The 115,343-nt window shown below is 52.5% G+C and carries 96 protein-coding genes, 1 tRNA gene, 2 pseudogenes and 1 riboswitch (1 of these 100 running past the window's edge); of the genes and pseudogenes, 32 read left to right on the top strand and 67 right to left on the bottom strand.

All coding sequences use genetic code 11. From position 1 onward, the window contains the following. The 4 genes in view from ABD035_RS08675 to narI are tightly spaced (each overlapping or abutting the next) and all read left to right on the top strand, a layout consistent with a single transcriptional unit that may run on beyond the window. Positions 1-116, top strand: the final stretch of a protein-coding gene (locus ABD035_RS08675; protein WP_343869398.1) for a nitrate reductase subunit alpha. Its footprint begins 3,625 nt before the window's first position; the window shows 116 of its 3,741 coding nt (coding positions 3,626-3,741); its start codon lies off the left edge, out of view; its stop codon occupies positions 114-116. After that, a complete protein-coding gene (gene narH, locus ABD035_RS08670; RefSeq protein ID WP_343869396.1) occupies positions 113-1,645 on the top strand; it encodes a nitrate reductase subunit beta in 1,533 nt (510 codons plus the stop codon). The genes ABD035_RS08675 and narH overlap by 4 nt, the downstream gene beginning before the upstream one ends. Beyond that, complete coding sequence (gene narJ, locus ABD035_RS08665; protein WP_343869394.1) at positions 1,645-2,334, top strand: nitrate reductase molybdenum cofactor assembly chaperone; 690 nt, start codon at positions 1,645-1,647, stop codon at positions 2,332-2,334. Before narH ends, narJ begins: the two co-directional genes overlap by 1 nt. After that, positions 2,334-3,011, top strand: coding sequence for a respiratory nitrate reductase subunit gamma (narI, locus tag ABD035_RS08660; protein ID WP_212714502.1), 678 nt, complete (start codon positions 2,334-2,336; stop codon positions 3,009-3,011). Before narJ ends, narI begins: the two co-directional genes overlap by 1 nt. A gap of 50 nt (positions 3,012-3,061) precedes the next feature. On the opposite strand, the gene ABD035_RS08655 is transcribed toward narI, so the two are convergent. Next, positions 3,062-4,060, bottom strand: coding sequence for a LacI family DNA-binding transcriptional regulator (locus tag ABD035_RS08655; protein WP_343869392.1), 999 nt, complete (start codon positions 4,058-4,060; stop codon positions 3,062-3,064). A 199-nt stretch (positions 4,061-4,259) separates the two neighbouring features. After that, on the bottom strand, positions 4,260-5,024 hold the full coding sequence (idnO, locus tag ABD035_RS08650; protein WP_343869390.1) for a gluconate 5-dehydrogenase: 765 nt from the start codon (positions 5,022-5,024) through the stop codon (positions 4,260-4,262). A gap of 589 nt (positions 5,025-5,613) precedes the next feature. Here idnO and ABD035_RS08645 point away from each other — a divergent pair. Next, complete coding sequence (locus tag ABD035_RS08645; protein ID WP_212714489.1) at positions 5,614-6,222, top strand: hypothetical protein; 609 nt, start codon at positions 5,614-5,616, stop codon at positions 6,220-6,222. A 1,363-nt stretch (positions 6,223-7,585) separates the two neighbouring features. Further along, a complete protein-coding gene (locus ABD035_RS08640) occupies positions 7,586-7,732 on the top strand; it encodes a hypothetical protein (protein ID WP_343869387.1) in 147 nt (48 codons plus the stop codon). A 369-nt stretch (positions 7,733-8,101) separates the two neighbouring features. On the opposite strand, the gene ABD035_RS08635 is transcribed toward ABD035_RS08640, so the two are convergent. From ABD035_RS08635 to prfC, 27 genes and pseudogenes are all read right to left on the bottom strand, one after another. Further along, positions 8,102-8,374 carry a hypothetical protein gene (locus ABD035_RS08635; RefSeq protein WP_343869385.1) on the bottom strand — a complete coding sequence of 91 codons (273 nt, stop codon included), beginning with the start codon at positions 8,372-8,374 and terminating at the stop codon, positions 8,102-8,104. 36 nt (positions 8,375-8,410) lie between these two features. After that, positions 8,411-9,477: pseudogene (locus ABD035_RS08630) on the bottom strand (acyltransferase family protein). Positions 9,478-9,613: 136 nt separating this feature from the next. Further along, a complete protein-coding gene (locus tag ABD035_RS08625) occupies positions 9,614-11,632 on the bottom strand; it encodes an autotransporter domain-containing protein (RefSeq protein WP_343869383.1) in 2,019 nt (672 codons plus the stop codon). A gap of 58 nt (positions 11,633-11,690) precedes the next feature. Beyond that, positions 11,691-12,755 carry a sugar phosphate nucleotidyltransferase gene (locus ABD035_RS08620; RefSeq protein WP_343869381.1) on the bottom strand — a complete coding sequence of 355 codons (1,065 nt, stop codon included), beginning with the start codon at positions 12,753-12,755 and terminating at the stop codon, positions 11,691-11,693. Continuing rightward, a complete protein-coding gene (locus ABD035_RS08615) occupies positions 12,752-13,390 on the bottom strand; it encodes an HAD family hydrolase (RefSeq protein WP_343869379.1) in 639 nt (212 codons plus the stop codon). Before ABD035_RS08615 ends, ABD035_RS08620 begins: the two co-directional genes overlap by 4 nt. Continuing rightward, a complete protein-coding gene (locus tag ABD035_RS08610; protein WP_343869377.1) occupies positions 13,380-14,018 on the bottom strand; it encodes a PI-PLC domain-containing protein in 639 nt (212 codons plus the stop codon). The genes ABD035_RS08615 and ABD035_RS08610 overlap by 11 nt, the downstream gene beginning before the upstream one ends. A 37-nt stretch (positions 14,019-14,055) precedes the next feature. Next, positions 14,056-15,072 carry a WavE lipopolysaccharide synthesis family protein gene (locus ABD035_RS08605; protein WP_343869375.1) on the bottom strand — a complete coding sequence of 339 codons (1,017 nt, stop codon included), beginning with the start codon at positions 15,070-15,072 and terminating at the stop codon, positions 14,056-14,058. Continuing rightward, the gene (locus ABD035_RS08600; protein ID WP_343869372.1) at positions 15,072-15,572 is read right to left on the bottom strand and encodes a hypothetical protein; all 501 of its coding nucleotides are present in this window, start codon (positions 15,570-15,572) and stop codon (positions 15,072-15,074) included. Before ABD035_RS08600 ends, ABD035_RS08605 begins: the two co-directional genes overlap by 1 nt. Beyond that, positions 15,544-17,322 carry a hypothetical protein gene (locus tag ABD035_RS08595; protein WP_212714479.1) on the bottom strand — a complete coding sequence of 593 codons (1,779 nt, stop codon included), beginning with the start codon at positions 17,320-17,322 and terminating at the stop codon, positions 15,544-15,546. The genes ABD035_RS08600 and ABD035_RS08595 overlap by 29 nt, the downstream gene beginning before the upstream one ends. A gap of 27 nt (positions 17,323-17,349) precedes the next feature. Further along, positions 17,350-18,108, bottom strand: coding sequence for a glycosyltransferase family 2 protein (locus ABD035_RS08590; protein WP_343869369.1), 759 nt, complete (start codon positions 18,106-18,108; stop codon positions 17,350-17,352). Continuing rightward, on the bottom strand, positions 18,105-18,437 hold the full coding sequence (locus ABD035_RS08585) for a cupin domain-containing protein (RefSeq protein WP_343869367.1): 333 nt from the start codon (positions 18,435-18,437) through the stop codon (positions 18,105-18,107). Before ABD035_RS08585 ends, ABD035_RS08590 begins: the two co-directional genes overlap by 4 nt. Positions 18,438-19,161: 724 nt before the next feature. Next, the gene (locus tag ABD035_RS08580; protein ID WP_343869364.1) at positions 19,162-21,147 is read right to left on the bottom strand and encodes a ligand-gated channel protein; all 1,986 of its coding nucleotides are present in this window, start codon (positions 21,145-21,147) and stop codon (positions 19,162-19,164) included. Between the two features lie 382 nt (positions 21,148-21,529). Next, positions 21,530-22,792 (bottom strand): translesion error-prone DNA polymerase V subunit UmuC, encoded by a 1,263-nt coding sequence (gene umuC, locus ABD035_RS08575; protein WP_343869362.1) that lies wholly within the window; start codon positions 22,790-22,792, stop codon positions 21,530-21,532. Then, on the bottom strand, positions 22,792-23,214 hold the full coding sequence (gene umuD, locus ABD035_RS08570; RefSeq protein ID WP_343869360.1) for a translesion error-prone DNA polymerase V autoproteolytic subunit: 423 nt from the start codon (positions 23,212-23,214) through the stop codon (positions 22,792-22,794). The genes umuC and umuD overlap by 1 nt, the downstream gene beginning before the upstream one ends. Before the next feature lie 942 nt (positions 23,215-24,156). Next, on the bottom strand, positions 24,157-24,822 hold the full coding sequence (locus tag ABD035_RS08565; protein ID WP_343869358.1) for a GntR family transcriptional regulator: 666 nt from the start codon (positions 24,820-24,822) through the stop codon (positions 24,157-24,159). A gap of 296 nt (positions 24,823-25,118) precedes the next feature. Beyond that, the gene (locus ABD035_RS08560) at positions 25,119-26,456 is read right to left on the bottom strand and encodes an aspartate aminotransferase family protein (protein WP_343869356.1); all 1,338 of its coding nucleotides are present in this window, start codon (positions 26,454-26,456) and stop codon (positions 25,119-25,121) included. Positions 26,457-26,471: 15 nt separating this feature from the next. Then, positions 26,472-27,563, bottom strand: a complete 1,092-nt coding sequence (locus ABD035_RS08555; protein ID WP_343869354.1) for a phosphotransferase — start codon at positions 27,561-27,563, stop codon at positions 26,472-26,474. Between the two features lie 1,286 nt (positions 27,564-28,849). Further along, a tRNA-Phe gene (locus ABD035_RS08550) sits at positions 28,850-28,925 on the bottom strand. 154 nt (positions 28,926-29,079) lie between these two features. After that, complete coding sequence (gene mrdA / locus ABD035_RS08545) at positions 29,080-31,023, bottom strand: penicillin-binding protein 2 (protein WP_343869352.1); 1,944 nt, start codon at positions 31,021-31,023, stop codon at positions 29,080-29,082. Positions 31,024-31,208: 185 nt separating this feature from the next. Continuing rightward, positions 31,209-31,928, bottom strand: coding sequence for a purine-nucleoside phosphorylase (gene deoD / locus ABD035_RS08540; protein ID WP_212714460.1), 720 nt, complete (start codon positions 31,926-31,928; stop codon positions 31,209-31,211). Between the two features lie 68 nt (positions 31,929-31,996). Further along, the gene (gene deoB, locus ABD035_RS08535; RefSeq protein WP_212714459.1) at positions 31,997-33,220 is read right to left on the bottom strand and encodes a phosphopentomutase; all 1,224 of its coding nucleotides are present in this window, start codon (positions 33,218-33,220) and stop codon (positions 31,997-31,999) included. 61 nt (positions 33,221-33,281) lie between these two features. Next, positions 33,282-34,601, bottom strand: coding sequence for a thymidine phosphorylase (gene deoA, locus ABD035_RS08530; protein ID WP_343869349.1), 1,320 nt, complete (start codon positions 34,599-34,601; stop codon positions 33,282-33,284). A gap of 106 nt (positions 34,602-34,707) precedes the next feature. Then, positions 34,708-35,487 (bottom strand): deoxyribose-phosphate aldolase, encoded by a 780-nt coding sequence (gene deoC / locus ABD035_RS08525; RefSeq protein WP_343869347.1) that lies wholly within the window; start codon positions 35,485-35,487, stop codon positions 34,708-34,710. 231 nt (positions 35,488-35,718) lie between these two features. Continuing rightward, positions 35,719-36,522: a TatD family hydrolase gene (locus ABD035_RS08520; RefSeq protein ID WP_343869344.1), complete on the bottom strand. Its 804-nt coding sequence runs from the start codon at positions 36,520-36,522 to the stop codon at positions 35,719-35,721. Between the two features lie 148 nt (positions 36,523-36,670). Then, on the bottom strand, positions 36,671-36,832 hold the full coding sequence (locus ABD035_RS08515) for a DUF1328 domain-containing protein (protein WP_071846595.1): 162 nt from the start codon (positions 36,830-36,832) through the stop codon (positions 36,671-36,673). Between the two features lie 110 nt (positions 36,833-36,942). Beyond that, complete coding sequence (gene osmY, locus ABD035_RS08510; RefSeq protein WP_343869341.1) at positions 36,943-37,527, bottom strand: molecular chaperone OsmY; 585 nt, start codon at positions 37,525-37,527, stop codon at positions 36,943-36,945. Between the two features lie 311 nt (positions 37,528-37,838). After that, on the bottom strand, positions 37,839-39,428 hold the full coding sequence (prfC, locus tag ABD035_RS08505; RefSeq protein WP_212714454.1) for a peptide chain release factor 3: 1,590 nt from the start codon (positions 39,426-39,428) through the stop codon (positions 37,839-37,841). A 488-nt stretch (positions 39,429-39,916) separates the two neighbouring features. Between prfC and ftnA the strand changes: the two genes are divergently transcribed. Next, on the top strand, positions 39,917-40,429 hold the full coding sequence (gene ftnA, locus ABD035_RS08500; protein ID WP_212714453.1) for a non-heme ferritin: 513 nt from the start codon (positions 39,917-39,919) through the stop codon (positions 40,427-40,429). Positions 40,430-40,523: 94 nt separating this feature from the next. On the opposite strand, the gene ABD035_RS08495 is transcribed toward ftnA, so the two are convergent. Continuing rightward, the gene (locus ABD035_RS08495; protein ID WP_343869339.1) at positions 40,524-41,816 is read right to left on the bottom strand and encodes an NAD(P)/FAD-dependent oxidoreductase; all 1,293 of its coding nucleotides are present in this window, start codon (positions 41,814-41,816) and stop codon (positions 40,524-40,526) included. Positions 41,817-42,228: 412 nt separating this feature from the next. Here ABD035_RS08495 and ABD035_RS08490 point away from each other — a divergent pair, with 412 nt between their 5' ends. After that, a complete protein-coding gene (locus ABD035_RS08490; RefSeq protein WP_212714451.1) occupies positions 42,229-42,696 on the top strand; it encodes a RidA family protein in 468 nt (155 codons plus the stop codon). A 426-nt stretch (positions 42,697-43,122) separates the two neighbouring features. Here ABD035_RS08490 and ABD035_RS08485 read toward each other — a convergent pair whose 3' ends face one another. From ABD035_RS08485 to exbB, 4 genes are all read right to left on the bottom strand, one after another. Then, a complete protein-coding gene (locus tag ABD035_RS08485) occupies positions 43,123-45,237 on the bottom strand; it encodes a putative bifunctional diguanylate cyclase/phosphodiesterase (RefSeq protein WP_212714450.1) in 2,115 nt (704 codons plus the stop codon). A gap of 461 nt (positions 45,238-45,698) precedes the next feature. Beyond that, entirely contained in the window at positions 45,699-47,021 is a 1,323-nt protein-coding gene (tcuC, locus tag ABD035_RS08480; RefSeq protein WP_343869335.1) for an MFS transporter, read from the bottom strand. Positions 47,022-47,235: 214 nt separating this feature from the next. Then, entirely contained in the window at positions 47,236-47,658 is a 423-nt protein-coding gene (gene exbD, locus ABD035_RS08475; protein ID WP_212714448.1) for a TonB system transport protein ExbD, read from the bottom strand. A 5-nt stretch (positions 47,659-47,663) separates the two neighbouring features. Then, positions 47,664-48,389 carry a tol-pal system-associated acyl-CoA thioesterase gene (exbB, locus tag ABD035_RS08470; protein ID WP_343869887.1) on the bottom strand — a complete coding sequence of 242 codons (726 nt, stop codon included), beginning with the start codon at positions 48,387-48,389 and terminating at the stop codon, positions 47,664-47,666. Positions 48,390-48,674: 285 nt separating this feature from the next. Here exbB and metC point away from each other — a divergent pair, with 285 nt between their 5' ends. The 3 genes from metC to dkgA all read left to right on the top strand — a co-directional run bounded on the left by metC (position 48,675) and on the right by dkgA (position 51,654). Then, positions 48,675-49,886 (top strand): cystathionine beta-lyase, encoded by a 1,212-nt coding sequence (metC, locus tag ABD035_RS08465; RefSeq protein WP_343869333.1) that lies wholly within the window; start codon positions 48,675-48,677, stop codon positions 49,884-49,886. Positions 49,887-49,978: 92 nt separating this feature from the next. Beyond that, positions 49,979-50,641: a DedA family protein gene (locus ABD035_RS08460; protein WP_343869330.1), complete on the top strand. Its 663-nt coding sequence runs from the start codon at positions 49,979-49,981 to the stop codon at positions 50,639-50,641. Positions 50,642-50,823: 182 nt separating this feature from the next. Then, positions 50,824-51,654 (top strand): 2,5-didehydrogluconate reductase DkgA, encoded by an 831-nt coding sequence (gene dkgA / locus ABD035_RS08455; RefSeq protein ID WP_212714445.1) that lies wholly within the window; start codon positions 50,824-50,826, stop codon positions 51,652-51,654. Between the two features lie 48 nt (positions 51,655-51,702). Here the strand turns inward: dkgA and ftsP are convergent, their stop codons facing one another. The 3 genes from ftsP to parC all read right to left on the bottom strand — a co-directional run bounded on the left by ftsP (position 51,703) and on the right by parC (position 56,408). Then, entirely contained in the window at positions 51,703-53,124 is a 1,422-nt protein-coding gene (gene ftsP / locus ABD035_RS08450) for a cell division protein FtsP (protein ID WP_343869328.1), read from the bottom strand. Positions 53,125-53,214: 90 nt separating this feature from the next. Further along, positions 53,215-53,952, bottom strand: a complete 738-nt coding sequence (locus tag ABD035_RS08445) for a 1-acylglycerol-3-phosphate O-acyltransferase (RefSeq protein WP_212714443.1) — start codon at positions 53,950-53,952, stop codon at positions 53,215-53,217. 167 nt (positions 53,953-54,119) lie between these two features. Continuing rightward, complete coding sequence (gene parC / locus ABD035_RS08440) at positions 54,120-56,408, bottom strand: DNA topoisomerase IV subunit A (RefSeq protein ID WP_343869326.1); 2,289 nt, start codon at positions 56,406-56,408, stop codon at positions 54,120-54,122. A 625-nt stretch (positions 56,409-57,033) separates the two neighbouring features. On the opposite strand from parC, the gene ABD035_RS08435 reads away from it, so the two are divergent. Then, a complete protein-coding gene (locus ABD035_RS08435) occupies positions 57,034-57,615 on the top strand; it encodes an NAD(P)H-dependent oxidoreductase (protein WP_212714441.1) in 582 nt (193 codons plus the stop codon). On the opposite strand, the gene ABD035_RS08430 is transcribed toward ABD035_RS08435, so the two are convergent. Continuing rightward, complete coding sequence (locus ABD035_RS08430; protein ID WP_343869323.1) at positions 57,608-58,531, bottom strand: LysR substrate-binding domain-containing protein; 924 nt, start codon at positions 58,529-58,531, stop codon at positions 57,608-57,610. The genes ABD035_RS08435 and ABD035_RS08430 overlap by 8 nt on opposite strands. A gap of 419 nt (positions 58,532-58,950) precedes the next feature. On the opposite strand from ABD035_RS08430, the gene ABD035_RS08425 reads away from it, so the two are divergent. Continuing rightward, entirely contained in the window at positions 58,951-59,868 is a 918-nt protein-coding gene (locus ABD035_RS08425) for a DMT family transporter (RefSeq protein WP_343869321.1), read from the top strand. An 813-nt stretch (positions 59,869-60,681) separates the two neighbouring features. Here ABD035_RS08425 and parE read toward each other — a convergent pair. From parE to nudF, 5 genes are read right to left on the bottom strand one after another with little or no spacing between them, the layout of a single operon-like run. Beyond that, positions 60,682-62,577 carry a DNA topoisomerase IV subunit B gene (gene parE / locus ABD035_RS08420; RefSeq protein WP_212714438.1) on the bottom strand — a complete coding sequence of 632 codons (1,896 nt, stop codon included), beginning with the start codon at positions 62,575-62,577 and terminating at the stop codon, positions 60,682-60,684. Positions 62,578-62,624: 47 nt separating this feature from the next. Further along, positions 62,625-63,206 carry an esterase YqiA gene (gene yqiA / locus ABD035_RS08415; RefSeq protein WP_212714437.1) on the bottom strand — a complete coding sequence of 194 codons (582 nt, stop codon included), beginning with the start codon at positions 63,204-63,206 and terminating at the stop codon, positions 62,625-62,627. A gap of 3 nt (positions 63,207-63,209) precedes the next feature. Beyond that, the gene (gene cpdA, locus ABD035_RS08410; RefSeq protein ID WP_343869319.1) at positions 63,210-64,037 is read right to left on the bottom strand and encodes a 3',5'-cyclic-AMP phosphodiesterase; all 828 of its coding nucleotides are present in this window, start codon (positions 64,035-64,037) and stop codon (positions 63,210-63,212) included. A gap of 45 nt (positions 64,038-64,082) precedes the next feature. Next, positions 64,083-64,508, bottom strand: coding sequence for a DUF1249 family protein (locus ABD035_RS08405; RefSeq protein ID WP_212714435.1), 426 nt, complete (start codon positions 64,506-64,508; stop codon positions 64,083-64,085). Continuing rightward, on the bottom strand, positions 64,505-65,140 hold the full coding sequence (gene nudF / locus ABD035_RS08400; protein WP_343869317.1) for an ADP-ribose diphosphatase: 636 nt from the start codon (positions 65,138-65,140) through the stop codon (positions 64,505-64,507). The genes ABD035_RS08405 and nudF overlap by 4 nt, the downstream gene beginning before the upstream one ends. 224 nt (positions 65,141-65,364) lie before the next feature. On the opposite strand from nudF, the gene tolC reads away from it, so the two are divergent. The 3 genes from tolC to ABD035_RS08385 all read left to right on the top strand — a co-directional run bounded on the left by tolC (position 65,365) and on the right by ABD035_RS08385 (position 68,808). Next, positions 65,365-66,846 carry an outer membrane channel protein TolC gene (tolC, locus tag ABD035_RS08395; RefSeq protein WP_343869315.1) on the top strand — a complete coding sequence of 494 codons (1,482 nt, stop codon included), beginning with the start codon at positions 65,365-65,367 and terminating at the stop codon, positions 66,844-66,846. Between the two features lie 142 nt (positions 66,847-66,988). Further along, entirely contained in the window at positions 66,989-67,639 is a 651-nt protein-coding gene (locus ABD035_RS08390; protein ID WP_212714432.1) for a DUF1190 family protein, read from the top strand. A gap of 8 nt (positions 67,640-67,647) precedes the next feature. After that, complete coding sequence (locus tag ABD035_RS08385) at positions 67,648-68,808, top strand: glutathionylspermidine synthase family protein (RefSeq protein WP_343869312.1); 1,161 nt, start codon at positions 67,648-67,650, stop codon at positions 68,806-68,808. A 55-nt stretch (positions 68,809-68,863) separates the two neighbouring features. Here the strand turns inward: ABD035_RS08385 and ygiD are convergent, their stop codons facing one another. Beyond that, positions 68,864-69,649: a 4,5-DOPA-extradiol-dioxygenase gene (gene ygiD, locus ABD035_RS08380; protein WP_343869310.1), complete on the bottom strand. Its 786-nt coding sequence runs from the start codon at positions 69,647-69,649 to the stop codon at positions 68,864-68,866. 182 nt (positions 69,650-69,831) lie between these two features. After that, entirely contained in the window at positions 69,832-70,488 is a 657-nt protein-coding gene (ribB, locus tag ABD035_RS08375) for a 3,4-dihydroxy-2-butanone-4-phosphate synthase (RefSeq protein ID WP_212714429.1), read from the bottom strand. Positions 70,489-70,597: 109 nt separating this feature from the next. After that, positions 70,598-70,746: riboswitch (FMN riboswitch) on the bottom strand. A gap of 170 nt (positions 70,747-70,916) precedes the next feature. Here ribB and ubiK point away from each other — a divergent pair. Then, a complete protein-coding gene (gene ubiK, locus ABD035_RS08370; RefSeq protein WP_212714428.1) occupies positions 70,917-71,225 on the top strand; it encodes a ubiquinone biosynthesis accessory factor UbiK in 309 nt (102 codons plus the stop codon). A 54-nt stretch (positions 71,226-71,279) separates the two neighbouring features. Here ubiK and hldE read toward each other — a convergent pair whose 3' ends face one another. The 3 genes from hldE to ABD035_RS08355 form a co-directional block, all read right to left on the bottom strand. Then, a complete protein-coding gene (gene hldE / locus ABD035_RS08365) occupies positions 71,280-72,710 on the bottom strand; it encodes a bifunctional D-glycero-beta-D-manno-heptose-7-phosphate kinase/D-glycero-beta-D-manno-heptose 1-phosphate adenylyltransferase HldE (protein ID WP_343869306.1) in 1,431 nt (476 codons plus the stop codon). A gap of 181 nt (positions 72,711-72,891) precedes the next feature. Continuing rightward, positions 72,892-75,726: a bifunctional [glutamate--ammonia ligase]-adenylyl-L-tyrosine phosphorylase/[glutamate--ammonia-ligase] adenylyltransferase gene (glnE, locus tag ABD035_RS08360; protein WP_343869303.1), complete on the bottom strand. Its 2,835-nt coding sequence runs from the start codon at positions 75,724-75,726 to the stop codon at positions 72,892-72,894. Between the two features lie 49 nt (positions 75,727-75,775). After that, positions 75,776-77,095, bottom strand: a complete 1,320-nt coding sequence (locus ABD035_RS08355; RefSeq protein ID WP_343869300.1) for a CYTH domain-containing protein — start codon at positions 77,093-77,095, stop codon at positions 75,776-75,778. A gap of 201 nt (positions 77,096-77,296) precedes the next feature. Between ABD035_RS08355 and ABD035_RS08350 the strand changes: the two genes are divergently transcribed. Together ABD035_RS08350 and ABD035_RS08345 are read left to right on the top strand one after the other, a co-directional pair. Then, positions 77,297-77,920: a TIGR04211 family SH3 domain-containing protein gene (locus tag ABD035_RS08350; RefSeq protein ID WP_212715023.1), complete on the top strand. Its 624-nt coding sequence runs from the start codon at positions 77,297-77,299 to the stop codon at positions 77,918-77,920. 123 nt (positions 77,921-78,043) lie between these two features. Then, positions 78,044-79,270 (top strand): multifunctional CCA addition/repair protein, encoded by a 1,227-nt coding sequence (locus ABD035_RS08345; RefSeq protein ID WP_343869297.1) that lies wholly within the window; start codon positions 78,044-78,046, stop codon positions 79,268-79,270. Between the two features lie 57 nt (positions 79,271-79,327). On the opposite strand, the gene bacA is transcribed toward ABD035_RS08345, so the two are convergent. Both bacA and folB read right to left on the bottom strand, forming a co-directional pair. Further along, positions 79,328-80,146: an undecaprenyl-diphosphate phosphatase gene (bacA, locus tag ABD035_RS08340; RefSeq protein ID WP_212715021.1), complete on the bottom strand. Its 819-nt coding sequence runs from the start codon at positions 80,144-80,146 to the stop codon at positions 79,328-79,330. Positions 80,147-80,349: 203 nt separating this feature from the next. After that, on the bottom strand, positions 80,350-80,709 hold the full coding sequence (gene folB, locus ABD035_RS08335; RefSeq protein ID WP_212715020.1) for a bifunctional dihydroneopterin aldolase/7,8-dihydroneopterin epimerase: 360 nt from the start codon (positions 80,707-80,709) through the stop codon (positions 80,350-80,352). A gap of 107 nt (positions 80,710-80,816) precedes the next feature. Between folB and plsY the strand changes: the two genes are divergently transcribed. Further along, complete coding sequence (plsY, locus tag ABD035_RS08330; protein WP_343869294.1) at positions 80,817-81,428, top strand: glycerol-3-phosphate 1-O-acyltransferase PlsY; 612 nt, start codon at positions 80,817-80,819, stop codon at positions 81,426-81,428. 51 nt (positions 81,429-81,479) lie between these two features. Here plsY and tsaD read toward each other — a convergent pair whose 3' ends face one another. Further along, entirely contained in the window at positions 81,480-82,499 is a 1,020-nt protein-coding gene (tsaD, locus tag ABD035_RS08325; RefSeq protein WP_212715018.1) for a tRNA (adenosine(37)-N6)-threonylcarbamoyltransferase complex transferase subunit TsaD, read from the bottom strand. A gap of 278 nt (positions 82,500-82,777) precedes the next feature. Between tsaD and rpsU the strand changes: the two genes are divergently transcribed. The 3 genes from rpsU to rpoD all read left to right on the top strand — a co-directional run bounded on the left by rpsU (position 82,778) and on the right by rpoD (position 86,959). After that, a complete protein-coding gene (gene rpsU, locus ABD035_RS08320) occupies positions 82,778-82,993 on the top strand; it encodes a 30S ribosomal protein S21 (RefSeq protein WP_001144069.1) in 216 nt (71 codons plus the stop codon). Positions 82,994-83,109: 116 nt separating this feature from the next. After that, entirely contained in the window at positions 83,110-84,855 is a 1,746-nt protein-coding gene (gene dnaG / locus ABD035_RS08315; protein WP_212715017.1) for a DNA primase, read from the top strand. A gap of 265 nt (positions 84,856-85,120) precedes the next feature. Further along, the gene (rpoD, locus tag ABD035_RS08310; protein WP_212715016.1) at positions 85,121-86,959 is read left to right on the top strand and encodes an RNA polymerase sigma factor RpoD; all 1,839 of its coding nucleotides are present in this window, start codon (positions 85,121-85,123) and stop codon (positions 86,957-86,959) included. Between the two features lie 125 nt (positions 86,960-87,084). Here the strand turns inward: rpoD and ABD035_RS08305 are convergent, their stop codons facing one another. The 5 genes from ABD035_RS08305 to dapA are packed head-to-tail and all read right to left on the bottom strand — an operon-like array spanning position 87,085 to position 91,740. Next, on the bottom strand, positions 87,085-87,765 hold the full coding sequence (locus ABD035_RS08305; protein ID WP_343869273.1) for a GntR family transcriptional regulator: 681 nt from the start codon (positions 87,763-87,765) through the stop codon (positions 87,085-87,087). 46 nt (positions 87,766-87,811) lie between these two features. Further along, positions 87,812-89,230, bottom strand: a complete 1,419-nt coding sequence (gene hydA / locus ABD035_RS08300) for a dihydropyrimidinase (protein WP_343869271.1) — start codon at positions 89,228-89,230, stop codon at positions 87,812-87,814. Next, positions 89,227-89,976 carry an amino acid ABC transporter permease gene (locus tag ABD035_RS08295; protein WP_343869268.1) on the bottom strand — a complete coding sequence of 250 codons (750 nt, stop codon included), beginning with the start codon at positions 89,974-89,976 and terminating at the stop codon, positions 89,227-89,229. Before ABD035_RS08295 ends, hydA begins: the two co-directional genes overlap by 4 nt. A gap of 18 nt (positions 89,977-89,994) precedes the next feature. Continuing rightward, positions 89,995-90,828 carry an ABC transporter substrate-binding protein gene (locus ABD035_RS08290; RefSeq protein ID WP_343869265.1) on the bottom strand — a complete coding sequence of 278 codons (834 nt, stop codon included), beginning with the start codon at positions 90,826-90,828 and terminating at the stop codon, positions 89,995-89,997. 15 nt (positions 90,829-90,843) lie between these two features. After that, positions 90,844-91,740: a 4-hydroxy-tetrahydrodipicolinate synthase gene (dapA, locus tag ABD035_RS08285; protein WP_343869263.1), complete on the bottom strand. Its 897-nt coding sequence runs from the start codon at positions 91,738-91,740 to the stop codon at positions 90,844-90,846. A gap of 91 nt (positions 91,741-91,831) precedes the next feature. Here dapA and ABD035_RS08280 point away from each other — a divergent pair, with 91 nt between their 5' ends. Genes ABD035_RS08280 through ABD035_RS08270 form a run of 3 tightly spaced genes read left to right on the top strand, consistent with a single transcriptional unit; the run spans position 91,832 to position 96,743 of the window. After that, on the top strand, positions 91,832-94,783 hold the full coding sequence (locus tag ABD035_RS08280; RefSeq protein WP_343869261.1) for an FAD-dependent oxidoreductase: 2,952 nt from the start codon (positions 91,832-91,834) through the stop codon (positions 94,781-94,783). Then, positions 94,783-96,018, top strand: a complete 1,236-nt coding sequence (locus ABD035_RS08275) for an ArgE/DapE family deacylase (RefSeq protein WP_343869259.1) — start codon at positions 94,783-94,785, stop codon at positions 96,016-96,018. The genes ABD035_RS08280 and ABD035_RS08275 overlap by 1 nt, the downstream gene beginning before the upstream one ends. After that, the gene (locus tag ABD035_RS08270; RefSeq protein ID WP_343869257.1) at positions 96,015-96,743 is read left to right on the top strand and encodes an amino acid ABC transporter ATP-binding protein; all 729 of its coding nucleotides are present in this window, start codon (positions 96,015-96,017) and stop codon (positions 96,741-96,743) included. Before ABD035_RS08275 ends, ABD035_RS08270 begins: the two co-directional genes overlap by 4 nt. 206 nt (positions 96,744-96,949) lie before the next feature. Here ABD035_RS08270 and ABD035_RS08265 read toward each other — a convergent pair whose 3' ends face one another. The 6 genes from ABD035_RS08265 to ulaA are packed head-to-tail and all read right to left on the bottom strand — an operon-like array spanning position 96,950 to position 101,375. Then, entirely contained in the window at positions 96,950-97,633 is a 684-nt protein-coding gene (locus ABD035_RS08265; RefSeq protein ID WP_343869885.1) for an L-ribulose-5-phosphate 4-epimerase, read from the bottom strand. A 7-nt stretch (positions 97,634-97,640) separates the two neighbouring features. Further along, complete coding sequence (locus tag ABD035_RS08260) at positions 97,641-98,498, bottom strand: L-ribulose-5-phosphate 3-epimerase (protein ID WP_212715010.1); 858 nt, start codon at positions 98,496-98,498, stop codon at positions 97,641-97,643. Between the two features lie 9 nt (positions 98,499-98,507). Continuing rightward, complete coding sequence (locus ABD035_RS08255; RefSeq protein ID WP_343869883.1) at positions 98,508-99,164, bottom strand: 3-keto-L-gulonate-6-phosphate decarboxylase UlaD; 657 nt, start codon at positions 99,162-99,164, stop codon at positions 98,508-98,510. A gap of 12 nt (positions 99,165-99,176) precedes the next feature. Next, positions 99,177-99,647, bottom strand: a complete 471-nt coding sequence (gene ulaC, locus ABD035_RS08250) for a PTS ascorbate transporter subunit IIA (protein ID WP_212715011.1) — start codon at positions 99,645-99,647, stop codon at positions 99,177-99,179. Continuing rightward, positions 99,634-99,963 (bottom strand): PTS ascorbate transporter subunit IIB, encoded by a 330-nt coding sequence (gene ulaB / locus ABD035_RS08245; protein ID WP_212715012.1) that lies wholly within the window; start codon positions 99,961-99,963, stop codon positions 99,634-99,636. Before ulaB ends, ulaC begins: the two co-directional genes overlap by 14 nt. Before the next feature lie 29 nt (positions 99,964-99,992). Beyond that, a complete protein-coding gene (gene ulaA, locus ABD035_RS08240; RefSeq protein WP_343869253.1) occupies positions 99,993-101,375 on the bottom strand; it encodes a PTS ascorbate transporter subunit IIC in 1,383 nt (460 codons plus the stop codon). 395 nt (positions 101,376-101,770) lie between these two features. Here ulaA and ulaG point away from each other — a divergent pair, with 395 nt between their 5' ends. From ulaG to ABD035_RS08225, 3 genes are all read left to right on the top strand, one after another. After that, on the top strand, positions 101,771-102,835 hold the full coding sequence (ulaG, locus tag ABD035_RS08235; RefSeq protein ID WP_343869250.1) for an L-ascorbate 6-phosphate lactonase: 1,065 nt from the start codon (positions 101,771-101,773) through the stop codon (positions 102,833-102,835). Positions 102,836-102,940: 105 nt separating this feature from the next. After that, entirely contained in the window at positions 102,941-103,696 is a 756-nt protein-coding gene (gene ulaR / locus ABD035_RS08230; protein ID WP_212715015.1) for an HTH-type transcriptional regulator UlaR, read from the top strand. Positions 103,697-103,762: 66 nt separating this feature from the next. Then, positions 103,763-104,533: a hypothetical protein gene (locus ABD035_RS08225; RefSeq protein WP_343869247.1), complete on the top strand. Its 771-nt coding sequence runs from the start codon at positions 103,763-103,765 to the stop codon at positions 104,531-104,533. A gap of 56 nt (positions 104,534-104,589) precedes the next feature. Here the strand turns inward: ABD035_RS08225 and ABD035_RS08220 are convergent, their stop codons facing one another. The 4 genes from ABD035_RS08220 to ABD035_RS08205 all read right to left on the bottom strand — a co-directional run bounded on the left by ABD035_RS08220 (position 104,590) and on the right by ABD035_RS08205 (position 109,702). Continuing rightward, complete coding sequence (locus ABD035_RS08220) at positions 104,590-105,855, bottom strand: flavin-containing monooxygenase (RefSeq protein ID WP_343869245.1); 1,266 nt, start codon at positions 105,853-105,855, stop codon at positions 104,590-104,592. A gap of 846 nt (positions 105,856-106,701) precedes the next feature. Then, complete coding sequence (locus ABD035_RS08215) at positions 106,702-107,943, bottom strand: LVIVD repeat-containing protein (RefSeq protein ID WP_343869243.1); 1,242 nt, start codon at positions 107,941-107,943, stop codon at positions 106,702-106,704. 7 nt (positions 107,944-107,950) lie between these two features. Continuing rightward, positions 107,951-109,015, bottom strand: coding sequence for a sugar ABC transporter substrate-binding protein (locus ABD035_RS08210; protein WP_212715006.1), 1,065 nt, complete (start codon positions 109,013-109,015; stop codon positions 107,951-107,953). 246 nt (positions 109,016-109,261) lie between these two features. Continuing rightward, a complete protein-coding gene (locus tag ABD035_RS08205) occupies positions 109,262-109,702 on the bottom strand; it encodes a hypothetical protein (RefSeq protein ID WP_343869241.1) in 441 nt (146 codons plus the stop codon). A 240-nt stretch (positions 109,703-109,942) separates the two neighbouring features. Here ABD035_RS08205 and ABD035_RS08200 point away from each other — a divergent pair, with 240 nt between their 5' ends. Continuing rightward, the gene (locus ABD035_RS08200; RefSeq protein ID WP_343869880.1) at positions 109,943-111,712 is read left to right on the top strand and encodes a tannase/feruloyl esterase family alpha/beta hydrolase; all 1,770 of its coding nucleotides are present in this window, start codon (positions 109,943-109,945) and stop codon (positions 111,710-111,712) included. A gap of 47 nt (positions 111,713-111,759) precedes the next feature. On the opposite strand, the gene ABD035_RS08195 is transcribed toward ABD035_RS08200, so the two are convergent. Next, a complete protein-coding gene (locus tag ABD035_RS08195) occupies positions 111,760-112,425 on the bottom strand; it encodes a YecA/YgfB family protein (RefSeq protein ID WP_343869239.1) in 666 nt (221 codons plus the stop codon). Between the two features lie 972 nt (positions 112,426-113,397). On the opposite strand from ABD035_RS08195, the pseudogene ABD035_RS17650 reads away from it, so the two are divergent. Together ABD035_RS17650 and ABD035_RS08190 are read left to right on the top strand one after the other, a co-directional pair. After that, positions 113,398-113,712 (top strand): annotated as a pseudogene (locus tag ABD035_RS17650) (BapA/Bap/LapF family prefix-like domain-containing protein); the annotation flags it as partial. An 81-nt stretch (positions 113,713-113,793) separates the two neighbouring features. Beyond that, positions 113,794-115,343, top strand: a 1,550-nt coding sequence (locus ABD035_RS08190) for an Ig-like domain-containing protein (protein WP_343869237.1), incomplete at its 3' end; no start/stop codon positions are given.

Genomic DNA, 115,343 nt, shown 5'->3' with positions numbered 1-115,343 from the left:
ACTATTACGGCACCGTGGGATCCAACCGCGATGAATTTATTATTGTCCGCAAAATGAAAAATATTCTCTGGCTGGACGATGAAGGACGTGATCAGGTTCAGGAGGCTAAGCAATGAAAATACGTTCCCAGGTAGGCATGGTCCTGAACCTTGATAAATGTATCGGCTGTCATACCTGTTCCGTGACCTGTAAAAATGTCTGGACCAGTCGTGAAGGTATGGAATACGCCTGGTTCAATAACGTGGAGAGCAAACCCGGCACCGGTTATCCGACCGCATGGGAGGATCAGGAAAAATGGCGCGGCGGCTGGATCCGTAAAATCAACGGCAGGCTGGAGCCCCGCCTGGGTAGCAAAGTCGGGGTATTAAGTAAAATTTTCGCCAATCCGCTGGTGCCGGGGATCGATGACTATTACGAACCTTTTACCTTCGATTACCAGCATCTGCACAATGCGCCACAAGGTAAACATCAGCCGACGGCTCGTCCGCGCTCACTGATCACCGGTCAGCGGATGGATAAGATCACCTCAGGCCCGAACTGGGAAGAGATTCTCGGCGGAGAATTTGCAACGCGCTCTGCCGACCAGAACTTTGCGCACATAGAAAAGCAGATCTATGGCGAGTTTGAGCATACGTTCATGATGTACATGCCGCGCTTATGTGAGCACTGTCTGAACCCATCCTGTGTCTCGACCTGCCCGAGTGGCGCGATTTATAAGCGTGAAGAAGACGGTATCGTCCTGATTGACCAGGATCGCTGCCGCGGCTGGCGCTTATGTATCAGTGGCTGCCCTTATAAAAAGATCTACTTCAACTGGAAAAGCGGGAAGTCTGAAAAATGTATTTTCTGCTATCCGCGTATCGAAGCCGGTATGCCTACCGTCTGTTCAGAAACCTGTGTCGGCAGGATCCGTTATCTGGGCGTGCTGCTCTATGACGCCGATAAGATCTCTGAAGCCGCTGCCACGGAAAATGAACAGGATCTTTATCAGCGCCAGTCCGGTATTTTCCTCGATCCGCATGATCCGCAGGTGATCCGTGAAGCACAGAAACAGGGGATCCCGCAGAATGTGCTGGAAGCCGCAAAAAATTCGCCGGTATGGAAACTGGCAATGGACTGGAAACTGGCTCTGCCGTTGCATCCCGAATACCGTACCCTGCCGATGGTCTGGTATGTCCCCCCGCTCTCCCCTGTTCAGTCGGTCGCTGAATCCGGAGCTTTAGCCAGCGATGGCGTATTACCGGCGGTAGAAGAACTACGGATCCCGGTGCAGTACCTGGCCAATATGCTGACCGCCGGGGATACCGCCCCGGTGCTTTCAGCATTAAAGCGCATGATGGCGATGCGCCATTATAAACGCGCTCAGACGGTGGAAGGCAAAACCGATACCCGCGCACTGGAGCAGACGGGGCTGACGGTGGCTCAGGCTGAAGAGATGTACCGCTATCTGGCCATTGCCAACTATGAAGACCGTTTTGTCGTGCCTTCCGGTCACCGTGAAATGGCAGGACACGCATTCCCGGAAAAAAGCGGCTGCGGATTTACCTTTGGTGATGGCTGCCACGGGAGTGATAGCCGTTTTAATTTGTTTAACAGCCGCCGGATCGATGCCATCAACGTGTCGGAAAAAACAGGAGATCAGTGATGCTGCCATTAAAACTGATTGCTGTCATGCTGGAATACCCTTCTCAGGAACTGTGGGAGGCTTCGGAGGAAATATTAGCCGTTATCGCCAGTGAATCGCCGGAGTTACTCGAATTTTCGCAATGTTATCTGCAGGCCCCGTTACTGGATCGCCAGCAGGAATGGTGTGAAACCTTTGACCGGGGACGCGCCACCTCACTGCTGCTGTTTGAACATGTCCATGCTGAATCGCGTGATCGCGGACAGGCGATGGTTGATTTAATGGCGCAGTACCAGGCAGCCGGATTACAGCCGGATTGCCGTGAGCTCCCCGATTATCTGCCGGTATATCTGGAATATCTGTCGCTCTGCCCGGAAGAGGATGGCCGTCAGGGATTACGGGATATCGCTGAAATACTGGCTCTGCTCGGCGGACGTCTGACACAACGTGATAGTGGTTATCATGTGCTGTTTGACCAGCTGTTACACCTGGCTGACAGCCCGCTACGTAGCCACACGGTGCTTGAGAAAATTGCCGGAGAATCCCGCGATGATACTCCGCAGGCAATGGATGCTCTCTGGGAGGAAGAACAGGTGAAATTTATCGACGATACGGCATGTAATAATGCGGCTAACCAGCAGTATCGCCAGCGCTTTCGTGAGCAGGTCACCCCACAATATCTGGACTTATCGGCCGGAGGTGTCAAATGATGAGCTGGCTGAATACCTTTCTGTTCGATCTTTACCCCTACCTGTGTGGAACGGTGTTTCTGGCAGGCAGCTGGCTGCGTTACGATTATGGCCAGTATAGCTGGCGGGCAGCTTCCAGCCAGATGCTGGATAAAAAAGGCATGACTCTGGCCTCCAACCTGTTTCATATCGGTATTCTCGGGATTTTCTTCGGGCATCTGTTTGGGTTACTGACCCCGCACTGGGTCTATGAGCCCTTCCTGTCGATTGCCGCGAAACAAAAGATAGCCATGGCGGCCGGGGGAATTTGCGGCATGATGACGGTGATCGGCGGGGCACTGCTGCTGAAACGCCGGCTGTATAATCCCAGAATCCGGGCAACCTCCACCCACGCCGATATTCTGATCCTCAGTTTACTGGTGATCCAGGCGTGCCTCGGATTAACCACTATTCTGTTTTCCAGCCGCCATATGGACGGTGAGGAGATGATGAAGCTGGTTGGCTGGGCGCAATCTATCGTCTTTTTCCGGGGTAATGCAGCCTCTTTTCTGGACGGGGTGGACATGATCTATCGGGTACACCTGGTGCTGGGAATGACGCTGTTTTTATTATTTCCTTTTACCCGGCTGGTGCATATCTGGAGCGCGCCGGTGGAATATCTGACCCGCCGCTACCAGCTGGTTCGTTCGCGGCACTAGTCAGAAGCATGACACTCAGCAGCGGCAGGCGTTCGCGCCTGTCGCTGTTTTCACAGAGTATCCCCGGTGAACAGGCGGTATCCGAGATCCACGGTTTCAGTACCGGCTTTGCGGCGCTCTTCCAGTTGCGCAATCAGCAGTCCGGTGGCGACCTGGCCCATTTCCAGCCTTGGCGTGATCACACTGGCCAGTTTCTGCTGATTGGCTGAACCGATATCCAGTCCGTGGAAACCGGCAATCGCGATATCTTCCGGGACCCGGATCTGACGGGCCTGACACTCCAGTAACACGCCCATCGCCAGATCATCATTGGTACAAAATATGGCATCGGTTTGCGGATGCTGTGTAATGATTTGCTGAAATAACCGGCGACCTAAGGCCATGGAAGAGATAGCTCCGGGGAGATAATGCTGTCCTGATAATCCGGATCGCTGTAATGCCTGTGTCATCCCCTGATAGCGACTGGCATCCCGCGGGTCGTCCATCGCACCGATGAAGACCATCTGTTGTTTACCCCGCCGGATAAATTCCGTCGTCATATCAAACGCCGCCTGCCGGTTATCAAATCCGACCTGGATATCCAGCGGTTCGGCGGTTATTTCCATCAACTCTGCCACAGGAATGCCGGAGGTTTTCAGGTAATCTCTGGCCATCTGAGTATGCTGTGTCCCGGTCAGCAGCAGACCATCAATATGATAGGAGAGAAGAGTGATTATTTTTTCCTGTCCGACCTGCGGATCATAGTTATCACTGGCGATAATGGTCTGATAACCATGCTTTTCTGCAACCTGCTGAATACCTTCCAGCACATCTGAGAATATCTGATTCCGGAAAGACGGAATGATGACTCCCAGCGTCCGGCTCCCCGCCCCCGACAGTATTTCCGGCAACCGGTTGGGGATGTAGTTATGCTGGCGCATGACTTCATCAATCGCACCTCTGCTACGCTCAGAAACCTTAGACGGATCTCGCATATAGCGACTTACCGTCATTTTTGTCAGGCCTGCCAGGGTCGCGATATCCTGCAGGGACATACGGTTTCGTTTCATCACATTTCCTGTAAGTATTTTTTCGCGGATAGTCTGCCTGTGAAATGCAGAGACTGCCAGGATAACCCTGCCGGATATGACGCTGACCACCGATCAGCATCAGGCGGAGACGCTGCGCGTAGCAACGTCCCCGGTAAGTGATAAAGGCAGATACGGGATACCGGTGACGGGCGGTGATATCATTCCCCGCCCGTGCGGATTAAACTGACGCTAACATGCCGCCATCAACAAACAGAATATGGCCATTCACAAAATCAGATGCCGGCGCTGACAGGAATACAGCAGCCCCTTTCAGTTCTTCAGGTTTACCCCAGCGGGCGGCGGGTGTCCGGTGACACAGCCAGTCGGTAAATTGTTTGTCATTGACCAGAGCCGATGTCATTTCTGAATCAAAATAACCCGGTGCAATACCGTTAACCTGAATATTATACCGCGCAAGTTCCACACACATGCCTTTGGTCAGCATTTTTACGGCCCCTTTGGATGCAGCATAAGGGGTAATATTGTCGCGACCTAATTCGCTTTGCATAGAACAGATATTAATGATTTTTCCGCGCTTACGCTCAATCATCTTCCTGGCAACCTGCTGAGACACCAGAAACACCGATTTCTGGTTAACATTCATAATGTTATCCCATTGCTCCACCGGGAAATCGGTGAAAGGTTTACGGAACTGAATACCGGCATTGTTAATCAGAATATCCAGCGAACCGATATCCGTTTCGATCTGTTCAATCGCTTGCGTAACGGCTTGCGGATCGGTGACATCAAACGCGCAGGCATATGCCGTTATTCCTGCCTGCTGTAATTGCACCACAGCTTGTTCGCAACGCTCCCGGCTGCGCCCGTTGATAATGACTTCGGCACCATGCTCACCCAGTCCGTAAGCCATCAGTAATCCCAGCCCCTGGGTAGATCCGGTGATTAAGGCTCGCTTGCCGCTCAGATTAAATAAGTTACTCATTTTCCGACCCCGTATGACCAACTGTTACGCGTAACTGTACGCGCAACAGTCCGGGGAATAAACGTCTTTCTGACTGTTCCCCCTAAGCTTTGGGAATATATGTGATCCTTGTCAGAGATTTTATCTCAAATGTTCTTAGATACCGATCTCTGTTACGTGCTGAGATGCAGAGTAAAATATCGCGGTAAAGAAAAAGACAGACCTCTGACTTATACTATGGCTGGCAATTATGTTGCCAGAAACGCCCTGTTATAAAGGCCATGACCGGATGCGGGTACCCCAAATAATTTATTCTTCGCCTTTTATCGGCAAACTGACACTATTAAATATCGCTCCCCGCCGAATAGGACTAACTGAAATATTCTTATTTTTAAATAATTTGGGCTAACTCTATAGAACAGAGGACAAATAGCTGACATAATCCGGCGATATTTTAATCATATCAGTGTTTAAAATCTTCAGGCGACGGATGAAAATCAGCCAACACATAATACTCCGGCACGCTTATTACGCTTTGCACTGACTTCGGAAAATCAGGCAGAAGAAAATCACCTTGTAAATCAACCTAATAATATAAATGTGGTGTTATATGAATAACAAGGAAGTCATTCGTTCCATTGCCATTATCGATACCTGTAACTATACCTGCATGGCAATATCTTCTATATGCAGGCACATCTCTGACAATATTATTGTCTACACTTTTTCTTCGGTAGAAGAACTACTAAATCATCGTTCAGTACGTGAATTTGATTTCATTTTTTATGATATCCTGACTACCTGTCCGATAGTGATCGATCCCGAAAATGATATTTTAAAGATAAAGTCGACAAACCCGCATTGTAAGGTTTGTCTGCTCTCGGTGTTACACCAGTTTATGTATATTAAAAATGCCGACTTTGAACTGGACAAACGGCTTCCCCTGGACGACTTCAGCTTTTTCATTCGTATTCTTTGCCGGGACACACAGGGAAAATGCAAAAGAAATTATAGTGTTATATTCCATAGCCGCCTGGACCTGACAAAAGAACAGGTATCGCTGTTACGCGGTTATCTTTATAACCTGAATACTAAAGAAATCGCCGAACTCCTGCAGTGTAATCTGCGGAAAGTGTATTTTTATCGGGAAGGGGCAATAAAAAAAGGGCACAGTAAGAAAAGTTTTTTCCGCGCTATCGGTCGCCTGGTCAATCCCTGATGGCTCACAGCAGAGTGACAGGAAACTCCTCCGTCTCAGGCCTTATTCCCGGAAAGACGTCTGAGGTCAGCAGACGCAGATCGGGCATAAACCGGAAATCATGGTCGACAGATAGTTACTAAGAACCAGACGGGGTCGGTTATCAGTAAAACCCGGCCCTGCTGGCAGGAAAAATAATTAGTGTTGCGGCTGCAGGTGGTACAGATCCCGCGGAAACGATGAGCCACACGCTCAGAGAGCATACGGTTCTGTATTAATGCCCTGCCTTACCGCTTTTCTTACCACCCTGTATGCCCTGATCCCGCTATACCGCTATACCGCTTATCGCGGATTATCTGAGGAAGACGAACTGACGTAGTCAGGACAGGGCAGAGAATGCCAAAGAGGTTAGCGAAAGCTGTCATTCAGAACCGGTAGTGTTGTCTTTGCCGCAGTCAGCCGCGAGAGTGATCGGACGGCCTCAACGCGGTATTCGGCTTTCTGCCCAGCACTACCCACCGCTGGCTTCACTGACTATGATGATGATCTCTCGTCGTCTTCAAACCCGCCAGCGTAAAACGTCTGAAGGGTTCATCCAGTGCTGCTGACTGCATTGCGGTAACCTCCGGCCCGGGAATTGAATTCTGTTGCCAGCGCATCTCAGCATCATGCAAGGTACTTCGACGCTGAGCATACTGGGGCAGCAACGAGGGATCATTTTACGGAATACCGGCAGCGTCGCTGACGATCCGTTTTATTGTCTGAATGTTACCTATCCCTTTATGAGTCACAAAATCTGTAAGATGAACCGACAAAGTCAGTAATTTACTGGCCAGTACCCGCCCCTGCCGGCCATGACCTTCATTCAGTGTTGAGATAGAACTTTGCTGAAAAATACTCAGTTCTTCTTCCGCCGGTCGATCGCTGAAGGCAGGTAGATTGCGTTTTTCACCCTAAGAGGAGTGCCGGTGTGCCAGTGAAAGCAAATCAAGCGGGGATAGTATCGTTACCTGTCTCAATGCTTCGGTTTATATGGAGGTTTAAGTATGCAGGAGACCCCGGATTTACAGACTGACCTGCACGGCGCCGCTACGGCAACGTCGTGGTGAGCCTCTGCCACAATGACCGGCCTTAACGGCCTTACCCGCGTCACCGGCCGGATCAGGGGTAAATGATCCTGAGGGCTACAGCAAAAACTGGTAAGCTCGGCATACTGGAGCAGGCGCCGGCATTATTGCTGTCAGGGGAGACAAGTATCGGAGGCGAGCCTCTATCACGTCGGGATCCTGGCAAATAACAGCATTACAGATTCACGAGGTAAAATGAGTGTAGTCATCGGCACTGCGAGCAAAGAAGAAGGCCGCTTCCCCGGGGGGTCACCGAAATGATTGCCAGTAAGCTGAATTTCAAAGGAGACGACCTGCATTTCGGGCAGATAATCACCGCCTGTTATGTCATTTTTATCGTCTTTATCCCGTTATTCCTCCCGGACGTTTTATTCCTGGCCATTGCCCCGATGCGGTTGGGCTGACCGGAAATCATCGCCCATCTGCAGGCTCTCCGGATGATCAACCAGGTATTAGTCCTCCGGCCTGGTGACGGCGGCTTGTGTCCTGATGCCTGTGTCCCTCACTACGCTGCCCCCCTTGTAACCCACAGAGATCCGGCTTTCACCGACGGGTTACTGTCTTTTCCCGGTGTGGCCGCTGGTCTGCTGATAGCCCGGCGGATGGTTATTTCTGCCAGCGGCATGTCGTGCCGTGAATTCTTAATGAACGTCAAACGCCGTCTGTTGACCAGGGGATAACCGTCTTGCTTACTGAGCCGTGCCGCGATGTGTCGGCAGTCCCGCTTCTGCAGGACTGCTGCTTTCAGCGTAATTAACGGATACCGTTCAGCGTCACCGCTTACGGATATACCAGCGCAGAGAGTTAAAATAGAGCTCTGGTGATTTCAGCACCTTACCCTCTTCCACCAGCTGTAACAGGATGGCGCGCGTCACATAAATACTGGTGTCACAGCGGTCTGAAATTTGCCGTGTTTTAGGCCAGCGCTGAAGCTCCGGCAACGCACCGCTGCCACCGGCAGGCGAGCCGTTTTCCAGGCATAATGCTTCCAGTGCCTTGAGGATTTCGGTCTTTTTATTGCTGCGTGATTTCCTTTCACTATTCATAAAAACTCCGTGGGGATAATAAGTTAGCTTTACATGTTATAACTTCAGAAAATGGAAGATTTTGATTTTCAGCCAGCGGGAAAGCCTGACTTCAATCAGTGCGTAGTACACAGCCGATAACAAAAATGTGATCCCGATGCTTATCAATACCAAATTAAACCGATGGGGAAATGAATCAAAAAAATCATCGCCGTATAACAATTTCAATAATTCAATCATCGAAAAAATAACGACCATATGCAGAAGATAGAGAGAGTAAGATATTTTTCCTGTAAAAAGTAACCAGCCGGGATAACTTATTTTCTTCACCTTACTCAGTTTAAGTCCGGCTAAAAAAACCAGCAGGCAAGGTAACAGCATTATACTGGTATGATTATTCCCGAGTTCTCCGAACGGTTTATATAACCAGCCGACGGCACCCAAAAAATAAATCACAGACGCCAGCATCATTAACCACTGCGGAATACCTGCCCGTGCAGACATTTTCTGATAGAGCATCGCGGCCAGGATCCCTGCAAGAAAGTCTATATTGATCGTATCACTGATCATGCAGAGATACTGCCAGTAAAAGCGGGGATCGTTGTTCTGCTGTGACAGTATGACTTCCCGAGGCAGCAGCGTCATACAAGCGATTAAAATCATCATCAGGGTGCAATACCGGTAGCGGGATAAAAACAGCGTCAGCGCTACCAGAAGATAAAAAAAAACTCGTAATTCAGCGTCCAGCCATTATCAAGTAACGGAAGGCCATAAGACGGTGAACCCCCGCCATTTAACGGAATAAACAGCAATGACTTCAGCGCATGTAATCCCAGCCCCGGCCGCGGGGAATAATAATAAAAAAAGACGACATAGCCTAAGGTAATAAGCGCATAGGCAGGAATAATCCTGAAGCCTCGCCGCAGCAGATATGTCGCACTGCTGCGCCATCCGGAGGGTAAATAGCGTGTCGTTGTCCACGCCAGAAATCCGCTGACCATAAAGAAGATATCCACCCCCAGATACCCTCTGCGTAAAAATGTCTGTCCCAGCGGGAAAGCAAACCAGCTGTAGTGATAAATAATCACTGCCAGCGCGGCTATCGCACGGTATATCTGGATCATTTCTATCTGTGTTTTGTTACTTTCGCAGGACATGACTGACCTCTGTCTGTGATCAGACCCGGGGTGCTGATAATTTCAAACGAGTAACCGGGGCGGACTGTCGTGGTGTTGCCGCTCCGCCTGCCCCGGTAAGGACTCAGAATGAATAATTCAGACCCGTGGCATAGTTGATACTGGTGTTTCCGCCGTTTCCGCTACTGAGGTTGACGACCGCCTGTACCCCAAGATTTTTAGTCAGGGCGGAATTCATCCCAAGCCGGGTCTCCAGCCATTTGGTCGTCGTTTTTCCGGCATCTGCACGGTAAAACGATGTCCCGGTACTCTTCAGAGCAGCAGTGATGCCGGGGGTTGCCGAAATATTTTCATGCCGATAGGCCAGTTCAAGGTAAGGGTTAACCCGCAGTCCCTTCGCCTCGATACGCCATCCGGCAGTATACTGACGACGATTAACATGCTGCCCGCCAAACCGCATTGAAGTACTGCTGTCCGCTTGTTCATGGTAGCCATCGATGCGTGCACGATCATAGCTATACCCCAGTACCGGCCCCGTCGTCAGATAACGGGTAAGCCGGAAATCATAGCCGGTATTCACAGCAACACCGCTGAACCGTCCGCGGCTATTGCCTTTTTCATTTCTCAGCGCACTGCCCAGCCGGATCTGCCGCGTAATGTTGTGGAAATTGACGCTGCCGCTACTCAGGTCCACGTTCCCCCAGAGTCCGTTAGCCAGTTTCAGCTGGCTGAAGGCCCCCATAATGGTGCTGCCATAGTTATATTTGAACAGGGATGCTGACTGATAACGGTTATAGCCGGTGCTGTAGGTTCCCCCCACCAGCAAACCTTTTACCGGCTGTATGGCGAACCCCAGCAATGCATTACTGGCAAGCCCATGGCCGTTAAACGAGGAGATATTGTCGCGAACTTTCGCGTATTTGCCGCTGTATCCACCGAATACCGTGGCTTTCTCTCCGGTTTCCGATGCCCGGAGTGTCTGCAACTGCCCATCCATATACAGGCGCCTGTCTGACTGAACATTCAGTATTCCCTGTTGCAGGCTGCTGACCAGCAGAGGTGCATCAACAATTGACATCATGTACTGAGCCAGAACTTCATGGGCCACCGGACTTGGGTGAAACCAGTCAGAAAAAAGGTACACCTGGTCGTTATGAAAATTAACCGTATCCTCATTACATCTCGGTGCCCCGATACCGATAGGACAGATCGGCACCAGGATATTATCGAAGCCATAGGTTTTCGGAGACTCGATAATCTCATTAAATAAACGATTGATATCCGCGTAAACAATATTACCGTTTAGCTGCGATAGCCCCTGCTCCACATCATAATTAAACTGTTCGGTAAGCATATTTTCTGTATTGAGAAACCAGCGAAAAACACTGGCCGTAATTTCACGGGGCACAGTGATCCCTTTGCTGGCCAGCACATCCGCCAGCGAATCGATAACCGCGGACTGACGCGCCTCTTCCCCCTGAATCGATCCCAGAGAGCGCAGATAAGTATCCTGGATGGCATACAGTTCGAACAAATCAAACAGGTTACCGCCCAGAAACGCCTGAGCAAACCCGAACAGAGCCGTCCCGGTCCAGGGACTCATCCCTGCATTCGGAAGATTAGGAACCACCAGCATCCCGGCCCCGGCATCAAGCAACGTTTTTGCCTGGCTTACGACATTTGCCGGCGCATCGGATAATAAATAATGCTTCCCCTGGTCAAGCAGTGCACCAAAATTAAACTTCAGTAGCGTACTCTCCACATTGAACGAAATATCATTTCCGCCAATCCATAAAAAATATAATCCGTTCTTATCTGCCTGCTGTTGGTGGCTTGCGAGATAATCTTCAATTTGCCAGGCGGTTTTATACAGCGGTAACAGGGTAAACCCGGCCGTGGAACCCGCCTGCGCGTAGTTTGTACCTCCCTGAGTATAAGGAAGCAGTTCCAGCCCGGTATAAGCCCCGGAAATAATCTCTGAATAGAGTTTACTGGTGTAGCCGGAGATAAAACGGGTATCGTTGCCGGCGAATCCGCCGTCGCTGATACTGTCACCAAAGGTATAAATTTTGTCAAAAGCCTCTGCGGGCAGTGCGCCGGATAAACAGACAGAGACAATGACTGCATGGAGTACACGTTTCATTAAACATCCTTATTTAAATAAAAATCATCCTGAATTAACAGCAATATTTAACCCGTAATTAATTAAGTAATGAGTGCTGAACAGACTGTATTTTACCGTAATGAGAAAGCGCAATAACATCCAGGAATTGCGAACAAACATCACCATGATATAAAGAATAAAGCATAATCACTTTATTCCCTTCACTCACGGGGGACTGTAATTCGATTGATATTTTTTCCGCACTTCCTATTAAATGGATAAGATAGTCAGAGACAGCCATACTCCCGGAGTAACTGCGTCCATTATCCTGTAACGTCACTCCGGCATCAAAAACCGCCTCCGGATGACGGATAGTTTTCATCCCGAATATATCCGAATAGCAGAATCCCGCGGGTAACAGAGGCTTATTCTCCCGGAATGATGAAGCAAAGGCTTTGATAGCATGGTTATCATAAAAATTATGATAACTTCCTTCCTCCAGAGGCCAGCCAATAATTTTTTTATTCTCTAAAATCATCTCATTCAGACAACCGGATAAATAATATTGTCCGTTGACCGTCGCCCCTTTCAGAATGCAGCGTTGAGCCGCCTGCATAAAAAAATGCCCTTTCCTGAAGTAATAAAATCCGGCGATGGCCTCACGGCTGATGGTTCTCTTTTCTGCCACTTCCGTGATCCGCCCATCCGCCTGCTTTCTGATAAATGCCCATTTCGGGTGTAACGAGGTAAATGTCAGTACACCGGCATCCGCCGACTGCGATCTGAAGTGATCGATAATTTCCGTCAGATCGGCGCGGATATATTGATCGGCAGAGATAACGATCACTTCATCTTCCGGGTCGATCTTATCGATGGCCAGTAAGCAACTGCAGACTGCACCTCCGGTATCCCCCTGTATATGCAGTATTTCCCCCCTTCCGTGACTGGCAACCGAGATCATGGGTGAGAGCTGATACTCGTCATCTTTTTCTTTTGGCAGCAGAAAAATGCGTCTGACATCGGCAGGCAGGTGGCTGATGATTTCCTGAGAGTATTCAAATAAGGTTTTATTATTTATCTCATTCAGGATCTTCGGATAAGAAAACTCAGAACTCATCTCATACAGTGATTGTCCTCCCAGGGAGGTAATGACGGTGATCATTCTTTTTGCCCCTCAACCCTATCGATAAACTGCCTGATATTGGTGTAATTCACGTCATTCACGCTCTCCACCTTCATGACCCAGGCACCACTCTCTCTGGCTGCCCGCAAACCGTTTTCATTGTCTTCTATTACCAGACACTGCGCGGGGGTTAATTCAAGCCTGGCGATAGCTTTCTGGTAGATTTCCGGAGACGGCTTTCCATGAAGGACATCCTGGTTAGAAAGAAAAAACTCCAGTTTATCCAGCAGGTTGGCCCTGCTCAGCATAATTTCGATACTGTCCCGGATAGAATTGGATGCCACCGCCAGGCGATAGCCCTCATTACGCAAACGGGATAACGCGAATTCATGCTGGAATACGGGCCGGCAGTGGCGGAAAACGATATCCAGGGTATATTTCTGTTTTAGCTGATTAATAAAACCGTGTAATGCTGTCGGGAATCCATTTTCAGCACTCAGGATAGCCAGTTTGTCGCGTGTCGGAAGACCGTCAAATTTTGACAAGTGATCATGCCGGGCGATCGCCATCCCGAACAGGGCCAGCGCCTGATTCAACGCCTCGTAATGCCAGTCTCTGGCATCAATCAGCACACCATCCATGTCAAAAATGACGGCGTTGATTTTACTGTGCATAGAGAACCTCCCGTGCCTGATCCGGCACATCGGTACATAACATCAGAGCGTCGGTGACCAGCCCCCCTCCCTTGACCCTGCGGAGTTGCTGCCAGTAACCTTCAGGATTCTGCTGATGCAGCTCCGGTGATACGCAACAGACCGCTAGTCCTGTGGCGATCAGCCGCTGTACTCTTTCTCCGTCACACTGGCCATCAGAAAAATTATCCAGCCAAATCCCCTGTACCTGACTCAGTAAGGGATTTTCACACTCAAATTCACTGATCCTTGCAAACACATTGACCCCGGCGGCGATATAATTCAGCATGTCCGGGACCGACATATCAAAACAGAAATAGTTACTAATCCTGTATTCCAGCAATAGCGTCTTTAATGTCCCGGCAAGGCCATCACTTTTTATATTTAAGGCCAGGGGGAGTAACGGATCGTAACTGACAAATAACTCAAAAAAATCTCTCAGTAAAAGACATCCCTGGTGTGGAATATCATGAGAAATTACCAGCTCTCCGCAATAATCCCGGATATCCGTTTCGGTGCCGTATCCTGCGGCGAATGATCGGCGAAATGCCTGCAGGCTGTTTCTCTCTGCTGCGGTACGCCACCATCCCCGGTGTGATAAAATATGCATCTTCCTCCCTCATCCCTTCCCTTTGATGAGCAGGCATTCAGGTCCGCCGGCTGAACATCTTTATGGCCAGCCGGCGGATAAATGAAATATGCAGCGGGGAGAACTTAACCCATAAAATAGTACGCAGGATAAATATCCACGCTGAGCCTGCCTTTTGACTCAACCTTAAACCAGCACTCACTGCCATCGACTGTTGATGATGTAACATCACCCAGTCAGATGTTGTATAAATACTCGATAACCCTTTGTTTTTATAAACCTCACTGTATTTATTCCATAAAAAACCCAGAACCTCGCTGGAGTAAGGGACGAAATTATTGATATAAAACTTCTCCGAAGTCACTTTCAGTTTTTCTGAAGAAAACCGGTTCCCCGGAAACTCGCTCACCCCGGTCATCTTCTCTATATACTTCACCCAGAGATATTGTTCAGGCACATAACGCATCAGACTAAAAACAGAAAAACAGAAACACACTTCAAAGATTGATTCATCTGCCAGAGGGATATCAAACAGAGCGAATAAATCCTGTTTATTTCCCGCCAGCAGGATATCGCCCGGATGGAAGAGATAAGGCATATATCCCCTCGCATTTCGAGCAAAAAGATTGCCATTAATGACTCGCTGACGAAAAAGACTGTAAGCCTGATCCCGCGGGTATAACTGTTCTTCCTCATTCCGGTGTCGTAAAAAATACGTAATATTACGATTATAAAGCCTTGAGTCTGTACGTAACTTAATCACCTCGGTATGGGTAGCCCGCCCGATTCCCTCGCGGGAAGAAATAATCATCCGGTTAATGTTGGTTACCCAGTGCGCTTCCCCTTCCCGGTACACCAGCGGACCCGGATCTTCATTTTCAATAATGACTATCTGCAGTGGTTTCAATGACTCCTGCAATCGCTGGCGTAACGGTACAGACATCTTCCAGGTCGACAGGATAATTTCATCTTCCGGAAAGTGATGGCGTGTAATTGCTATGTTTTCGATAACATCACAACAGAGTCTGTTTTTATGAATGACTGCGCCCTGAAAAATAATACTTAACGGTCTCATTAATTGTTCCTGAGCGTTTTTACCTTTCTGGTTAACCATTTCCCCGACTTAATAAAAAACTCTGTCACACTCACACCCAAAAATGCCATAGAAAAATTAGTTAACAGTACTTGTCTTTCGCCAAAGTGATTAATACGTAAATAACTGGTACTCGTCGTAAAAAATGAGCAAAGCTCATTTTTATAATCTTCATAGCGGGCCGAGACGATAAAGACGGTGACACACTGACACTGTGCAGAGGTATCCATAATCAGTATTTTCACCAGCGTAATCAGATGTTCCCGGTAAATATCATATTCTTTGTCATTACTGACTTTAACAAAAAGGGTATATCTGAGCTTACCGGGACTGATAGCGAAATTTTTTACCCGTTCCAGATCGAACCCCATCTGAATCACCTGGCATTCGCTTTCATCCATGACCGGTATAACAGATTGCGGAAAGCCGTTGAGCCACAGGCCATATTCCTCTTCAGTGATCCCTTCGACATTCAGTTCCATTACTTCCCCGTTCACTCTGGTACGGCGTGCTGTCGTTCAGTAACCTGGCCACTTCCCGCAGCGACATCGGGAAATAGGCTCCGCGATAAAAATATTTCAGGTAACATGCTGATATAAAATTATTTATGCTAATTATCCGACGCTTTCTGATAAACCAGTCATCATTCTTTTTGTAAAATGGCGAAAAAAACCAGGAATGGGATAACTGGTTATTCAGAATAAAACACCCCACCAGCATACTCTTTTTCGTCGCCGGGCTGGCTGAGGAGTTCATGACCCGGGTAACCCTCACCAGTTCATTCGGGGCCATATCCTCACATAATATCCAGCGACTGAAATCACGCAGAAACTCACTGGTTTCGTCAAGCCTGACTTTAATCTCTTTAATCACTCTTTTTATCAGTAAAAAACGACCCAGCCCGCTCATCGCGGAGGAAGAGATACAAAGTAATGTTTCCTTTGAAGCACCGTATTTATTCGCAAAATGATAAATAAAGTTTCTCGCCTGTTCGTCCGACAGCCGGAACAACGGTTTTTTCGGAATAAAAGGCAACATTTCCAGGCAGCAACGACTCATTTTTTTGCTCCCCCGATAATCTTTTACGGCAACATACCCGTAATAGTGGATCACGGAGCGGGCATTCATACTCTGCGTGATCGACCAGGGATTAATAATGGTCGGGATACCTTCGTAACTGCAGCGTATGCCCTGTTCAATATCCTCATAATCGTTCCAGTAAAGCTGCTCATTCTGCGGTGCATGCTGCCAGACGGATTTTTTGCAGAGATACAAACTGCCGGTCAGATAATCGTGACCGAACTGGCTTCTGGCCGGATGCTGATAACAATAAAACAGCTTACTGATGAGAGACGTGTCTTTCTGTGTCACCCCTGTGATTGACAGCTCTTTCGTCAAATCCTGCTCTATTGTATTGAAATCAGAGTATTTTCTTGGGATCAAATTATACTGATCAGTAAAATAAAATGACTGAAACCCGGTCATCGGGTAGTCATCTCCGAAGCGCTGAACCGCCTGATAAAAATTTCGTGCCAGTAAAACACGATCATGCAGGATACAGAGATTCGGATACCTGGCTGCCTGCACCAGTACATTCTTTTTACGGGTGATATGTACCGGCGGAGCAGGTATATCCTGCCCTACGATCCTTACCTGCTTAAAAAAACGGAAGTCCGGATGCGGTGTACCACACAGAATGATCTCTTTTTCTGCAATATCCAGCTGCAGGATACGTTCGACACAGGCATTAATAAATGTCGGTTCTTCCGGACCCACCGGAATACAAAAGCTCCATTGGGTCAGCCCTTTATCCCGCGAGGCCGCCAGAGGTCTCCGTTTCAGATATACCCGAACGTCCGCCCCGGCCCCGGTAATTTCTTCAAAGGCATCACGGTAGTAACTCCGTTCCAGCAGTGTTTCGCACGCGATAGTCTCCCGGATATACAGCTTGCCGCCTGCCGGCATCTGATGGGTGATATCCCACAGCATATGCGCATAAAAGGCCGAATCATTCTGTACGTTCACCAGGGCAACATCCTGAAGATCCGCGATAAAAAACCGTGAACAGCCATTAACGATATGCGTTTCATCTGCCGGCCGGTCATGACAGTCTGAAAAGCTAATGACCGTCAGCTGGTCTGTATCATCAATTTCCAGTGAGGCCCGGGTATAGGGCCGATTCAGCGGGCGCGCCCTGAGTTTACGCTCATGTAAATAATGAATAATTTTCACGGGAATAGTCACCCTGTGGCATTCATGTCAGAAGGTAATCGCCTGTCTGGCTATCGGTAACCGGGAAAAATTTTGCAGGTCTTGCGGAGTACCCAGCCCATACATGCCATGCAGCTCCGTACCAATATTCATGATACCGATACGGCAACCGCTATTATTTTGCAGCAGATAGTTGTAGACAGGCGCGACATAAAACTCTCCGTGGCTAAGATCATTATTACGCACCATCTGCCGGGCGAAATGACAGAAATCGCGGCCACGACGATAGTTATAAATTCCGACAGTCGCTTCGTCAGAAACCACCTGTTTTTCGACAACCCGTTGTACCCATCCCTGCTCATCACACTGCACATAAGACCATTTGTTATCACTGGCCGTCATTGTCATGATCAGACCATCCAGCGACTGTTCATCCATTTTTTTCAGATAGTCATCAATGCAGGTATCGACCCATTGGTCTGAGTTAGCAATCATTAGTGGCTGGTCGTTATCAATATAGGCACTTGCGGCTAATACGGTACACGCGGCCCCTCCGGTAATTCCCTGTATCGGGACGACCACTGAACCCGGCGCGATATTTTCCAGTAACGGAACCAGACCATACCCGGCGATATGTTCTTCCTGACAAACAAAAATAAAACGATGCGGTCTGCAGGGACGAAGATTATTAACGACGACTTCAATCATTCTCTTGTCACCGATACGGATCAATGGCTTAGGATCGTTATACCCGGCCACCGAAAAGCGGCTGCCCCGACCTGCCATCGGGATAATAATATTGATCATATTATTTCCTCTGCAATGTATTTATCATTGTTCGCTCCGGGAATTTTCACCACCGTGATCACGCTATCCTCAACAGCATAAAAATCTGTTATCTGCCCGGGTTCGATAGTAATAATATCGCCACGATAATAATACTGGTCTGACATTCTGACAGCACCGGATACAATCACGGTGATTTCTGTCGCAACCTTATGATAATGCGCGGCTTCATGATCACCGGCCCGATAATATTTCACGGCAACTTCCATATTACTGGTACGGAATACTGACGGTTCAAAAGGACCGACAAACCAGCCCCGGGTCATATTCCCAATATTATTTTTTTCCATAGCTCAGTTACGCAGTTTGATAGTGATTATTACTTATGTAAAAAGAGTAAAAATCACTTATGGAAATAGTTTATTAGTCCTAGATAAATTAACTAAAAATCATACTTACGCTTTGTTATATTACCGACAGGGAAATATTTCCGGGCCGATCATTCCTGCCGGGAGATAGCTCAATGACTCTGCCAGGTATTCCGCCACAGGTGTGTAAGATGAAATAATCCCCCATACCTGTTCTGTCTTCTGGTGGTTACTGTCGCCAGTTCTGAAAATATACATTTTAATCTTTATCTGCTGTCTGCGGAGATGGTACTTGTTTTTTAATGCCATGTAAAACATGAAAAATAGCTTTAACAACCACACAAAATCACCATGTCGCTATAAAATATCAGAATACTATAAAAATGCGAACATTAATCCTATTTATTTTTTTAATTTAAAATAAAAAGATCGTTTATCAATTCCTTCAAAGTGTTTATTTCCACTTTCAACACCGCTTTTAATCTTTAAAATAATTAATCATCAGGACCAATATCAACAGAGTGAAACTTTCAGCTACTGTTAATAATTCACACAAAAGTTACTATTTATGGAATCATTCTTAATAAAAATCATTTATTAAAATTTCATAATTCACAGGAGGGGGTAATTTTCGGGTAACTGCGGGCGGGGAAAGTGAAGAGAGGGAAGCGGTTAACACCGGCCACACATTGTGTGGCCGGTACGTTCAGAAATTATAATTCGCCCCCAGGTAATAACGACGTCCGTCTAATGTCGATGAATAATCGTCATAGCTGACCGTTTTATCCAGCAGGTTATAGATACCGGCAAGCAGAGATAACGATTTAGTGACCGGGTAGTTTACCCCGGCATCAACGAAGCTGTAGGACGGGGTACCCTGCGCCATACTGGTGCGGCTCAGATACTCTGACGTTCTGCTCCGGAAGTTGATCCGGCCCCATACCGACAGATCCCGGGTCGTTTGCCAGTTCAGTGTCAGATTGATCATATGTTTTGGCATCTTATTCAGTGGCTTACCGGAAAACTGTCCGCTCTTCTGCTCGGAATCGGTATAGGTATAGTTACCGGTCAGTTTCCAGTCATCTGCCGGTTTCCATCCCAGCGTCGCCTCTGCACCACGCAGGTTTGCTTTATCAACATTGACCCGGTCACTGACAAAATCGTAATGCGTATTACCGATAGTACAGGCGGGGTCGGCACTGCTATTACACCGGCGAACTTCGGTGATCTTATGTTTAAAGTCGGTGTTAAACAGGGTTAAGCCGGCATTCAGTTGCTTACCGTTATCCCATAGCAACGCGATTTCTTCGCTCAGGCTCTTCTCGGGTTTCAGATCAGGATTCCCGACAATAATTCCGTTTGAGCGGCCTCCCCCGGTCATCTGCCCCCAGCTGGCGGAGGACTGGCGCAGATCCGGCGAGCGATAGCCCGCAGAAACACCACCTTTGACTGTCCATTGATCACTCAGGTGCCAGACACCATATCCCCGCGGGGTCCAGTGTGTTCCATAATTCTGGTCTTTATCCATCCGTATTCCGCCGGTCAGCGAGAAACTTTGGGTCATTGCCCACTCATCTTCTGCAAAAACGGCCCAGCTCCAGCGTGTCAGTTTATTCAGGCCCGCAGCAGCTTCTAACTGGTTTCCGTCATCGTGCAGCGTTTCATAACCATACTGTCCACCCAGCGTTATTGAGTGTTCATCCAGCAGCCATTGGCCTTGTGTATTCAGCGTCGTGTTGTAGGATTTCATCGCGCGGCCGGGGTTATTCGTTTCCTCCCGTTGCAGATAGCTGCTGGTATTCACTGCGTCATAATATCCACGATGTGTCAGCGCATAAGTGGTGTGCTCATAGCGGTTTTCACTACGGCTGTTCGGCGTACAGACGGTTCCCCGGCAGCTCTCTGCCGCCTGAGATTTTCCGGGCGTACTGTTTCTGTCCTGCAATTCTCTGGCTATATCCACATCGATACTGTTTCTGTCATCGGGTGTCAGGGTGAACGTGGCGGCACCGTTACGCATCCGTTGCTCGTTATAGCCATTGACTCTTCTGTCTTCCTGGCGACGGGAGAGTAACCCGCTGAGTTTCATGCCCAGCAGCCCGTCAATCAGCGGGCCGGAAACATAAGTATCGGTCTGATAAAGATCTCCGGAGCGGCGATGCTGCTGAAAAGTTGCTTCCGTATGCAGTGACCCCAGCCATTTCCCACGGTTATACGTTTTTTTGGTGATCACATTAATGACCCCTCCCATCGCATCCGAACCGTACAGCGAAGACATAGGGCCGCGGATCACCTCTATCCGTTCTATCGATTCCAGCGGAGGTAACCAGCCTTGTTCAATACCGGCATTATCACTGTTAGGCCGGGTTGCCCGTGTACTCACCCGCCTCCCGTCGACCAGAAACAGGGTGTACTGTGAGGACATTCCGCGGATACTGATATCGCTGCTGCTGCCCCCGCCGGTAACGACCACGCCGGGCACATCTTTTAATGCATCGGTAATATCTCGGTAGGCTTTGTCTTCGATTTGCTCTCTGCTGATCACAGAGATGGAGGCCGGGGCATTCTGAATTTTCTGTTCAAAACCCGTCGCAGTGACTACCAGTGTTTCTTTATCGGTAGCCTCTGCCATCCCGGGGAAAAATGCCGTTGTCAGTATCACTGCGAACGGTTTTACGCGAAGTTTTGTCATTATCATCGATTCCATTTGTTGATCAAAATGCTTCACCCTCGCCGATGACTGCAAACAGAATGCTCCATGTAACATTTTATTACACCGGCAGATATTGCCTATTGTACGAACAAATTAAGAAATGTAAATAATAATGAGAATTAGTATCATTACCATAAAGGGCAACAGCTTCCCCTTACTCTCCTCCGGTAAGCTCCCCATCAGAAGGCCCTCGTTCCGGATATCGCCGGAGAGCAGGCACACTGAATGCCCCGCCGGAGGCACATTACCGGCGAGGTTAATTAAAGATATCCTGGTAAACAATGTATAAACTTTTGCAGGGCTTATAGGCAGGGACAGAGGTGCGGTCCCCGTGATAACAGGGTGAGAGGAGGTAACCGCCTTACCGGACCACAGGCAGATCGCTGTAGCGGGTGGTATAGCAGGGTGACAACATATCGCGTTTCATTGCCCAGCGCTTTTCTACGCCCTGGCCGGCAAACCATAGCTGTCCTTTTCCGCTTTGATTAACGCCATCAATCACCCGCATCAGTGATTCACTGTCCGCCCGCGGCTTATAGTCATCAAACAGATTGAGCTGCGAAATGCCCTGACTGAAAAAATCCCCCAGCATGACTCCGGCCTTCATATACCGTGGCCCGTCCTGCCAGATGCTATCCAGTGCGGTCATAGCGGCGCGAATAATATCCCGGCTATCATGAGAAGGTGTCAGCAGTTTCACCGAGGCCTGGTTACCGTAGAATACCTCGTCCTGTGCATGCGGGCTGGTACGCAGAAATACCCCCACCTGACGACAATATTGCCGCTCGCCACGCAGCTTTTCTCCAGCCCGCACCGCATAATTACATATAGCCTCACGCATCGACGTATATTCAGTGATCCGTCCGGAGAATGAACGGGAGCAGACGATCTGTTGTTTCACCGGGGCAAATTCTTCCAGTTCAAGACAGGGTTCGCCCCGCAGTTCCCTCACCGTTCGTTCCAGCACCACATTGAAGTGTTTTCTGATAACCCAGGTACTCTGCTCCGATAAATCTCTGGCCGTAAGAATCCCCATCATATTCAGTTTCTTACTGATACGCCGCCCCACTCCCCAGACTTCGGCCACCGGTGTCAGGGCCATCAGTTTACGCTGACGTTCGGCATTCGACAGATCAACCACCCCGCCGGTTTTTCGCCAGGTTTTCGCCGCATGATTGGCGAGTTTGGCCAGAGTCTTTGTCGGGGCTATTCCGACCCCGACCGTCAGATGCGTATCACGCAGCACACGCTCACGGACTTCGCGACCAAAGGCTTCCAGGTTCCGGCAATGACGGACGCCGGTGAGGTCCATAAATGCTTCATCGATGGAATAAATTTCTACTGCCGGTGCCAGTGCTTCCAGCGTGCTCATCACACGCTGACTCATATCTGCGTATAAAGCATAGTTTGAACTGAACACACTGACCCGATGCTCGCGCAGAAGGTTTTTTAGCCGGAAATAAGGTTCCCCCATACTGATGTCCAGTTGCTTCGCTTCGGCTGAACGCGCAATAACACAGCCATCGTTATTACTCAGGACGACCACCGGTTTCCCTTTTAAATCCGGGCGGAACACGGTTTCACACGACGCATAAAATGAATTCACATCCACCAGCGCAAACATTACTGACCCAACGTTTTGACTACGTGTTTTACCACCCCGAAGATCTCAAACTGATCAGCATCAGCAATTGTTATCACGGAATGGGCGATATTCATCGGTCGCAGATGCAGAGAAGGTCTCAGCATCAGCTGCTTAACGGTAAACTCCCCCGCCACCGCGGCCACCACAATATCGCCATGCCCTGCCTTCAGTGAACTGTCGACAATCAGCATATCGCCGTCATCGATCCCGCCTTCAGTCATAGAATCGCCACTGACCCGCACAAAATAGGTGGCACCGGGATGCCGAATCAGTAACTGATTAAGATCGATACGCTGTTCAACATAGTCCTGTGCCGGCGACGGAAAACCGCAAGGGACACGACTGATAAAAAAGGGCAGATCCTGCATGGTATGCAGCTCTGCAGGCAGATAGAACGTCATGATCGGTCTCTCAGATTTTTACTGTATAAATATACAGTAATGCTAATGGAGTGTTCCGATCAAGATGGCTGGTCATTATTTTTTGTAAAGCCATTGTCCGGGAAGGAAATTTATAGTTTTCGGCATACTGCGCAGGTCAGTGGCTGCGAACATCTTACCGAAAATTCCAACTTTAACGCCTGCCGATCACAATCTTCTTAACAGACATTTGAGAAAAGACGATGAAAAATAATATTATTACTGCCACTCTTTCGGCCCCGGACTCCGGGTAATGTTTAGCGTAAGCCGGACTTTGACACGCCATCGGCTAAAAGCCATAAGCAGGAAGTACGTTCCGGTTCATGAACGATCTCGGTATCAGAAATACGTTGCAGATAGCGCAGGCTTCTTCTGCCGCTGAAAAGTCAGTAATACTGCTGCGACACATGAATCTGGCAGTTATCATCGTGTATTTTGCTGTTCCCGCTTTTAAAATAAAGGAGGCGCAGTCATTCTTATCGGTAGGGATATTATATACGCTCAGCGTTTTTTATTGTGGTCTGTTCTCAGATATTTATTTATGCATTCAACCAGACGGATATTTTTATTCAGAGCGTATTCCGGGGGGTTGGTACAAACGACAGTGGCTCGTCCCTGATTGTACTCATCATTATACATCCCCGCACCTGATAGCTCATTTCTCTGCCCCATATTTCTTTTTATTCACATATCGCCGGAGAAGGTTCAGCGAGATAAAAAATGAACAGCCACTCTGTTTTATCCCTTTATAAGGTAATCAGAAGATCGTCACATTCATTTTGAAATTCTGCGAGGGTATCTCAGTAATTTCAGGATTGCATTCTGCACGTTTAACGGAGTTTTCACGGTAATAAGAATGTGTAGGGGCTAATTCCGGCTCACTGTTTCGCGGAAATTTGATAAATCCCATAAGTTTAAGAAGTTTCACGTCGGTAATAATAATTTTTTGCTCAAATCCTCCCAGTGCTCAACAAATGCATCACGGGCAATATCGTACACACGCGTTTCAAGACAACGGATAAGATGCTCATGTTCAGCCACTAATTCTTTTGAATTCTCGTAGAAGGCATTACGCTGAACCATAAGTAACTCAATCTCACCTTCCAAAACGCTATAACTTTTTTGTAACCTGGGACTCAGACTGGCATCTATAATAGCACGATGAAAAGCTCTGTCGGCTGCACTCAGATAAGCAGAAGATGCACCCGCAGGAGCCGCACGCATCACTTCAATGGCATCGAGGGCACCTTTAGGGATCAATCCACTGTAGGTAATCATGCGTACCGCTTCGCCTTCTAACACGCCCCGAAGTCGCGTCACATCAACAATATCGTTAGGGCCGAATTTTGGTACACAGAACCCCCGGTTCACAATTTGTACTAACAGCCCCTGGCTGACCAAAATCTGAGCCGCACTTCTGAATGTCGTTCGGGATACCCCATGCTCTTCTGCCATACGGATGTCACGCAAAAATGAACCAGGTTCGAATTCACCATTCAGGATCCGCTGTCGTATCGTTAAGACAAGTGATTCTAATGTGGTGGATTTTATTTCTTCAGAAGACAAAGATGATGGCAGATGATTTTCCATGATATAGCTACATGTTAATGTTGGTGATTGCTCAAAAAGAAAACACAACGTGCATTCTGTAGTAAGGAAATAGCAAAATATTGCAGTAAAAGTTAACCGCTCGTTTACTACTCCCTTTCCGGTAACTGTCTGATGATTCCTTTTCAGGCAGCCACGATCTACAGCCAGACTCACAGCACATTACCATACATTTCGCTGATTGCAGAATTATCAGGGGGCCGGGCATAGTAATGACCGGTCCCCTGATAAGGCTCTCGCGTATTCAGAGCAGCTTTTTTGCAATATCAGAGAAGGTTTCAAGAAAATGTGTGACATCCGATGAATTGAAGACTAATGGAGGACGAATTTTCAGGACATTTCCCTCCCCCCCCCCCGCAGCTTCGTATAAGGATCCTTCTTTCGCGTAATTCATCAATAAATTGCTCAGTACGTCGTTTGTCCGGTGCTCCGGAATCCCGATCAGCAACGATCTCAACACCGGTATATAATCCGACCCCTCTGATATCAGACACATAAGGAGAATTCTTAACAATCTCATGCAGACCCTTACGCAACGCCTCCCCCTGAACAATGGCATTTTCCAATAAATTCTCGCTGCTGATCACGTCGAGAACGGCCGCACCCGCCGCGATGGGGAGCTGGCTGGCAGCAAAGGTATTGAAATACCTGAAATTCTGACCAAACTCGTACGCAACCTCAGGGCGGAAAACGGTACCCGATAGCGGTAATCCATTACCCATCGGTTTACCCAGTGTGACGATATCCGGAATAATACCATGACGCTGAAACCCCAACATGGTATCCCCGCAACGGCCGAATCCTGACTGCACTTCATCGGCAATATAAAGCCCCCCGGCGGCATGAACCTCTTCAATCATGGGTTTCAGATAGCTCGCCGGGTCAGCAAAAATTCCGTCACTGGTGAACAGGGAGTCTGCCACAAATGCTGCCAGCCCAAAGCCATGCCGGGCAAGTTCAGAGACCCCTCGCTTAATCTCCTTTCTCATATACTCATCAATGGAAAGCCCTTCGGCAGCCGCGACACGAGGGTCGGGGGCTTCAATAAGCACAACATTGGGTCCGATAGGCGATGTCGGCCCCAGACCGGGAGAAAAGGAAGCGACTTCACTGGTAATGCCATCATAGGCATTACGGGTGACAATAATCCCCTGATTACGGGTGTAGAATTTCGCTACGCGAATGGCCAGGTCGTTAGCTTCCGAGCCTGAACAGCCGAACGTTACCCGGGAGAGTTCCTCCGGGAAGGTAGCGACCAGACGTTCTGCATAATCAACCAGACTTTCCTGTACATATCGGTTATTGGTGTTGAGTTTCTTAATCTGTGAAGTGATGGCTTCGACAACCTGCGGATGTGAATGACCCACGCATGCCACATTGTTATACGCATCGAGAAAGTCATTTCCTTCGCGATCAAACAGATGAGCTCCCCGCCCTTCCACAAATTCAACCGGATTACGATAGATGAGGGAATATCCCGGCCCCAGAATACTCATTCGACGTTCCACGATAGAACGTATACGTGGATCAAGATTATCCATCCGGGAGGGATCAAATCGATTGGGATAAACTTCAAGTGCCCGGTTTACTTTTGTGTCGTACTCTGGAGTTGTCATTGGTCATTGCTCCGGTCAGAAAGATGACGTTGCAGATAGGTGATGGATGCGCACCTGCACATCTGAAACGGGCGTCGCCAGCGCCATCGCGAGGTTGTCCCAGTCATGTTTTGCATGAGATTCAATATATTCCCGGCGGTCAGGGAGACGTTGTGCCCTCCATTGAGAAACCACCGCACGTAATGCCAGACGGGCAGTGGCCGCATCAGCGATAAGCACCGCATGTGCTGGCGACATTTTATAGCTCGACAGATATCCCCGCAGATAAGCCAGAGAAGCTCCCCAGGGATCATCAGCCCATTGCCCCAGGAGATTACAGAGACTTACCGCGGGTTCGAATATCACACACGTCCGGACGGCATCACCAAAATCAATTATCCCGCTGACAAAATCTGCTGATTCTGCAGAGACTAAAATATTGTAGGGGCTGAAATCTCCATGTATTACCTGGGTTTCAAGTTCTCCCATCAGGGGGAGTACATTACGTGTAAATCGCTCAAAAGCTTCGGCGGCTAAAGCCCGATGAGTTTCATCGGTTAATTCTTCCTGCAGAATTGCCAGTGTGGGGATGTTTGCAAGATCCCAGACCAAAGGACGTAAATCATGTTGATGAGCAAATCCGCGTAATGCGAGATCAATCTCACCGGCAGCGCGTCCTGTTAAGGTGAGCTTAGCTTCGTCAACCGGAACCGTTGCCAGAATGTCACCTGAGAGATAGGTCAATACACGCATATAGCGAAGAGATGTTGTATGAACCGGAACAAGGCTCTCACCATCCAGAGTCGAAATAACGTTCTGAACTTCCCACGCCACAGTATGGTGATTAAGCCACTTCATAATGGCCGACTGCATTTCCACGACGCCGCGAGATTCGGCAGGTGATGATATTTTTACGAGGTAATGAAGCCCATCACAAATCAGAATAAAACTGTCATCCTTTTCGGTAGATAACCGTCTCAATTCACCTTCAAGTCCGTATCTGATATTTAAGATATTTTCGACCAGAGCGGACGGTACTTCATCAGTTCCATGCACCAGACCACTTTCATCAAGCAGGCAGAATGCAGCTGAGAGCCTGGATTTATTAACTGAATCATTGGTTATCATAGTTTCTCTGCATTTGATGTCTGAGGATGTAAAGATGAAACCTCTGTCTTGCTCACCGGCGACAGCACTCAACATTCTGACTGACACGATCAAAAATTAGCCCCCCTGCCAGGATCCCCGTATAAATTGTCCACCAGTTTTCAGAAGAAAAACCAACATAGCACCTGCTAATGATCGAAAACAAGCGATCGTACCCATTATTTGTTGGACAATTTACAGCAGTAACACAGAGGCAAAAAGATCACTTTTATGGTGAATAACATAGTGCTAATGGGGGAATTAAGATAACTCAGTGCATCTTTGCCACATACTGGTGCAGTGCCTGAGCAGAGGGGTAATAATTATTTTTGTCGGACAATCCTGAGGGTATACCTGACAGACCTTATTGATGAGATGAACACTACTTTTAAACGTCTTTAATGCAGTTTGTTGTCCTGCGGCAATCAACGGTGCACAGCGTTGCCGATAACGACGGGGATCCGGAGAAATCCATTCTCTTTGCCTGTTCAGAGGGGCATGGTCTTTGGCAGATAAAAACGGACAGAGGTCACGACGTGGATACCTCGGTGAATAACCAGACCCGCGTAAGGGGAAAGATTCAGTTTTGGATCAGGAATATTTTAATGTGAGGATGGGGATTATTTTCCAACGGACAGGCAGCAGCCTGTCAGGCTCAATGCTGGCAGAAATTAACGCATGGACGTCTGTGATGATGAATTCGTAAGATAATTTATGCCCGGCTTATTCGTTCAGGGTTGAACGGTATGCCTTTGGCGACCCTATGCCGGAAGTATTACGCAAATATCCTGAATCCTGTCCTCCCTGACCCGGTCTTATGCAGGGATTCATAACAGGGATTCATTGCCTGTGGGCCCTCACCTGTATGTTAACGTTCGTAGCTGTATACCGGCCCTGGCAGAGGCAGAGGCAGAGGCAGAGGCAGAGGCAGAGGCAGAATAAACTTTGCCGGTATCCTGAACAATATTGAATACTCCGTGGAGACACCAGGCAAAGCCCGGAGGAGAACCGGCAAAAGAGAAAGATAAAGCAGGAACAGCGGGATAGCGGGATAGCGGGATAGCGGGATACAACCGTAACAGACCAGAGGTCACACAGAGAAAGAGTCAGAGCTGTCAGCTCAACATCAGGAATCAATAAGATAGCCACCGGACAGCCATATCTGCAGAGAGCATCCGGGTAACAGAGGGTCCCCCGGGCGAGGGCCATAAATGGTCCCCGGAGCAGAAACGAAAAAGCCCCGCTTTTCAGCGGGGCCTTAGAAAGAGTGGTGCCCGAACTCGGAATCGAACCAAGGACACGGGGATTTTCAATCCCCTGCTCTACCGACTGAGCTATTCGGGCAACGGGGCGCATTAAACCGTAATCGCCCTTTTCCGTCAATCACTTTTCTTCTTAAGTGCGCTGACCGCTGACTTTTACAGCAATGCGCTGAAATTTTCCGCAACTCCCGTAAAAACAGACAGAGGCCGCGCCTTATCCTCTGTCTGTCCGGACCTTACTGGTCGGTGGTCACCGAACCCGGCGCGGCATCTCCCATTCCGGGGATATCCGCAGGAACGGCGCCTTTATCTTTATCAGTGACCGGTACATTCGCCTGGTCTGCAGGCAGCATGATATGGTCCAGAATCTTACGCATTAACGGTGCTGCCGTTACCCCATCGACACCGCCGTTCTCAAGGATCAATGCGACAGCAACCTTCGGGTCCTTGAACGGTGCAAATGCCGTATAGAAGATATGGTCACGTAACCGTATCGGGATCATCTTCGCGTTATAAATCTGGTTTTGTTTCAGACTAAATACCTGCGATGTCCCGCTTTTTGCCGCAATACCATAAGGTGCGGTGTGGAAATAGCGATACCCGGTACCGTTAGGTGCATTCGCCATACCAAACATGGCACGACGCACCAGCGCCCAGTAAGGTGAATTCGGGTCACCTATCTGCGGCTCGGCTTCCGCAGGATGATACATCAGGACATCGTTCCCCTGCTGCTCTTTGTATAGCAGATGCGGAGTGATCACCCGTCCGTTGTTCAGTAAGGCCACCAGTGCTTTCACCATCTGAATAGGCGTTGCTATCCAGTATCCCTGCCCGATACCGACAGAGATGGTATCCCCCTGGTACCAGCCTTTCTTATGGACTTTCTCTTTCCACTCACGGCTCGGTAACAGACCTTTATATTCTTCATGCAAGTCGATACCGGTCAGCTTCCCGTAACCAAACTGGCTGAGCATATGATGAATACGATCAATCCCCATCATATAAGCGACCTGATAGAAGAAGGTATCCGCCGACTCTTCGATAGCTTTAGTCACATTCAGCATGCCGTGACCCGTTTTTTTCCAGTCACGATATCGTCTGTCAGTGCCCGGTAAAGTCCAGGTCGGAGCACCGAAGAACGTCGTTTGCGGCGTGATAACCCCGTTCAGCAAGGCAGACATTGCCATATAAGGTTTTACCGTGGAGGCCGGCGGGTATAACCCCTGGGTCACACGGTTAATCAACGGCAGGTCTTTATTCTCCAGTAGCTTCTTATAAGCCTGATAGCTTATCCCTTTCACAAACGGGTTAGGATCGTAGCTGGGGGCCGAGACCATCGCCAGTACAGAACCATCGTGCGGGTCTTCCACCAGCACCGCCGCTCGCTGTCCCGTCAACAGACTTTCGATATATTGCTGCAACGGTAGATCCAGCGTCAGCCAGACATTTTTCCCGGCGACCGGCGGCTGTTCACTCAGCACACGCACGATACGCCCATGGTTATCCACTTCCACTTCCTGATAACCGGTCTGACCGTGAAGCACGGATTCGTAATAGCCTTCAATCCCCTGCTTACCGATATTGTGATCCGCCGCGTAGTTCTCAGCAATCCCTGCGGCATTCAGACGTTTGAAGTCATTGTCGTTAATCTTAGAAACATAACCGACGACATGCGCTAAATCCGCGCCATACGGGTACTGACGATCCTGATAAGAATCGATGCTGACCCCGGGGAAGCGATATTCATCCACCGCAAACCGCGCTATCTGTTCTTCACTTAGCTCATCTTTAATGATGATCGGTTTGTATCGGCTGGTCTGTTTAAGACGATGCCAGAAATCGTTCACGTCATCCGGCGTCAGGCCGATGATGGGCGTTAGCGCCTGGATAGTCGCTTTAAGATCGGTTTCTTTGTACGGGATCACCGTCAGGTCATACTGAGTGATATTCCGTACCAGCGGCGTGCCATTACGATCGTAGATCATCCCGCGCGTAGGCGCGATCGGGATCATCTTGATGTCATTATCGTTTGATCGGGTCTGGTAATAACTATGCTCACAAATCTGCAGCCGATAGAGGTTATATACCAGGATGCCAAAGCATACTGCTACCAGAACAAACGCCGTGATGGCACGACGAATAAATAGTTTTTCTTCAATTTCGAAATTACGCAGATTCATTACATAACATAGTTTGCAGGGAGAGCTATCACCAGCAGCCTATCATAGAGAGATAGTCAGCCAGTGCCAGTGACAAGTTGATCCGGGAAAGATTAAAGTGTGTCATTTGTTGAAGAATGTAACAAGAAATGAACAACGCGAAAAGCAATAACTCTTCGCGTTGCCGGGGCTAAATAAGAGATATCTTAAGCCTGATCAGCGGCCAGCACAGATTCCAGCGCGATGTTGATCATATCATTGAAGGTCAGCTGACGTTCTTCGGCCGTCGTCTGCTCGCCGGTACGGATATGATCTGAAACGGTACAGATAGCCAGGGCCTTAGCACCGAACTCCGCCGCAACACCGTAGATACCGGCCGCTTCCATTTCCACACCCAGGATGCCGTATTTTTCCATGACGTCGAACATTTGCGGGTCCGGGGTATAGAACAGATCGGCAGAGAACAGGTTACCGACGCGGGCATGAACACCCAGCGCTTTCGCGGCATCCACCGCATGACGAACCAGATCGAAATCGGCAATCGCAGCAAAGTCATGATCTTTGAAGCGCATACGGTTCACTTTAGAATCCGTACAGGCACCCATACCGATTACCACATCACGCAGGTTAACGTCAGAACGGACCGCTCCGCAGGAACCCACACGGATAATGGTTTTAACGCCGAATTCGGTGATCAGCTCTTTCGCGTAGATAGAGCAGGAAGGGATCCCCATACCGTGACCCATCACAGAAATCCGACGACCTTTGTAAGTCCCGGTGTAACCCAGCATACCGCGAACATTGTTCACTTCACGGGCATCCTGCAGGAAGGTTTCAGCAATATATTTCGCACGCAGAGGATCGCCCGGCATCAGCACAACGTCTGCAAAATCACCAGCTTCAGCATTAATATGAGGTGTTGCCATGTTATTTTTCCTTTTAATCGTGTCATTTGCCGGCATGACAGCCAGCAAATGAGAAACAAGAGGCTTTTTTACAGCATGTTACGCCCGTAATCCATAGCTGAAAGACCAAAATAGGTCGCAATTGTCTGCCCGATATCGGCAAACGTCTCGCGCTGTCCCAACGGGCCGGGCTTCACCTGCGGTCCGTAGATCAATACAGGGATATGCTCGCGGGTATGATCTGTGCCGGACCAGGTCGGGTCACAGCCATGGTCTGCTGTCAGGATCAAAATATCCCCTTCCCCCACCAGCGCCATTAACTCCGGCAGACGGCGGTCAAAGAGTTCCAGCCCCCCGGCATACCCGGCGACATCACGGCGGTGTCCCCAGCTGGAATCAAAGTCAACAAAATTGGTGAAGACAATCGAATTATCCGGGGCCTGTTTCATCTCTGCCAGGGTAGCATCGAAAAGTGCATCCAGTCCGGTGGCTTTAACCTTACGGGTAATTCCCTGCTGGGCATAAATATCGGCAATCTTACCCACCGAAATCACCTCTCCGCCCTTCTCTTCCACCAGCTTTTGTAACATGGTGGCAGAAGGCGGTTCGACGGCGAGGTCATGACGGTTACCGGTACGGACAAATTCACCGGCTTTGGCACCGATAAACGGGCGGGCAATCACACGACCGATGTTGTAGCCCCCCTCCGTCAGGATCTTACGGGCGATCTCGCAGAGCTCATACAGCCGATCCACACCGAATGTCTCTTCGTGACAGGCAATCTGGAACACCGAATCCGCCGAGGTATAAAAGATAGGCTTACCGGTACGCATATGCTCCTCACCCAGCTTGTCGAGGATCACGGTCCCTGAAGAATGGCAGTTCCCCAGATACCCCGGCAACCCGGCCTGTTCGACCAGTGTGTCCAGTAACTCCTGCGGAAAACTGTTTTCTGTTTCACTGAAGTATCCCCAGTCAAACAGTACCGGTACCCCGGCGATCTCCCAATGCCCGGACGGCGTGTCTTTCCCGGAAGAGAGTTCCGCCGCACTGGCATAAGCGCCGAGAATAGTGGCATCAGCATCCATCCCTGCGGGGATTTTACCTGTTGATATCTCTGCGGCCTTCGCCAGACCCAGCGCCGTCAGATTCGGTAAGTGCAGCGGGCCTTGTCTGCCCTGATCTGCCTTACCGTCGTAGCAGGCCTGTGCAATATGGCCCAGCGTATCTGAACCGGCGTCACCGAATTTCTCTGCATCTTTGCTGGCTCCGATCCCGAAGGAATCCAGCACCATAATAAATGCACGTTTCATGCTCGCCTCCTGTGCGTTCATGTCATGAGAAAAAAAACTGATCAGAACAGTATGCAACCATTCAGCAAATTCTGCGATAGATTAAAGGGATTTCTTTTGGCCGTTGATGCGTCACCGAAATGGCGGCTTGCAGGCTCTCTGCCGCCTGTTGCCAGCTCTGCTCATCCGCCGCATGCACCATTGCCAAAGGGTGGTACGCATCGACCGGCTGGCCCAGGGCAACAATCTCACTGATGCCGACCCGGTAATCGATATTCTCACCGGCACGCTGACGACCGCCGCCCATCCGGACGATAGTCATCCCGGCCTCCCGGGTATCCATCGCACTGACAAACCCCGGCTCCCTGGCAAATACCGGTCTGATTACCGGAGCTGCCGTTAAATAATGCGCATAGCGTTCGACAAAGTCAGCCGGTCCGCCCTGAGCCGCCACCATCTTAGCAAAAACCTCAGCGGCCCGGCCGTTGTCCAGCACCTGTCGCAACCTGGCCCGCGCCTGCTGATCGTTAGCGGCTAATCCGCCACTGACCAGCATTTCACTGCTCAGGGCCATTGTCACTTCAAGTAACCGGGGATTACGGTGTTCGCCGGTCAGGAAGCGAACCGCTTCACGCACTTCAAGCGCATTACCCGCCGAAGATGCCAGCACCTGGCTCATATCCGTCAGTAACGCAGTCGTCCGGCAGCCGGCACCGTTGGCCACATCGACAATTGACCGGGCCAGTTGCTCTGATTGTGCAAGATCCGGCATAAATGCCCCGCTGCCGGCTTTAACATCCATCACCAGCGCGTCCAGCCCTTCGGCCAGTTTTTTCGCCAGAATAGAGGCCGTGATCAGCGGTACAGAATCCACCGTTGCTGTCACATCCCGGGTGGCGTAAAAGCGCTGGTCTGCGGGTGCCAGCGTCCGGGTCTGACCGATGATCGCGACACCATTTTCGCGAATAATTTGCCGGAAGCGATCATTGTCGGGGAAGATATTCAGCCCGGGGATCGCTTCCAGTTTATCCAGCGTCCCGCCGGTATGCCCCAGACCACGCCCGGATATCATCGGAACATACCCCCCGCAGGCCGCCACCATCGGGCCCAGCATCAGAGAGGTGACATCCCCGACCCCTCCGGTCGAATGTTTATCCAGCACAGGGCCGTTAAGATGCAGGTCCTGCCAGTTCAGTACGGTGCCGGAATCCCGCATTGCCAGAGTCAGAGCCACGCGCTCCGGCAGTGTCATATCCCGAAACCAGATAGCCATCGCCAGCGCAGCAATCTGCTCTCCGCCAATGCTACCGTCCGTGATCCCCTGAATAAAGGCCCCGATTTCCTGCGCTGTCAGAGGTTGACCGTTACGTTTCTTACGGATAATTTCCTGTGGCAAAAACATGGTGCTTCCCCGCTGTGCTGAAGAGTCCGAACTCCCTGATACCGTCCCCGCCGGGGGGACGGATAACCTGCCCGCGGCAGTCATACCGCTTTTATGAATCGCCGCGTCAGTAACCGGCGGCCGGCGTGTCTGTGTCCACACCACAGCTTTTCAGTAAGCTGCTCAGTAATCCGGAAGCGCCGAAACGGAAATGACGGGCATCCGCCCAGTCGTCGCCGAGGATCTCTGCAGCCATTGCCAGATAATCGGCAGCATCCCCCGTAGTACGCACGCCGCCGGCAGGTTTAAAACCGACGCTCGCTGATACACCTTTATCCCGGATCACTTCCAGCATAATTCGGGCAGCTTCGGGAGTGGCATTGACGGCCACTTTTCCGGTAGAGGTTTTAATAAAATCAGCACCGGCCTCGATGGCAATTTCAGAGGCCTGACGGATCAGCGCAGGATCCTGTAATTCCCCGGATTCAATAATGACCTTCAGCAGCACATTTGCTTCGCTACAGTACTTTTTACAGGCACTGACCAGGCTGGCCCCCAGACGGTGATCTCCGCGTTTTAATGCTCTCCAGGGAAAGACCACATCGACTTCATCAGCCCCATAGGCAATCGCTGCCCGGGTTTCTGCTACCGCGATATCGATATCATCGTTTCCGTGCGGAAAGTTGGTCACGGTAGCGATACGGATACCGGGTGTTCCCTGCTCACGCAGGACTTTGCGGGCCAGCGGAACAAAACGCGGGTAGATACAAATGGCCGCCGTTTGTCCGGCGGCAGAATTTGCCTGCCGGCACAGGGCCACGATTTTTTCATCGGTATCGTCATCGTTCAGTGTGGTGAGGTCCATCAATCCGAGGGCCCGGCGGGCGATCGTTGTCATATCCGTCATTCATTATTCCTCTGCAGAGTAGCCGGTCTGCGGTGCGGAAAAAGCTGCACCGTCATTTGTCATAATTCTAACAATTAATCTCCGCCAGGACTGCGTGACGGATCAAATAATCCATCCTTGCGGGAGAAAGCAGATAAAAACCGCAAAAAAGGGCATTAAAGGGGTAAAGAAACCGTCAGAGGGTCGGGTCGCTTGCGGAACGAGAAATGTTATAAAAGTAACAAACTGACCTTAATCCGCGTCAGATTCGGGCGGATGTAGCCGGGGGAAAAGACGCAGGGCATTCTGCCATAGCACTTCAGCCAACTGCTCCGGTGGCTCCGGACGGAGTTCCGCGAGCGACTGCAGAATAGTGACCACATGCTCAGGCCGGTTGGGTTGCCCCTGGGATCCGTGAACCGGCATATCCGGAGCATCGGTTTCCAGCACCAGGGCACTGAGGGGCAGAGAAGCTATCGTTTCACGGGTCTTTCGGGCACGCGGATAGGTGATCGTGCCGCCCACCCCGATAGCGAACCCCAGCCGGACAAATGCATTGGCCTGTTGCAGGCTCCCCGAAAAACCGTGGATCACCCCGCCGGCAGGAAGATCAGCCTTCCGCAGTAAAGCAGCCAACGGGTCATGGGAACGTCGGGAATGAAGGATCACCGGGAGGTCATAGCGCCGTGCCAGCGTTAGTTGACTCTGTAGCAGGGAGCGTTGTTTATCCGCCTGTGCCACCTGTTCCGCCGTATAAAAATCCAGTCCGGCCTCGCCTACCGCAACCAGTTTATCCCCGCCCTGTTGCAGACATTGTTGCAGACGATCGATATCCTCAGCGGTATGTTCTGCAATCCATAACGGGTGAAGTCCGGGTGCGTACCAGAGGGAAGGAAAACGTTCACAGAGAGAGATAATCTGGCTAAACCGGGAAGCCGTCACCGCAGGAATGACTATCCCCTGTACCCCGGCATCACGGGCACGGATCAGCTCTTCAGCCTCATGCTCAGCAAATGGCGGGAAATCAAAGTGACAGTGGGTATCAATAAAACGCACAACATTCTCCCGGGCAGCATAATAGAGTGCCGGCGGCAGAAAGCGCTGTAAAAGACAGGATTGCCGTCAGACGGTGCGGAGAAGTGTATCAGGCGGGAGCGCTGCCGGCATCCTTTCCGGCAGTAAACTGAGTGGCCTCAGGACAACGTTATAACCGTTTACGGCCGGTAAACAGGCTGATAAGGAACAGAATAATACCGACAATAAATACAATTTTAGCTGCCCAGGCAGCTGTACCTGCCAGTCCGCCAAAGCCCAGTGCCGCCGCGATTAATGCAATCACCAGAAAGATAATTCCCCAACGAAACATAGTAATCTCCTTACCTTCATTAACAGAACTCATCTTATAATTTGTTCTGACATAGACTCAGAACACGTATTTATCTTCAATTTTCCCGCAGCCTCCGCAGAGAACCCGGGTCAGTTGCTGATAGATAACTCGTTTTTGACCGCCCTGACCCCGGAAACCTTACGGGCTATCTCAGCGGCCTTATTTTTTTGCTGACGGTTACTGACATCCCCGGTCAGCAGAACCGTACCCCGTGTCGTAGTGACTGAGATATGCCTCGATGAGACCTGCTTATTTGCCAGTAAACGGGCCACAATCTCACTGGTTGTCGCGGTATCACTGGCATAACTCTTCAGATTCGTTTGCTGCGCTGGCTTTAAGTGCAGATGATTAATCACTTGCTTCACCCCGGTGATGCTTCTGACCAGGTGATCTACTCGCTCCATCTGCCGGCGTGATGTCACAAAACCCTCAACGGTAACGACTCCCCGTTGGGTGGACAGCGAGAGATCGGTACTGTTGATCTCTTTGTCATCAATCAGCGCAGTTTTTACCTTCGCGGTAATGGCACTGTCGTCCATAAAGTTGTCGACACTCCGCATCACCGATTTCCCCTCAGCGGGGGGTGTTTGCGCCGGCTGACCGGCGGCATACACATTCAGGCTGCAAAGTGCGGAAATCAGTAACAGCTTTTTCATAATGCTGATTTTTTTCATTAATAATATCCTGCATGATAATGACGTCTGCGCTTCGTTGACTGTCATGTCCGGAACCGGTCGTCCCCGGCCTTGCGCATCGGTCACATCACTTTAATAATAGTTGAGTTTTACTGTTGTGCAGATTTTTAGGAATCTGCTGAGTCCCGGAACAAGCGTCTGCAAAGCAACGGCGGGAAGCCATCGCTGCCAAAAGGAAGTGATGATAAGCAATTTACGCAGGTTGGCAGAAGCAGGAAAATCCTGAACCGGGACGCGGGAATATCTTAAAAAAACCGGCCAGAGGCCGGTTTTATTGAAACAACAGTCGGTTAGTGTTCGCGTGTTTTCCGGAAAACAACATCCGGATAACGCTCCTGAGTAATGTTCAGGTTAACCATTGTCGGCGCGATATAGGTCAGGTTATCCCCGCCATCCAGTGCCAGGTTGACTTCGTTCTTGCGCTGGAATTCATCAAACTTCTTCACATCGTTGCATTCCACCCAGCGCGCCGTCGAGACATTGACCGATTCATAAATCGCTTCTACGTTATATTCGCTCTTCAGTCGGGCAACCACCACATCGAACTGCAGTACACCCACTGCACCAACGATCAGATCATTGTTAGAGACCGGACGGAACACCTGCACGGCCCCTTCTTCGGAAAGCTGAACCAGCCCCTTCAGTAGCTGCTTCTGTTTCAGAGGGTCACGCAGCCGGATACGGCGGAACAGTTCCGGGGCGAAGTTAGGAATACCGGTAAACTTCATTTTTTCGCCCTGGGTAAACGAATCACCAATCTGAATGGTGCCGTGGTTATGCAGACCGATGATATCCCCGGGATAAGCTTCCTCGACGTGCGCACGGTCGCCGGCCATAAAGGTCAGCGCATCAGAGATAACGACATCTTTGCCGGTACGCACCTGATACATTTTCATGCCTTTTTCATATTTACCGGATACCACACGCATAAAGGCCACGCGGTCGCGGTGTTTCGGGTCCATATTGGCCTGAATTTTGAAGACAAACCCGGTGAATTTCTCTTCGCCGGAGACGACCTCACGACTGTCAGTCTGACGCGGCATCGGTGCCGGCGCCCAGCTGACCAGGCCATCCAGCATATGGTCCACACCGAAGTTACCCAGTGCCGTACCGAAAAAGACCGGTGTCAGTTGTCCCTGCAGGAAAGCGTCCTGATCAAATTCATGGGAGGCTCCCTGGACCAGCTCCAGTTCATCACGCAACTGGGATGCCAGCTCTTCACCGATCTCCTGGTCAAGTTGCGGGTTATCCAGCCCCTTAATGATACGGACTTCCTGAATGGTATGGCCCTGTCCGGTCTGATAAAGATAAGTTTCATCTTTATACAGGTGGTAGACCCCTTTGAATAACTTACCGCAGCCAATCGGCCAGGTGATCGGCGCGCAGGCGATTTTCAGTTCGCTTTCGACTTCGTCCATGACTTCCATCGGATCACGGATATCACGGTCGAGTTTATTCATAAACGTCAGGATAGGTGTATCACGTAAGCGTGTGACTTCCATCAGTTTACGGGTACGATCCTCGACACCTTTTGCAGCATCGATCACCATCAGACAGCAATCCACCGCGGTCAGCGTACGATAAGTATCTTCCGAGAAGTCTTCGTGCCCCGGTGTATCCAGCAGGTTCACCAGCTTATCGCGGTAGGGGAACTGCATTACCGAGGTGGTAATCGAGATCCCGCGTTGCTTTTCCATATCCATCCAGTCTGATTTTGCGTGCTGACTGGATCCGCGGCCTTTAACCGAACCCGCGGTCTGGATAGCCTGTCCGAATAATAGGACTTTTTCGGTGATGGTGGTTTTACCGGCATCCGGATGCGAAATAATCGCAAAGGTACGGCGACGAGCCACTTCGTCTAAAAAAAGTGCTGTAGACATCAACAGGTTCTTCATTGGTTGGCGGAAAAACAATACAGGGGTGTATTTCCGTAAAAATCATCGTACCGGGAGAGTGTTTCTCCGCCGGCTCCAACGGATGTCACTGCCCGGCCTGAACCCCACCTGTATCAGTCAACATCACGTAATTATCTGCGGAGTGCACATGACGGCCATTCTCCGGACGCACATTCTACCTTATTTCAGGGCATTTCGGTATTCGGCCTGCAGCTTTCTTAAGCCGCACCCCGCGGTCATCGTATTACTGCGCTGTCTGCCCGCCGGAATCCGCATTTTTGTAACAAACCGGCCGCCGGACAGAGATAAAAATGAGAAAGACTTGCATTACATTAACTGAATAATTCACATTACTAAGATCATGATAAATAAAGATAAAAATACAAACGCTCACTTCACAAGCAACACATATTGATGCATAATCGCTCACCATAAATACACAACTTGTTACCTCTGTTTAAAAGGTTATCCTCATGTTAACTACCGATATGATCTCCCGTCTGAATGATCAGCTGAACCTTGAATTTTATTCAGCAAACCTGTACCTCCAGATGAGCGCCTGGTGCGCAGATAAAGGATTTGAAGGTGCAGCCTCGTTCCTGAAAAAGCATTCCCGTGAAGAAATGGAACACATGCAGCGTCTGTTCGACTACCTGAGCGATACCGGTGCGTTACCGGTGCTCGGCAGCATCGACGCGCCACCGGTCACCTTTAAATCACTGTCAGACGTTTTTGCACAGACTTACGAGCATGAGCAATTAATTACCGGAAAAATTAATGAGCTGGCACACGCCGCGATGACAACTCACGACTACTCCACCTTCAACTTCCTGCAGTGGTATGTCGCAGAGCAGCACGAAGAAGAGAAAATCTTCAAAACCGTACTGGATAAGCTGGGTATGCTGGAAAACAGCTCCAACGGTGCGTTCCTGCTGGATAAAGACCTGGCAAGAATGGACAGTGAAGTGCACAACAAAGGTGCCTGACTGACTCACGGCGGGCATTGCCCGCCGTGTTAGCCTCGCCCTTTCCCGCACGCCCCTGTTCAGCCGGCTATCAGCGTATCGCAGATACCTCTGGCTATTTCCACCTTTCCGGACGGAATGGCTGCATTTCGATAGCTGTTTTCTGACCGGTCATCATCTGTGCCAGCAGCATCCCGGTGGCTGGACCCAGAGTGAATCCCTGATGCCCGTGACCGAAAGCGCACCACATCTGACTGACCCCAGGCACTTCACCAATCACCGGTTTCATATCCGGAAAGCAGGGCCGGCTACCGGACCAGGTTTCATCATCCACCCGCTCCCCCACCGGGAAATCCTGCCGGGCAACAGGTTCCAGCCGGTCAAGCTGACGGGGGGTTTGCGGATCATCAAGCCTTGCAAGCTCAGCACCGGTCGTCAGCCGGATCCCCCGGTTCATGGGTGCCAGCAGAAACCCTTTTTCCGCATCCAGCACCCAGTTGTTCAGCTGCTTACCGGGTTGTGCCTGGTAATGCCGATGATAGCCACGTTTGGGAAACAGCGGAGGCTGATAGCCAAATTTACGGGTCAGTAATGTGCTCCATGGCCCCAGAGCCACCACCACCTGCCGGGCCCGGCAGACATCCCCCTGGTCATTTCTGATTTCCCACATGCCCTCGCGGGTCCGGCTCAGGGTCCGGGCATCTGCGGAAATAAAGCTCCCGCCATCACGCAGGAAAAGATCCACATACGACTGCACTAAGGCAGACGGATCGCGGATAGTCCTGGGAGAAGTCCACATCACAGCCCCGGGAAAGTGCGGACTGATATCCGGTTCTCTGCGCTTCAGGTCCTCTGCCGAGAGTTTTATGTGGCTGACCCCCTGCTCTGTCAGCAGATCGGCGGATTGGTAACTTTCTTCCAGATGCTGATCGCTACGTGACAAGGCCAGCCACTGGTGAGTTCCCGTCAGTGCCTCTGCTCCTGCTTTATGAATCAGCTCATTATGCGTTTCGAGCGAAAGAGAGATCAGCGAGGCGTACTCGCGGGCGATACCGGCATACCGTGCCCGCGCCGAATAATGGTAATACTGGCTGAGCGGCCGGATAAGCGAAGGAATAGCTGGCAGCTGGTAACGTATATCCGTTCTCCGGTTAGCCGCTGCGCTCAGGATCACCGATAACTGGCGGGGAAATGCATAGGGCTGAATGGCCTCCCGCTGAATAATCCCTGCGTTACCATGAGAGGTCTGCATCCCGGGCGCACCTTTATCGACCAGAGCGACGGTTTTCCCGCTTTCCTGTAAATAGTGCGCGCAACCGGTCCCCACCATCCCTGCACCTAAAACAAATACGTCATACGTCATAAAATTTACCTGTAAAAGCAGTACCGGCCCGGTACTGAGTGTCATTCCGTCTCCGGTATCCGGAGTTCACGGCGCGCTGCCAGCCCTCTGCCCGGGCCGCTCCTGCGTCCGTATCACGGCGCTTATAAAGTAAAGCAATTCGTATGCCACAACCCTCTCTTCGCAGTGAACGACAGAACAGGGTCCGGGTCTTTGGCCGCGGTTATACCCGTCGGGGTCACGCTGCCCCCCGGTCCGGTTTTTATCATTCCACCAGTCACGGCAGGTTCGGGTTAACCAGGCCACGTTCACAGCCACAGCCACAGCCACAGCCACAGCCACAGCCACAGCCACATTATGCCCTGTTAATCAGCGGGATATCAGTTTTCAGTATGAGAATAAAACCGGAAAAGATTTTATGATGAAACGCTCGGCGGTACCCCCGGTATCCCTTACCCTCCGCGTTCAGGAAAACGACATGCTAACTCCGGATCAGAAAATCGACGAAATGGGCATTACACTTCCCGCCGTGACCTCCCCGCCGGCGAACTTTGTCCCGGTAGTGATCAGCGGTTCACTCGCATTTGTCTCCGGCCAGGGGCCGCTATCAGACGGTGCAGTTGTCTGGAAAGGGTCGGTAGGCCACGACATAACCCCTGAAGAGGGGTATCAGGCGGCGCGGCTGGCGGCGATTAATGCGCTCAGCGTGCTGAAAAACGAACTGGGTTCTTTGAACAGAATTAAAAGATTCGTCAAACTGCTGGCATGGGTCCGCAGTGCGCCGGGGTTTGATCAGCAGCATCTGGTCATCAATGGCGCGTCAGATTTTATCGTCGAGGTGTTTGGTGACAAAGGCAAACATGCCAGGAGTGCGGTCTCGGCCACAGAGTTACCGCTGGGCATGGCGGTGGAAATCGAAATGATTGCCGAAATAGTCGCGGAATAACGGTCAGCGTCACGTGGGTACCCGGCATTCTGAAAGATGACACATTCCGGGCTAAGCCGGGGCTGTTTTACGGGCAGGTCAATATCAGCGTCCCGCGTCATTACGCCGGTCATTCGCTTGCAACCCTGCCGGGACTGTTGCCGGCGCAGAGGCGGCGAATAGCATTCTTACGATGACGAGGGCATCCCATAAACGCCTGAGGCTCATTCCCCCGCCGCCGGGTTTGGTTATTACGGACTGCATTCACGGGTAACCGCTGCGGAAGGATTGTCTGGCGGGGCCGGCAATCAGTGATCAGGGTAATAAAAAACCCTCCCTGTAAAACAGGGAGGGTTGTTGTAACGAAAATCACAGTAACCGCTAAGACAGAGGACATTCCCTCACGGCTGACAGGTACCCTCTCAATCCCCGCCCCTTATTCAGGCATCAGGCGCTGATCTTCCGGGAACCGGTATCCGGTACCAGATCCAGTTTTACCTGTGCAGGGGGTTTTACCATGATTTCCGGCAATACCAGCTGTTCCGGTGGCACAGGACGGCTGAAATAGAAGCCCTGCAGGATATTACAACCCAGCTCAGTCAGCTGACGCTGCTGTTCTTCGGTCTCAACCCCTTCGGCCACGATATTCAGATTCATGTTCTTCGCCAGTTCAATGATCATGGCTAACAAACGGGTATCCGTATGGTTATTGTTAATTTCACGCACAAATGCACGATCAATCTTCAGTTCACTGGCCGGCATACTCTGCAGATACAACAGGCTGGAATACCCGGTACCGAAATCATCGATGGACACCTGAATACCGTGTTCTTTCAGAATGGTCAGTATCCGGATAGTTTCTTTCGGTGAACGCATCGCCGTGGTTTCGGTGATCTCCAGAATCATTTTTTCCGGCGGCACATTGTTCGTGGTTAAGGCATTCAGTACCACCTGGGCCAGCATTTCCTGTTCAAACTGCAGTGCAGACAGGTTCACGGAGACGGAGAGTTCTGTATTGCCCTGGGCGTGCCAGATAGCCAGCTGACGACAGGCTTCGTTCAGAACCCATTCACCGACCTGAATGATCATACCGCTTTTTTCGGCCACCGGCAGGAATTTATCCGGAGATAATAAACCACGCACAGGGTGCTGCCAGCGAACCAGTGCCTCATAACCGATGATCTGCCCACTCCCGGCATCGTTCTTCGGCTGATAGAACAGACGTAATTCATTGTGGTACAACGCCCGCCACAATTCATTTTTCAGCTGGACCTGACTTTTCCCCATCGGGTTCATGTCCGGACGATAAACGCTGAAGCCGTTACGGCCATTATTCTTGGTGTGATACATGGCGACATCGGCATTGAACATCATATCGCGACCTTCTGATCCGTGTGGCGGATACAGCGCAATCCCGATACTGATGGAAACCATCAGCTCATATTCAGAAATATGAAACGGTTTTTCGATCGCTTTCACCATTCGGGAGGCGATACGTTCCGCCGCATCTGCCGAGGTCGATGGCGTCAGCAACACAAATTCATCACCGCCGACACGCGCCAGCACATGGTCAGAATCAAGAATGTTTTTTAACCGTTCGGTGACCGTAATAAGCAACCGATCACCAATATGATGCCCGTAAGCATCATTGATCATCTTAAAGCCATCCAGGTCGAGGAACATCAGCGCAAATGCCGAGCCTGAGGAGGCCTCCTCAATATAATGATCCAGTTGCTCTTCCAGATAAGCGCGGTTAGGCAATAACGTCAATGGATCATGCATCGCCAGCTTATGTAATTCACGGTTAGCCTGGTGTAATTTCTTCGCCAGCCGTGTGGTTTTGATTTGCGAATCAATCATCGACACCAGCAGACTGCAGCCAAGAATGCTGAGGGTAAATAAAAATACCCAGATAGCCAGCGCCGGTGAGTTAATACCGTGTCCGTAAATATGGGACCCGGCTTTAAAATCAGCAGCATCCATACCGATATAGTGCATACCGGCAATGGCGACTCCCATCACCAGAGAGGCCTGCAGACGACGCATGACAATGCCGCTTTCACCTTTACGCAGCTCGAACGCCAGCCACAGGGCAACCCCGGAAGCGACATAGGCAACGATAATCGATAAAATCACCAGCCCGCTATTCCAGATGATCCCCGGGTCGACCAGCAGGGCATACATTCCAAGATAGTGCATCCCGACCACACCACTGCCCAGCAGAAAAGCGCCACGGATCAGACGGCCCCAGCCAAGATGCTGATGGCTGACCACCTGCTGAAGCGCGGCTATCGATGCCACAATGACAAGCAGCAGCGAGATACCGGTGTAACCGATACTGTAGTGCATTGGCATCGGGAATTTCATGGCCAGCATGCCGATAAAGTGCATAGACCAGACACCAATGCCCATCGCGGTGCCGCCCCCCGCCAGCCAGAATCTGGCTTTCCATCCCCGGGAACTGGCAACCCGCCCTGCCGTATCCAATGCAGTGAAAGAGGCGATAAAGGCGATGAGCAGTGATATAAACACCAGCCATTTATCCCAGGATACATCGAGCATAGTGACTCCTTTTGTCACAGGTTCATAAACGAAAGTATTAACTAAAAATAGCAGTGGAAAAACAGAACAGCTATCTCCGGTACACAGGAAATACTCCCTGAGGCAGATAACGTTAGGGTTTTTTTAGTTATTGAGTGGATCCGGCGCTGCTCCAAAGCAGAAAAGTACGGCAACGAACGTTGCACGCTGACGCCCTGTCAAAACGTCTGCTAATTAAACATAGTACGTCATACGATCTGACATTAACAAACCTTAATTGGCTTCAGGCGACAAAAATATCTGACGTTCCCCGCCGGGAGAATAAAAACCGGCCGCCCAGGCCTGATAAAAACGCCGCTGCGTTATCTGCGGCGGCGTTCTCATAAGCTTCATTGACCAGCCTGAGGTACCAGACCCGGTTTGATCGTCGCTCCTGCCGGCCGAACCGCCGGGTCTCAGGCGCAGGAGTGAGTTACTGCCCTTCACACGCCCTGTAATGTCACCGCTGTCTGTTTCTGCTGGTAACGTCTGGCCAGGTAACCAATACACAGTGTGCCGATCAGCCCGCAGCAGGCGGCAAAGGTCAGCCAGGCCCCGGGCATCGCTTTATCCCCGAAGGCGTGGATAAGGTAACTGGAAATCGCCGGTGTGAAACCGCCGAACAACGCCGTTGCCAGACTGTAGGCCAGGGAGAATCCGGTCGCCCTGACTTCAGGGGGCATAATTTCTGCCAGATACACCACCATTGCGCCGTTATAACTGGCATACAGGAAAGAGAGCCATAACTCGGCCTCCAGTAAATGACTGAAGGTCGGCTCCGCCACCAGCCATTTCAACACCGGCCACGCGGTACACATTGTCAGCAACGTAAAAACGATCAGTAACGGACGACGGCCCAGCCGGTCCGAAAGAGCCCCCATCACCGGCAGCCAGATCAGGTTAGATAACCCGATAAACAGCGTCACCATAAAACTCTGACGATCGCTCATCATCAGTACCGTTTTACCGAAGGTCGGAGTAAACGCCGTTATCATATAAAACATCACCGTCGTGGTCACCACCATCAGCATCCCGGCCAGGATCAGCGCCCGGTTACTGGCGACCGAACGCAGAATATCCCTGACTTCCGGGTGATGTTTACGCCGGACAAAGCTTTCGGTTTCTTCCAGCATCCGACGGATATAGAACAGAAAAGGCACGATCAGGCAGCCGACGACAAAGGGGATACGCCAGCCCCAGTCGGTGACCTGCCCTTTATCCAGCCACTGGTTCAGTAACAGTCCCAGTACGGCAGCAAAAATAACGGCTATCTGCTGACTCCCTGACTGCCAGCTGACATAAAATCCTTTGCGGCCTTTAGGGGCAATTTCAGACAAATAGACCGATACACCGCCCAGTTCCACCCCGGCAGAAAACCCCTGCAACAAACGACCGGCCAGAATAATTACCGGGGCAAGGCTGCCGAGGGTGTGATAGCCCGGGGTCAGTGCAATCGTCAGCGTCCCGATAGCCATCAGTCCCAGGGTCAGTAACAACCCTTTACGCCGGCCGTGGCGATCGATGTAAGCCCCGAGCACCATAGCCCCCAGTGGCCGCATCAGAAAACCGGCACCAAACGTCATCAGCGTCAGCATCAGTGAAGACCAGGGGTCTCCGCCAGGAAAGAATGTGCCTGCAATGGCGGTCGCATAGTAGCCAAACACCATAAAGTCATACATTTCCAGGAAATTACCGCTGGTCACCCTGAAAATCGCTTTAGCACCGCGCGTATGACTGGCGGCAGAAGATAAGTCCGAAGCGCTCATAGCCCAATCCTTCCTGTGATTATTTTAATCGTGGCTCATGTTTACCCCGGCTATTGACGAAAATATGTGATGCCCGTTGGTTTTATGCGTGACAACAACCAACAAATAAGTAACAAAATATCAACAAATAAACTTCAATAAAAACTGCCCGCATAAAAAAAGGGCCTCTCTTTTCAGAGAAGCCCTCTTCATCATGGCATCGTCCACCCGGCGATCAGTGACCGGCAGACTCCAGCCCCATCAGCCCGACTTTCAGATAGCCCCCCGCACGTAATTGATCCATAACGCTCATCAGGGTCGCATAATCCACCTCTTTATCCGCCTGGAAAAAGATGGTGGTCTCTTTGTTACCGTTGGTGAGCGCATCAATCGACGCCATCAGCTGTCCGGCAGAGACCGCTTCATTGCCGACATACAAGGATTTATCTGCTTTGATACTCAGATAAACCGGCTTTTCCGGGCGTGGTGCAGGCTTACTTGTGGAAGCCGGCAGATTAACCTTAACATCCACCGTCGATAGCGGAGCCGCCACCATAAAAATAATCAGTAATACCAGCATGACGTCGATAAAGGGCGTCACGTTGATCTCACTCATTTCGCCATCGTTTTCCACATCTTCATTCAGACGCATTGCCATAACGATTAACTCACCCGCAGTTGTTGGGCAGAGGTACGCGCCGGAGTGCTGTTTACCGCGCCCTGATTCAGATCGAGATCACGGCTCTGCAGCAACAATACCTGCGCTGCGGTATCGCTCAGAGAGGCTTTATAACCGGCAATCATCCTGGCAAAAAAGTTGTAGATCACCACCGCCGGGATCGCAGCCACCAGCCCGATCGCGGTAGCCAGGAGAGCTTCGGCAATCCCCGGAGCGACGACCGCCAGGTTCGTGGTCTGGGTTTTGGCAATCCCGATAAAGCTGTTCATAATGCCCCAGACCGTACCGAACAGCCCGATAAAGGGAGCAACAGAACCGATAGTCGCCAGAAAACCGTTACCGCGTGCGGCAAAACGACCGACAGAGGCGACCTTACGTTCCAGCCGGAAACCGGTTCGCTCTTTGATCCCTTCCGGCTCATGGCTGCCGGCAGAAAGATCGCGTTCATCCAGCGCTTCAGCAATCAGCGCACGGCTATGGCTGCTGGCCGGAAATGTCGTGGCGATATCCACTGCCTGTTGCAGCGTCCGCACCGCTTTCAGCGCTTTTTGCTCGGTTTTCAGCCGGCGTCTGGCGGCACTCAGCTCAGTGAACTTACCGAAAAATATCGCCCAGGTCACCACCGATGCGAGTAACAGACCAATCATGACAATTTTTACAACAATATCAGCATGCTGATACATGCCCCAGACGGAAAGATCCGTCTGCATAAGATCATTGGCTACCACGTGTGCGACTCCATATAACCGTTTAACAACCTGCAATATACCCGATCATACCAAATCACAGCTTAATTGATAGTAGTTATCATTAGTATTTACACCGTGTATTCCCTGCCCCTTCCGGGAGGCGGCTTCCGCGTTCATACAGCTGTCATCCGCAGCCCTTATTCTCAGGCAGGAGATGATCAGGGTGAATTTTTCTCGTGATCACTGGCCGGGACACCTTTTCATGTTAACGTGTCACTCAGGGTTAGACTGGCAGAGCAGAGAGAAATGACAAACAACAGATCAGATAAAAAACTGGAAACGACATTGATCAGCGCCGGCAGAGGCAAACGCTATACCGCAGGCGCGGTAAACAGCGTCATTCAGCGGGCATCATCGCTGGTTTTTGAGACTGTTGCCGAAAAGAAACGGGCGGCGGCAGGTCGTACACAGGGAGAGCTCTTTTACGGGCGCCGCGGTACTCTGACGCATTTTGCCCTTCAGGAAGCGATGTGCGAACTGGAAAATGGCGCAGGGTGTGCGCTTTACCCTTGCGGTGCCGCTGCCGTGACCAATGCGATTCTGGCATTCGCCGAAAGCGGTGACCACGTGCTGATGTGCGGTTCGGTGTATGAACCTACCCGTGACTTCTGTAATACCATCCTGCGTAAACTGAATGTCTCCACCACCTACTTCCCTCACACCTGCGGTAGCGAGATAGAGCAGTGGATCCAGCCGAATACCCGTATCGTTTTCCTGGAATCCCCGGCCTCTGTCACCATGGAAGTTCAGGATATTCCGGCCATCGTCGCGGCAGTCCGCAGAAAAGCGCCGGACGCCATTATTATGATGGATAACACCTGGGCGGCCGGCGTGCTGTTTAATGCGCTGGATTTCGGGATTGATATCTCCATCCAGGCCGGAACCAAGTATCTGATCGGTCACTCAGACGGGATGATCGGCACGGCCGTGGCAAATGAACGCTGTTATCCGACCCTGCGTGAAAATTCTTATCTGATGGGCCAGATGGTGGATGCAGATACGGCCTATATGACCTCACGGGGTCTGCGTACCCTGTCCGTCCGCCTGCGCCAGCATGAAGAAAGCAGCCTGAAAGTCGCCGAATGGCTGGCAGGCCGTGAAGAGGTCTGGCGTGTCAATCACCCGGCCTTAGCGCAATCCCCCGGACACCGCTTCTGGAAACGCGATTTCACCGGCAGCAGCGGGCTGTTCTCTTTTGTCTTACGGGAACAGCTCTCTCACGCGGCCCTGGCCGACTTCCTGGATAACTTCCGCCATTTCAGCATGGCCTATTCATGGGGAGGCTTCGAGTCGCTGATCCTGGCGAATCAGCCGAAAGAGATTGCGGCCATCCGTCCGCAGGGCGAGGCAGCGCTGCCAGGCACGCTGGTACGCCTGCATATCGGACTGGAAAACGTCGATGACCTGATTGCCGACCTGGCGGCAGGCTTTGAGCGTCTGGCCCGTCATCCGGGGTAACCCCTTAAACATACGCGGGTGAACCGGCGTCGACTGCCCTGCGGGGCAGTTATAGCGTCCCCCGCAGCCATGATTTTATAACGAGATAACAGATGAGTGCTTTAAATGAGGTCGTCCGGGCTCTCTGGCATCAGGATTTTGCCGTTCTGGCAAATCCTCAGATGGCCGGGATTGTCTATGCGGTCATGTTTACCCTGCTGTTTCTGGAAAACGGCTTATTGCCTGCAGCTTTTCTGCCGGGCGACAGCTTACTGCTGCTGGCTGGCGCACTGATTGCCAGGGGCGTGATGCACTTTATTCCTGCACTGGTGATCCTCACCACTGCGGCCAGCCTGGGGTGCTGGATCGGGTATCTGCAGGGTCGATGGCTTGGGAATTACCCGCTGGTACAGGGCTGGCTGAAGCATCTGCCGGCCCGTTATCATCAGCGGTCAGAGCAGATGTTTATCCGGCATGGGCTGGCTGCACTGCTGATTGGCCGCTTTCTGGCCTTTGTCCGGACACTGTTACCTGCCATGGCAGGCATTTCCGGGCTGAGTAACACCCGCTTTCAGCTCTTCAACTGGCTGAGTGGCCTGCTGTGGGTCGCGATCCTGGTCACTCTCGGTTACGGGATCAGTCATGTCCCCTTTATCCGGCGACATGAAGACCAGGTGATGACAGCACTGATGTTAATCCCGTTACTGCTGCTGGTCAGCGGCTTTATCGGAACGCTGATGCTGGTGTGGAAAAAACGTCGCCACAACGCCGGATAACCCCGCAAACCGGCCTTTTTCGCCCGGGCCGGTGCACTCCTCCCTCCCGTCCGGTCAGCCCGGAATATTCGGTTTTTCCGCTGTTCTGCCGGTGTCCCCCGGTAAAAACGAATATTCCGGGCTACACTCAACTCCGTGCCACCGTACTCATGAACCCGCAAAATACCACGGAGGAGAACCCAATGTCCGGACAACCCATTGTCAGACTGAATGATGATCGTCTTATGCCTCAACTGGGGTTAGGCGTCTGGCAGGCCAGCATTGAACAGACACGCGATGCCGTTATCCATGCCCTGAACACCGGATACCGTTCTGTCGATACCGCGGCGATCTATCAGAATGAAGAAGGTGTCGGTCAGGCTCTGCAGGAGAGTGACCTGCCGCGGGAAGATCTGTTTATTACCACCAAACTGTGGAATTCCGATCAATTACAGGCCCGCGAGGCACTGGAAACCAGCCTGCAGAAGCTGCAGCTGTCCTATGTGGACCTCTATCTTATCCACTGGCCCTGCCCGCAGAATGGCAATTTTGTCGATGCCTGGAGACAACTGATTGAGTTACAGAAACAAGGGCTGACCCGCAGTATCGGTGTTTGTAATTTTCAGCAGCCTCACCTGGAACAGCTGATCCGTGAAACCGGGGTTACTCCGGCGATTAACCAGATTGAGCTTCACCCTCTGTTCCAGCAGCGTCCGCTGCATGCCTGGAATGATTTGCATCATATCCGTACAGAATCCTGGAGCCCGCTGGCTCAGGGCGGTAAAGGGGTCTTTGACCAGCCTCTGATCCTGCGCCTGGCTCAGAAGTACGGAAAAAGTCCGGCACAGATTGTGATCCGCTGGCATATCGATAGCGGGCTGGTCGTGATCCCTAAATCGGTGACGCCGAAACGGATCGATGAGAACTTTGACGTCTTTGATTTCAGTCTGGATAAGAGCGAGCTGAGCGAGCTGGCGGCGCTGGATGAAGGGAAACGTCTGGGGCCGGAACCGGAAAGTTTTAATAAAGCCTGACCGGCTGACCGGCGGTGAGTCCGCCGGTCCTGCCCGGGCGCGTCAGGATCAGTTAATCGCCTGCTGAACCAGCAGCTGCCCCGCCACACCGCGGTCTGCCAGTTCAAGATTCTGACTGTAATAGACAAACGGAAAATGCTCCGAGGCGCTGTGCGGGAAAGTCACCAATAACTCCACCGTACCGTCCACCCAGACCGTATCTTTCCAGCCCCTGTCTTCTGCCATCGGCGGTGCACCGTTTACACTGCTAATCAAAAACACCGCGCCCTGAATATGAAAAGGCTGCGGGTGCTCCGCCTGCACTGTCCAGCGCTCGGTAGTCCCCTGACTGACGACGGTATCAATACGCATCATATCCCAGGCGCTACCGTTGATACCGGGCGGTGAGTCATCCAGCCGGATCTGCCGGCTGCCGGTCACACTGCTTTGCTGGGCCGGGCCGTTCAGTTGTGTCGGTAAACCATCGGTGACCAGCGGCAGTAAACCGGTCGGACGCAGCGTCAGTACCAGCGTCGAGGTCAGGATCGAGGATGGCTGGAAAATCCCTTTGATACGTTCAACAAAGGTCGCCGCCGTCCCCGCCGTGATAGAAACATCGTTACCCTGTGAGAGATCGACCAGCACTTCCCGGCGTTCCCCCGGCGCCAGCGCCAGCTGCTGTACCGTGACCGGTGCAGACAGGAAGCCCTGATCGCCGGCAATCACGGTGAAAGGACGATTATCACTGAGTTGCAGCTGATAACGCCGGGCATTGGACGCATTCAGCAGACGTAATCTGACCCAGCCACGCGAGACATTCACATAAGGTTTCTGTACCCCGTTAACCAGCAGAATATCGCCGTAGAAGCCCTCTTTCGCGTTACTGTCGTACTCCGGTGAACCGAAGTTATCCAGCCGTTTGTCCTGAATGATCAGCGGAAAATCATCAACGCCATAATGTTTGGGTAACGCCAGAGATTTGCTGTTGTCATCTTCAATCAGCCACATACCGGCCAGGCCGTTGTACACATGCGGAGCCATACGATGGGGTGTATCGGCATGATACCAGCAGGTGGCGGCAGGCTGGCGTACCGGCAGTACCGGAGCCCAGTCTACGTTGGGTGAGATCTGCCGGGGGGCTCCGCCATTCAGGGCGCCGGGCACCTGTAACCCGCTGACGGTCATAGAAACCGGCTCCTGCAAGCGATTACTGTAAATCAGCTTCACATCATCGCCATTTCTGACCCGTACGGTCGGCCCCAGATAACGGCCATTGAATCCCCAGACCGGCGCTTTATTACCGCCGCTAAAGGCCCAGTGACTGGACTGAAGCGTAAGAAACAGTGGCTGCCCGCGCCGGGATTCCAGTAAAGGCGGTACCGGTAACGGATTCTCTCCGCTTTCTGCGGCCTGTGCGACCTGCGGCAGCAATGTCGTACCGGCGGCAGCGGCGGCGGATAACTGAAGGAACTGACGTCTGCTAAAAGACATAATACTTCTGACCTTATACTGATAACGCCAGCGGCGTTATACCACGACAAACGACACACATATTTCTGAACGCTTCAGCCAGCTGTCAGGTTATTCAGGTTTTTCCTGACTGCGACGGGCAATCTCTGCATTCAGCTCTTCCAGTCTGGTTGCCATAAGTTCACGGCAATGGGTCGCCAGTTTCCTGGCAGACTGACCTTCAAACTGTTTGATATCTACCGGTGGCAGCATCTCCACAATCACCAGACCATTATTCCAGCGATTGAGTTTAATTTTATTATGGGTATCTGAAACAACAATAGGGATCACCGGAACGCCGGCGGCAATAGCGGCATGAAATGCCCCGGTTTTAAACGGCAGCAAACCACGGCCACGGCTACGGGTTCCTTCCGGGAACATCCAGAACGAGATCTCTTTTTTCTTAAACTGTTCAACCAGGTCACTGATAGTGTCGTGGGCTTTATTTTTATTATCGCGGTCGATCAGCAAATTACCGGTCAGCCAGTAAAGCGGTCCGAAAAAAGGGATCCACACCAGACTTTTTTTGCCAATGGTGACGGTGGGCGACTGGACCATATTGGCCGCAGTGATCATGTCATAATTATTCTGGTGATTAGCAATATAGATAGCATTCCCGATCTTGTCAGCCCCTTCCGGTTTCCGGGACTCTATCCGCACACCGAAAATATTGTGCAGCCAGCCAAAGGCATGAGCAAAAGTCGCGACGTGGCGAGGATTACGGGGAGAGAAGCAACACCACAGGCATCCTCCGACACAGACGATGACCGAGTAAATAAAAACGAAAAGGGCGCGCAGAACTAACAGCATAACAACCTCGTAATAGTGGCCGCCCCCGCAGCATCCTGAAGGCAGGCCTGAATATCACAGCTCTGGCCGTCGGTCAGTGCTGTGGTTACCCTGATATACTTTTTCAGCCGGCAAGTATAACGTTTTTTTTCAGGTTCGCAGAATCTGCCGGCAGAAATATCAATCGGTTAATTCTCAGAAGACTCACTGTCGGCATCACCCTCTGCGCCTCGTGACGGCGCATCGACTTCCACCCGATCAATACGCTGTAATCCGCGAGGCAGCAAGGTACCGCGGCGTCCGCGTTCAGTTCTGAATTTTTGCAGATCCTCTTCACGCAGTGTCAGTTTGCGTTTTCCGACATATAACGTCACTACACTGCCCGGCGGCAGCAGGAGTAACCAGGCAAGATTATCTTTCCCTTCGGCCGCTTCGGCCGCCGGAATAGAGATAATTTTATTGCCCTTTCCTTTGGATAACGCGGGCAGATCAGTGACCGGGAACATCAGCATCCGGCCCGCAGAAGAGATCGCCAGCAGCATGTCGTCATCATGATGTACCGCCAGCGGTGCCATTACTTTGCCATTGGCCGGCAGTGACAGTAAGGCTTTACCGGCACGGTTACGCGACTGCAGGTCACTGAAATTACAGATAAAGCCATAGCCGGCATCCGAGGCCATCAGCAAGCGCTGATCGTCCGCCTCCATCAGCACATGTTCCATGGTCGCCCCTGGCGGCAGTGTCAGCTTGCCGGTCAGTGGTTCTCCCTGGCCTCGTGCCGAAGGTAAGGTGTTCGGATCAAGGGTATAGCTTCGTCCACTGGAATCGATAAAGGAGACAGGGAGATTACTCTTCCCGCGGGCGGAAGCCAGATAACTGTCACCGGATTTATAATTCAGCCCGGCCGGATCGATATCATGGCCTTTCGCACTTCTGACCCACCCCATCCGCGAAAGAACGATCGTCACCGGCTCGGAAGGCACCAGTTCCGTTTCACTGATCGCTTTCGCTTCTGAACGTTCACACAGCGGAGAGCGGCGGTCATCACCATAGGTTTTACTGTCGGCCTGTAGCTCTTTTTTCAGGAGTGTGTTCATCTTTCGTTCTGACGCCAGTAAAGCCTGGAGCTCATCACGCTCTTTCGCCAGCTCATCCTGCTCACCACGGATTTTGATCTCTTCGAGTTTCGCCAGGTGACGTAACTTCAACTCGAGTATCGCTTCTGCCTGAATATCATTCAGTTCAAAACGCGACATCAGTACCGGTTTCGGGGCATCTTCTGTACGAATAATATCGATCACTTCGTCGATATTCAGGAAGGCGACCAGCAAACCGGCCAGGATATTTAACCGGCGCAGAATTTTATCCAGCCGGAAGTTCAGACGCTTACGCACCGTTTCACGGCGATAAACCAGCCATTCGCTCAGAATTTCCCGCAGATCTTTTACCGCCGGCCGGTTGTCCAGGCCTATCATGTTCAGGTTGATGCGGTAACTTTTTTCGAGATCCGTGGTGGCGAACAGATGATTCATCACCTGCTCTGCATCGACACGGTTAGAACGCGGCACAACCACCAGCCGGGTCGGATTTTCATGATCAGACTCATCACGCAGATCCTCCACCATCGGCAGCTTCTTATTACGCATCTGGGTCGCAATCTGTTCCAGGACTCTGGCCCCGGAGACCTGATGCGGCAGTGCAGAAATGACGATTTCGCCATCTTCTTTTTTCCAGACCGCCCGTTGCCGGACACTGCCGCGTCCGCTGGCATAGATTTTTCGGATCTCGCTGCGCGGAGTGATGATTTCGGCATCGGTCGGGAAATCCGGGCCCTGCACGATATCCAGCAGCTCATCCAGTGTAGTCGAGGGGCGTTCGATCAGTGCAATGGCCGCATTGGCGACTTCCCGCAGGTTATGTGGCGGAATATCGGTGGCCATCCCCACCGCGATACCGGTCGTCCCGTTCAGCAGGATATTCGGTAACCGGGCGGGCAGCATTTTCGGTTCTTCCAGCGTACCGTCAAAGTTAGGTACATAGTCGACCGTGCCCTGCCCCAGTTCACTGAGCAGGATTTCCGCATATTTCGATAACCGTGATTCGGTATAACGCATTGCGGCAAAGGACTTAGGATCATCCGGTGCTCCCCAGTTCCCCTGGCCATCCACCAGCGGATAACGGTAGGAAAAGGGCTGAGCCATCAGGACCATCGCTTCATAACAGGCACTGTCGCCATGCGGATGATATTTACCTAACACATCCCCGACTGTACGCGCTGATTTTTTAAATTTGGCACTGGCATTCAACCCCAGCTCAGACATTGCATAGATGATACGCCGCTGAACCGGCTTCAGTCCGTCACCGATATAGGGCAGCGCCCTGTCCATGATGACGTACATGGAATAGTTCAGGTATGCGTTTTCCGTAAATTTATGCAATGCGAGACGTTCAGTGCCGTCCCGGGTCATGTCGCTCATCTTAATCAATCCTCACTTCGCGGCCAGCCAGACACCAGTCTTTGGCGGTTATCTGGCGGGGATAGTACATTATTCACCGGGCTTAGTCACAGGGACTAACAGGAGGCAGCACCGGAAGGTTTTTCACACCGACCGCTGAGCGGCGGAAAACGCCGTGACTGCCCCGTCAGCAGACTCTCTTTGTGTCCCCGGCCTGAGCATAAGGATCGGTTTATTACGATACCCTTTCCGCCATTGATTTCCGGCCGGACCGGCGGAGGTCATCATTATAGCCGCTGTCCCGCCGCTATACTCAGACCGGTAACCCGTTTCGGGATCAATCCCGTGGCGGTCAGGGGGGACATCGCGGTTATCTCTGCCGGAAGGGGGACGATAAGCATCTCCCTGCCGGCAAAGCCTTCTCTCGCGGATGCACAAGGTCAGCTTACGGGCTGAAAGTTACCTGACCAGGCCACCGGGCAGGGATGACGGCGAGCTGCGGTCGAAGGATCGCAGGTATGCCGCAGGATTATTGCACCAGCGGCAAAATTCTTGTGCGGTATGTCGGGTTTTTTTCCTCACTCACAGACACCATAATGATTCACAGAGACCATAATGCGTAAAAATACTTAATGAGGAAACACGTATGAGTCAGATCCTGATCATTGATGGAGGCACCACTTTCGGTCACTCCGCCGGACGATTAAATCACACCCTGAGTGAAGAAGGAGCAGCAGAGCTTCGTCGTCTTGGTCATCAGGTCTCCGTCACACGAATCGATCAGGGCTACGAGATCGAGGCAGAAATCGATAAATTCGTCAGCCATGATGTGGTTATTTTCCAGATGCCAGGCTGGTGGATGGGTGAACCCTGGACCGTTAAAAAATATATCGACGAAGTCTTTACCTATGGTCATGGCCGTCTGTATGCCAGTGACGGGCGAAGCCGCGAAGACAGCAGCAAAAAATACGGTTCCGGTGGACTGCTGCAGGGTAAAAAATACATGTTATCTCTGACATGGAATGCCCCGCTGGAAGCCTTCACCGATCCGCAGCAATTCTTTGAAGGTGTCGGGGTCGATGGCGTATATCTGCATTCCCATAAAGCCTGTCAGTTCCTGGGGATGAGTCCGTTACCGACCTTTATCTGTAACGATGTCATTAAAGACCCGCAAGTACCGCTGTATATCTCGCAATACCAGCAGCACTTACAGACAGTATTTAACTGACTGACGGTGAGGCGTTCACTAACAGACCGTGCTGATGTACGGTCTGTTGCAGATAATCTAGAAAACAGCGAACCCGCACCGCCAGAGAGGCATTGCGGTAATACACCGCATGTACCGGAAGATGCATAGGATGCAGAACGTTTTCCAGTACCGGAACCAGCAGCCCCTGACGTAGCGCAGAGGCAGAAGCAAAGTCCGAGAGCCGGGCTATCCCTTGTCCGGCAATCGCCAGCTGCAAAATGGTTTCTCCGCTCGAGGCCCGTAAGGTCGGCGTCACCTGCAAAAGTTCATTCTGCGCAGTCAGTACCGGCCAGTGATTGTGCACGGCCGGCTGGGTAAACCCCAGTGTGCGGTGCTGACTAAGCTGGTCACTGTGCCGCGGCATACCATAGCGGCGGAGATAGTCCGGACTGGCAAATAACCGTAACGGGCTGTACCCCAGTAACCGGGCATGGATCCCCGAATCCGGTAATACGCCCATCCGGATAGCGATATCTGTTTGCTGCTCCAGCAGATCTATGGGTAAATCGTCCGTGGCCAGTTCAGGTTCAATCTGCGGATATTTTTCCATAAATCCGCCAATAAACGGCACAATGACATGCTGCATAAACGAAGGTGCGGTGTTGATGCGTAATCTCCCCGCAGGGGTTTCCCGGCGGATCGCCAGCTCATCTTCGGCAGATTCCATGGCAGACACGATTTCACGGGCCCGCTGCAGAAATAAGGTCCCTTCCGGTGTCAGCGCCATTCTGCGGGTCGTACGTAACATCAGGGCGGTTTCGAGCTTACGCTCCAGGCGGCTCAGTGTTCTGCTGACTGTCGACGAAGTCATATCCAGCTGTGCGGCGGCGGCCGTGATCGAGCCACTGTCCACGACAGCTATCCAGATGCGCATATCCTCAAGAGTCACTTTCATTCATTGTTTCCCGGCAGGTTCCCGCCATACCTCAGGCCGGAGTGACCTGGCAGGCTGTCATTAGTACTTATCGTGCCGAGTTTGCCATCAGCAGGCCCACGGTGACCAGAGAGCCCGCACAATATACCTGCTCACCACTTCCCCTGACCGCTCGCCGTTGGGCTGGCGTTGTCTTTTCATGACGTCAGCCTCATGCTGACCTGATCCATCGCCGCCGTGTTGCTGGCAATTATCACAATGACTTTTATTTCCCGTATAAACATACTTTACCCGGGTCCCCTGAGGGGACAATAATTGTTTAACAGACTCAGGAGATGCAAAACCAGACTCTGTATTTATCAGACAGGCTGATGCTGACGTGACACTGACGCCAGAAAATGGTTTCTATACTTTTTTACGCAAGGGTTTGTACAAAATTAATGAATACATCTCGTCAGGGAGTTTATCTGGTTCTGCTGGCTGCGACGCTGTGGGGAAGTTCCGGGGTCAGTGCCCAGTACCTTTTCCGGTCTTATCCTCTGACTCCCGGCGCGGTCACCATGATCCGGCTACTGTTTTCCGGTCTGATCCTGACACTGCTGGGCCGGTTACAGGGCGGTCAGCCGGGGAAAATGTTTCGTGAACGGGCGACAGTAAGCAGGCTGATTATTTTTAGTCTGTTCGGGACGCTGATGATACAGCTCTCCTTCCTGGTCACTATAGAGAAGACCAATGCCGCGACCGCTACCATCTTACAGTTTCTGGCCCCTGTCGTACTGGTCCTGTACAACGTTGTTGTTCGCCGGAAATTACCGGGAGCAATGATTTGTATTGCAGTCATGACCTCACTGGCAGGCACCCTGTTAATGGCAACAAAGGGGCATCTGACATCATTACAGCTTTCTGTTTCTGGCCTGATGTGGGGATTGATTTCCGCCTGCGCGGCGGCGTTTAACGCCGGCTATTCTTCGGGCTTAATACGCCGTTTCGGTACATTGTCTGTCACTGGCGTCAGTATGCTGATAGCTGGTGCGGTTCTGGTACCCTTTTATCTGCCGGGCCTGGATCTGCATATGCTGGGCCTTTCCGGCGGGCTGGCGCTGGGTTATCTGATTCTGATCGGTACCGCACTGACTTTCAGTCTGTTCCTGAAAGGGGCTTATCTGACCGGAAGCCAGAATGCCAGTATTCTGAGTTGTGCGGAGCCGCTGAGCAGCGCTTTCCTGTCGGTGATATTGCTGGGCGTTCCTTTTGGCTTCCCCGAATGGATCGGCTCTCTGCTAATACTTTTCTCCGTGGTGCTTATCACTCTGGCCCCGGATCGCAACCGCTCAGCCCGGCGGTTAACCGAACTGTAAGCGCCAAAGATAGCGGGGGATTTCACCGACGGCAGAGACATGCGTAACACTCTTCCGGTGAATTTACGGGATATCTGTCCCCGGACGGCTTGTGCTGTGACCGGGCCTTGTGTCGTGGCCTGTCTTCCCCCGAAAACAGCCCTCCCCTGCGGGATCCCCCTGCCACCGGAGTCAGACCTCGGCAGGAAGATAAGCACCACGGTGGGTACGGAGATAAAATGCGTCTGCACACAGGGTAAGAGTCCGTCTGAAGGGTATCACTAAGGATTTTAATGCGGGCTGTCACCTGATACCCGGGGTGAGTGATTCAATGAATACTTACGAAATACATCCGCTGATCCGGCCGGTAATAACTCAGGACGGCTGGCTGAGCGGGTATCGGTGATTCAGTGAGTGTTCAGGGATTACAACCACGGCCCGAACGGACGACTGATACCGACGGGCAAAGCCGGGGTGGATAATAAACGGAATAACAAGGATATGAGTCCGCTCATCCTGCCGGTAATAACTCAGGACGGCTGGCTGAGCGGGTATCGGTGATTCAGTGAGTGTTCAGGGATTACAACCACGGCCCGAACGGACGACTGATACCGACGGGCAGAGCCGGGGTGGATAGTAAACGGAATAACAAGGATATGAGTCCGCTCATCCTGCCGGTAATAACTCAGGACGGCTGGCAGAGCGGGTATCAATGATTCAGTAAAGACCGGAGGAGTGGACGCCGGTGATAATACGGGGATGGCCTGCCAGGATCTCCCGGCAAGGCCATATCAGCGGGGCTCAATGCCAGACAGCGGTCTGCCTGGCCGGTATTCAGACTTCGATATCCGCTTTATCACCCCGTTCCTGCAACCAGTTACGACGGTCTTCAGAACGTTTCTTCGCCAGCAGCATATCCATAATCTTCAGGGTTTCCTCCCTGTCATTGTCATCGACAGAGAGCTGAACCAGCCGGCGGGTATTAGGGTCCAGTGTGGTTTCACGCAATTGCATCGGGTTCATTTCACCTAACCCTTTGAAGCGCTGAACATTCACTTTGCCTTTCTTGCGTTTCAGCTGTTCCAGCACACCGGCTTTCTCGTCTTCGTCCAGGGCATAGTAAACTTCTTTCCCCAAATCAATACGATACAATGGCGGCATCGCAACATAGACATGGCCGCCACGGACCAGTGCCGGAAAGTGACGGACAAACAATGCACACAACAAGGTAGCAATATGCAGTCCGTCGGAGTCCGCATCCGCCAGGATACAGATTTTGCCGTAACGCAGCAGGCTGAGGTCTTCACTGTCCGGATCCATCCCAATCGCCACAGAAATATCATGAACTTCCTGTGAAGCAAGGACCTCATCGGAAGAGACTTCCCAGGTATTCAGGATCTTCCCTTTCAGCGGCATAATCGCCTGATACTCACGATCCCGGGCCTGTTTAGCCGAACCGCCGGCGGAATCCCCTTCCACCAGAAACAGCTCGGTCTTATTCAGATCCTGGGCCGTGCAATCCGCAAGCTTGCCTGGCAGGGCCGGGCCGCTGGTGATCTTTTTGCGCACCACTTTTTTGGCGGCACGCATACGGCGCTGAGCACTACTGATGGCCATCTCTGCCAGTTGTTCCGCCTGCTGAACATTCTGGTTCAGCCACAGGCTAAAGGCATCCTTAACAATTGCCGAAACAAAGGCCGCAGACTGACGTGAAGAAAGGCGTTCTTTGGTCTGACCGGCAAACTGCGGATCCTGCATTTTGACCGATAACACATAAGCACAGCGATCCCAGATATCCTCGGCGGACAGTTTAACGCCACGCGGCAGGATATTGCGGTACTCACAGAAGTTGCGCATCGCATCCAGCAGTCCCTGACGCAGTCCGTTAACGTGCGTTCCGCCCTGCATTGTCGGGATCAGGTTAACGTAGCTCTCGGTCAGTAACTCTCCGCCTTCCGGTAGCCAGAGCAAGGCCCAGTCCACGGCTTCCGTATCGCCGGAAAATGTTCCGACAAACGGTTGTTCCGGTAAGGTGATCAGACCATCCACCGCCTCTTTCAGATAGTCGGTCAGACCGTCTTCATAACGCCAGCGTTGTTCCGTATTAGCCGCTTTATCCCGGAAGATAATCTCCACCCCGGGGCAGAGAACCGCTTTCGCTTTCAGCAGATGGGTCAGCCGGGTGACGGAAAAGCGCGGGCTGTCAAAAAATGAGGCGTCCGGCCAGAAGTGAACCCGTGTCCCGCTGTTACGGCGACCGACGGTGCCGACCACCTGTAAGTCTTCGACTTTTTCACCGTTTTCAAAGGCCATCGCGAAGACTTCACCGTTACGGCGAACAGAAACTTCAACACGGGTCGACAGTGCGTTCACCACCGAGATCCCGACCCCGTGTAATCCGCCGGAAAACTGGTAGTTTTTATTCGAGAACTTACCCCCGGCATGCAAACGACAGAAAATTAATTCAATCGCCGGCACCCCTTCTTCCGGGTGGATATCGACCGGCATCCCCCGGCCATCATCAATCACTTCCAGCGACTGATCCGCATGCAAAATCACTTCGACGCGTTTCGCATGCCCGGCCAGCGCTTCATCGATACTGTTATCAATGACTTCCTGTCCAAGATGGTTAGGACGCGCAGTATCCGTATACATGCCCGGTCGCCGACGGACAGGCTCAAGCCCGGTCAGTACCTCAATAGCATCCGCGTTATAACTTGATTGGGTCATTGTTCTCTTTTCGTTTTTTCTGAATTAGGTTGGTTCGCGCTGCAGTGTCAGTCGCAGGCTAATCCCAGGAAATCAATCAACTGTGGAAAATAGCGTTCAATACCGCGGAAGGCATGATCTCCCCCTTCCTCGACGGTCTGGCGGCAGGCTGAGTAATACGTCAGCGCCTGCCGGTAGTCGAGGACTTCATCGCCGGTCTGTAATAACAGCCATAAAAGATCCGGTGCGACCAGAGGGTCGACCTGCATCGCCTTCAGGTCATGGATATGGCGAGACTCTAACACATATTCCCGGCCCGTGTACGGGTTCCGGTTATCGCCCAGATAGTGTTGCAGCAGTTCAAATGGCCGGGTGGCGGGGTTGATCACCACCGCCGGCAGCATAAAACGCTGTGACAGCCAGGTGGCATAATACCCGCCAAGCGACGACCCCACAATGCCCGCAGGCTCTCCGGCAAATCCGGTGACCAGCTCATCCAGACTCCGGGCGGCGTTATCGGGATGATCCGGTAATTGTGGCGTGATCATGGTGATTTGCGGGTAATGTTGTTGCACCCATTGCTGCAGCAGGGTCGCTTTCACAGAACGGGGGGAACTGTTAAAACCATGCAGGTAAAGCAAAACAGACATGGACTAATATCCTTCAGATTCCAGATCGGGCAGGAAGTCGGTCGTTTTCAGCCGGTAAACAGCAGTCTCCATTTCACCGCCCGGTTTCAGGGTTAAGGTACGCCAGCCCGGGGCCAGAGCATCGATAGTAAAACCGCTGCAATGGGGCTTAAACTGGACACAGGTGGAAGGTGCAGAGAGCACCCGACGGCCCTTCCAGTCTTCATCCATTTCCTGATGGATATGCCCGCAAATCAGCGCCCTGACACGGGGATACCACTGCAGTACGGCATCCAGCTGATGGGAATTCCGCAGATTATGCTGGTCGAGCCAGCGGCATCCGGACGGCACAGGATGATGATGCAACAGAATAAGCGTATCCCGTTCCGGCGAACGGGATAGTGTCATCTCCAGCCATTCCAGCTGAAAATCACTGAGCATGCCATGGGGCACGCCATAGACCTGGCTATCGAGCAGCAGCATCTGCCAGTGATCCCCCAGCAGAACATGCCTGGACTGACTGATGCCTGCACTGGCCAGCGTATCATACATGGCTGGCTGAAAATCGTGATTCCCCGGCAACCACACACAGGGGGCGGGCAGCCTGCAAATCCCTTCCGCAAAATTCCGATAGGCCTGAATCGAATGGTCCTGAGCCAGGTCACCGGTAGCAATAATTAAATCAAAATGATCCTGCCGCTCAATAATCGCCTCTAATACCGCCTGGAAACCTGCCCAGGTATTGACGCCCAGCAAAGATTCGTGCCGGCCCTGAAACAGATGGGTATCCGTCAGTTGCAGCACGCGTATCTGTGAGTTATCGGCGATCCGGGGTATTAACACACTATCCAAGAGATATCCTTAGTGAGCACGCTATTATCGGGGAAGGTGTCGGATTTAACACATCGCTTCGGCCATCGTCCCTTGCAGCAGGCAGTAACGCAGCCACTCGGCAAGGAACTGGTTAATCTGATGCTTTTCATCACGCTGGTGTAATTTTTTATTCGGATAATCATAGCGCGCTTTAAAACGGTAGATCTGTTGCGTTGAACACACTTCCGCAACACGGGCGTCGTGATACAACCTGACAGACATCGCCGGCAGACTCCAGTAGCTGACGGCAGGGGCTGTCTGGCAAAGATTAATTCGGGTGGTGTAGCGCGTGGACTCTTCAACGGTCAGACGGTAACGGGCACCGTTAATCTGATACGTAATGCTCTCCCCTTCCCGCTCATCCCGGGGTAACAGTCGACGCAGTTGTGCATAGTTCGTCTCGTTGAGACGCATCATTTCAGGGAAATCGGGAGTGTAACGTTGAGTCATGTGGCCTTCCATTCTTCTTGTAGTCGTCTGTGATGCAGCTCCAGCCACTGTAGGGCAATCACTGTTGCTGCATTATCGATAATCCCCTTTTCTACCCATTGATAAGCCTGCTCCCTGCTCACCACCCGGACGAGAATATCCTCGTTCTCTTCTGCCAGCCCGTGAGATCCTTTCGCCGTCGAGGCATCGGCCTCACCTGCCAGTACAGTGATACGTTCACTGCTCCCGCCGGGGCTCGACAAATAATTTATCACAGGTTTCAGCCGGCCCAGCAGTAAACCGGCTTCTTCTTTTGCTTCACGCCGTGCCACCTGCTCATCCGATTCTCCCTCACCTATCATACCCGCCACTATCTCGAGGAGCCACGGGGTTTCACTGGTATCATAGGCCGGGATGCGGATCTGCTCTATCAGCACCACCTGGTCACGCCGGGGGTCATAAGGCAGAACGGCGACGGCGTGGCCCCGTTCCAGAACCTCACGTTCAATCACCGGACTCATCCCGCCGGAAAATAAACGATGGCGAAATCGATAGCTCGTTAAAGAAAAAAATCCTTTATACCGGCTTTCCCGTGTCATAATTTCTACATCGTGATGCCCGAAAGTGATGGGCGATTTTTTTATTTCCGTCATTGCGATACTCCTGATAACGTCTGATGACAACCCGGTATAACGTTATATACTGCAATTGTTACACCCCGTTGCAGGTATCTGTATGGCACTTATTTCGCGCTATCCAACCCGGATGGCACGTTAAGCCAACTTAACATGCCGTCTGACTCTGATAGAATCGCTGATTATTTTTTGGCACCCGACAGCACCATTTATGCAATTTCGCTGCAAAACAAGGAATGCAAATGAAAAAATTGCTCCCCGTCATTATTGGCATGAGCCTTGCCGGCTTCACACAGCTTAGCCAGGCAGAAGATCTTCTCCAGGTTTACCAGCAGGCCCGTACCTCTAACCCTGACCTGCGCAGTGCTGCTGCCGATCGTGATGCCGCGTTCGAAAAAATTAATGAATCACGCAGTCCTCTGTTACCTCAGTTAGGTCTGGGCGGCGATTACACATTTAATAGTGGTTATCGTGACAACAGTGGTATCCGCTCTAATACCGGCAGCGCGTCATTGCAGCTGACACAGACTATTTTTGATATGTCTAAATGGCGTGCGCTGACGTTACAGGAAAAAACGGCCGGTATTCAGGATGTCACTTATCAGGTTGCCCAACAGGATCTTATCCTGAATACAGCGACAGCCTATTTTAATGTGCTGAGTGCTATCGATACGCTCTCTTATACCGAAGCGCAGAAACAATCCATTTATCGCGAACTGGACCAAACGACGCAGCGTTTTAATGTCGGCCTGGTGGCGATTACGGATGTACAGAATGCCCGCGCACAATATGACAGTGTATTAGCCAACGAAGTCACTGCCCGTAATAATCTGGATAATAAGGTGGAAGCCTTACGTCAGGTGACCGGTAATGATTATTACGCGCTGGCGTCTCTGAATATTTCCCGTTTCAGCACCGAGAAGCCGGAAGCCGTGGGGGCATTACTGAAAGAAGCCGATAATCATAACCTGACCTTATTATCCGCGCGTCTTTCACAGGATCTGGCCCGTGAACAGATTAAATATGCCGAAACCGGCCATATGCCGACATTGGGGCTGACGGCATCGACCGGAATGTCTAACAGCAAGTACGATGGCTACCGCGCACACACCACGTCATCCACCCAGGACTCCATCGCCGGCACCACTCAGGTCGGACTGAGCCTTTCTATTCCGCTGTACAGCGGCGGCGCGGTCTCCTCTGAAGTAAAACAGGCTGAATACAGCTTTGTCAGCGCCAGTGAAAAACTGGAAAGCGCACACCGCTCTGCGGTACAGACCGTGCGTTCCTCGTTTAATAACGTTAATGCCTCCATCAGTAGCATTAATGCGTATAAACAGGCCGTCGTCTCTGCGAAAAGTTCTCTGGATGCGATGGAAGCCGGTTACCAGGTGGGGACCCGTACCATCGTCGATGTACTGGATGCCACCACCACCCTGTACAACGCCAGACAGCAGCTGTCAGATGCACGCTATAGTTATCTGATTAACCAGCTGAATATCAAGTATGCGCTGGGTACCCTGAATGAACAGGACCTGGCCGCGCTGAATGCTCAGTTGGGTAAAGACGTTTCGACATCCCCGGATACTGTTGCGCCTGAAAATGCGCAACAGGATGCCGCGGCGGATGGCAATGGCTCGGCGCCAGGCAGTGCTGCCGTCACCCCGGCCGCAGCCCGTCAGAACGTCGCATCACCCCGTGGTGGCAATCCTTTCCGCCACTAACGTTGATTTGCCGGGGGACAGCCCTGTTCCCCGGCGAAACGTATAACAACGTAAAGATCCCCGCACACTCCCTGCTTCTGCTTCATTTTCGACCAGCCATCCCCTATTCTTAGCCCTGATCTCTGGGTTCAGGAAAAATATAATGAAACGGACAAAAAACATACGTCATGCGGCCTTTCGTAAAGGCTGGCAACCCCGTCATCTGACACCGGTTGCGATGGCTATTTCTGCAGTATTTATGGTCACTGGCTGCGAGCAAAAAGACGAAAAAGTCTCAATGTATATGAATGCTGACCAGTGCAGTCAGGCAAATCCCGGTCAGAGCACACAATGTACCAGCGCTTATAACAGTGCCGCTAAAGAAGCCGCACGTACCGCCCCGAAATATGCCACCCGTGAAGATTGCGTCGCCGAATTTGGTGATAATCAGTGCCAGCAGGTGCCGGCAGCCGCCGGGACTGAAGCTCAGCACAGCAGCAGCCCCTGGATGCCGCTGATGGCCGGCTACATGATGGGACGGATGATGGGCGGAGGGATGGCTCAGCCGCTGTTCAGTCCGCGCAGTGCCACCAGCCCGGCCCGCGGACAATTTGTGGATGCTTCCGGCCGGAGCTACGGTCCGGCTGCGGGCGGACGCAGTGCGACCGTGCCGAAAAGCGCCATGACACCGAAACCGGCGACCACCACTACCATTACCCGGGGCGGTTTCGGCGAGTCCGTGGCCCGCCAGATGCCTATGCAACGTCACAGCGCTGCACCCGCTGCCCGCAGCGGCAGAACCTTCGGAGGCTGATGCCGGGTATGCAACGACAACGGATCACCGAACGTCCTGACTGGCGCAGAAAAGCCGAAGAATATGGCTTCAATTTCCATACGCTGTATGGCGAACCCTACTGGAGTGAAGAAGCCTGTTACCGTTTTACGCTGTCACAGATTGACTACCTGGAAGAAGTCACGGCAGAGCTGCACCAGATGTGTCTGCAGGCGGTCGACAGAGTCATACATAGCGAAACACTGCTGGATAAATTCCGCATACCGGCACATGTCCGCCCGTTTGTTGCCGATGCATGGAAAAGCCGGCAGCCATCGCTCTACTCCCGACTGGATCTGGCGTGGGGAGGCGAAGGTGATGCCAAACTGCTGGAAAATAATGCTGATACACCGACCTCGCTGTATGAAGCCGCTTTTTTCCAGTGGATCTGGCTGGAGGACCAGCTAGCGGCCGGGCAATTGCCCGCCGGCAGTGATCAGTTTAACAGCCTGCAGGAAAAACTGATTGAGCGTTTCCGTCAGTTACAACAGCATTCCGGCATACCTCTGCTGCACCTGAGCTGCTGTCGTGATACCGACGAAGACCGTGCAACAGTACAGTATTTGCAGGACTGCGCCAGTGCAGCAGGCGTTGATAATGATTTTCTGTACATTGATGATATCGGGCTGGGTGAAAAAGGTCAGTTTACCGATACCGGCGACAGAGTGATCAGTCATCTGTTCAAGCTCTATCCCTGGGAACATATGTTCAGGGAATCCTTCTCCATGAAACTGGCCGATGCCGGGGTTCGCTGGCTGGAACCGGCCTGGAAAAGTATTATCTCGAATAAAGCCATCCTGCCCTTGTTATGGGAGATGTTTCCCGGCCATCCGAACCTGTTACCGGCGTGGTTTGCTGAAGATAACCCGCCGCTGCCGGAGAAATATGTTATCAAACCCTTATTTTCGCGCGAGGGTGCTAACATCCGCATCATGGATAGTCAGGGCGAAATTGCCTGTGCCGGTGGCCCGTACGGCGAAGAAGGCTACATTATTCAGCAGTTTCACCCGCTCCCGAGGTTTGACGGCAATTACACCGTCATCGGTAGCTGGCTGATTGATGATGCGCCGGCGGGTATCGGGCTGAGGGAAGATAAGCAACTGATCACTCAGGATCTTTCCCGCTTTTACCCGCACTATTTCACCGGATAAGCTGATCGGAGAGAGGCAACCGGCGGGGATCCCGGCGATCCCCGCCATCGTAACGTTATTCCACCAGCACCGACAGCATACTCAGGGATCCCATCTCGATACCGTCGACCGGAACAGAGATCTTATCACCCGGCTGAAATGCGCCCAGAATATAAAGTAATGGCAGATAGTGTTCAGGAGTCGGGTTAGATAACGCCGCGCCTTCATGCTGCATAAAATTCACCAGCGGATGCTGAGACGGCTCGCCCTGCCAGTTCAGGTTCTCACGGACAAAATCATTAAAGGATTCTGCCCAGGGGTACACTTCATCCCCGCCTCCCCAACGCGCTTTCTGCAGGTTATGAACCACGTTTCCGCTCGAGACAATCATCACTCCCTGCTCACGTAAAGCAGCCAGCTTTTGTCCAAGCGCAAAGTGATAACTGGCCGGCTGGGTTCCGTCGATGCTTAATTGCACGACCGGGAGGGAGGCATCCGGATACATCTTAATCAGAACGCCCCATGACCCATGATCCAGCCCCCACTGCTGATCGAGAGCGACCGGGACCGGCGACAATAGCTCTGCCACTGTCCGCGCCAGTGCCGGAGCCCCCGGAGCATTGTACTGCGTATCAAACAATGCCTGCGGAAAGCCGCCGAAATCATGTATGGTGCGAGGCTGCTCCATAGCGGTTACCGCCGTACCACGGGTATACCAGTGGGCAGAAACCGCCAGTATGGCGTCGGGCCGGGGTAAGCGTTCCCCCAGTTCGCGCCAGCATTCGGTATAACGATTTTCTTCCAGTACATTCATCGGGCTGCCATGACCGAGAAACACCGCCGGCATACGTGAAGCTGTCATATATTTATTCCGCAATTCAGTTGGGCTAATGCATTACACGATACGCTTTCCCTCACGGATTACACCCTGATAACGGTGATGATCATTTTCAATGAATTTGAACAAAGACAGAGCCGGCGGGGGCGGCAAGCCATAAAAAAAAGCTGACGGGATGTCAGCTTTCAGGAGGAGCGGTGGCGGAATTAAACCGCCTGTCGGTTGTCGTGCACCTGACGCCAGGCAATCAGATCTTCGATAGTCACGACCGGCATATTATGTTGTTTTGCAAATTCAATGGCTTCCGGTGCCCGGGCCATCGTACCGTCATCGTTGGTCAGTTCACACAGCACACCCATCGGTTTAAACCCGGCAAGACGAACCAGATCGATCGTTGCTTCCGTATGGCCGCCACGGGAAAGCACTCCCCCTTCACGGGCGCGCAGCGGAAATACATGGCCGGGACGGTTCAGATCGGAAGGCCGGGCATCGTCGGCCACTGCCGCACGTACCGTCGTAATACGATCCTGTGCCGAAACGCCGGTGGTAACCCCCTGAGCCGCTTCGATAGTCACGGTGAACCCGGTCCCGTACGCGCTGGTATTATTATCCACCATCATCGGTAGATCCAGGTGACGGCGGCGTTCTTCGGTCAGGCACAGGCAGACGATACCGCTACCGTGACGAATGGTCAGCGCCATCTGCGCAACGCTCATTGTTTCTGCGGCAAAGATCATGTCCGCTTCATTTTCCCGGTTTTCATCGTCCAGCACCATAACGCCGCGCTGTTCCCGGAGTGCAGCCAGTGCACGTTCTACACGTTGTTCAGACGTGCCAAATTCAGAAAGAAGAGTCTGATTCATGGTAAAAATCCTTTGATTATCAACGTTACCAGAATCAGGGCAGCTTAGGAGGAATGTCAGCAAGACATAAAAAATAACGGCATGGACCCACCCGGGGCCATTGGACTATCGTTACCCTCTCCCATCCGGACTTTAACCGTCGGCCCCGGAATTACACCGGATCTGCTGACCTTCAGCCAGAGGCTGAAGCGCTCGCGGGCTTTCAGTAGACACTGATTTACCGCCGGTGGGGAATTTCGCCCCGCCCTGAGAATAAGCCAATTCACTATATCCCCAATCCGGAAAAACGGCAATCAGGAGAAAGACAAAAGCTATTAACATTTATTGCTTTTAATTTATGGTTTCCCGTTTACCGTTGAAGCATTACACTTAATCTTATCCGGGACAGCCACCGGCCCGCTTTCGGGCGCACATTACAGGAAACAGCCATGATAGATACGAAGAAAATTGAACAACTTGCCCGCCAGGTACATGACGCGATGCCGCAGGGGATCCGTACGCTGGGCGATGATGTCGAAAAGAAAATTCGTCAGGTATTACAGGCGCAACTGGGCCGGATGGACTTAGTGAACCGCGAAGAGTTCGATATCCAGACTCAGGTGCTGATGCGTACCCGTGAAAAACTGACTGCGCTGGAGCAACGTCTGGCCGCGCTGGAAAGTCAGAATACACCCGACGTTCCTGTGGTCGTGGCCGACGCTGACGCACAAGACAACAAACCGTCTGCGGCAGAATAAAAGAACGGGAGCCAGAGGCTCCCGTTTTTCAGTCCGTCAGCGGCCCGGTGTGGCTCAGGACTGGCGGCTTTTGATGGTATTAATGATATTAGTGGTGGAAATACCATCTTCAAAATTCAGGATCCGAACCTCACCGCCATTGGCTATGACCTCTTCGCCTCCGGCAACCTGCTCCGGCCGGTAGTCGCCCCCTTTGACCAGTAAGTCCGGTAAGATTTCGCTAATCAGGCGCTGAGGCGTATCTTCTTCAAACGCGACCACCCAGTCCACGGCTTCCAGCGCCCCCAGCACAATCATACGGTTCATCAGCGCATTGACCGGACGGCTTTCGCCTTTCAGACGACGGGTAGAGGCATCACTGTTGACTGCCACAATCAGTCTGTCGCCCAGCTTGCGTGCATGAGCCAGATAGGAGACATGGCCGGCATGCAGAATATCGAAGCAACCGTTGGTCATAACGACCTTCTCTCCGCGGGCCCGCGCCTGTGCAACCGCCTGTTTCAGTTGCTGTTCATCCATCACCCCGAACCCGCTTTCCGGACGGGCATGAATGGCATTTTCCAGTTCCAGCGGACTGACGGTCGAGGTGCCCAGCTTACCGACCACCACCCCTGCGGCGGCGTTGGCCAGGAAACAGGCATCTTCCAGGCTGCATCCCGCCGCCAGGGAAGCGGCCAGTACACCGATCACCGTATCACCGGCTCCGGTAACATCGTAAACTTCCTGCGCCAGTGTCGGTAAATGTACCGGATCTTTACCTGGCTGCAGCAGGGTCATCCCATGCTCTGAACGGGTCACCAGCAGCGCTGACAGTTCATATTTTTCCATCAGCGTCATACCGCGGCCGATAATTTCGGCTTCATCACGGCATTTTCCGACCACGGCTTCAAACTCTGACAGGTTCGGTGTCAGTAACGTTGCACCGCGATAACGTTCAAAATCGGTCCCTTTCGGGTCGATCAGCACCGGTACCCCGGCGTCACGGGCCAGACGGATCAGCGTTTGTACGTCAGACAGCGCCCCTTTCGCATAATCAGAAAGCACAACCGCGCCGACCTGATCCACAGACGCTGTCATACGCTGATGGATGGGCTGCGGGTCAATATCCCCAAAGCCTTCTTCAAAGTCGAGACGGATAAGTTGCTGATTACGCGACAGGATCCGTAATTTGGTAATGGTCGGATGGGTGCTGAGGCGGACAAAATCACAGCCAACCTGCACCTCTTCCAGCGTCCGGCATAAGGTGTCGGCCGCTTCGTCTTCTCCGGTCAGACCAATAATGCGTGAAGCCGTCCCGAGGGCCGCGATATTCATTGCGACGTTTGCCGCTCCGCCAGGCCGCTCTTCCACGGTTTCCACTTTAACCACCGGCACCGGTGCTTCAGGAGATATGCGTTGTGTCGGTCCGTACCAGTAACGATCCAGCATCACGTCACCAATCACCAGTACACCCGCACGGCCAAAATCAGGCAGCGTTACTTTCATTCAAACGACTCCAGACAGCAATTAACCAGACCAAAATTTTTGCCGATAATACCACAAACACCCTTCCGTGTTTGCTATCTGCAAGACCTAATCCGCTGACCCGACAAAACAGCCAGCAAAAACACTGCAGTTAAGGCAACAGAGACAGAAAAAAGTTGCCTGTACGACAGCGCGTGACAGGTTACGCCGGCTGTTCCAGCCAGTGGTGCCAGCTCTGCGCTACCGTTTGCCTCTGAGGCATAAACGCCTCCTCTGCCACCGTGGCAGGCAGGGATTGCAGCGCGAGGTGATGCAGCGCTTCCCGTAGCGAGACATAAGCCGCACTTAATTGCTCAGCTTCCTCCGCCGGCATAACGCCGTAGTGTGCCATCGCTTCAAAGATACGGATATTATCCGACCAGCGGGTCAGCGCCGGCTCACTGGCTGCCTGCCCCAGTACCAGATATTGAGCGATAAACTCAATATCGGTGATCCCGCCCTGGTCGGTTTTAATATCCCAGCGTTGCCTGACTTTACTGCCCAGGTGCTGACGCATTTTTTCACGCATCTCCCGCACCTCGTTCTGCAGCGCCGGCTGAGGCCGCGGCTGACAAAGCACTTCCCGGCGAATCTCATCAAAACAGGTCGCCAGCCGGGCATCACCGTAAACGATTCGGGCGCGGACCAGCGCCTGGTGCTCCCAGGTCCAGGCCTCTTCCAGCTGATATTGCCGGTAAGCACTGAACGTACTGACCAGCATACCGGCCGCGCCCGACGGACGCAGCCGGGCATCGACCTCGTACAGAATGCCCGACGCGGTGCGGGTACTGAATAAATGCATAATTTTCTGGGCCAGCCGCAGGTAGAACTGACGGCCATCGATGCTTCGCGCGCCATCAGTAACAGCCTCCTCCGGGCAGTCATGCAGAAAGACCAGATCCAGATCAGAGCTGTAACCCAGTTCAAGCCCGCCGAGCTTACCGTAACCGACCACCGCAAATCCCCGCTGCTGCATATCACTGAGATGGGAAGGCCGGCCATAACGCTGAACCATCATACCCCAGGCCTGCTGTACCACGGTTTCAAGGATCGCCTCAGCGAGCCAGCTCAGGTGATCACTGACTTTCATCACCGGTAAAGCGCCGGCAATATCGGCGGCGGCAATACGCAAATGCTGAGTCTGCTTAAACTGGCGCAGGGCTTCCAGTTGCTGCTCTTCATCATCCACCGGAATTCGCATCAGATACTGGCGTAATTCGTCACGATAAGCATTCGTGGCCATCGGCTGATACAGCGTCGCCGGGTCCAGCAATTCATCCAGTAATAACGGATAACGTGCCAGTTGATCCGCGACCATCGGAGAAGCGGCACATAAACGGATCAGGTGAGACAGCGCACCAGGATGTTCTGTCAGCAGTTCGAGATAGGTGCTTCGTGTCAGCACACCGCTGAGCAGGGGGAGCAGTCGCTGCAGCACCGTATCCGCCTGCGGACGCGGACAGAGTTCTGCCAGCAGGCGCGGCATCAGCTGGTCCAGCGCCAGGCGGCCGCGGGGGCCGATGGTACGGCGGTTAGCATCGTGACGGAAATGGTGTAAATGGTGTAATAATTGCTGACGTTGTGCGTCATCCAGCGCCGGGGTGAGCGGGGCCAGCTCTTCGCAGGTATATTCACCCAGCCACAACTCATTATAATCACCGGCCAGCGGTTGCCCGCCCGCATCGGGGATATCCTCGCCGATCAATGCGTCAAAGATAGCCCTTACCCGCGACATATGCTGATTCAGCACTGTGCGTAGCTGCGCCCAGTCAGACGTGCCCATCGCCCAGGCCAGCCTTTCCTGCTGCAGGGGATCCGCCGGCAATGTCTGCGTCTGCTGATCCCCGATACTCTGCAGCAGATTTTCCAGCCGGCGCAGCCAGAGGTAGGCGGCCCGCAATTGCGTCACCTCCTCTGCGGGTAACAGATGGAGCGTAGCAATAGCCTCCAGTGCCGCAAGCCAGGAACGTTGCTGGAGAGAACGCTCACGTCCGCCGCGGATCAGCTGAAACACCTGAACGATAAATTCGCACTCACGGATCCCTCCGGCGCCCAGCTTAATATTATCCGTCAGTCCCCGGCGACGCACCTCGCGGGCAATCATGCTTTTCATGGTCCGTAGCGACTGGATCACGCTGAAATCAATATAACGCCGGTAGATAAACGGACGCAGCATCTGCTGCAATTCCTGGTAGCCGTCGTCGTCCGCCTCTCCCATGATCCGCGCCTTCACCATGGCATACCGTTCCCAGTCCCGTCCCTGTTCCTGATAATAGTCCTCCATGGCCGCAAAACTCATGACTAACGGCCCGCTGTCGCCGAAAGGCCTCAGACGCATATCGACCCGATAGACGAACCCCTCGGGGGTTTGCTGATCCAGTAATTTGATCAGACGCTGCCCCATGCGGGTAAAAAACTGCGTATTGTCGAGTTCACGCCGGCCCCCGCGGGTCGTGCCGTTTTCAGGCCAGGTAAAAATCAGGTCGATATCTGACGAGAAATTCAGTTCGCCCCCTCCCAGCTTACCCATCCCCAGAATATACAGGGTCTGGGGCTTTCCTTCGGCGTTACAGGGCGTTCCCCATTCCTGGCAACACTGGCGGTACGTCCAGTCCCGCGCCGCAACAATCAATACCTCCGCCAGCTCACTGAGCTGACGCAGGCTTTGTTCCGTGGCGGCCAGAGAAAGTGCCTGCATCCAGGCAATACGTACCAGCATATGACGCCGGAATTCACGTAATACCTGCATGACCTTCGCTTCACTGTCTGCCGGCTGTAACGCTACGCTCAGCCAGGACGCATAGTGTTGCCATTCCTCCGCCTGAGGTGGCTGTTGCTGTATCTGCTGCCACCATCCGGGGTGCTGTTGTAAGCTTTCGCAGATAAAGTCACTGAATGCCAGGGCTGCGGCCGGTAAGGTCTCCGGCGGGAGTGGCGGATTCAGCGTCGCGGCCGCTTTACCGGCCAGATCCTGCAACAACGAAGGTAACGGCAACATACACTTTTCCTGTGATTTCTGTTGAAGGGCTGCCTGAACTTTGCAGCGATTATTCTCTGATTTTGGCCGCCTCATTGCCGTTCAGCCAGAAAGGGGCCTGCCGGTGAAGCGAGCGTAAGGTCCAGGGGAGATCATCGTACTGCTGTTCATTGATCTTTTTCAGTGCCAGCCACCAGGGGGCCAGCCACTCATCGACCGCCGCTATCGGGTAAGCACCGCACAGCAGACAGACAGCCAGTAACTGCTTATGGATTTTCAGGACTTTATCCTGATATTCAGACTCCTGATTAAATTCGGCGGTGATCTGTTTTAATTCCGCGAAAACCCGCCCCAGCATCACATCACAGAAGCGCTTAAACGAGCCTTCCATCTTTTTACGGTGCTTATCTTCCAGCAGCGCCTTCCACGGTTGTTCGATTAACCAGTGGGTCAGTATCAGTTGGGTCTGTGCAGAGACGGCAGAAAAACAGAGCGTTTCGGCAGAGATATCCCCGGTCATCGCCTGTTCCAGTGCCAGCAACTGTTCGCGTAACTGTCCCGTGGCCTTACGCGGAAGCATGCCACCGAACAAGGTAAACACCTCACGGATCGCCAGCAGGATTTCCCGGACCCGGGCGGCCGCCTTGCTATCACCGTTCAGCCAGAGTTCTTCGTGGTACTGCCATTCTGCCAGTAAGGTGGATAACATCGCCTGTAAGCCCTGCTCACAGTTCAGTTTCTTTTCCGACTGCAGACGCGGGAACGGGTGGACATCTTTTGGCGGATTCCCCTGAGCCAGATGGTAACCGCGGGCAGCTTTACTCAGGCTGCCCGGACGCAGACCTCCGTCACCCACCAGCTCAAAAGCAAACGCCATTAAATCGTGGCGCGTTCCCTGCTTCAGTTCCAGCTCGACTTCAAATAGCGGCACCTGCAGTTCATCGGCAATCACGGCTCCCTGATCGAACGCCACTTCGATTTCACTCTCCGCATAGGTGATAAGCCAGACTTCCCGGACAAAATCGGTCTGAAACAGCGGGTGCAGCTGTTGCTGTAATACATCGACGTCCGTGCCTTCCGGCCAGACATCCGCTGGCAGCAGACGGATGTCCAGGGCATTCGCGGTTAAGCTGACATTGTATTCCGGACGCTGATGCAAGCCGCCGAGCGTCTGTCCGCGGGTTTTCAGCGTCATCTCATACTGATTATCAATGCCACGGATGCGTAACCCCATATCCCAGCGACGCAGCTGGTTGTCCGGGGTTTCAAAATAGATGTTTGCTAACGTACGGGGGGCGAAATGCTGGCCCGGGCAGCCATTCAGGCGTTCTGCCAGACGGGTCACGGCTTCTTTACTGGCAATGAACTTTAATTCTGTTTCAATGGTCATAGGGTCTCTGAGTATCACAATTGCTATCAATTAACCGGAAAATTACTCCATCATCCAGAGTAATCGACTAAAGACTCAATGTCCTGGATTTGTTAGGCTTTACCATCGCCGAGAACAGGAAAGTTCTCATTTATATCTATCCGGCCCCTCTCCAGACTGTGGCATTGAACTAACCCCTATAATATGCAAAAACGACGTCGAATGAATAAAATTACACGTACTGGTATTTTTCTGCTGGCTTTCACCGGTCTTGCGCCGGTCGTCCATGCAGACACCACCCGCTATATTTCTGATGAGCTGTCCACCTGGGTCCGCAGCGGCCCCGGGGATCAATACCGTCTGGTCGGCAAGCTGAATGCCGGAGACCAGGTGACGTTGTTACAGACCAATCAGGATACCCACTACGCCGAAATTCGTGATGGCCAGGGCCGGACTAACTGGATCCCGCTGTCACAGCTAAGTGATTCCCCCAGCCTGCGGACCCAGGTCCCCCAGTTGCAGCAGCAGGTAAAAGTGCTGACCGATAAGCTGGCGAACATAGATAACAGCTGGAACCAGCGTACGGCAGATATGCAAAAGAAAGTGGCCGGCAGTGATGATGCCATTAATGCGCTGAAGCAGGAAAACCAGAATCTGAAAAATCAGCTGATCGTGGCACAGAAGAAAGTGAATGCCGCCAACGTTCAGTTAGATGATAAGCAACGTGCCATTATTATGCAGTGGTTTATGTATGGCGGCGGAGTGCTGGGGATCGGTCTGCTGCTCGGTCTGTTGCTGCCCCATATGATCCCGCGTCGCAAAAAAAGTGACCGCTGGATGCGCTAACCGCGACAGACTGATGCCTGCCGGGGATGCTGCCCCGGCAGGCGATTTCCGGCCAGTAATTTCCGAATTGTCCTGGTCCTGTATACTGTGACAGAAATACAGGGGTGATATAGGAGTTATGCCGTGAAAACTTATCTGGTCGGCGGTGCCGTCCGTGACGCTCTGCTGGGGCTACCGGTCAAGGATCGGGACTGGGTCGTGGTCGGCGCAAGCCCTGACATGCTTCTGGCACAGGGATATCAACAGGCCGGACGCGATTTCCCGGTATTCCTCCACCCGGTCAGCCATGAAGAATATGCACTGGCACGTACCGAACGCAAAGCCGGTCATGGTTATACCGGCTTCACTACCCGCTTTTCCCCGGATGTGACGCTGGAAGACGATTTACAACGCCGGGACCTGACCATCAATGCGATGGCCAGGGACAGCGACGGACAGATTATCGACCCCTGGCAGGGCCGGCAGGATCTGCAACACCGCCTGCTGCGTCATGTATCTCCCGCCTTTATCGATGACCCGTTACGGGTTCTGAGGGTCGCCCGTTTTGCGGCCCGTTTCTCGGCGCAGGGGTTCACCATCGCCCCTGAGACGCTCGCACTGATGCAACAGTTATCTGCCAGTGGTGAACTGGCTCACCTGACCCCGGAAAGGGTGTGGAAAGAGACCGAAAAGGTGCTCTGCGGCCCCGCACCGGAGGTCTATTTTCAGGTATTACGTGACTGTGGTGCTCTGCAGGTATTATTCCCGGAACTGGATAATCTGTTCGGCGTCCCTGCGCCGGCTAAATGGCATCCTGAAATAGACACCGGCATTCACAGCCTGATGACGCTGGCCATGGCCGCGTCATTAACCGATGACCCCGCCGTGCGTTTTGCCGCGCTGTTCCACGATGCCGGTAAAGCCCTGACCCCGCCGGCCCTCTGGCCGTCACACCCGGGTCATGGTGTGGCAGGACTGCCGCTGATCAGCGCACTGTGCCAGCGCCTGAAGGTCCCGAACCATTACCGGGATCTTGCGCTACTGATCACTGAATTTCACGATGTACTGCACACGATTGAGCGTCAGCCGGCAGAGAAGATTATCGGTTTGTTTGACAGTATCGACAGCTGGCGCAAACCCGAACGCATTCTGCAACTGACGCTCGCCAGTGAAGCCGATGCCCGCGGCCGGGCAGGCTTAAGCGCTAACCCTTACCCGCAGGGAGCTTTTGTCAGAAAGATGTATGAAATTGCCGCCGCCGTGCCGGTCGCAGCGATTGTTCAGGCAGGATTTAAAGGGCCGGAGATACGTCAGGAACTGACCCGCAAACGGACGGAGGCGTTGGTCCCGTACTGCCAGCCGCTAGCGTAAGAGTGACAAGCCGCCCGGCCACACATTCTGTGACCGGGCGGCTGCGTCATTGCCGGATTAGCTAAAAACAGCAAACACGACTGCTGCCAGGATAAAACGGTAAATCGCAAAAGGGATAAATGACATCCGCTTGATCACGCCGAGGAAGGTCTTTATCGCCACCAGCGCAACGATAAAGGCCATGATAAATCCGGTGGCGAACATCGGCACGTCACTGACCGTCAGGAAGCTCAGGCTTTTATATAAATCCAGCGCGGTTGCTCCCATCATCATCGGAACCGCCAGCAGGAATGAAAATTCTGAGGCAGCAAAACGACTGACGCCCATCAGCATCCCCCCGGAGATCGTGGCGCCTGAACGCGAAAATCCTGGCCAGAGCGCAAGGCACTGAAACAGACCGATCATAAATGCCTGCCGGTAGGTGATATCATCCAGACCGACGGCTTTCGGTTGTGCCGGTTTCAGTTTTTCGGCCAGAATCAGTAACACCCCGCCGGCGACCAGCGCATACATCACATTCATCGGCGTAAATAACGCTTTAATTTTGTCATGCAGGATCAGACCGAGCACTACCGCAGGGATCATCCCCAGTAAAATATGGATCAGCGTCAGATGTCCCTGACCTTTACCTTCATGGGGAACCTGACCAAACCGGATACCTATCAGGCCAAACAACCGCCGCCAGAACATGACGACCACGGCCAGAATCGACCCCAACTGGATCACTACTTCAAAAGTTTCGGCGGTTTTATCTTCAAATCCCAGCAAATGACCGACGATGATCATATGCCCGGTTGATGATACCGGTAAAAACTCTGTTAACCCTTCCACTATGCCCAAAATTGCGGCAACGAACAGGTGATGCATATCTGCCATCCCGGACTACCCTCTTTTTTTTATTCCACCCTGTAAATACCATCCATTACCGTCTGAAATCAGACGGTAAATCACGGCCAATGCCAGGAACAACGGTGACGAGCGGGCTGAATTACCGCATCGCAACAGATGAACCAGACTTATGACATCTGTACTGTGGTTGGGTTTCATTAAGATGGCAATCACCGGAAGAGTATTACCGTTTATTTCGGAATATTACCTCGTTCAATACGGACGCCAACCTGAGCTGCCTGCGCCACCGCACCCGGTTTACTCACTTTGATCCTGACGCCTTCCAGCCCGAAACGCTGCATCAGCAAGCCGGCGATCTCTTCCGCCACCCGCTCCACCAGGGCAAAACGCTGTCCCTGTAAATGGTGAAGCACTGCTTCAGAAACATCGGCATAGCTCAGACAATCGGCGACATCATCGCTGGCTGCCGCTTTACGGTTATCCCAGGCCATTTCAATATCCAGCAACAATTTTTGCTGGATAGTCTGTTCCCAGTCATAAGCCCCGATGGTGGTAAATACCGTCAGTTGCTCAATAAAAACTATATCCATAGTGACACTCTCTGTATTTTTGCCGTGAACCGATACCACTTCCGATACTTTATGCGTATTATCCTCTGTCAGCGACCAGGATAACGGACAAGGTATTAGAGGGTATTATGACAGTAATTGCCGCAGGAATGATCCTTTTTGCCTATCTTTGTGGCTCCGTTTCAGGAGCAATACTGCTGTGCAAAATATGCGGATATCCTGACCCGAGGACCCGGGGTTCCGGTAATCCGGGCGCGACCAATATTCTGCGCGTTGGCGGTAAGCTTGCGGCGGTCGCGGTGCTGTTATTTGATGTTTTAAAAGGTATGTTACCGGTCTGGCTGGCCTATGCGCTGCACGTGTCGCCGTTCTTTCTGGGTCTGACGGCCATCGCTGCCTGTCTGGGACATATCTATCCGTTATTTTTTCATTTTCGTGGCGGTAAAGGCGTTGCCACCGCGCTGGGCGCCATCGCCCCTATCGGCTGGGATCTGACGGGGCTGATGATGGGGACGTGGCTGCTGACCGTGCTGCTTAGCGGGTATTCTTCGCTGGGCGCGATTATCAGTGCGCTGATTGCACCGTTTTATGTGTGGTGGTTTAAACCGCAGTTTACTTTTCCGGTCTCGATGCTGTCCTGTCTTATCCTGCTGCGCCACCATGACAACATACAGCGCCTGTGGCGCGGCCTGGAACCGAGACTCTGGAAACGCAGAGGCAAACGCCGGAAATCAGAATAACGCAATTCTGACCTCCGGTGATACCCGCCCTCAGGACGGGCAATCGCCAGGTTACTGGTTGAGCGGCGGCAGTTCTGCTAATGGCCAGCGGGGACGAACCGTGATCCCCAAATCACTCTCTGTACCGCCTTTAAAACGCACCATTCCGGCATAGGCTATCATGGCACCATTATCGGTACAGAACGCCGGACGGGCATAGAAAACCTCTCCCCCCAGTTGCTGCATCATTTCCGCCATCCGGCTGCGTAAGGTGCGATTAGCACTGACGCCACCGGCAATCACCAGCCGCCGGAAACCGGTCTGCTGCAGCGCCCTTTTACACTTAATCATCAGCGTATCCACCACAGCATCCTCAAAGGCTCTGGCGATATCTGCACGCGTCTGTGCATCGTCGTCATGGTTACGGATGGTGTTTGCGGCAAACGTCTTCAGTCCGGAGAAGCTGAAATCCAGTCCCGGACGGTCGGTCATCGGCCTCGGGAAGGTAAAACGACCGGCCACGCCCTGCATAGCCATTTTAGATAACAGCGGACCGCCAGGGTAATCCAGGCCCAGCAGTTTTGCCGTTTTATCAAAAGCCTCTCCGGCGGCATCATCAATAGACTCGCCCAGTAACCGGTACTCACCGATGCCGGTGACACTGATAAGCTGGGTATGTCCGCCGGAGACCAGTAAAGCGACGAACGGGAATTCCGGGGGATTCTCTTCCAGCATCGGTGCCAGCAAGTGACCTTCCATATGATGGACAGGGACAGCCGGGACCTGCCAGGCAAACGCCAGCGAACGTCCGACCGTTGCCCCGACCATCAGGGCGCCCACCAGTCCGGGGCCGGCCGTGTAGGCGACCGCATCGATGTCTTCCGGGGCCAGCCCGGCTTCCGCCAGGGCCGCCTGGATTAACGGCACGGTTTTACGCACATGATCCCGGGAGGCCAGCTCCGGCACAACACCGCCGTAATCCGCATGTAAACTTACCTGACTATACAACTGGTTAGCCAGCAGACCGGATTCATCGTCATAAATTGCAATTCCGGTTTCATCGCAAGACGTTTCTATACCCAAAACTCGCATCACACTCACCTCTGATTTCGCTGCAGGAGTGTACCACAGGAGATAATTCAGACCTACGCTGCACGATTTCATTAAAAACATTTTTTACCGGCCAAAGAATAGGCTATACTTCGCGGTCTGAAAAAACCGGCAGCCGCAGCGCAGAGTGCTCGTTGGTTTGAAATTGTTCATGGTGCTTTACAAGTCAGCCTACGCTGGAGTAAAATACTGCACCATTTTGAAATAAGCTGGCGCTGCAGCCAGCTGCAAAAACCGAATTTTATCGAGGTGAGAGTTACATGCCGGTAATCAAAGTACGTGAAAACGAGCCTTTCGACGTTGCACTGCGTCGCTTCAAACGTTCATGCGAAAAAGCAGGCGTTCTGGCTGAAGTGCGTCGTCGTGAGTTTTATGAAAAACCAACGACCGAACGCAAACGCGCTAAAGCATCTGCTGTTAAGCGTCATGCCAAGAAACTGGCTCGCGAAAACGCACGCCGTACTCGTCTGTACTAATTTCTTCGGGAGCCCGCTCCCTTGCGTGTTAAACGCAGACTGAGTTAAGTGAAAGGCCGTGCTTTCCGAAAGGAAGCGCGGCTTGTTGCCGTTTATGAGCTAAAGATCCGGAGCCTATGGCTGGGAAAATACCGCGTATATTTATCAATGACTTGCTTGCACGCACAGATATCGTGGATCTGATCGATGCCCGTGTGAAGTTAAAAAAGCAAGGCAAAAACTATCACGCCTGTTGCCCTTTCCATAACGAAAAAACACCGTCCTTTACCGTTAACGGCGACAAACAGTTTTACCACTGTTTTGGCTGTGGTGCCCATGGTAATGCTATCGACTTTCTGATGAATTTCGACCGTCTGGAATTCGTTGAAACCATCGAAGAACTCGCCACCATGAACGGACTGGAAGTCCCTTATGAAAGTGGCAGCGGTGATAGCCCCCTGGAACGCCATCAGCGTCAGAGTCTTTATCAACTGATGGATGGCCTGAATAGCTTCTATCAGACATCGCTGACCGGTCAGACGGCCGAACCCGCACGCCAGTATATTCAAAGCCGTGGGTTAAGCCAGCAGGTCATCGACCACTTTTCGATAGGTTATGCTCCGCCGGGCTGGGATAATGCCCTGAAGCGTTTCGGAAAACAGCAGGAGGACAAACAGTCCCTGACTGAAGCCGGAATGCTCATCACCAATGATAATGGCCGGAGTTACGATCGTTTCCGTGACAGGATCATGTTCCCTATCCGCGACAAACGCGGCAGAGTCATTGGGTTTGGCGGCCGGGTACTGGGGAATGATACCCCGAAATACCTGAACTCACCTGAAACACCGATTTTCCATAAAGGGCGCCAGCTATACGGCCTTTATGAAGTCACCCGTCAGCATCCGCAGCCCGAAAAACTGCTGGTCGTTGAAGGATATATGGATGTGGTCGCGCTGGCACAGTTTGGTATCGATTATGCCGTTGCCTCGTTAGGCACCTCAACGACCAGCGAACACATCCAGTTATTATTCAGAAATACCGATACCGTGATCTGTTGCTACGACGGAGACCGGGCAGGCCGCGATGCGGCATGGCGGGCCCTGGAAACTGCCCTGCCCTATATGACCGATGGGCGGGAACTGCGTTTTATGTTCCTGCCGGACGGGGAAGACCCGGATACACTGGTACGTAAAGAAGGCAAAAACGCCTTTGAACAGCGGATGGTTCAGGCCGTGCCGCTGTCAGACTTTTTATTTGAAAGTTTACTGCCTCAGACCGACTTAAGCAGTCGGGAAGGGAAAGCGAGACTGAGCACGCTGGCACTGCCGCTGATCAGTCAGATCCCCGGCGAGACCTTGCGGATTTATCTGCGTCAGGTGTTAGGCAATAAACTGGGCATTCTGGATGACCGGCAGCTGGAGAAGCTGTTACCGGCACAGGCTGAGCATAAAACCACCCCCGCGGGTCCGGCCATGAAGCGGACCACCATGCGGATACTGGTTGCCCTGTTATTGCAGCATCCTGAACTTGCCGCACAGGTACCCTCACTTGACGGACTGATGGACACCGGGATTGCCGGACTCCCTCTGTTCGCGGAACTGGTACAACGTTGCAACGAGCAACCGGGGATGACGACCGCCCAGCTGCTGGAAAGCTATCGGGATACAAAAACCGGCCAGTCCCTTGAAACTCTGGCTATCTGGAACCACATGATAGTGGATGATGAAGTGGAAGCCGTCTTCAGCGATTCACTGGCAAGTATCTATGACTCGGCCCTGGAACAACGCCTTGAGCAGCTAATTGCCCATGACCGCACCCGCGGACTGAACAGTGAAGAGCGCCGGGAATTACAGTCGCTGCTGACCGCTCTGGCGAAAAAATAGTATTTAGCAGGTTCGCCCCCGGCGGATCTGCGCTGAGAAATGTAAATCCTGATGAAAAAATCATCAGGGACCACAGACTCTGCCGGGTTCTTCTATACTGAAACCTGAAAGATGACAAAAAGATTACTCGCGGCTTAATTGCCGATTACTGAGGGCAGATGCCCATTGCTGCGATGAAGGCCGCAGCTATTGAACGCCTTTACTGTTATTGCCGGTTACCCCCGGCCAACACCAATCTCATTAACAGAAGTGTGGATACCGTCTTATGGAGCAAAACCCGCAGTCACAGCTGAAGCTACTTGTCACCCGTGGTAAGGAGCAAGGCTATCTGACCTATGCTGAGGTCAATGACCATCTGCCGGAAGATATTGTCGACTCCGATCAGATTGAAGACATCATTCAGATGATCAACGACATGGGCATCCAGGTGGTAGAAGAAGCCCCGGATGCTGATGATCTGATGCTGAATGAAAACAGTTCGGATACTGATGAAGATGCAGCAGAAGCCGCTGCGCAGGTATTATCCAGCGTAGAATCCGAAATTGGCCGGACGACAGACCCGGTCCGCATGTATATGCGCGAGATGGGGACAGTAGAACTGCTGACCCGTGAAGGCGAAATCGACATTGCTAAGCGTATTGAAGATGGTATTAACCAGGTTCAATGCTCCGTCGCAGAATATCCGGAAGCAATCACCTACCTGCTTGAGCAGTATGACAAAGTTGAAGCCGGTGAAACCCGTCTTTCCGACATCATTACCGGTTTTGTCGATCCGAATGCTGAAGAAGATCTGGCACCGACAGCGACACACGTCGGGTCTGAACTTTCAGAAGAAGATCGTGACGATGATGAAGACGAAGAAGACGAAGACGACAATTCAGATGACGATAACTCTATCGATCCTGAACTGGCGCGCGAGAAATTTACTGAACTACGTGCTCAGTATGAAGTGACCCGCAACGTCATCAAAAGCAAAAGCCGCAGCCATGCTGACGCTATTGTCGAAATCCAGAACCTGTCTGAGGTGTTTAAGCAGTTCCGCTTAGTGCCTAAACAGTTTGATTATCTGGTCAACAATATGCGCGAAATGATGGACCGTGTCCGTGGTCAGGAACGCGCCATCATGCGACTGTGTGTTGAAATCTGCAAGATGCCGAAGAAGAACTTCATCACGTTGTTCACCGGGAACGAGACGAACGATACCTGGTTTAAAGCGGCTCTGGCGCTGAAGAAGCCATGGTCTGAAAAACTGCAGGAAGTGCAGGACGACGTTTCCCGTGGCCTGCAGAAGCTGTCACAGATCGAAGAAGAGACCGGCCTGACGATTGAGCAGGTAAAAGATATTAACCGTCGTATGTCTATCGGTGAAGCGAAAGCTCGCCGTGCGAAAAAAGAGATGGTTGAAGCTAACCTGCGTCTGGTGATCTCGATTGCTAAGAAATATACCAACCGGGGTCTGCAGTTCCTGGATCTGATTCAGGAAGGTAACATCGGTCTGATGAAAGCCGTTGATAAGTTTGAATACCGTCGCGGTTATAAATTCTCGACCTATGCGACCTGGTGGATCCGTCAGGCGATCACCCGTTCGATTGCTGACCAGGCAAGGACTATCCGTATTCCGGTACACATGATCGAAACCATCAACAAACTGAACCGTATTTCACGTCAGATGTTGCAGGAAATGGGTCGTGAACCTTCACCGGAAGAACTGGCTGAGCGTATGCTGATGCCGGAAGATAAGATCCGTAAGGTATTAAAAATCGCCAAAGAACCGATTTCGATGGAAACACCGATCGGTGATGATGAAGATTCACATCTGGGCGACTTTATCGAAGATACCACCCTGGAACTGCCGCTGGACTCTGCAACCTCTGAGAGCCTGCGTTCAGCAACCCATGATGTTCTGGCCGGACTCACTGCCCGTGAGGCAAAAGTTCTGCGTATGCGTTTCGGTATCGATATGAACACTGACCATACCCTGGAAGAAGTGGGTAAACAGTTTGACGTGACCCGTGAACGTATCCGTCAGATCGAAGCGAAAGCCCTGCGTAAACTGCGTCACCCAAGCCGCTCAGAAGTGCTGCGCAGCTTCCTGGATGACTAAGCCATCGCCGTACTGATGCATAAAAAAGCCTCACCTGTCGGTGAGGCTTTTTTTTAGCTGTGCTGTCCGGTCAGGACCTTATCGGTAAAATCACTTCCGGTCAGATCCCCCCACCGGAGACCGGTTTATAACGAACCAATCACATTATTCCGTAAATTCTGAATATGTGTACGAATCGCCTGTATGCTTTGCTGCTCATCTTTCTTCAGCATGGCATTCAGTAAATCCAGGTGCTCGGAATGATTTTCTTTCTGACGGTGTAACGGACTGTGTAAACGAAATAGCCGCACATTGATCCTCAAGCCTTTCAGTACCTGAGCCAGTACCAGGTTACCGGTTGCCTCAGCTATCACACTGTGAAGTTTTTCATCAAACCGCCAATACAGATGTTCTTCCTGTTCAGTGGCCATCAGTTGCTGCAATTCTTCGATCATTGCGGTGATAACATCAGGGCTGATCCTATCCAGAGCTTTACCGACGGCTTCCACCTCCAGTAATTCACGCAATGCCATGGTATCCAGATATTCTTTAATATCGACCGAGCGAACCGCGTAAGAGCGCGCCCCGCGCCGGATCAAAAGATTTTCACCCGCCAGCCTGACCAGCGCTTCACGCATCGGAGTCCGCGAAACCTGTAATTCATCAGCAAGTCTGGATTCTGACATTTCGCTCCTGTCAGGAATTTTCCGTTCCAGGATAAGCTCTTTCAGCAGGGTATAGACCTGGTCTGACAGGCTGGCCGATTTCATATAAAGTGGCTTGGCGGCCATAATGGCAGCCAGCGCGTGATCCTGATAGTCAGTCATTGTCGGTAAGGTATCCGCAAGAAAAAAACATCACTAGTTTAGCGAATTATACGGCTCCCGGTCGCATAAAAGGGGCTTTCGCCGGTAAAAAAACACCTTCCCCTGCCCTTCCGCTAAATTTCTGATCCTGCCAGACGATTTTCCCTCCGCTAATGGTCACTGCCGGCCAGGCATTCACGGTTTTCCCCTGATACGGGGTAAAATCGGCGGCGCTGTGCAGTTCATCATTGCTGATTACGCGCGGAGTTTCGCAATCCCAGACCACCAGGTCGGCATCAGAGCCGACGGCAATAGTTCCCTTACGCGGATACAGTCCATACAGTCGGGCGGGGGCTGTTGATGTTAATTCGACGAAGCGCTGCGGGCTGATTCGCCCTTGCAACACCCCTTCGCTCATCAGTAACGGAAGACGGGTTTCCAGCCCGGCGATACCATTAGGGACCTTATCGAATGAAGCCCCTTCTCCGTGCAATAGCTTTCCGGTGGCATCATAGTTAAACGGGCAATGATCAGAAGAAAATATACTAAAGGTTCCGTTAGCCAGCGCGGTCCAGACCGCTTGCTGGCTGTCTGCATCGCGCGGTGGCGGGCTGCAGATACACTTTGCCCCATGAAAATCATCATCAATGCCCAGATCTTCCGCCGTCAGAAATAAATATTGTGGGCAGGTTTCCGAAAAAATATTGATTCCCTGCCCACGCGCCCAATGGATTTGCTCGATCGCCGCCCGGCTGGAAACATGCACCAGCAGGACCGGGACATCGACCAGCTCAGCCAGAGAAATCGCACGGTGTGTCGCTTCCCGTTCACCAATGGCTGAATGCGCCTGAGCATGATAGCGCGGAGCGGTTTTCCCCTGCTGTTTTAACCGCTGAGTCAGCCAGGAGATACAGTCATCATTCTCCGCATGGATCATCGCCATGGCGCCGGACAGGCGGGTCGCTTCAAGGACATCCAGGATATGGCTATCAGACAGTTTCAGGGCATCGTAGGTCATGTAGATCTTAAACGACGTATAACCCTGCGCGACCATCTGAGGAATTTCGGCAATCACCTCCGGCGTCGCATCGGTAATAATGAGATGAAAGCTGTAATCAACGCATGCCTTCCCCCCCGCCCGGCGGTGGTAATCGGCGACGGCATCTGACAGCGACTGTCCTTTGAATTGCATAGCAAACGGGAGCACCGTCGTCGTACCGCCACAGGCGGCAGACCGGGTTCCGGTGAAAAAGTCATCCGCGCCGACCGAGCCGTCAAGTGATGCCTGATCAAGATGGCAATGTGCATCCACCCCTCCGGGGGTGACACGACGCCCCGCAGCATCAATCACCCGGGTATTTCCGGTTTCCGTCAGGCTTTCGGCGATTGCGACAATTTTGCCCTCGCAGACCGCGATATCCCCCCGGAAATGGTCGGCTGCGGTAATAATTTCGGCATTTTTAATGACTAAATCATAGTGGTTCATGACGATCCCTCTTTGGCTGTGATCCCCGTCATCTGCTGCTGTGTGGCCTCAACCCGGGCCGGGGGGGTATGAGTACTCTGATACGCCCGGGCATAATGCCGTTCGATACGACGCTGTATGAAATCCCATAATGTCGTCAGGATCAGATAGTAAGTGGCAGCCACCATAAAGAGCTCAAGCACCATAAACTGTTCCTGAATCAGCATCTGTGTGCGCCGCAGTAACTCTTCCATCGAAATTACCGACGCCACTGAGGTGGTTTTCAGCAGACCATTAAAGCTGTTCCCCAGCGAAGGCAAAATCAGGCGCATGGTTTGCGGGAAAATAACATAACGGGCCACCCCGAAGTGATTAAAGCCGAGTGCCTTTGCCGCATTAATTTGCTGTCTGGGCAGAGCCTCAACCCCGCCACGAATAATTTCCGCCAGATACGCGGCTTCGTTCATGATCAGGCCTATCAGTACCGCTTCCACCACCGTGAAGCGGATACCCACCTGCGGTAATCCGGTATAGATAATGATTAATTGCACCAGTAAAGGCGTTCCGCGGAACACCCATATGTAAGCTCTGGCAAGCTGATTAACCCAGACCCACGGCGAAAGCCGGGCAAAAGCCAGTAATGTTCCCAGTACCAGCCCACCGGCCATTCCGGCGACAGTTAAATAGACAGTATTTACTGCCCCCATGAAAATATAATGGTTAGTCAGATAATGAAAATATCCTGCCCAGCTCCAGCCCTGAACCATGATGTTAGCTCCTCACATTTATGATGATGGACCCTGGACCTTGAACGTTCCCGGGGTCATAGATACGCCGTATTTTTTAAACAGCGCGGTCAGGCTGCCATCGGCTTTCATCTGGTTGAGCACCGTTGCCGCAGCATCAGCCAGTTTCGGATCGGCAAATGCAATGGCTACCGGTGTCGGGTTGAGGCCGGAAATCACCTGTCGGAACATACCCCGGTGCTGATAATCTGCCGCCAGTGCATCGATAGTCACTACTGCGCTCATCTGACCGGCACGCAGTGCCTGGAAGGCGACCGTAAAGTTATCGAACGTATGGATATCGACTGGCTTAAGGTGTTCAGCCACCAGCTTTTTGCTGATTTCGCGCAGCGTCGCTTCTTCAAATCCGCCAATTTCCACCCCGACACTTTTTCCGGCCAGGTCTTCAATTTTTGTAATGGATGCGGCATCCGCCGGTCGGGCTGAAACGCTGATAGCCTGGCTTTCATAAGGGATCATCGACATCAGTTTGGCCCGTTCAGGCGTAAAGAAGATTCCGGTATTGATCATATCCCAGCGACCGCCTTTCAGGCCCGGCACCATGGCAGAGAACTCAATCCGGGTATAATGCGGCTTCAGACATAAACGTTTCGCGATGTCCTCCCCCAGCTCAATACGCATCCCTTTCAGCTGACCTTCACCATCAACATACTGTAACGGCGGTAATGTCGGATTAGTCGCCATTTCCAGCACTCCGCTGTTAACCAGCCTGATCCCCTCTGGCGGGGTACATTCTGCGGCAAATACAGGTTGTGCCAGTACCGCGGCGGATAACAATGTCAGGGCGGGCAGAAAATAAGTTCGGGTTTTCATCAGGTATCTCCGGAATCAGTGAGAAAAAGAATTAAGTAAATCCAGCGTGCTGAGCTCTTGTCTGAGGGTCTGCTCCAGGTCGGCCGACAGAGGCAGGCGCGGAGCGCGCGGGTATCCGACATTCAGTCCCATCATATTCAGTCCGGCTTTACTGGCCGCGACGTAATGTGGCCCGCCGACGGCTTTTACTACCGGCAGGATTTGGTGATAGATTTCCAAAGCGCGTTGTTTGTTCTGATGATCAACAGCCTGTTCAAACATCCCGGCGCACAGATTAGGCAGTAAGTTAGAGGCAACGGCGACCCAGCCACATGCCCCGAGCCAGAAGGATTCATATCCGAGAATGCCGGCAAAGACATTCATCCGGTCACCACATAATTCGATGATGTCGCGTACCCGGGTGACCTCGAGGGTGGACTCTTTGATATAACTGACCGTGTCGATATGCGACAACCGTGCTACCGTTTTCGGTAACAGGTCAACATTGGCCGTCGCCGGGTTGTTATAAATCATGACAGGAACAGAAATTGCCTCGCCTACCGCTTTGTAGTGTGCGAACAATTCATCTTCGTTCGGGCAGCTATAAAACGGCGGAATGATCATCACACCATCGGCCCCCATCGCCTCTGCTTCCTTACTCAGCTCCACGCATTCCGGTGTCCATTCTGCACCGGTTCCCATCAGCACCGGTACACGCCCTGCGGTGGTGCGGATCACCGTTTCGGTGACCAGTTGCCGCTCTTCCCGCGTCATCGACAAAAATTCGCCGGTGCTCCCCAAAGGAATAAGCCCATGAATTCCCTGCTCAATTTGCCAGTTAACCAGTTTCTCCAGAGCTGGCACGTCAATTGCTTTTCCATCCGGAGTAAACGGGGTAATTAAAACCGTATAAGTGCCACGCAACGTTGTCATTGAAGTTCCCTGAGTAAGAAAGTGCTTGATGTATACGCTATGTATACCGTATACATACTGTATACACAAGCACCGACGGATCACAAGCGCTATGGAACTCAAAACAGCAAATATCCAGGCCAGCACCGGATCAGTTACCCTGTGGGTGGATGATCAGCCGATAGCGGCACTCCCTGAAGAAACCATTGCTGCCGCACTGGCGCGGCAGAATATTGTTGCATTGCGTCAGACCGGTGACGGGGAAAAACGCGGGCTGTGGTGCGGTATGGGATCCTGCTATGAGTGCGTGGTTCATATTGAAGGGTGCGGATCGCAGCGCAGCTGTATGACGCCGGTAACCGCAGGCATGCGGGTCTACACCTCACCCGTCGCCGCCGGTAAATTGCCTTCACCTCCCCCGCTACACTCTCTGCCGCCGCTTGAGAAAAAATGTGATGTTCTGGTCGTGGGGGCCGGGGCCGCCGGATTGAGTGCGGCATTATCCGCAGCACTCTGTGGTGCCAGTGTGCTGGTGCTTGATGAACGTCCGCAAAGCGGTGGACAGTTTTTTAAACCGCTCGCCCCTTCACATAGGTTGCAGGGTAAGGTTCCCCGCCAATGGGCTGACGGTGCAAAGCTGCTGGCTGAGGCAAAAAATGCCGGGGCAGAAATTATTCAGAATGCCACCGTCTGGGCCGCATTTTCGCCACAGGAAATTGCGGCAACCATCGACGGGCAGCCGTGGGTGATCCGTCCGAAACAACTGATCATCGCCGCCGGGGCTTATGAACGTCCCGTTCCCTTCCCGGGATGGACATTACCGGGGGTAATGACTACCGGGGCCGGGCAGACGCTGGCCAAATCTTACCGGGTGATGCCGGGCAGGCAGATCCTGGTCAGCGGAAATGGTCCGCTGAATCTTCAGTTTGCTGCCGAACTACTGGAGGCTGGCGGACAGGTCACCGCAGTCCTTGAAAGCGCCAGAAAACCGGGGCCGGGAGAGATACGTCAGATACTGACACTGGCGAAAACTGCCCCCGGATTAGTACTTAAAGGGCATCATTATCTGAATATCCTGAAAAAACATCGTACCCCTTTCCGCTGGGGAGAGATGGTTACCGAAGCTCATGGCGACGGGAAACTGGAACGTGTCACCGTCATGTCGGTAGATCGTCAGGGACAGTTACTGCCTGAAACAGCGCGACAGATCACCTGTGATGTCCTGTGCCTCGGTCACGGATTTATCCCGTCAACCGATCTTGCCCGTATGCTTGGCTGTGAACAGCAGCTGAGTCAGGTCCCCTTCAGTACCCCGACCATTATCACCGATAAAAACGGTGCCAGCAGTGTGCCCGGGGTATTTGTGATTGGCGATGGCGCACGTCTGGCCGGAGCACAGGTCGCTCAGGCCAGGGGGACGCTGGCCGGACAAACTGCGGCCAGCGCATTAGGTTATCCCTCGCGGATCACCCACCGTGCCGGGACCGAGCGTAAATTACAGCAAGCCGAAATATTCCAGAAAGCACTTTGGAAAATCTATCAGGCCCCGCCGGTCAGTCTGCACACCCTCAGCGATGAAACCATTATCTGCCGTTGTGAAAACCTCTCTCTGGGAACGCTCAGACAAGCCATCAGCAACGGGCTGGATACGCCGGCCGCGCTGAAGCGTAACCTGCGCGTCGGCATGGGATTGTGCCAGGGGCGCACCTGTGCCGGTATGGTCGCGCAGCTGGTCAGTGAAATGACTGAACGGCAAAGCAATACCGCAAGCTTTTTTGCCCCAAGGCTTCCGGTCAGACCGATGCCAATCAACGCCCTGACCGCCGAGAAACCGGAATGGGGAGGACATAAACCGGCAATTACGCCGAATCTCGCCCGCCCGGTTGAGACAACGCCCCGGGAAGTGCAGCATGCCGGGATTCTGGTGATTGGAGGCGGCGTCATGGGGAACTGCCTGGCCTATTATCTGGCAAAGCAAGGGGCCGACGTGATGGTAGTCGAGCGGGATGACATCAACCTGCAGGCTTCAGGCGCCAATGCCGGCAGTTTACATGTGCAGCTACTGTCATTCGATTTTGGCGATAAAGCACAACACGGGGGTGGCCCTGCGGCAGAAACGTTGCCTTTGGGCCCGTTATCGGTGGCCCTGTGGCAGGCGCTGGAAAAAGAGAGCGGTGAATCGCTGGAAATCAAAATGACCGGGGGACTGATGGTGGCCGGGACGGCTCAGGAAATGCGGGCTCTGGAGAAAAAAGTGGCGCTGGAACGGCAATACGGTCTGGATGTCAGCCTGCTGGATGCCTCAGAGCTGGCTGCCCTGTCGCCGAATCTGTCACCGCATCTGCTTGGAGCTGAATATTGTCCTCAGGAAGGGAAAATTAACCCGCTGCGGGCCACGTATGTCGTGAACCGGATGGCACGTGACCGGGGAGCCCGTTTTCAGCGTGGTACCGATGTGCGGGCCATTGAACGGCAGAACAACGGACATTTCCGGGTGGTCACCGACCGCGGCATCATAATTGCGCGGCAGGTGATCAATGCTGCCGGCGCCTGGGCCGGAAAGATAGGTGAGATGGTGGGAGCCGCCATTCCGGTCAGGGGCGCCCCGCTGCAGATGATTGTCACCGAGCGGGCACCGCCGTTGATTGACCATCTGATTGCCCATGCCGGCCGGCATCTCAGCCTGAAACAAACCGCCCACGGCAGCCTGCTGATTGGCGGTGGCTGGAGCGCCGGGTTCAACCCGGAAATGCGCATGAATCAGGTGCTGCGTGAAAGTATTGAAGGCAATCTCTGGGTTGCCGGAAATGTTCTTCCTCCTCTCCGGCAACTGCATATGGTGCGCAGCTGGGCCGGAATGAATATCAATATCGATGGCGCTCCGATTATCGGCGATTTACCCGGGGTGCCGGGCTTCTGGAATGCGGTGACCTCTAACGGCTACACACTGGCACCGGTGGTTGCTCACAGCCTGGCACAGCAGATCCTTAACGGACACTGTGATATCAATCTGGCGCCTTACCATATTAATCGCTTTAACTCACCGACAAGGAAACTTGCCTAATGTCAGAGACCCGTCAGCAAATCTCCGCATGGATTGACGAGCACTTCCCCGCCAGTGTTGCCATGCTGCAAACGCTGGTACGTACACCGTCAGATAACCCGTCGGGAGATTGTACTCCGCATGCGCGGGTGACCGCACAATTACTGCGGGAACAGGGCCTGGACGTTGAAGTCTTACCCGTCCCTGAAGAGCGCGTCCGCGCGGCGGGTATGATCAGTGCGACTAACCTGATTGTTCGCCATCGTTTCGGCGATGGCCCGGTCGTGGCACTGAATGCCCATGGTGATGTGGTTCCGCCGGGCGGCGGCTGGACAAAAGACCCTTACGGGGCAGAAATCGAGGATGGCTGGCTGTATGGCCGCGGTGCCGCCGTGTCAAAGTCAGATATTGCCAGCTACAGTTTCGCGTTACAGTCTTTGATCCACAGCGCTGCTCCGCTGAAAGGCACCGTTGAGCTGCATATCACTTATGATGAAGAAACCGGGGGACATACCGGTCCGGGCTGGTTACTGGAAAGCGGTGCCACACGTCCGGATTATGTGGTCTGTGCTGCCCTTAGCTATTTTGTGGTCACTGCCCATAATGGCTGCCTGCATCTGGAAGTTCGCCTGAAGGGGACATCTGCCCATGCCGCTTTCCCTGAGACCGGGAACGATGCTATCGAGGCCGGTTGCCGCCTGATGACAGAGCTGTATCGCTATCGGGATACATTGCACACTAAACATTCTGCGGTAGAAGGGATCGGTCAGCCCACCCTGGTCATTGGTCTGGTCAGCGGCGGGATTAATACCAATGTTGTGGCGGATAATTTTGTGTTGCGCCTCGACAGACGGATCATTCCTGAAGAGGATCCTTGTCAGGTCGAACAGGAACTGCGTGATTTACTGGCCACCTTCGGGCAACAGCAGGGGATCACGGTAGACGCTGAACGTATTTTACTGGCGGCGCCTTTTACCCCGACCGGGGATAGCCAGCGTCTGGCGGACATATTCCGTCATGAAGCCGGCCAGCGACTGGGAGAAACTGTCCCGCAACGCGGGTTACCGCTTTACACAGATGCCCGACTGTATAGTGCGGCAGGCATTCCGACCATCATGTACGGAGCAGGCCCGCATTCCTATCTGGAAGCCAATGGTCACCGGGCTGATGAAAAAATAGCGCTGGATGACTTGCGCCATGCCACACACATTGTTGCCAACAGCCTGTATGTTCTGCTCGGGGGAGAAAACTCATGATTAGCGTAAAAAATGTCGATAAACATTATGGTCCGGTGCAGGTTCTGAAAAACTGTTCGATGGAGATCAAACAGGGTGAAGTGGTGGTCATTTGTGGTCCTTCAGGTTCGGGGAAATCGACCCTGATCAAATGTATCAATGCCCTCGAATCATTCCAGAAAGGCGAAATTATTGTCGATGGTATCTCATGCGGTCACAGTAAAACCCATTTACCCACACTGCGTCAGCGTGCCGGTATGGTATTTCAGTCGTTTGAATTATTCCCTCATCTGACGGTACTGGATAATCTGCTGATACCGCAGATGCGGATCCTCAAGCGTTCCCGTGAACAAGCCATCGACAAAGCCCGGGCACTTCTGACACGGGTCGGCATGCAACATCATGAACATAAATATCCGGCACAATTATCCGGAGGGCAACAGCAGCGGGTTGCGATTGCCCGGGCACTGTCGATGGAGCCGAAAGTGATGCTGTTTGATGAACCCACCTCAGCGCTGGACCCGGAAATGGTCGCCGAAGTCCTGTCTGTGATGGCCGAACTGGCAGCAGAAGGCATGACGATGTGCTGTGTCACGCACGAACTGGGATTTGCCCGAAAAATTGCCGATCGGATCATATTTATGGACAGTGGCGAGATCATCGAAGACTCGGGCAGTGAAGCCTTTTTCACCTCGCCGGAAACACAACGAGCGCGGGATTTCCTCAGTCAAATCATCAGCCACTGATACGGCTTTCTCCGGCGGGGGGCGGAAAAACACGCTTCAGGTACAACACAGATTCCGCCTCAAAGGGGCCAGGGCTCCTCTCTGGCGGACCGCGGTGAGGCTGTAGGAAATCCGGACCGCCCCTGAATATCGCCGGACAGAGTACACTCAACTTTGCGGCGGAAAATGCCGGATACACGGACGCAGAACCCCCGTAACCGGCTATGTTATTTTTGTCCGTAGTAAGCGTTTTTGCCATGCTTACGGTTGAAATGTTTATTCTGCAGATAGGGCGGGATCGCCCCGGGTTGCTGACTGAGCTGACAACTCAGCCAGGCGAGCCTCGCGACTTCCTCCAATACGACGGCATTGTGCACGGCTTCAGCCGCATCCGTTCCCCAGCAAAAAGGCCCATGCTGAGCAACAATAACGGCCGGAACCTGCAGGGGAGAGCGATTTTCCAGAGTATTGATAATCACCTGACCGGTATTCAGTTCATAATCGCCGTCAACTTCCTGTCGGGTTAACGGGCGGGTACAGGGGATCTCGCCGTAAAAATAATCGGCGTGGGTCGTACCATAGGCAGGAATCGATCGCCTGGCCTGCGCCCATGCAGTCGCATAGGGAGAGTGGGTATGCACGATCCCACCCAACTCCGGATATTTCTGGTAGAGGGCCAGATGGGTTGCCGTATCAGAAGAAGGCCGCAGAGGTCCCTGATAGTGACCGTCCGGTCCGACAAGGACCATATCGGCAGGACGCAGTTTTTCATAGGCAACGCCGCTGGGCTTGATGACCATCAGTCCGCTTTCCCGGTCAATGGCACTGACATTTCCCCAACTATAGGTCACCAGCTGATGGGCCGGGAGTTGCATATTGGCCTCATACACTTGCTGCATTAATTCTGTCAGCATCGTTTTACCCTCCAATGATTAAGCCTGCGACATGCATTTTTTCGGTGACCCAGCGTCGGGCGGCAGCGACTTGCTGGCGCGAATTTTCTGCCTCGCCGCTCCACATCTCAATCAGGTATGGCCCCCGATAGCCACTTTGATGCAGTGTGCGAAAACAGCCTTCAAAATCCACTACGCCTTCACCGAACGGCACATTTTTAAACTCTCCGGGCCGGGTGTCTTTAACATGGACGCCGACAATGTGTCCGGCACCGGCCAGCAGTTCCATTTCGACATCATTATCCCAGGCGGAAAGATTGCCAATGTCGGGATAAAGCTGAAACCAGGGATTATTGAGATAATGGCTGTAACCCAGGGCCTTACTGACGGAGTTGATAAGCCCGGTGTCCATGATTTCCATCGCCAGTGTGACCTGGGCCTTACTGGCCATCGCGACGGCCTGTACCAGACCCTCGCGAAAAAGCTGCCGCGTTCGGGGATTTCCCTGCGGGTAATATACGTCGTAACCTGCAAGCTGAATAACCCGTATCCCGAGATCCTGCGCCAGCCGGATAGCCTGTTCCATAATCAGCAATCCCCTGCGGCGAATATCCTGATCTTCGCTGCCCAACGGAAAACGCCGGTGAGCACTCAGGCAGAGTGACGGGATACGGACACCGGTTGTGATAACCGCCTGAACCAGCTCCAGTCTCTGTTTATCACTCCATGTCAGCCGGGCCAGTCGCAGATCTGTTTCGTCTATCGACATCTCGACGAAGCCGAAGCCCAGTTCGGCGGCCAGTGCCAGACGTTGTGGCCAGCTGTTATCAGGAGGTAAGGCTTTTTCGTAAATACCGAGTAATACCGGCTCAGAGTATGGCATGGTGCGTCCTTATCCCCAGATATGGCGAATCGTCTGTCTGAACTCACGGGCGGTGGCAACAGGGTCAGCGGCATCGCGGATACTGCGCCCGGCAATAAAGGCATGTATCGGAAGATGGCTGAACAGAGGAAGATCGTCGACGACCAATCCGCCGGTGATGGTCAGTTTAAAGCCCATATCGCTCAGCTGCTGCAAGGTTGCAAGGTCCTGCTCTGTCCAGCTGGCCCCTGCCGCTTGCGCATCCCGGCTGCGGTGATAAACCAACTGGCGAACGCCCGCATCATACCAGTAGTGAGCCTGTGCCATTTGCCAGCTTCCGGTGAGCTCTATCTGGACATCCCCCCCATACTGATGTGCGGTCTGCAGTGCACCTTTCACGGTATTAATATCCGCACAGCAAATGACGGTTACCCAGTCTGCAGACGCTTTAAAGCACATCTCTGAGAGTATCTTCCCGGCATCGGCAATTTTGGCATCGGCCAGGACGATGTGTCCGGGATAGAGCGCTTTTATTTCCCGTACGGCACGAACTCCTTCACTGACACACAGAATGGTGCCAACCTCGATAATATCGACCTCACCGGCAATCAGCCGGGTTGTGACAAACGCCTGATCCAGAGATAAATTATCCAGGGCGATTTGTAGCATTGGCCATTGACGTTCCATCATCGGTACTCCTTAGTGTCCGGTAGGTAATGAGGATTGATTAATCAGTTCCAGGACTTGCTGCGGATGGCGGCAGTCGCGTATTTTCTGAAAATTTTCAGGGTCTTCAAATAACTGTACGATCTGGCGAATGCCTTCCTCCTGATGCGTTCTGGCATCACAGGCCGCGAGGGTCACAAGAATGTCGATCGGGTCGTTATCTTCGTCACCAAAACAGACCGGGGTCTTTAGTGTTACCAGCGCGAAGCCGTTACGTAGTACCCCTTCCTCCGGTCGGGCATGCGGCATGGCAAGGCCCGGGGCTAATAAAAAATAAGGCCCGAACCGTCTGACGCCGGCCAGAATGGCCTCGTAATACTCTGGCAGGACGACGCCCGCCCCGACCAGCAGATCGGTACCTATTTTTATCGCCTGCTGCCAGTTATCAGCTTCCGCCTGTAACCTGACAGAGTTATTGTCTCTGAGAGAATCACTCAGTTTCATCAGTCTTTCCCCCCGCCAGATCCGCCGGAAAATGCTGACGGATGATGGCCATTAATTTGGGGCCAAAATCCTCCGCAGACAGCATATTTCGAACCCCGACAACATATTTATTGCCGCTGACACTGATTTCTCCGGCAACATGGGTGGAGGCGATAATAATATCCGCCTGGTTAAGTTCCGATTTGTATTCACCGACGGCACAGCTATTGACGCTGTGGTCTACCTGTTGCTGGCTGAGAAACTGATCAACTTTCATTTTCATGATCATTGAGCTTCCCTGTCCGCAACCACAAACTGCCAGAATTCTTACTGTCATTGGGGGACCTCCTGTAAAGGATCTTCAGACTACGGGATGTTTTTGGCGACTGTTTCTTCGTGATGTAAGCGGCGGGCTGCACGATACATATAGACCAGGGCGATGATGATCACGACGCCCATAAACCACAGTCCGGCGTGCAGGCCTTGCATCAGAGGCGGAGCGAGGATCGACCAGTCGGCCATCCCCATCCAGGCATCCAGCCCAGTCAGCCTGACTGCCCAGACACATCCAAATATTTCAATCATTCCCATGACCAGACAAATTTTAAGTGCCGCACGCCAGCCGCCATAATGGTTGGCAAAAACGCCGATGGTGGCGTTAGAAAAGAACATCGGAATAAAGCCCGGAATAATCATGACTGAAGACTTCATCAGCATCAGCAGACCGACAGCGATCAGCTGGCCGACCGTTCCCCACATAAATCCCCAGACCACGGCATTGGGCGCGAAGCTGTAGATAGCCGCGCAATCAATCGCCAGTACGGCTCCCGGAATCAAACGTTGTGAAATACCATTAAAGGCTTCGGTCAGTTCAGCAACAAACATCCTGACGCCCTGAACGATGATAAAAATCGCCACGGCGAACATCAGCCCGGTTTGCAGAACATAGAGAGTCCAGTGAGTGCTTCCGGCCATTGCCTGTAATGTCGGTATACCGAACGAGCAAAGGATGGCTCCAAAAAATAGCGTCATCACAATCGCAGTCGAAACAATGTTGTCATGGAAAATATTCAGCCAGCCCGGCAGCGACAGATTTTCCACACTCTCCTGTTTTTTCCCGAGATACGGGGCCAGCTTACAGGCAATCCATGAGGCAAACTGCTGCTGGTGGCCAATAGAAAAACCGCTGTTTTCGGTCACGGACTGGGTGGGGATATACATCATGTTGGAAGTGATGCCCCAGTAGAGAGAGGTGAGCACCGCACTACAGATGATGGTGGTCCACATACCGTAACCTGACAGGTAAAAAAATACGGCGATTAGCCCGACCTGCTGAAACATGATATGTCCCGACAGCATAATGGTCCGGATACCGGTGAGCCGTTTCAGCAGGACGTACAGGACATTGAGTGCCAGCGCCAGTAATACCGCATAACCGACCCAGCTGTAGGCACCCTGCATCCGATCGATAACCGTCATCATCGAGGCGTAAGTATCAGAGATGGCACCGTTAATCTGATAAACCTCCGAAAGTTTACTGACAACCGGTTTAAACGTGCTGGTCAGAATGCCGGAACCTGACTGCAATAGCATAAAGCCGATAATGGTTTTCAGAGTGCCTTTGATAATGACAGTGGTGCTTTTGCGTAACAGCAGATAGCCCAGCAAAGTGACTAATCCCAGTAGCAAAGGGGCATTGGTCAATACCTGGTTAAAAAAAACAGTGAACAGGGTGTATAGCATTTCCATACAGTTCTCCAAAACCTTGGCTACAGCGCACAGATATCTGCACAGATACCTCCGCACGAACGGCAGACCTACCGCTGTCTGAGTTCTTTTATTCAGTGGCCTCACCATAACAATCACAATACATCACAAAAAGATTGGATTTGATTATTTGTGATCGTCTTCACTGGTTGTTTTTTAATTCCCTGAGCCTTCAGTAAGTTGGTGTTTTGTGATCGAAAACAGGAAATACAGGCTTTAACGTATTCATATCATGACGTTAATAGAAAAAAACGCTATCCGGATTTATATTGCGGTGATTATCAAAGGGTGGTAATTTCTCTCAGTAATGATCATATGTGATTTATTATGATTATTTTTGGGTTTCTGGTTCATTACGGAAAAATGGAGAAACGATTATGAGCAAAATAACGACAACCAGCCGGGAATCATGGGTGCTGAGTACCTTTCCTGAATGGGGAAGCTGGCTGAATGAGGAGATTGAACAGACCGATGTTGCTGCGGGGACCTTTTCAGTATGGTGGCTGGGATGTACCGGGATTTGGCTGAAGTCCGAGGCAGGAACGAATTTGTGTGTGGATTTCTGGTGCGGTACCGGCAAACAGACGCGCAGTAATCCACGGATGAAAGCCGGTCATCAGATGCAGCGCATGTCCGGAGGGGTCGCGCTGCAACCTAATTTGCGTACGACCCCTTTTGTTATGGATCCCTTTGCTATCCATAATGTGGATGCCATTCTGGCGACCCATGACCATAATGATCATATTGACGTGAATGTGGCTGCAGCAGTCATGCAGAATTGTGCTGCGGACGTTCCGTTTATCGGGCCGCAGTCCTGCGTGGATATCTGGGTAGGCTGGGGCGTCCCGCGCGAGAGGTGCCGGGTCGTCGTGCCGGGGGATATCATTACCCTTAAAGATACACGAATTATTGTACTGGACTCCTTCGATCGTACGGCGTTAATCACCTTACCCGCCGGGCAGCAGGCCGCCGGGGTTCTCCCCGACGGGATGGACCAACGGGCGGTTAACTATCTGTTTGAAACTCCGGGTGGCTCGCTTTATCACAGTGGGGATTCCCATTATTCAAATTATTATGCCCGCCATGGTAACCAGTATTCGATAGATGTTGCTCTGGGCTCATTTGGCGAAAACCCCCGAGGGGTCACCGATAAAATGACCAGTGTTGATTTACTAAGAATGGCAGAATCATTAAAAGCTCAGGTCATTATTCCTGTTCACCATGATATCTGGTCAAACTTTCAGGCTGACCCGAAAGAGCTCCTCTGTCTGTGGGAAATGAGGCGTCATCGTCTTCAGTACCGCTTCGCGCCTTTTATCTGGCAGGTTGGCGGTAAATTTACCTGGCCGGATGATAAAGACAAACTCGAATATCATTATCCGCGCGGTTTTGATGATTGCTTTACTCTGGAGCCGGATCTGCCTTTTAAAGCTTTCCTGTGAGGTAAAGGGTCGTTTTATGGTGCGCACTTATGAAGAAAAATGATATTAATAATCAATGAGTGCGCCTATAATTCACCCGGATGTTTACCTTGTAACGGAATTTTCATGACTGAATCTCAGCGGCATCACGCCATCCTCGAGTTGCTGCATACAAAACGGCACCTTTCTGTCGCCGATGTGATGACTACGTTTGATGTTTCCCCGGCCACTGCGCGACGGGATATTAATAAGCTGAATGATAACGGGCAGCTGCGTAAAGTACGTAACGGCGCAGAGGTATTAAATATATCCCGCCAGATATGGACCCCGCTGAATATTGAGCAAGCCAGCCATCTGGATGAAAAAATCAGAATTACCAAAGCCGCGGCCGCACTTTGTAAGCCCGGGGAAAGCGTGGTGATCAATTGCGGATCCACCGCGTTTCTGCTGGGTCAGGAACTCTGTGGTAAAGATATTCAGGTAATTACGAATTATCTGCCGCTGGCGAATTACCTCATTGAACATGAGCATGAGCGGGTAGTGATTATGGGGGGGCAGTACAATAAACAGCAATCGATAACCCTGGCGCCGCAAAGCAGCGATGCTGACTTGTATGCGGGGCACTGGATGTTTACCAGCGGCGTCGGCCTGACAGGCGAAGGGTTATATAAAACGGATATGCTGAGTGCGATGAGCGAGCAGAAAGTCCGGAACTATGTCGGGAAGCTGGTGGTACTGGTGGACAGCAGTAAAATCGGCCAGCGGGCAGGAATGCTGTTTAGCCGGGCGTCAGACATCGATATGGTGATCACCGGCAAACAAGCCGAAGCCCGGGTAACGGAACAACTCCGTACTGCCGGCGTGGATGTCCGGCTGGTATGATCACCGGCCACCGTATTACGGTAAAACCATCTCATCAGGTTCCCGTCCAGTCAGAGATTCAGCCCCATGATGTTCAGCCAGTTCCGTCAGGCCATTAAAAACTTTACGCCGTCTGCCGGCCGGCAGATCCCTCAGGCATTTTTACTGGGTCAGGAAGGTCCTCTGACCGAGTATTATATTCCGTTTGACTACCTGAACCCGGCAGCCCGCATCGTACTGGTGGGGATCACCCCCGGCTACCAGCAATGGCTGCATGCCGTGACTGCGGCCCGGCAGGCCTTGCTGGCGGGCAGCAGTGATGATCAGGCCTTATTCCTTGCCAAACAGCAGGGAGCATTCAGCGGGGCGATAAGAAATAACCTTATCCCGTTACTGGATGCTGTCGGGCTGGCCGACTGGCTGGCCCTCCCCTCCTGCCGTGAATTATTCGGGGAGCATCAGTCACTGGTACATTTTACTTCGCTGTTTAATCAGCCGGTCTTTCTGAACGGCAAAAATTATAATAATACCCCGTCATTCCGCCAGTCAGCGCTTCTCAGGCATAGCATTGAACGCGGGTTTGCGGCAGAAGCCGCGCAACTTCCGCAGGCGGTCTTTGTGCCGCTGGGGCCGGTGGCAACACAGGGGGTGGCGTTACTGGTTCAGCAACAGCGGATCGATCCGGCACGGGTACTGGCGGGTTTACCGCACCCTTCCGGCGCAAACAGTGAAAGGATCCATTACTTCCTGGGGAAAAAATCGCGGGAGGCCTTATCGCGGCAAACTAATCCGCAACCGCTGGATGATGCCAGAGAAACACTGATCCGTCAGGTCGCGGTACTGCCGGCCCTCCGCTGAAGGCCGGGGTGAGTTTCGTGTTGCGACAGGCAGTTCTGCCGCAACACGCACCGCGATCAGCTCTCCGTCGCTGGATGATAGGTCATATACTGACGCTGGATAGCTATCTGGTCGGCAATATATTTGGCGTCATGCCAGACCCCCCAGATAAATGTCGATCCCCGGCGGGATAACCAGGGTAATCCGAGGAAATAGATCCCAGGCTCTGTCGAGATCCCGCGCTGATGGCAGGGTTTGCCCTGCTCATCGAACGCATCGACCTGTAGCCAGCTGAAGTCTGTGGCATAGCCGGTGGCCCAGATAATGGAGGTTATGCCTTCGGCGGCGAGATCCAGGCGGAGTTGCGGGTCGGTCATACAAGGCGGATCGGGCAGAATACAATGCGCCTCAGGCTCGGCAGGCAGGTCGAGGCCGTTACGGGCGATATACTCATCGGCTGCCCGCAGCATTCCCAGGTAACTGGCATCACCATTGGCGATATTCTGCACCAGGTCATCCGCAAAACTTACCACCCCCTCCTGAAAACCCCGGGTGACACCGACCAGATTAACGCCTTCGTTCGCAAGTTTTCTGAAATCGATGGTATAGCCGCCGTTGGCTCCGCTCACGGCGATGGTGACATGCTCTTTACCGGGCTGGGTCGTGGTCGCATCCCACTGGCCGAGTACCCCAAGCCACCAGCAGAAATCACGCTGACGGTAAGAGCGTGGCGGGCGATCGTGCGCCCCTACTGACAGCCAGACCTTTTTTCCGGCCCGGCAGAGTTCTTCCGCAATCTGTACTCCGGAAGAGCCCGCCCCCACCACCAGTACGCCGCCGGAGGGTAATTGCTGAGGGTTATGATAGTCCGCCGAGTGTATCTGGGTCAGACCGATATCCTGCGGGATCACCGGCGGGATCACCGGTTTCTGGAAGGGCCCGGTCGCAGCGACCACCCGCAAGGCTTCAATCACACCCTCGGATGTCTCGATGGTAAAGCCCGGGCGCCCTTCATTACGGGTAACTTTTCTGACATCAATACCGGTGCGGATTGGGGCATTAAAACTGTCGGCGTAGGCCTCGAAATAATCAGCGACACTCTCTTTCGGCGCAAATCCGTCCGGGCTGACATCCGTGAAGGTCATATTCGGAAAACGATCATGCCAGGCCGGACCATTCGCCACCAGACTATCCCAGCGGCGGCTCCGCCAGTGACCGGCAATACGGTTACGTTCAATGACCAGGTGGGGGATTTTCAGGGCCGTCAGGTGTTCGCTCATTGCCACACCTGCCTGGCCTGCCCCTACCACCAGGGTATCGGTTTTCAGTATTTCAGTCGTCATCAGTTCTGTTCCCGGGGTTCAGGGTACAGAATTAGCCTGTACCCGGTAGGTCATCATCAATGACCCCAAGGTAAGGAGGCGACGGAGTTTAGTAAAATACTTAAAAACTGTTCACTGGCGATAAAATCGCGAGGATAACCCGCCGGCGGGCGACATTCGCAGCAATGCCAGAGCAAAAAACGTCGCAGGCGGTATTCACAGAAACACCGGAACAAAAAACGTCGCAGCCGGTATTCACAGAAATGGCGGAGCAAAACACGTCGCAGGCGGTATTCACAGAAACGGCGGAGTAAAAGACGCGGCGGGCGACATTCGCAGAAGTGGCAGAACAAAAGACGTCGCAAACGATATACACAAAAACGCCAGAGCAAAAAACGTCGCAGGCGGCATTCACAGAAGTGGCAGAACAAAAGACGTCTCAGACGATACTCACAGAAACGGCGGAGTAAAACATTTCGCAGGCGGTATTCGCAGAAGTGGCAGAACAAAAAACGTCGCAGACGATACTCACAGAAACGCCAGAGCAAAAAACGTCGCAGACGGTATTCACAGCAATGCCGGAGCAAAACACGTCACAGACGGTATTTGCAGGAATGCCGGAGTAAAAGACGTCGCAGACGGTATTCGCAGAAGTGCCAGAGCAAAAGACGCGGCAGGCGGCATTCACAGAAGTGGCAAAACAAAAGGAGTCGCAGACGATATTCGCAGAAACGGCGGAGTAAAAGACGTCGCAGATGATATTCGCACGAATGGCAGATCAAAAGACGCGGCAGGCGGTATTTGCAGGAATGCCAGGGCAAACTACGCGGCAGGTTTCAGGCCGGTCGGAATGACCGGCCTGAGCCATCAGCCCAGATATTCGATAACCGACAGTCCGCCATTGTAGTCCGTACTGTAAATGATCCCCTGTGCATCAACGAAAACATCACAGGACTGGATCACCTGCGGGCGTCCTGGCCGGGTATCCATCATTTTTTCGGGGGCCGCCGGCACCAGCGCACCGGTTTCTACCGGCCGGTAAGGATTGCTGATGTCATACGCACGTACCCCGGCATTCTGGTAGGTCGCAAAGATCAGCGTGGAACTGACAAAGCTGCCCGGCCGGTTTTCATGCAGGTTATGTGGCCCGAAATGCGCCCCTTTGGCAATATAATCGGCATCTTCCGGCTGCGGAAAGGTCGAAATACTGACCGGGTTGGCCGGGTCCCGGATATCAAACAGCCAGATCAGTTTCTCCCCGTCCTGCTGCTGGTCGAGCACCGCTTCATCCAGCACCACCAGTAAATCCCGGTCCGGTAACGGGAGTGCCGTATGGGTGCCGCCACCAAACGGCGGGCTCCAGTTACGATGACTGATCAGTTCAGGGGCTGTGCGATCTTTGATATTCAGCAACGTCAGTCCCCCGTCACGCCAGCTCCCGTAGGCCGTATCTCCGCTGATGATCGCGTGATGCAGAGCGTAACGCTTACCTTCCGGCCAGTACGGAACTTCCCCGGCCTGCTGATTCATGCCGGGCAGCCACCATTTACCGGCCACCGTCGGATGACGCGGGTCCGCTAAATCGATGGTCAGGAAGATATAATCGCTGAAACCGTCCAGCAATGCCGACACATAGGCCCAGCGTCCCCCCACATACCAGATGCGGTGGATACCAATCCCCCCGAGTGACAGAAAACTGATCTCACGCGGGTTGTGTGGCACCGAGATATCAAAAATGCGCAGACCGGCACTCCAGCCGTTGTCCTGCACATCACTGACCGTCTCACCGACCTGCCGGGTGTAATAGACTTTCTCATCGGCGAAGCGCGCATCCGCAAACAGATCGCGGGCGTTGATCACCAGTAACAGATCGTCATGGGCCTGCAGGTGTATGTTCCAGGTGCCCGGCGGCGCGGCAATATAATTCACCGTCTTCGGCCGGGAGGGATCCCGCACATCCACCACCGAAAATCCGGAGGAGACCATATGCCCGATATAGGCAAACCCGCGATGGACCATCAGCTGGACTCCGTCCGGCCGGCCCCCCTGATCACTGTGCCCGATAAGCCGCATATTGCGGCTGTAGTCCGGTTGCGGTAGCGCGCTCACAGGGATCTTACTTCGCTTTAGCTTCGAGGGTGGCAAACCACGGTGCAACGAAATCCTGCGTCGCTCCCCAGCCCGGAATAATTTTCGGCAGGCTGGCCATGTTGACATCACCACTCTGCTGATTCAGCAATGCCTGTGATACTGAATCCGCTTTAAATTCATAGGTCGCTGGCGTTTTCTCACCGGCAATCTTCAGCGCGACCAGACGCACATTCGTCGCACCGATCAGCTGCGGATCGACCGCCGCCGTCATCTGCCACGGGCTGTTTTTGCTGTGCATCATCTGCAGATCCTGGTTGGAGATATCAATGCTGTAAAGCTTGATCTCTGTCCGGCCATTTTCCTGTAAGGCTTTATAGGCGCCCTGGCTGAACGCGTCCCATGATCCCCAGATGGCATCGATTTTACCTTTCGGATATTTCGCCAGGATGGCACCGACTTTATTGGCGGTATCGCCCTGTACATCACTGGACACCGCACCCAGAGATTCCAGCTGTTTAATGCCAGGGTTCTGTTTCAGCAGCTTCTGGTACTCTTTTTCACGACGATCCATCGGCGGGAAACCGGCCACCCATAGCTTGACGATATTTGCTTTGCCGTGGAAATCCTTCACCAGTTGTCCAAACGACATATCGGTCAGGGAAGCATCATCCTGACGGGTCACGGTCACGCCCGGAATATTGTCAGGAACCGCCGTATCAAAGACAGAGACCGCAATACCGGCCTGAGTAATACGCTTCACCAGGGCTTCTGAGTAAGGTGCCCGGCCCTGTGACAGGATGATCCCGTCATATTTTTGCGTAATCGCCTGATTCACAAAGTCCTGGAAACGCGCGTCATCCCCGTTGCTGAGGAAGGTATTCACTTTAAAGCCCAGTTTTCTCGCCTGTTTGATAGCCCCGGCGACAAACTGGGTAGTGTTATCATCAGATCCCAGGTTACGGATCACCGCAATACGGATTGGGCCGTGGTGACCGGCAATGGCCGCCGGTACCGGCGTCGGGGTATCGGCAAATACGGGAGCGGTGCTGAACAGGCTTAATGCCAGTAATGAGAATGCAATCTTTTTCATGTTCTGTCCTGTATACCCGCCTGTGATCAGGCTGATTATTATCATTGTGCTGCCGCCCGGCGTGCCGGGCCGGCGGATCGGTGTTTGCGGATCGTTGCTGCTGACCGTCGTCTTTCCTTTCGCCCTGGCGGATAAAAAATATGTCTGCACGTTTATCCGTCTGGATGTCCAGACGTCATATTACATAATCACCTGACCGCTGGCTACCCTCTGTCCGGGGAGAGATTAAAAATATTTCAGATATTTTCAGGGCTGGTAGCGGAGCCCGGCGAGCTGCAGATGATGGATCATTTCGCGGATAAAAACGAAATAACAGAACGCATCGGCCTGCGGGCCGGTCAGCGCCAGAGGAGAATAAGAAAGCTGTTCAGCGACACGATTAAATGCCACCTCAACGCCATCGGGCGTCATGGCGGTTTCGCCCGCCAGAAAGTCCGCACACACTCTGCCCAGTAACGGGTCATGACCTATCGCCACCTCTCCCGCAGGAACGATTCTGCCTTCTGATTCCAGCACTTCTTCAATCCGGTAAATCAGTGTTTCGGTCGCCAGCGCATCTGCCTGACCGGCGATAAATAACCCGGCCGCGGTGGTCTGATAACCGCCCTTTAAGCTGGCTATCGGCTGTCGCTGCCGGTCATAAAATTCCACGGCGGCGGGTAACACAGAGAAGACAAACTCGCTCATCAGAACTCCTTTTTCGGCCGAAGGCCGCATAACCCGCCGGAAGGTGACAGGGGGTGCGGCGTCTTAACACATCTTTTACGCTTTAGTGAATATACATTTCTGTCGTCCGGTTGCTAAGCTTATTCGCCAGCAATGCGGCTAAGGCGTTGCTGATGATCCTCCGTTCTGAGACACCCGTAGTTTCCCCGGCAGATGCCGGTCGGGACGGATACCCGCTTGCCAATAACGGATACTCAGGTGATGAAATCTTTGATGCTCTTTTGCAGGTTGCTGGCTGCCGGCCTGCTGCTCTCGCTGTTCAGTCCGCTGACGAAAGCGGCCACGTTGCCGGTGGTCAAACCGGTCATTGACTGTAGCGCGCTGGCGCAGCAAAACTTTTCGGCACAAACCGGGGCGGCGGTGACTATCCTGTCCGCCCGCAATGAAAACAGTGAAAAAGGGACGTACTGTAAAGTTTCTGCCCGCATCGCACCGGATATCGGCGTTCAGGTTGCGCTTCCGACCGAACACTGGACCCAGCGCTTTCTGCAGGTAGGTTGTGGCGGATTATGCGGCACAATTAATCTCAGCCTTTCGAATACCGGCGGTTGTGTGCCTGCAATGAATGGCGAATTTGTGGTGGCTGCGACCGATATGGGCCACAGCGGCAGCATGATGGATGCCCGCTGGGCTGAAGATCCGCAAAAACGGATCGATTTTGCCTGGCGAGCCAATCACCTGACGGCGCTGCTCTCCAAAGCACTGATCTCGGCGCTGTATCATCAGCCACAGAAATATGCCTACTTTATGGGGTGCTCTGACGGTGGCCGCGAGGCCCTGATGGAAGCCCAGCGTTTTCCGGAAGACTTTAACGGGATCAGTGCCGGCGCACCGGCAGCCTTCTTCTCTTTCCAGAACTCCTTCTTCCATGGCTGGAGTGTGGTGGCCAACGAACGTGAAGACGGCTCTGCTATTCTGTTAGCCGCCCGCCTGCCATTCATTCACCAGACGGCGCTGGCCCACTGTCCGACATTATCCGGAGTTAATGACGGCATTCTGCAAAACCCGTATGCCTGCCATTTCTCACCTTCCTGGTTCAGAATATGTAAGCCCGGTGACACCGATCACTCCGCCTGCCTGACCCGTGAAGAACTGGGCGTCGTCAGCCGCTACTACGAAGGGGCAAATGCGAGTCATGGTCATCAGTTTGTACCGGGTGGCTTCCCTATTGGCTCGGAACTCCGCTGGCCGGTTCCCGCTACCCGCGACGGAACCTCTCCGGCGGAATCGATGGTATTACCGGCACTGCAATCGGTATTGCTGCCCCCCGGTAAAAACACTATCCGTTCTATGCGCGATTTCCCGCTCAACCAGGCGGATTTCGACAAAGTCGCCCGCTATGCTCCGCTGTATAACGCGGCGAACACCAATCTGGAACCTTTCCGTGCGCAGGGCGGTAAACTGATTATGTGGCACGGACTGGCGGATGACTCAGTAAGCCCGGCGTTCTCGCTGGCCTACTATCAGGGCGTCGTCAGAACGCTCGGCCGGAAGGATACCGATACCTTCCTGAAGCTGTTCCTGTTACCGGGTGTGGCACACTGCGGGCGCGGTGAAGGCTACGATCAGGTGGATTTACTGACACCTCTGATGGCCTGGACAGAAGACGGTAAAGCGCCTCAGGCACTGATCACCGGTAAGCTTCTGAAGGCCGAAGCTGAAATGCCGGCCGGTCCTCCGCCGTCTTCCGCCAGCGCGGCCCAGGCAGCGTTCCACGGGGTTCAGCGTCCCGGCAAACCTTATGCCAGCGCGATGCCGGCACTGAAAGCCACCCGTCCGGTGTACCTTTACCCTGATATTGCCGTCTACAAAGGGGAAGGCGATAAGAACCAGGCGTCTTCCTGGAAACCCGTCAAATCAGAGGCGTTTGCCGCCTTTCATGTCAATGCCCCGGCCGCTGACTTTATCGGCCCGGACAATCAGAAAGACTACAAAGTCGTGGGTGATCAGCTACAGGTGATTAGCCACTAACCCCCTGCGGTGATATTACCGGGCTCTCCCCGTGATATCACCGGTGATTAGTGCAGGCAACACTGTTTGAATTTTTTGCCGCTGCCACAAGGACAAGGGTCATTACGACCGGCTTTGACCTCTGCGATAAACGGCTGGCTGACCTCGCCATCGCTGCGATGCTCCAGCCAGTAGCGGTGCAGTGCCAGTGATGCCGGTAAAATCGCGTCGATACTTTCTTCGTAAGCTTCCGGGCTTAAGGTTTCCAGCACCGGGAATTTCTCTTCCTGCCCGTGTAGCGCAATAGCATCCAGCGCAGGCTGTAATGCCGCCGGTAATTCCGGCCATTCCCCGAGTGCCACTCCGCGCAGATAGCCGAAACACCATTCTTCAACGATGGTAAATTCCTGACCTTCTGTTTCACGGGAGCCAAACAGCGGTTCAAATTGATCAGGATAGTCCGACAAACGCTGGTCGATGTCGTCGAGATGCTGGAAAGTGAGGTTCATAAAGCGTTCCATTTCGCGTTCAGAACTCCAGCGCGGCACCTTACCGGCTCCGCCCCACACTTCTACCAGCCATCGTTCCGGCTCTACCATCACCGGCCCTGACAGAATGGCCGTAAGGTAACCATCCAGCCCGGAAACATCCAGCACGGAATCGTCATCCCCGTACTTCATAAAAATATCATCCAGCCATTCCAGCTCTTTCTCAGTCAGTGGACCCTGCGCCATCTTCTGCTCCTATGCCCTGCCTGTAAAATGTCGTGTGCTTGTAGGCTACTGACAATAACATTCTGAACGTCTTATGATATAAAACGTTCCCTCTTAAATACATGATCGTGCTAATTTCCAACTTATTATACATCATCTTCCGGCTCGGGGAGGATAATATAGAGAGTCATATTACCAACCGATAAGTATTATAACCCCCTATTCGTTCCATGTTACTCCACGCACTGATACCAAATGAGCTCTGTTGTATTCTTAGCAAGATAATAATCATGATTACTATTCCAACAGAAAAATAACCACACAGGAATAAAGGTTAAATAAACGACTTGGCAGATTATAGTGTTTCTAAAATCCCCTTCACTCTCTTTCGAAATATTCAACTGTAATGTAATGATGAGAGTTAATTTATCATGATTTATTAAGGTAACTTCCGAGTAAAAGCGTGATATCCGAGGCCTGCCTGCTTGTAAAACGACGCCAAAAAATCAGCGACTCTATAACAGACTAATGTAGCAATATGAAAAAAACCCTCCAAAATATAGGGTTTAAGTTTAAATTTCCTTATCTTGTAAGAAGCGTAATAATCAAAAATATCATTAATGATTACTAATGAAAAAACACATAATATACATTTTGAAACAAATACAATCTCAATGTAATGCTATGTTTTATATGGATAAAAATATGCAATTGTGATTTATTCATCCATTTGATAAAAACAACCTTGCTTCCAAAAAAAGTTAAATATAAGTTAATCTTTATAATCTTGTACTATTAAAAGCAAACTACTGACCTGGTTAACAGATGGAAAATATCTGGGAACTGATACATTCCATCTATTGGTTAATTTTTACCCAACACCAAGTTCAGACCATCGAAATCAAAACCTGTGTTCATGTAACCAAAATATGATCCTACTGATGCTGGTTAATATCCACCTCAATAAATATTTTTAAAGGTAATTATGATCCTATGGAAAATGTCTCCGTTACGATAAAAGATACCGGCCAGAAACTTACGCTGAATACATCAAATGTGAATATTTCAGGCCCTAGCACAATTCTCCTTCATTTGAACCGTGAACAGATTTCCTCTTTTAGCAGAGATGGAAATGATCTGGTCATCGTTACCACATCAGGAGATCATCTAAAACTGAAAAACTTTTTCCTTTCATACAGTAACGGGCAGCATAGTGATTTAGTTATTGAGGATCATCACGGAAACTTATGGTGGTTAAATGATAATGATAATAATTTCCACCTATCATCAATTACAAGTTTAGATTCAATATCTTCGGCAAATAATGCTGCAACCGGAAGTTTTGAAAAAATAGCCACCGTAGGTGCTGCATTACTGGGTGTAGGCGCTATGCTTTTAGGTGCCAATCATCATGACAATATAACTTCTTCGGATAATTCATCTCCCTCTGGGGAAGACAATCCCCCCGCAGGTCATATAGAAATTAGCAATAGTTCTGGTAACTCTCTAATCGGCAAGACTACTAATGACGCCACCCCGATCCTCAAAGGGACCGCGGCAGCCGGCGACACCGTCACTATTCTGGACAACGGTAAAGTCATCGGCACCGCCACCGCGGGCAGCGACGGCAGCTGGAGCAGCACCCTGCCGGCCCTGGCCGACGGCAGCCACAGCATCACCACCACCGTTACCGATGCCGCCGGCAATACCAGCCAACCTTCGGCCGCCATTCCTGTCACGGTGGATACCACGGCGCCGGCAGCAGCCGGTGATGTCGAACTGACCGATACCGCCGGGGATAACCTGAGCGGGAAAACCAGTAACGATGCCACCCCTATTCTCAAAGGCACCGCGGCAGCCGGCGACACCGTTACCATTCTGGACAACGGTAAAGTCATCGGCACAGTCACGGCAGGCAGCGACGGCAGCTGGAGCAGCACCCTGCCGGCCCTTGCCGACGGCAGCCACAGCATCACCACCACCGTCACCGATACCGCCGGCAATACCAGCCAGTCTTCGGCGGCTATTCCTGTCACGATCGAGACCACGGTGCCGGCTGCAGCAGGCGATATCAGCCTGACCGATTCCGCCGGGGACGAACGGGGCGGGAAAACGGCCAACGATACCACGTCGATCCTGAAGGGCACCGCGGCAGCCGGCGACACCGTCACTATCCTCGACAACGGTAAAGCCATCGGCACCGTCACGGCAGGCAGTGACGGCAGCTGGAGCAGTACCTTGCATGCTCTGACCGACGGCAGCCACAGTATCACCACCACGGTCACCGATGCCGCCGGCAATACCAGCCAGCCTTCAGCCGCCATCACTGTCACCGTCGGCCCTGCTACCCCGGCCCCGGCAGGAGATATCAGCCTCACCGATTCCGCCGGGGACAATCTGAGCGGGAAGACCAGTAACGATGCCACCCCTGTTCTCAAAGGGACCGCGGCAGCCGGCGACACCGTCACTATCCTCGACAACGGTAAAGCCATCGTCACCGCTACGGCAGGCAGTGACGGCAGCTGGAGCAGCACCCTGCCGGCCCTGGCCGACGGCAGCCACAGCATCACCACCACCGTCACCGATGCCGCCGGCAATACCAGCCAGCCTTCGGCACCAGTGAACACGGTGATCACTACTTTGGCACCCGCTCCTGGAACCGATACCATTTTAACCGATTCCGCCGGAGGCGATCTCAGCGGGAAGACCAGTAACGATGCCACCCCGATCCTCAAAGGCACCGCAGCAGCCGGCGACACCGTCACTATCCTCGACAACGGTAAAGCCATCGGTACCGCCACGGCAGGCAGCGACGGCAGCTGGAGCAGCACCCTGCCGGCCCTGACTGACGGCAGCCACAGTATCACCACTACCGTCACTGATGCCGCCGGTAACACCAGCCAGCCTTCGGCCGCGATCCCTGTCACGGTCGAGACCAC

Origin of the sequence: Tatumella terrea, assembly GCF_039523755.1 — a bacterium.
Taxonomy (GTDB): domain Bacteria; phylum Pseudomonadota; class Gammaproteobacteria; order Enterobacterales; family Enterobacteriaceae; genus Tatumella; species Tatumella terrea.
This window is presented reverse-complemented; position numbering and strand designations above follow the sequence as displayed.

What these genes read in the sequence shown, in the direction of transcription:
- narH (WP_343869396.1), top strand. Translation starts at nt 113, where the DNA reads ATGAAAATACGTTCCCAGGTAGGCATGGTCCTGAACCTTGATAAATGT.
- narJ (WP_343869394.1), top strand. Translation starts at nt 1,645, where the DNA reads ATGCTGCCATTAAAACTGATTGCTGTCATGCTGGAATACCCTTCTCAG.
- narI (WP_212714502.1), top strand. Translation starts at nt 2,334, where the DNA reads ATGAGCTGGCTGAATACCTTTCTGTTCGATCTTTACCCCTACCTGTGT.
- ABD035_RS08655 (WP_343869392.1), bottom strand. Translation starts at nt 4,060, where the DNA reads ATGAAACGAAACCGTATGTCCCTGCAGGATATCGCGACCCTGGCAGGC.
- idnO (WP_343869390.1), bottom strand. Translation starts at nt 5,024, where the DNA reads ATGAGTAACTTATTTAATCTGAGCGGCAAGCGAGCCTTAATCACCGGA.
- ABD035_RS08645 (WP_212714489.1), top strand. Translation starts at nt 5,614, where the DNA reads ATGAATAACAAGGAAGTCATTCGTTCCATTGCCATTATCGATACCTGT.
- ABD035_RS08640 (WP_343869387.1), top strand. Translation starts at nt 7,586, where the DNA reads ATGATTGCCAGTAAGCTGAATTTCAAAGGAGACGACCTGCATTTCGGG.
- ABD035_RS08635 (WP_343869385.1), bottom strand. Translation starts at nt 8,374, where the DNA reads ATGAATAGTGAAAGGAAATCACGCAGCAATAAAAAGACCGAAATCCTC.
- ABD035_RS08625 (WP_343869383.1), bottom strand. Translation starts at nt 11,632, where the DNA reads ATGAAACGTGTACTCCATGCAGTCATTGTCTCTGTCTGTTTATCCGGC.
- ABD035_RS08620 (WP_343869381.1), bottom strand. Translation starts at nt 12,755, where the DNA reads ATGATCACCGTCATTACCTCCCTGGGAGGACAATCACTGTATGAGATG.
- ABD035_RS08615 (WP_343869379.1), bottom strand. Translation starts at nt 13,390, where the DNA reads ATGCACAGTAAAATCAACGCCGTCATTTTTGACATGGATGGTGTGCTG.
- ABD035_RS08610 (WP_343869377.1), bottom strand. Translation starts at nt 14,018, where the DNA reads ATGCATATTTTATCACACCGGGGATGGTGGCGTACCGCAGCAGAGAGA.
- ABD035_RS08605 (WP_343869375.1), bottom strand. Translation starts at nt 15,072, where the DNA reads ATGAGACCGTTAAGTATTATTTTTCAGGGCGCAGTCATTCATAAAAAC.
- ABD035_RS08600 (WP_343869372.1), bottom strand. Translation starts at nt 15,572, where the DNA reads ATGGAACTGAATGTCGAAGGGATCACTGAAGAGGAATATGGCCTGTGG.
- ABD035_RS08590 (WP_343869369.1), bottom strand. Translation starts at nt 18,108, where the DNA reads ATGATCAATATTATTATCCCGATGGCAGGTCGGGGCAGCCGCTTTTCG.
- ABD035_RS08585 (WP_343869367.1), bottom strand. Translation starts at nt 18,437, where the DNA reads ATGGAAAAAAATAATATTGGGAATATGACCCGGGGCTGGTTTGTCGGT.
- ABD035_RS08580 (WP_343869364.1), bottom strand. Translation starts at nt 21,147, where the DNA reads ATGACAAAACTTCGCGTAAAACCGTTCGCAGTGATACTGACAACGGCA.
- umuC (WP_343869362.1), bottom strand. Translation starts at nt 22,792, where the DNA reads ATGTTTGCGCTGGTGGATGTGAATTCATTTTATGCGTCGTGTGAAACC.
- umuD (WP_343869360.1), bottom strand. Translation starts at nt 23,214, where the DNA reads ATGACGTTCTATCTGCCTGCAGAGCTGCATACCATGCAGGATCTGCCC.
- ABD035_RS08565 (WP_343869358.1), bottom strand. Translation starts at nt 24,822, where the DNA reads ATGGAAAATCATCTGCCATCATCTTTGTCTTCTGAAGAAATAAAATCC.
- ABD035_RS08560 (WP_343869356.1), bottom strand. Translation starts at nt 26,456, where the DNA reads ATGACAACTCCAGAGTACGACACAAAAGTAAACCGGGCACTTGAAGTT.
- ABD035_RS08555 (WP_343869354.1), bottom strand. Translation starts at nt 27,563, where the DNA reads ATGATAACCAATGATTCAGTTAATAAATCCAGGCTCTCAGCTGCATTC.
- mrdA (WP_343869352.1), bottom strand. Translation starts at nt 31,023, where the DNA reads ATGAATCTGCGTAATTTCGAAATTGAAGAAAAACTATTTATTCGTCGT.
- deoD (WP_212714460.1), bottom strand. Translation starts at nt 31,928, where the DNA reads ATGGCAACACCTCATATTAATGCTGAAGCTGGTGATTTTGCAGACGTT.
- deoB (WP_212714459.1), bottom strand. Translation starts at nt 33,220, where the DNA reads ATGAAACGTGCATTTATTATGGTGCTGGATTCCTTCGGGATCGGAGCC.
- deoA (WP_343869349.1), bottom strand. Translation starts at nt 34,601, where the DNA reads ATGTTTTTGCCACAGGAAATTATCCGTAAGAAACGTAACGGTCAACCT.
- deoC (WP_343869347.1), bottom strand. Translation starts at nt 35,487, where the DNA reads ATGACGGATATGACAACGATCGCCCGCCGGGCCCTCGGATTGATGGAC.
- ABD035_RS08515 (WP_071846595.1), bottom strand. Translation starts at nt 36,832, where the DNA reads ATGTTTCGTTGGGGAATTATCTTTCTGGTGATTGCATTAATCGCGGCG.
- osmY (WP_343869341.1), bottom strand. Translation starts at nt 37,527, where the DNA reads ATGAAAAAAATCAGCATTATGAAAAAGCTGTTACTGATTTCCGCACTT.
- prfC (WP_212714454.1), bottom strand. Translation starts at nt 39,428, where the DNA reads ATGTCTACAGCACTTTTTTTAGACGAAGTGGCTCGTCGCCGTACCTTT.
- ftnA (WP_212714453.1), top strand. Translation starts at nt 39,917, where the DNA reads ATGTTAACTACCGATATGATCTCCCGTCTGAATGATCAGCTGAACCTT.
- ABD035_RS08495 (WP_343869339.1), bottom strand. Translation starts at nt 41,816, where the DNA reads ATGACACTCAGTACCGGGCCGGTACTGCTTTTACAGGTAAATTTTATG.
- ABD035_RS08490 (WP_212714451.1), top strand. Translation starts at nt 42,229, where the DNA reads ATGCTAACTCCGGATCAGAAAATCGACGAAATGGGCATTACACTTCCC.
- ABD035_RS08485 (WP_212714450.1), bottom strand. Translation starts at nt 45,237, where the DNA reads ATGCTCGATGTATCCTGGGATAAATGGCTGGTGTTTATATCACTGCTC.
- tcuC (WP_343869335.1), bottom strand. Translation starts at nt 47,021, where the DNA reads ATGAGCGCTTCGGACTTATCTTCTGCCGCCAGTCATACGCGCGGTGCT.
- exbD (WP_212714448.1), bottom strand. Translation starts at nt 47,658, where the DNA reads ATGGCAATGCGTCTGAATGAAGATGTGGAAAACGATGGCGAAATGAGT.
- exbB (WP_343869887.1), bottom strand. Translation starts at nt 48,389, where the DNA reads ATGCAGACGGATCTTTCCGTCTGGGGCATGTATCAGCATGCTGATATT.
- metC (WP_343869333.1), top strand. Translation starts at nt 48,675, where the DNA reads ATGACAAACAACAGATCAGATAAAAAACTGGAAACGACATTGATCAGC.
- ABD035_RS08460 (WP_343869330.1), top strand. Translation starts at nt 49,979, where the DNA reads ATGAGTGCTTTAAATGAGGTCGTCCGGGCTCTCTGGCATCAGGATTTT.
- dkgA (WP_212714445.1), top strand. Translation starts at nt 50,824, where the DNA reads ATGTCCGGACAACCCATTGTCAGACTGAATGATGATCGTCTTATGCCT.
- ftsP (WP_343869328.1), bottom strand. Translation starts at nt 53,124, where the DNA reads ATGTCTTTTAGCAGACGTCAGTTCCTTCAGTTATCCGCCGCCGCTGCC.
- ABD035_RS08445 (WP_212714443.1), bottom strand. Translation starts at nt 53,952, where the DNA reads ATGCTGTTAGTTCTGCGCGCCCTTTTCGTTTTTATTTACTCGGTCATC.
- parC (WP_343869326.1), bottom strand. Translation starts at nt 56,408, where the DNA reads ATGAGCGACATGACCCGGGACGGCACTGAACGTCTCGCATTGCATAAA.
- ABD035_RS08435 (WP_212714441.1), top strand. Translation starts at nt 57,034, where the DNA reads ATGAGTCAGATCCTGATCATTGATGGAGGCACCACTTTCGGTCACTCC.
- ABD035_RS08430 (WP_343869323.1), bottom strand. Translation starts at nt 58,531, where the DNA reads ATGAAAGTGACTCTTGAGGATATGCGCATCTGGATAGCTGTCGTGGAC.
- ABD035_RS08425 (WP_343869321.1), top strand. Translation starts at nt 58,951, where the DNA reads ATGAATACATCTCGTCAGGGAGTTTATCTGGTTCTGCTGGCTGCGACG.
- parE (WP_212714438.1), bottom strand. Translation starts at nt 62,577, where the DNA reads ATGACCCAATCAAGTTATAACGCGGATGCTATTGAGGTACTGACCGGG.
- yqiA (WP_212714437.1), bottom strand. Translation starts at nt 63,206, where the DNA reads ATGTCTGTTTTGCTTTACCTGCATGGTTTTAACAGTTCCCCCCGTTCT.
- ABD035_RS08405 (WP_212714435.1), bottom strand. Translation starts at nt 64,508, where the DNA reads ATGACTCAACGTTACACTCCCGATTTCCCTGAAATGATGCGTCTCAAC.
- nudF (WP_343869317.1), bottom strand. Translation starts at nt 65,140, where the DNA reads ATGACGGAAATAAAAAAATCGCCCATCACTTTCGGGCATCACGATGTA.
- tolC (WP_343869315.1), top strand. Translation starts at nt 65,365, where the DNA reads ATGAAAAAATTGCTCCCCGTCATTATTGGCATGAGCCTTGCCGGCTTC.
- ABD035_RS08390 (WP_212714432.1), top strand. Translation starts at nt 66,989, where the DNA reads ATGAAACGGACAAAAAACATACGTCATGCGGCCTTTCGTAAAGGCTGG.
- ABD035_RS08385 (WP_343869312.1), top strand. Translation starts at nt 67,648, where the DNA reads ATGCAACGACAACGGATCACCGAACGTCCTGACTGGCGCAGAAAAGCC.
- ygiD (WP_343869310.1), bottom strand. Translation starts at nt 69,649, where the DNA reads ATGACAGCTTCACGTATGCCGGCGGTGTTTCTCGGTCATGGCAGCCCG.
- ribB (WP_212714429.1), bottom strand. Translation starts at nt 70,488, where the DNA reads ATGAATCAGACTCTTCTTTCTGAATTTGGCACGTCTGAACAACGTGTA.
- ubiK (WP_212714428.1), top strand. Translation starts at nt 70,917, where the DNA reads ATGATAGATACGAAGAAAATTGAACAACTTGCCCGCCAGGTACATGAC.
- hldE (WP_343869306.1), bottom strand. Translation starts at nt 72,710, where the DNA reads ATGAAAGTAACGCTGCCTGATTTTGGCCGTGCGGGTGTACTGGTGATT.
- glnE (WP_343869303.1), bottom strand. Translation starts at nt 75,726, where the DNA reads ATGTTGCCGTTACCTTCGTTGTTGCAGGATCTGGCCGGTAAAGCGGCC.
- ABD035_RS08355 (WP_343869300.1), bottom strand. Translation starts at nt 77,095, where the DNA reads ATGACCATTGAAACAGAATTAAAGTTCATTGCCAGTAAAGAAGCCGTG.
- ABD035_RS08350 (WP_212715023.1), top strand. Translation starts at nt 77,297, where the DNA reads ATGAATAAAATTACACGTACTGGTATTTTTCTGCTGGCTTTCACCGGT.
- bacA (WP_212715021.1), bottom strand. Translation starts at nt 80,146, where the DNA reads ATGGCAGATATGCATCACCTGTTCGTTGCCGCAATTTTGGGCATAGTG.
- folB (WP_212715020.1), bottom strand. Translation starts at nt 80,709, where the DNA reads ATGGATATAGTTTTTATTGAGCAACTGACGGTATTTACCACCATCGGG.
- plsY (WP_343869294.1), top strand. Translation starts at nt 80,817, where the DNA reads ATGACAGTAATTGCCGCAGGAATGATCCTTTTTGCCTATCTTTGTGGC.
- tsaD (WP_212715018.1), bottom strand. Translation starts at nt 82,499, where the DNA reads ATGCGAGTTTTGGGTATAGAAACGTCTTGCGATGAAACCGGAATTGCA.
- rpsU (WP_001144069.1), top strand. Translation starts at nt 82,778, where the DNA reads ATGCCGGTAATCAAAGTACGTGAAAACGAGCCTTTCGACGTTGCACTG.
- dnaG (WP_212715017.1), top strand. Translation starts at nt 83,110, where the DNA reads ATGGCTGGGAAAATACCGCGTATATTTATCAATGACTTGCTTGCACGC.
- rpoD (WP_212715016.1), top strand. Translation starts at nt 85,121, where the DNA reads ATGGAGCAAAACCCGCAGTCACAGCTGAAGCTACTTGTCACCCGTGGT.
- ABD035_RS08305 (WP_343869273.1), bottom strand. Translation starts at nt 87,765, where the DNA reads ATGACTGACTATCAGGATCACGCGCTGGCTGCCATTATGGCCGCCAAG.
- hydA (WP_343869271.1), bottom strand. Translation starts at nt 89,230, where the DNA reads ATGAACCACTATGATTTAGTCATTAAAAATGCCGAAATTATTACCGCA.
- ABD035_RS08295 (WP_343869268.1), bottom strand. Translation starts at nt 89,976, where the DNA reads ATGGTTCAGGGCTGGAGCTGGGCAGGATATTTTCATTATCTGACTAAC.
- ABD035_RS08290 (WP_343869265.1), bottom strand. Translation starts at nt 90,828, where the DNA reads ATGAAAACCCGAACTTATTTTCTGCCCGCCCTGACATTGTTATCCGCC.
- dapA (WP_343869263.1), bottom strand. Translation starts at nt 91,740, where the DNA reads ATGACAACGTTGCGTGGCACTTATACGGTTTTAATTACCCCGTTTACT.
- ABD035_RS08280 (WP_343869261.1), top strand. Translation starts at nt 91,832, where the DNA reads ATGGAACTCAAAACAGCAAATATCCAGGCCAGCACCGGATCAGTTACC.
- ABD035_RS08275 (WP_343869259.1), top strand. Translation starts at nt 94,783, where the DNA reads ATGTCAGAGACCCGTCAGCAAATCTCCGCATGGATTGACGAGCACTTC.
- ABD035_RS08270 (WP_343869257.1), top strand. Translation starts at nt 96,015, where the DNA reads ATGATTAGCGTAAAAAATGTCGATAAACATTATGGTCCGGTGCAGGTT.
- ABD035_RS08260 (WP_212715010.1), bottom strand. Translation starts at nt 98,498, where the DNA reads ATGCCATACTCTGAGCCGGTATTACTCGGTATTTACGAAAAAGCCTTA.
- ABD035_RS08255 (WP_343869883.1), bottom strand. Translation starts at nt 99,164, where the DNA reads ATGGAACGTCAATGGCCAATGCTACAAATCGCCCTGGATAATTTATCT.
- ulaC (WP_212715011.1), bottom strand. Translation starts at nt 99,647, where the DNA reads ATGAAACTGAGTGATTCTCTCAGAGACAATAACTCTGTCAGGTTACAG.
- ulaB (WP_212715012.1), bottom strand. Translation starts at nt 99,963, where the DNA reads ATGACAGTAAGAATTCTGGCAGTTTGTGGTTGCGGACAGGGAAGCTCA.
- ulaA (WP_343869253.1), bottom strand. Translation starts at nt 101,375, where the DNA reads ATGGAAATGCTATACACCCTGTTCACTGTTTTTTTTAACCAGGTATTG.
- ulaG (WP_343869250.1), top strand. Translation starts at nt 101,771, where the DNA reads ATGAGCAAAATAACGACAACCAGCCGGGAATCATGGGTGCTGAGTACC.
- ulaR (WP_212715015.1), top strand. Translation starts at nt 102,941, where the DNA reads ATGACTGAATCTCAGCGGCATCACGCCATCCTCGAGTTGCTGCATACA.
- ABD035_RS08225 (WP_343869247.1), top strand. Translation starts at nt 103,763, where the DNA reads ATGATGTTCAGCCAGTTCCGTCAGGCCATTAAAAACTTTACGCCGTCT.
- ABD035_RS08220 (WP_343869245.1), bottom strand. Translation starts at nt 105,855, where the DNA reads ATGACGACTGAAATACTGAAAACCGATACCCTGGTGGTAGGGGCAGGC.
- ABD035_RS08210 (WP_212715006.1), bottom strand. Translation starts at nt 109,015, where the DNA reads ATGAAAAAGATTGCATTCTCATTACTGGCATTAAGCCTGTTCAGCACC.
- ABD035_RS08205 (WP_343869241.1), bottom strand. Translation starts at nt 109,702, where the DNA reads ATGAGCGAGTTTGTCTTCTCTGTGTTACCCGCCGCCGTGGAATTTTAT.
- ABD035_RS08200 (WP_343869880.1), top strand. Translation starts at nt 109,943, where the DNA reads ATGAAATCTTTGATGCTCTTTTGCAGGTTGCTGGCTGCCGGCCTGCTG.
- ABD035_RS08195 (WP_343869239.1), bottom strand. Translation starts at nt 112,425, where the DNA reads ATGGCGCAGGGTCCACTGACTGAGAAAGAGCTGGAATGGCTGGATGAT.